This window comes from Kaistia hirudinis (genome assembly GCF_014196455.1).
Lineage (GTDB): Bacteria > Pseudomonadota > Alphaproteobacteria > Rhizobiales > Kaistiaceae > Kaistia > Kaistia hirudinis.
This window is the reverse complement of record NZ_JACIDS010000002.1, coordinates 56,483-168,673: the sequence shown is the minus strand read 5'-3', so window position 1 is coordinate 168,673 and position 112,191 is coordinate 56,483. Positions and strand designations below refer to the sequence as shown.

General features: G+C 66.2%; 109 protein-coding genes, 2 tRNA genes and 1 riboswitch (1 of these 112 running past the window's edge). Of the genes, 58 read left to right on the top strand and 53 right to left on the bottom strand.

Going from position 1 to position 112,191, the window contains the following annotated elements; genetic code table 11:
* Positions 1 to 87: 87 nt before the first annotated feature.
* Together ppa and GGR25_RS05890 are read left to right on the top strand one after the other, a co-directional pair.
* Entirely contained in the window at positions 88 to 618 is a 531-nt protein-coding gene (gene ppa / locus GGR25_RS05895) for an inorganic diphosphatase (RefSeq protein ID WP_183397843.1), read from the top strand.
* 8 nt (positions 619 to 626) lie between these two features.
* On the top strand, positions 627 to 1,094 hold the full coding sequence (locus tag GGR25_RS05890; protein WP_183397842.1) for a DUF3828 domain-containing protein: 468 nt from the start codon (positions 627 to 629) through the stop codon (positions 1,092 to 1,094).
* 4 nt (positions 1,095 to 1,098) lie between these two features.
* On the opposite strand, the gene GGR25_RS05885 is transcribed toward GGR25_RS05890, so the two are convergent.
* Together GGR25_RS05885 and GGR25_RS05880 are read right to left on the bottom strand one after the other, a co-directional pair.
* Positions 1,099 to 1,383: a DUF167 family protein gene (locus GGR25_RS05885; RefSeq protein WP_343067981.1), complete on the bottom strand. Its 285-nt coding sequence runs from the start codon at positions 1,381 to 1,383 to the stop codon at positions 1,099 to 1,101.
* Positions 1,384 to 1,415: 32 nt separating this feature from the next.
* Positions 1,416 to 1,706: a YggT family protein gene (locus tag GGR25_RS05880; protein ID WP_183397840.1), complete on the bottom strand. Its 291-nt coding sequence runs from the start codon at positions 1,704 to 1,706 to the stop codon at positions 1,416 to 1,418.
* Between the two features lie 144 nt (positions 1,707 to 1,850).
* Between GGR25_RS05880 and GGR25_RS05875 the strand changes: the two genes are divergently transcribed.
* Both GGR25_RS05875 and GGR25_RS05870 read left to right on the top strand, forming a co-directional pair.
* A tRNA-Ala gene (locus GGR25_RS05875) sits at positions 1,851 to 1,926 on the top strand.
* Between the two features lie 719 nt (positions 1,927 to 2,645).
* The gene (locus tag GGR25_RS05870; protein WP_183397839.1) at positions 2,646 to 3,962 is read left to right on the top strand and encodes a glycosyltransferase family 39 protein; all 1,317 of its coding nucleotides are present in this window, start codon (positions 2,646 to 2,648) and stop codon (positions 3,960 to 3,962) included.
* An 8-nt stretch (positions 3,963 to 3,970) separates the two neighbouring features.
* Here GGR25_RS05870 and GGR25_RS05865 read toward each other — a convergent pair whose 3' ends face one another.
* Positions 3,971 to 4,309 (bottom strand): hypothetical protein, encoded by a 339-nt coding sequence (locus GGR25_RS05865; RefSeq protein ID WP_183397838.1) that lies wholly within the window; start codon positions 4,307 to 4,309, stop codon positions 3,971 to 3,973.
* A gap of 246 nt (positions 4,310 to 4,555) precedes the next feature.
* Between GGR25_RS05865 and GGR25_RS05860 the strand changes: the two genes are divergently transcribed.
* Positions 4,556 to 5,899 (top strand): hypothetical protein, encoded by a 1,344-nt coding sequence (locus GGR25_RS05860; protein WP_183397837.1) that lies wholly within the window; start codon positions 4,556 to 4,558, stop codon positions 5,897 to 5,899.
* Between the two features lie 197 nt (positions 5,900 to 6,096).
* On the top strand, positions 6,097 to 7,416 hold the full coding sequence (locus GGR25_RS05855) for a glycosyltransferase (RefSeq protein ID WP_183397836.1): 1,320 nt from the start codon (positions 6,097 to 6,099) through the stop codon (positions 7,414 to 7,416).
* 202 nt (positions 7,417 to 7,618) lie between these two features.
* Here the strand turns inward: GGR25_RS05855 and GGR25_RS05850 are convergent, their stop codons facing one another.
* Entirely contained in the window at positions 7,619 to 8,593 is a 975-nt protein-coding gene (locus GGR25_RS05850) for an ABC transporter permease (protein ID WP_183397835.1), read from the bottom strand.
* On the bottom strand, positions 8,593 to 10,098 hold the full coding sequence (locus GGR25_RS05845; RefSeq protein ID WP_183397834.1) for a sugar ABC transporter ATP-binding protein: 1,506 nt from the start codon (positions 10,096 to 10,098) through the stop codon (positions 8,593 to 8,595). Before GGR25_RS05845 ends, GGR25_RS05850 begins: the two co-directional genes overlap by 1 nt.
* Before the next feature lie 206 nt (positions 10,099 to 10,304).
* On the opposite strand from GGR25_RS05845, the gene GGR25_RS05840 reads away from it, so the two are divergent.
* Complete coding sequence (locus tag GGR25_RS05840) at positions 10,305 to 11,129, top strand: IclR family transcriptional regulator (RefSeq protein ID WP_183397833.1); 825 nt, start codon at positions 10,305 to 10,307, stop codon at positions 11,127 to 11,129.
* 93 nt (positions 11,130 to 11,222) lie between these two features.
* Here the strand turns inward: GGR25_RS05840 and GGR25_RS05835 are convergent, their stop codons facing one another.
* From GGR25_RS05835 to GGR25_RS05810, 6 genes are all read right to left on the bottom strand, one after another.
* Positions 11,223 to 12,191, bottom strand: coding sequence for a substrate-binding domain-containing protein (locus tag GGR25_RS05835; protein WP_183397832.1), 969 nt, complete (start codon positions 12,189 to 12,191; stop codon positions 11,223 to 11,225).
* A gap of 77 nt (positions 12,192 to 12,268) precedes the next feature.
* Complete coding sequence (locus GGR25_RS05830) at positions 12,269 to 13,057, bottom strand: SDR family NAD(P)-dependent oxidoreductase (protein ID WP_183397831.1); 789 nt, start codon at positions 13,055 to 13,057, stop codon at positions 12,269 to 12,271.
* Position 13,058: 1 nt separating this feature from the next.
* Positions 13,059 to 14,027, bottom strand: coding sequence for a mannonate dehydratase (locus GGR25_RS05825; RefSeq protein ID WP_210299834.1), 969 nt, complete (start codon positions 14,025 to 14,027; stop codon positions 13,059 to 13,061).
* 245 nt (positions 14,028 to 14,272) lie between these two features.
* A complete protein-coding gene (locus GGR25_RS05820) occupies positions 14,273 to 15,010 on the bottom strand; it encodes an RraA family protein (protein ID WP_183397829.1) in 738 nt (245 codons plus the stop codon).
* A gap of 501 nt (positions 15,011 to 15,511) precedes the next feature.
* Positions 15,512 to 16,663, bottom strand: coding sequence for an alpha-hydroxy acid oxidase (locus GGR25_RS05815; RefSeq protein ID WP_183398598.1), 1,152 nt, complete (start codon positions 16,661 to 16,663; stop codon positions 15,512 to 15,514).
* A 75-nt stretch (positions 16,664 to 16,738) separates the two neighbouring features.
* Positions 16,739 to 17,671 carry an SMP-30/gluconolactonase/LRE family protein gene (locus GGR25_RS05810; RefSeq protein WP_183397828.1) on the bottom strand — a complete coding sequence of 311 codons (933 nt, stop codon included), beginning with the start codon at positions 17,669 to 17,671 and terminating at the stop codon, positions 16,739 to 16,741.
* A 116-nt stretch (positions 17,672 to 17,787) separates the two neighbouring features.
* Here GGR25_RS05810 and GGR25_RS05805 point away from each other — a divergent pair, with 116 nt between their 5' ends.
* From GGR25_RS05805 to GGR25_RS05785, 5 genes are all read left to right on the top strand, one after another.
* Positions 17,788 to 18,921 (top strand): sugar ABC transporter substrate-binding protein, encoded by a 1,134-nt coding sequence (locus tag GGR25_RS05805; RefSeq protein WP_183397827.1) that lies wholly within the window; start codon positions 17,788 to 17,790, stop codon positions 18,919 to 18,921.
* A gap of 72 nt (positions 18,922 to 18,993) precedes the next feature.
* Complete coding sequence (locus GGR25_RS05800; RefSeq protein ID WP_183397826.1) at positions 18,994 to 20,508, top strand: sugar ABC transporter ATP-binding protein; 1,515 nt, start codon at positions 18,994 to 18,996, stop codon at positions 20,506 to 20,508.
* Positions 20,509 to 20,540: 32 nt separating this feature from the next.
* A complete protein-coding gene (locus GGR25_RS05795) occupies positions 20,541 to 21,524 on the top strand; it encodes an ABC transporter permease (protein ID WP_183397825.1) in 984 nt (327 codons plus the stop codon).
* A 37-nt stretch (positions 21,525 to 21,561) separates the two neighbouring features.
* A complete protein-coding gene (locus GGR25_RS05790) occupies positions 21,562 to 22,332 on the top strand; it encodes an SDR family NAD(P)-dependent oxidoreductase (RefSeq protein WP_183397824.1) in 771 nt (256 codons plus the stop codon).
* Positions 22,333 to 22,433: 101 nt separating this feature from the next.
* A complete protein-coding gene (locus GGR25_RS05785) occupies positions 22,434 to 23,108 on the top strand; it encodes a FadR/GntR family transcriptional regulator (protein ID WP_183397823.1) in 675 nt (224 codons plus the stop codon).
* A gap of 27 nt (positions 23,109 to 23,135) precedes the next feature.
* Here the strand turns inward: GGR25_RS05785 and GGR25_RS05780 are convergent, their stop codons facing one another.
* Positions 23,136 to 23,411 (bottom strand): helix-turn-helix domain-containing protein, encoded by a 276-nt coding sequence (locus tag GGR25_RS05780; RefSeq protein WP_183397822.1) that lies wholly within the window; start codon positions 23,409 to 23,411, stop codon positions 23,136 to 23,138.
* Positions 23,412 to 23,494: 83 nt separating this feature from the next.
* A complete protein-coding gene (locus tag GGR25_RS05775) occupies positions 23,495 to 24,595 on the bottom strand; it encodes a DUF4432 family protein (protein ID WP_183397821.1) in 1,101 nt (366 codons plus the stop codon).
* 97 nt (positions 24,596 to 24,692) lie between these two features.
* On the opposite strand from GGR25_RS05775, the gene GGR25_RS05770 reads away from it, so the two are divergent.
* From GGR25_RS05770 to GGR25_RS05740, 7 genes are all read left to right on the top strand, one after another.
* Positions 24,693 to 25,739, top strand: coding sequence for a substrate-binding domain-containing protein (locus GGR25_RS05770; RefSeq protein ID WP_183397820.1), 1,047 nt, complete (start codon positions 24,693 to 24,695; stop codon positions 25,737 to 25,739).
* A 114-nt stretch (positions 25,740 to 25,853) separates the two neighbouring features.
* The gene (locus tag GGR25_RS05765; RefSeq protein WP_183397819.1) at positions 25,854 to 26,849 is read left to right on the top strand and encodes a sugar ABC transporter substrate-binding protein; all 996 of its coding nucleotides are present in this window, start codon (positions 25,854 to 25,856) and stop codon (positions 26,847 to 26,849) included.
* 61 nt (positions 26,850 to 26,910) lie between these two features.
* Positions 26,911 to 28,404 carry a sugar ABC transporter ATP-binding protein gene (locus tag GGR25_RS05760; protein WP_183397818.1) on the top strand — a complete coding sequence of 498 codons (1,494 nt, stop codon included), beginning with the start codon at positions 26,911 to 26,913 and terminating at the stop codon, positions 28,402 to 28,404.
* The gene (locus GGR25_RS05755; RefSeq protein ID WP_183397817.1) at positions 28,401 to 30,365 is read left to right on the top strand and encodes an ABC transporter permease; all 1,965 of its coding nucleotides are present in this window, start codon (positions 28,401 to 28,403) and stop codon (positions 30,363 to 30,365) included. Before GGR25_RS05760 ends, GGR25_RS05755 begins: the two co-directional genes overlap by 4 nt.
* Positions 30,362 to 31,477 carry a Gfo/Idh/MocA family protein gene (locus tag GGR25_RS05750; RefSeq protein ID WP_183397816.1) on the top strand — a complete coding sequence of 372 codons (1,116 nt, stop codon included), beginning with the start codon at positions 30,362 to 30,364 and terminating at the stop codon, positions 31,475 to 31,477. Before GGR25_RS05755 ends, GGR25_RS05750 begins: the two co-directional genes overlap by 4 nt.
* Positions 31,477 to 32,646, top strand: coding sequence for a mandelate racemase/muconate lactonizing enzyme family protein (locus GGR25_RS05745; RefSeq protein WP_183397815.1), 1,170 nt, complete (start codon positions 31,477 to 31,479; stop codon positions 32,644 to 32,646). Before GGR25_RS05750 ends, GGR25_RS05745 begins: the two co-directional genes overlap by 1 nt.
* A gap of 134 nt (positions 32,647 to 32,780) precedes the next feature.
* Complete coding sequence (locus GGR25_RS05740; RefSeq protein WP_183397814.1) at positions 32,781 to 33,224, top strand: hypothetical protein; 444 nt, start codon at positions 32,781 to 32,783, stop codon at positions 33,222 to 33,224.
* A gap of 45 nt (positions 33,225 to 33,269) precedes the next feature.
* Here GGR25_RS05740 and GGR25_RS05735 read toward each other — a convergent pair whose 3' ends face one another.
* The 3 genes from GGR25_RS05735 to GGR25_RS05725 form a co-directional block, all read right to left on the bottom strand.
* Positions 33,270 to 33,596 carry an NIPSNAP family protein gene (locus GGR25_RS05735; protein ID WP_183397813.1) on the bottom strand — a complete coding sequence of 109 codons (327 nt, stop codon included), beginning with the start codon at positions 33,594 to 33,596 and terminating at the stop codon, positions 33,270 to 33,272.
* A 90-nt stretch (positions 33,597 to 33,686) separates the two neighbouring features.
* Positions 33,687 to 34,058: a hypothetical protein gene (locus GGR25_RS05730; protein ID WP_183397812.1), complete on the bottom strand. Its 372-nt coding sequence runs from the start codon at positions 34,056 to 34,058 to the stop codon at positions 33,687 to 33,689.
* A gap of 26 nt (positions 34,059 to 34,084) precedes the next feature.
* Positions 34,085 to 35,887 (bottom strand): adenine deaminase, encoded by a 1,803-nt coding sequence (locus GGR25_RS05725; protein WP_183397811.1) that lies wholly within the window; start codon positions 35,885 to 35,887, stop codon positions 34,085 to 34,087.
* Positions 35,888 to 36,030: 143 nt separating this feature from the next.
* On the opposite strand from GGR25_RS05725, the gene GGR25_RS05720 reads away from it, so the two are divergent.
* Both GGR25_RS05720 and GGR25_RS05715 read left to right on the top strand, forming a co-directional pair.
* The gene (locus GGR25_RS05720; RefSeq protein ID WP_183397810.1) at positions 36,031 to 36,408 is read left to right on the top strand and encodes a type II toxin-antitoxin system RelE/ParE family toxin; all 378 of its coding nucleotides are present in this window, start codon (positions 36,031 to 36,033) and stop codon (positions 36,406 to 36,408) included.
* Entirely contained in the window at positions 36,405 to 36,743 is a 339-nt protein-coding gene (locus GGR25_RS05715) for a helix-turn-helix domain-containing protein (RefSeq protein ID WP_183397809.1), read from the top strand. Before GGR25_RS05720 ends, GGR25_RS05715 begins: the two co-directional genes overlap by 4 nt.
* Positions 36,744 to 36,779: 36 nt before the next feature.
* Here the strand turns inward: GGR25_RS05715 and GGR25_RS05710 are convergent, their stop codons facing one another.
* The 4 genes from GGR25_RS05710 to GGR25_RS05695 form a co-directional block, all read right to left on the bottom strand.
* Positions 36,780 to 37,403, bottom strand: a complete 624-nt coding sequence (locus GGR25_RS05710) for a glutathione S-transferase family protein (protein WP_246409311.1) — start codon at positions 37,401 to 37,403, stop codon at positions 36,780 to 36,782.
* Between the two features lie 4 nt (positions 37,404 to 37,407).
* Positions 37,408 to 38,097 (bottom strand): Rieske (2Fe-2S) protein, encoded by a 690-nt coding sequence (locus GGR25_RS05705; protein ID WP_183397807.1) that lies wholly within the window; start codon positions 38,095 to 38,097, stop codon positions 37,408 to 37,410.
* An 85-nt stretch (positions 38,098 to 38,182) separates the two neighbouring features.
* On the bottom strand, positions 38,183 to 38,437 hold the full coding sequence (locus GGR25_RS05700) for a carbohydrate kinase family protein (protein WP_246409309.1): 255 nt from the start codon (positions 38,435 to 38,437) through the stop codon (positions 38,183 to 38,185).
* On the bottom strand, positions 38,434 to 39,399 hold the full coding sequence (locus GGR25_RS05695) for a helix-turn-helix domain-containing protein (protein WP_183397806.1): 966 nt from the start codon (positions 39,397 to 39,399) through the stop codon (positions 38,434 to 38,436). The genes GGR25_RS05700 and GGR25_RS05695 overlap by 4 nt, the downstream gene beginning before the upstream one ends.
* 254 nt (positions 39,400 to 39,653) lie before the next feature.
* On the opposite strand from GGR25_RS05695, the gene add reads away from it, so the two are divergent.
* From add to GGR25_RS05665, 6 genes are all read left to right on the top strand, one after another.
* Complete coding sequence (gene add, locus GGR25_RS05690; RefSeq protein WP_183397805.1) at positions 39,654 to 40,706, top strand: adenosine deaminase; 1,053 nt, start codon at positions 39,654 to 39,656, stop codon at positions 40,704 to 40,706.
* Positions 40,707 to 40,728: 22 nt separating this feature from the next.
* Positions 40,729 to 41,850, top strand: coding sequence for a BMP family ABC transporter substrate-binding protein (locus tag GGR25_RS05685; RefSeq protein ID WP_183397804.1), 1,122 nt, complete (start codon positions 40,729 to 40,731; stop codon positions 41,848 to 41,850).
* Positions 41,851 to 42,011: 161 nt separating this feature from the next.
* Entirely contained in the window at positions 42,012 to 43,562 is a 1,551-nt protein-coding gene (locus GGR25_RS05680; protein ID WP_183397803.1) for an ABC transporter ATP-binding protein, read from the top strand.
* 1 nt (position 43,563) lies between these two features.
* Positions 43,564 to 44,616, top strand: a complete 1,053-nt coding sequence (locus tag GGR25_RS05675; RefSeq protein WP_183397802.1) for an ABC transporter permease — start codon at positions 43,564 to 43,566, stop codon at positions 44,614 to 44,616.
* A 196-nt stretch (positions 44,617 to 44,812) separates the two neighbouring features.
* Complete coding sequence (locus GGR25_RS05670) at positions 44,813 to 45,748, top strand: ABC transporter permease (RefSeq protein ID WP_183397801.1); 936 nt, start codon at positions 44,813 to 44,815, stop codon at positions 45,746 to 45,748.
* A 297-nt stretch (positions 45,749 to 46,045) separates the two neighbouring features.
* On the top strand, positions 46,046 to 46,930 hold the full coding sequence (locus tag GGR25_RS05665; RefSeq protein WP_183397800.1) for an aromatic ring-hydroxylating oxygenase subunit alpha: 885 nt from the start codon (positions 46,046 to 46,048) through the stop codon (positions 46,928 to 46,930).
* On the opposite strand, the gene GGR25_RS05660 is transcribed toward GGR25_RS05665, so the two are convergent.
* The 6 genes from GGR25_RS05660 to GGR25_RS05635 form a co-directional block, all read right to left on the bottom strand.
* Positions 46,927 to 48,051, bottom strand: coding sequence for an HPP family protein (locus GGR25_RS05660; protein WP_183397799.1), 1,125 nt, complete (start codon positions 48,049 to 48,051; stop codon positions 46,927 to 46,929). The two genes, GGR25_RS05665 and GGR25_RS05660, sit on opposite strands and share 4 nt — an antisense overlap.
* A 128-nt stretch (positions 48,052 to 48,179) precedes the next feature.
* Positions 48,180 to 51,164: an autotransporter outer membrane beta-barrel domain-containing protein gene (locus GGR25_RS05655; protein WP_183397798.1), complete on the bottom strand. Its 2,985-nt coding sequence runs from the start codon at positions 51,162 to 51,164 to the stop codon at positions 48,180 to 48,182.
* Positions 51,165 to 51,377: 213 nt separating this feature from the next.
* Positions 51,378 to 52,343, bottom strand: coding sequence for a helix-turn-helix transcriptional regulator (locus GGR25_RS05650; RefSeq protein ID WP_183397797.1), 966 nt, complete (start codon positions 52,341 to 52,343; stop codon positions 51,378 to 51,380).
* A 454-nt stretch (positions 52,344 to 52,797) separates the two neighbouring features.
* Positions 52,798 to 53,121, bottom strand: coding sequence for a hypothetical protein (locus GGR25_RS05645; RefSeq protein WP_183397796.1), 324 nt, complete (start codon positions 53,119 to 53,121; stop codon positions 52,798 to 52,800).
* Positions 53,122 to 53,157: 36 nt separating this feature from the next.
* The gene (locus GGR25_RS05640; protein WP_183397795.1) at positions 53,158 to 53,406 is read right to left on the bottom strand and encodes a hypothetical protein; all 249 of its coding nucleotides are present in this window, start codon (positions 53,404 to 53,406) and stop codon (positions 53,158 to 53,160) included.
* Positions 53,407 to 53,765: 359 nt separating this feature from the next.
* Complete coding sequence (locus tag GGR25_RS05635) at positions 53,766 to 54,086, bottom strand: hypothetical protein (RefSeq protein WP_183397794.1); 321 nt, start codon at positions 54,084 to 54,086, stop codon at positions 53,766 to 53,768.
* Positions 54,087 to 54,566: 480 nt separating this feature from the next.
* Between GGR25_RS05635 and GGR25_RS05630 the strand changes: the two genes are divergently transcribed.
* A complete protein-coding gene (locus GGR25_RS05630; RefSeq protein ID WP_183397793.1) occupies positions 54,567 to 54,947 on the top strand; it encodes an ester cyclase in 381 nt (126 codons plus the stop codon).
* Between the two features lie 94 nt (positions 54,948 to 55,041).
* Here the strand turns inward: GGR25_RS05630 and GGR25_RS05625 are convergent, their stop codons facing one another.
* Genes GGR25_RS05625 through GGR25_RS05615 form a run of 3 tightly spaced genes read right to left on the bottom strand, consistent with a single transcriptional unit; the run spans position 55,042 to position 56,548 of the window.
* A complete protein-coding gene (locus GGR25_RS05625) occupies positions 55,042 to 55,839 on the bottom strand; it encodes a sulfite exporter TauE/SafE family protein (protein ID WP_183397792.1) in 798 nt (265 codons plus the stop codon).
* The gene (locus GGR25_RS05620) at positions 55,836 to 56,219 is read right to left on the bottom strand and encodes a rhodanese-like domain-containing protein (RefSeq protein ID WP_183397791.1); all 384 of its coding nucleotides are present in this window, start codon (positions 56,217 to 56,219) and stop codon (positions 55,836 to 55,838) included. The genes GGR25_RS05625 and GGR25_RS05620 overlap by 4 nt, the downstream gene beginning before the upstream one ends.
* A gap of 23 nt (positions 56,220 to 56,242) precedes the next feature.
* Entirely contained in the window at positions 56,243 to 56,548 is a 306-nt protein-coding gene (locus GGR25_RS05615; RefSeq protein WP_183397790.1) for an ArsR/SmtB family transcription factor, read from the bottom strand.
* 79 nt (positions 56,549 to 56,627) lie between these two features.
* Between GGR25_RS05615 and GGR25_RS05610 the strand changes: the two genes are divergently transcribed.
* Positions 56,628 to 57,551 (top strand): MBL fold metallo-hydrolase, encoded by a 924-nt coding sequence (locus tag GGR25_RS05610; protein WP_183397789.1) that lies wholly within the window; start codon positions 56,628 to 56,630, stop codon positions 57,549 to 57,551.
* Here the strand turns inward: GGR25_RS05610 and GGR25_RS05605 are convergent.
* Entirely contained in the window at positions 57,548 to 58,522 is a 975-nt protein-coding gene (locus tag GGR25_RS05605; protein WP_183397788.1) for a helix-turn-helix domain-containing protein, read from the bottom strand. The genes GGR25_RS05610 and GGR25_RS05605 overlap by 4 nt on opposite strands.
* Before the next feature lie 214 nt (positions 58,523 to 58,736).
* Between GGR25_RS05605 and GGR25_RS05600 the strand changes: the two genes are divergently transcribed.
* Complete coding sequence (locus GGR25_RS05600; RefSeq protein ID WP_246409308.1) at positions 58,737 to 60,284, top strand: DUF1254 domain-containing protein; 1,548 nt, start codon at positions 58,737 to 58,739, stop codon at positions 60,282 to 60,284.
* Between the two features lie 251 nt (positions 60,285 to 60,535).
* Here GGR25_RS05600 and GGR25_RS05595 read toward each other — a convergent pair whose 3' ends face one another.
* Positions 60,536 to 61,876 carry a dicarboxylate/amino acid:cation symporter gene (locus GGR25_RS05595; protein ID WP_183397787.1) on the bottom strand — a complete coding sequence of 447 codons (1,341 nt, stop codon included), beginning with the start codon at positions 61,874 to 61,876 and terminating at the stop codon, positions 60,536 to 60,538.
* A 265-nt stretch (positions 61,877 to 62,141) separates the two neighbouring features.
* Here GGR25_RS05595 and GGR25_RS05590 point away from each other — a divergent pair, with 265 nt between their 5' ends.
* The 3 genes from GGR25_RS05590 to GGR25_RS05580 all read left to right on the top strand — a co-directional run bounded on the left by GGR25_RS05590 (position 62,142) and on the right by GGR25_RS05580 (position 67,548).
* The gene (locus GGR25_RS05590) at positions 62,142 to 63,986 is read left to right on the top strand and encodes an ATP-binding protein (RefSeq protein ID WP_183397786.1); all 1,845 of its coding nucleotides are present in this window, start codon (positions 62,142 to 62,144) and stop codon (positions 63,984 to 63,986) included.
* The gene (locus tag GGR25_RS05585; RefSeq protein ID WP_183397785.1) at positions 63,983 to 65,362 is read left to right on the top strand and encodes a sigma-54-dependent transcriptional regulator; all 1,380 of its coding nucleotides are present in this window, start codon (positions 63,983 to 63,985) and stop codon (positions 65,360 to 65,362) included. The genes GGR25_RS05590 and GGR25_RS05585 overlap by 4 nt, the downstream gene beginning before the upstream one ends.
* A gap of 164 nt (positions 65,363 to 65,526) precedes the next feature.
* Positions 65,527 to 67,548: an amidase gene (locus tag GGR25_RS05580; RefSeq protein WP_183397784.1), complete on the top strand. Its 2,022-nt coding sequence runs from the start codon at positions 65,527 to 65,529 to the stop codon at positions 67,546 to 67,548.
* Between the two features lie 6 nt (positions 67,549 to 67,554).
* Here GGR25_RS05580 and GGR25_RS05575 read toward each other — a convergent pair whose 3' ends face one another.
* The 8 genes from GGR25_RS05575 to GGR25_RS05540 form a co-directional block, all read right to left on the bottom strand.
* On the bottom strand, positions 67,555 to 69,024 hold the full coding sequence (locus GGR25_RS05575) for an NAD(P)-binding domain-containing protein (RefSeq protein WP_183397783.1): 1,470 nt from the start codon (positions 69,022 to 69,024) through the stop codon (positions 67,555 to 67,557).
* A gap of 134 nt (positions 69,025 to 69,158) precedes the next feature.
* A complete protein-coding gene (locus GGR25_RS05570) occupies positions 69,159 to 70,151 on the bottom strand; it encodes a LysR family transcriptional regulator (protein ID WP_183397782.1) in 993 nt (330 codons plus the stop codon).
* A 106-nt stretch (positions 70,152 to 70,257) separates the two neighbouring features.
* Positions 70,258 to 70,779 carry an ureidoglycolate lyase gene (locus GGR25_RS05565; RefSeq protein WP_183397781.1) on the bottom strand — a complete coding sequence of 174 codons (522 nt, stop codon included), beginning with the start codon at positions 70,777 to 70,779 and terminating at the stop codon, positions 70,258 to 70,260.
* A gap of 24 nt (positions 70,780 to 70,803) precedes the next feature.
* The gene (locus tag GGR25_RS05560) at positions 70,804 to 71,823 is read right to left on the bottom strand and encodes an LLM class flavin-dependent oxidoreductase (RefSeq protein WP_183397780.1); all 1,020 of its coding nucleotides are present in this window, start codon (positions 71,821 to 71,823) and stop codon (positions 70,804 to 70,806) included.
* A gap of 11 nt (positions 71,824 to 71,834) precedes the next feature.
* Positions 71,835 to 72,710 (bottom strand): ABC transporter permease, encoded by an 876-nt coding sequence (locus GGR25_RS05555; RefSeq protein ID WP_183397779.1) that lies wholly within the window; start codon positions 72,708 to 72,710, stop codon positions 71,835 to 71,837.
* Between the two features lie 9 nt (positions 72,711 to 72,719).
* Positions 72,720 to 73,553 carry an ABC transporter permease gene (locus GGR25_RS05550; RefSeq protein WP_183397778.1) on the bottom strand — a complete coding sequence of 278 codons (834 nt, stop codon included), beginning with the start codon at positions 73,551 to 73,553 and terminating at the stop codon, positions 72,720 to 72,722.
* Between the two features lie 94 nt (positions 73,554 to 73,647).
* Entirely contained in the window at positions 73,648 to 74,700 is a 1,053-nt protein-coding gene (locus GGR25_RS05545; RefSeq protein ID WP_183397777.1) for an ABC transporter substrate-binding protein, read from the bottom strand.
* A 9-nt stretch (positions 74,701 to 74,709) separates the two neighbouring features.
* On the bottom strand, positions 74,710 to 75,540 hold the full coding sequence (locus tag GGR25_RS05540; protein ID WP_183397776.1) for an ABC transporter ATP-binding protein: 831 nt from the start codon (positions 75,538 to 75,540) through the stop codon (positions 74,710 to 74,712).
* A gap of 501 nt (positions 75,541 to 76,041) precedes the next feature.
* Positions 76,042 to 76,266, top strand: a riboswitch (cobalamin riboswitch).
* Positions 76,267 to 76,394: 128 nt separating this feature from the next.
* Between GGR25_RS05540 and GGR25_RS05535 the strand changes: the two genes are divergently transcribed.
* Complete coding sequence (locus tag GGR25_RS05535) at positions 76,395 to 79,283, top strand: ribonucleoside-diphosphate reductase subunit alpha (protein WP_246409307.1); 2,889 nt, start codon at positions 76,395 to 76,397, stop codon at positions 79,281 to 79,283.
* 22 nt (positions 79,284 to 79,305) lie between these two features.
* Positions 79,306 to 80,427 carry a ribonucleotide-diphosphate reductase subunit beta gene (locus GGR25_RS05530; RefSeq protein ID WP_183398595.1) on the top strand — a complete coding sequence of 374 codons (1,122 nt, stop codon included), beginning with the start codon at positions 79,306 to 79,308 and terminating at the stop codon, positions 80,425 to 80,427.
* 44 nt (positions 80,428 to 80,471) lie between these two features.
* On the opposite strand, the gene GGR25_RS05525 is transcribed toward GGR25_RS05530, so the two are convergent.
* Positions 80,472 to 81,356 carry an SMP-30/gluconolactonase/LRE family protein gene (locus GGR25_RS05525; protein ID WP_183397774.1) on the bottom strand — a complete coding sequence of 295 codons (885 nt, stop codon included), beginning with the start codon at positions 81,354 to 81,356 and terminating at the stop codon, positions 80,472 to 80,474.
* Positions 81,353 to 82,462 (bottom strand): cellulase-like family protein, encoded by a 1,110-nt coding sequence (locus GGR25_RS05520; protein ID WP_183397773.1) that lies wholly within the window; start codon positions 82,460 to 82,462, stop codon positions 81,353 to 81,355. The genes GGR25_RS05525 and GGR25_RS05520 overlap by 4 nt, the downstream gene beginning before the upstream one ends.
* A gap of 145 nt (positions 82,463 to 82,607) precedes the next feature.
* Between GGR25_RS05520 and GGR25_RS05515 the strand changes: the two genes are divergently transcribed.
* The 15 genes from GGR25_RS05515 (at position 82,608) to GGR25_RS05445 (ending at position 97,208) form a co-directional block, all read left to right on the top strand.
* A complete protein-coding gene (locus GGR25_RS05515) occupies positions 82,608 to 83,348 on the top strand; it encodes a FadR/GntR family transcriptional regulator (protein ID WP_183397772.1) in 741 nt (246 codons plus the stop codon).
* 40 nt (positions 83,349 to 83,388) lie between these two features.
* Complete coding sequence (locus tag GGR25_RS05510) at positions 83,389 to 84,582, top strand: enolase C-terminal domain-like protein (protein WP_183397771.1); 1,194 nt, start codon at positions 83,389 to 83,391, stop codon at positions 84,580 to 84,582.
* A 26-nt stretch (positions 84,583 to 84,608) separates the two neighbouring features.
* Positions 84,609 to 85,595: a substrate-binding domain-containing protein gene (locus GGR25_RS05505; RefSeq protein ID WP_183397770.1), complete on the top strand. Its 987-nt coding sequence runs from the start codon at positions 84,609 to 84,611 to the stop codon at positions 85,593 to 85,595.
* Between the two features lie 73 nt (positions 85,596 to 85,668).
* A complete protein-coding gene (locus tag GGR25_RS05500) occupies positions 85,669 to 86,646 on the top strand; it encodes an ABC transporter permease (RefSeq protein WP_183397769.1) in 978 nt (325 codons plus the stop codon).
* Entirely contained in the window at positions 86,643 to 87,374 is a 732-nt protein-coding gene (locus GGR25_RS05495; protein WP_183397768.1) for an ATP-binding cassette domain-containing protein, read from the top strand. Before GGR25_RS05500 ends, GGR25_RS05495 begins: the two co-directional genes overlap by 4 nt.
* A complete protein-coding gene (locus GGR25_RS05490) occupies positions 87,374 to 88,129 on the top strand; it encodes an SDR family oxidoreductase (RefSeq protein WP_183397767.1) in 756 nt (251 codons plus the stop codon). The genes GGR25_RS05495 and GGR25_RS05490 overlap by 1 nt, the downstream gene beginning before the upstream one ends.
* A gap of 244 nt (positions 88,130 to 88,373) precedes the next feature.
* Positions 88,374 to 89,132, top strand: a complete 759-nt coding sequence (locus GGR25_RS05485) for a hypothetical protein (protein WP_183397766.1) — start codon at positions 88,374 to 88,376, stop codon at positions 89,130 to 89,132.
* Positions 89,133 to 89,598: 466 nt separating this feature from the next.
* On the top strand, positions 89,599 to 89,934 hold the full coding sequence (locus GGR25_RS05480) for a hypothetical protein (protein ID WP_183397765.1): 336 nt from the start codon (positions 89,599 to 89,601) through the stop codon (positions 89,932 to 89,934).
* Positions 89,931 to 91,127, top strand: coding sequence for a helix-turn-helix domain-containing protein (locus tag GGR25_RS05475; RefSeq protein WP_183397764.1), 1,197 nt, complete (start codon positions 89,931 to 89,933; stop codon positions 91,125 to 91,127). The genes GGR25_RS05480 and GGR25_RS05475 overlap by 4 nt, the downstream gene beginning before the upstream one ends.
* A gap of 492 nt (positions 91,128 to 91,619) precedes the next feature.
* The gene (locus tag GGR25_RS05470; protein WP_183397763.1) at positions 91,620 to 91,907 is read left to right on the top strand and encodes a hypothetical protein; all 288 of its coding nucleotides are present in this window, start codon (positions 91,620 to 91,622) and stop codon (positions 91,905 to 91,907) included.
* On the top strand, positions 91,904 to 92,422 hold the full coding sequence (locus GGR25_RS05465) for a hypothetical protein (RefSeq protein ID WP_210299831.1): 519 nt from the start codon (positions 91,904 to 91,906) through the stop codon (positions 92,420 to 92,422). The genes GGR25_RS05470 and GGR25_RS05465 overlap by 4 nt, the downstream gene beginning before the upstream one ends.
* 98 nt (positions 92,423 to 92,520) lie before the next feature.
* Positions 92,521 to 93,345, top strand: a complete 825-nt coding sequence (locus tag GGR25_RS05460; RefSeq protein ID WP_183397761.1) for an ATP-dependent Clp protease proteolytic subunit — start codon at positions 92,521 to 92,523, stop codon at positions 93,343 to 93,345.
* 31 nt (positions 93,346 to 93,376) lie between these two features.
* Positions 93,377 to 94,696 carry a phage portal protein gene (locus GGR25_RS05455; protein ID WP_183397760.1) on the top strand — a complete coding sequence of 440 codons (1,320 nt, stop codon included), beginning with the start codon at positions 93,377 to 93,379 and terminating at the stop codon, positions 94,694 to 94,696.
* Positions 94,683 to 94,907 carry a hypothetical protein gene (locus GGR25_RS05450; RefSeq protein ID WP_183397759.1) on the top strand — a complete coding sequence of 75 codons (225 nt, stop codon included), beginning with the start codon at positions 94,683 to 94,685 and terminating at the stop codon, positions 94,905 to 94,907. Before GGR25_RS05455 ends, GGR25_RS05450 begins: the two co-directional genes overlap by 14 nt.
* Before the next feature lie 78 nt (positions 94,908 to 94,985).
* Positions 94,986 to 97,208, top strand: a complete 2,223-nt coding sequence (locus GGR25_RS05445) for a phage tail length tape measure family protein (protein ID WP_183397758.1) — start codon at positions 94,986 to 94,988, stop codon at positions 97,206 to 97,208.
* Positions 97,209 to 97,509: 301 nt separating this feature from the next.
* Here the strand turns inward: GGR25_RS05445 and GGR25_RS05440 are convergent, their stop codons facing one another.
* From GGR25_RS05440 to GGR25_RS05410, 7 genes are all read right to left on the bottom strand, one after another.
* The gene (locus tag GGR25_RS05440; RefSeq protein WP_246409402.1) at positions 97,510 to 97,932 is read right to left on the bottom strand and encodes a DUF4145 domain-containing protein; all 423 of its coding nucleotides are present in this window, start codon (positions 97,930 to 97,932) and stop codon (positions 97,510 to 97,512) included.
* Between the two features lie 341 nt (positions 97,933 to 98,273).
* A complete protein-coding gene (locus tag GGR25_RS05435; protein WP_210299830.1) occupies positions 98,274 to 98,621 on the bottom strand; it encodes a hypothetical protein in 348 nt (115 codons plus the stop codon).
* A gap of 111 nt (positions 98,622 to 98,732) precedes the next feature.
* A complete protein-coding gene (locus GGR25_RS05430; RefSeq protein WP_183397756.1) occupies positions 98,733 to 99,104 on the bottom strand; it encodes a hypothetical protein in 372 nt (123 codons plus the stop codon).
* A gap of 149 nt (positions 99,105 to 99,253) precedes the next feature.
* Positions 99,254 to 99,934 carry a type VI secretion system-associated protein TagO gene (locus tag GGR25_RS05425; RefSeq protein ID WP_183397755.1) on the bottom strand — a complete coding sequence of 227 codons (681 nt, stop codon included), beginning with the start codon at positions 99,932 to 99,934 and terminating at the stop codon, positions 99,254 to 99,256.
* Between the two features lie 491 nt (positions 99,935 to 100,425).
* Entirely contained in the window at positions 100,426 to 100,881 is a 456-nt protein-coding gene (locus GGR25_RS05420; RefSeq protein ID WP_183397754.1) for a helix-turn-helix domain-containing protein, read from the bottom strand.
* 56 nt (positions 100,882 to 100,937) lie between these two features.
* Positions 100,938 to 101,273 (bottom strand): DUF4258 domain-containing protein, encoded by a 336-nt coding sequence (locus GGR25_RS24670; RefSeq protein WP_183397753.1) that lies wholly within the window; start codon positions 101,271 to 101,273, stop codon positions 100,938 to 100,940.
* A gap of 538 nt (positions 101,274 to 101,811) precedes the next feature.
* Positions 101,812 to 102,057: a helix-turn-helix domain-containing protein gene (locus GGR25_RS05410; protein WP_246409306.1), complete on the bottom strand. Its 246-nt coding sequence runs from the start codon at positions 102,055 to 102,057 to the stop codon at positions 101,812 to 101,814.
* Positions 102,058 to 102,175: 118 nt separating this feature from the next.
* On the opposite strand from GGR25_RS05410, the gene GGR25_RS05405 reads away from it, so the two are divergent.
* The 4 genes from GGR25_RS05405 (at position 102,176) to GGR25_RS05390 (ending at position 105,981) form a co-directional block, all read left to right on the top strand.
* Complete coding sequence (locus tag GGR25_RS05405; RefSeq protein WP_183397752.1) at positions 102,176 to 102,592, top strand: hypothetical protein; 417 nt, start codon at positions 102,176 to 102,178, stop codon at positions 102,590 to 102,592.
* On the top strand, positions 102,589 to 103,410 hold the full coding sequence (locus tag GGR25_RS05400; protein ID WP_183397751.1) for a MutS N-terminal domain-containing protein: 822 nt from the start codon (positions 102,589 to 102,591) through the stop codon (positions 103,408 to 103,410). Before GGR25_RS05405 ends, GGR25_RS05400 begins: the two co-directional genes overlap by 4 nt.
* 363 nt (positions 103,411 to 103,773) lie before the next feature.
* Positions 103,774 to 104,526, top strand: coding sequence for a hypothetical protein (locus GGR25_RS05395; RefSeq protein WP_183397750.1), 753 nt, complete (start codon positions 103,774 to 103,776; stop codon positions 104,524 to 104,526).
* A gap of 210 nt (positions 104,527 to 104,736) precedes the next feature.
* A complete protein-coding gene (locus GGR25_RS05390; RefSeq protein WP_183397749.1) occupies positions 104,737 to 105,981 on the top strand; it encodes a site-specific integrase in 1,245 nt (414 codons plus the stop codon).
* A 23-nt stretch (positions 105,982 to 106,004) separates the two neighbouring features.
* On the opposite strand, the gene GGR25_RS05385 is transcribed toward GGR25_RS05390, so the two are convergent.
* Positions 106,005 to 106,079, bottom strand: a tRNA-Val gene (locus GGR25_RS05385).
* Between the two features lie 126 nt (positions 106,080 to 106,205).
* Positions 106,206 to 106,565, bottom strand: coding sequence for a cell cycle two-component system response regulator CpdR (gene cpdR, locus GGR25_RS05380; protein WP_183397748.1), 360 nt, complete (start codon positions 106,563 to 106,565; stop codon positions 106,206 to 106,208).
* Positions 106,566 to 106,760: 195 nt separating this feature from the next.
* On the opposite strand from cpdR, the gene GGR25_RS05375 reads away from it, so the two are divergent.
* Positions 106,761 to 107,666 (top strand): N-formylglutamate amidohydrolase, encoded by a 906-nt coding sequence (locus GGR25_RS05375; RefSeq protein WP_183397747.1) that lies wholly within the window; start codon positions 106,761 to 106,763, stop codon positions 107,664 to 107,666.
* A gap of 326 nt (positions 107,667 to 107,992) precedes the next feature.
* Positions 107,993 to 108,772, top strand: a complete 780-nt coding sequence (gene hisN / locus GGR25_RS05370) for a histidinol-phosphatase (RefSeq protein ID WP_183397746.1) — start codon at positions 107,993 to 107,995, stop codon at positions 108,770 to 108,772.
* 7 nt (positions 108,773 to 108,779) lie between these two features.
* Here the strand turns inward: hisN and GGR25_RS05365 are convergent, their stop codons facing one another.
* Complete coding sequence (locus GGR25_RS05365) at positions 108,780 to 109,724, bottom strand: alpha/beta fold hydrolase (protein WP_183397745.1); 945 nt, start codon at positions 109,722 to 109,724, stop codon at positions 108,780 to 108,782.
* A gap of 188 nt (positions 109,725 to 109,912) precedes the next feature.
* Positions 109,913 to 110,335 carry a hypothetical protein gene (locus tag GGR25_RS05360; RefSeq protein WP_183397744.1) on the bottom strand — a complete coding sequence of 141 codons (423 nt, stop codon included), beginning with the start codon at positions 110,333 to 110,335 and terminating at the stop codon, positions 109,913 to 109,915.
* Between the two features lie 258 nt (positions 110,336 to 110,593).
* On the opposite strand from GGR25_RS05360, the gene GGR25_RS05355 reads away from it, so the two are divergent.
* Positions 110,594 to 111,058, top strand: a complete 465-nt coding sequence (locus GGR25_RS05355; RefSeq protein WP_183397743.1) for an Hsp20 family protein — start codon at positions 110,594 to 110,596, stop codon at positions 111,056 to 111,058.
* Between the two features lie 142 nt (positions 111,059 to 111,200).
* Here the strand turns inward: GGR25_RS05355 and GGR25_RS05350 are convergent, their stop codons facing one another.
* Positions 111,201 to 111,815, bottom strand: coding sequence for a biotin transporter BioY (locus GGR25_RS05350; RefSeq protein ID WP_183397742.1), 615 nt, complete (start codon positions 111,813 to 111,815; stop codon positions 111,201 to 111,203).
* 236 nt (positions 111,816 to 112,051) lie between these two features.
* On the opposite strand from GGR25_RS05350, the gene GGR25_RS05345 reads away from it, so the two are divergent.
* Positions 112,052 to 112,191, top strand: partial view of a 2-dehydro-3-deoxy-phosphogluconate aldolase gene (locus GGR25_RS05345; protein ID WP_183397741.1) — the 5' portion only. The gene runs 502 nt beyond the window's last position; only the first 140 of its 642 coding nucleotides appear in the window; its start codon is at positions 112,052 to 112,054; its stop codon lies off the right edge, out of view.

Genomic DNA, 112,191 nt, shown 5'->3' with positions numbered 1-112,191 from the left:
CGGCACTGCAAAACTGTCTTGCCGTCGTCGTGCAGCCCGCTTATGAGCGTCTGCGACGCTTATTCAGCGTGAGCCAAAGGAAGTTCCATGCGCATCGACGCCATCCCGATCGGAAAGAATCCGCCCCAGGACATCAACGTCATCATCGAGGTGCCGGTCGGTGGCGAGCCGATCAAGTACGAGATGGACAAGGACGCCGGCGCGCTCTACGTCGACCGCTTCCTGTACACGCCGATGCGCTATCCGGGCAATTACGGCTTCGTGCCGCATACGCTGTGCGGCGACGGCGATCCGATCGACGTCCTCGTGGCCAACCAGCGCGCCATCATCCCCGGCGCCGTCATGAATTGCCGTCCGGTCGGCGTGCTGCGCATGCGCGACGAGGGTGGCGAGGACGAGAAGATCCTCGCCGTGCCGTCGACCAAGCTGACGCGCCGCTACGAGAACGTGCAGTCCTACACCGACCTGCCCGAGATCACGCTGAAGCAGATCGAGCACTTCTTCGAGCACTACAAGGACCTCGAAAAGGGCAAGTGGGTCGAGATCGCCGGCTGGGGCGACCGCGACGAGGCCGAGCGGCTGATCGTCGAGGCGATCGAGCGCGCCAAGAAGGTCTGAGGGCAATCATGGCGCTGTCGCGGCGGCACGTTCTCTTCATCGGCGCGGCTGCCCTGCTCGGCGCCGTGCCGCTCGCCGCGGCCGCGTCGTCGCCCCTCGCCTTCCTCAGATCGATCTATGACCAATATGGATCGGGCAAGGACGGCGTACCTCTCGACGACAATGCCGCGCTGAAGCGCTGGTTCACGCCGTCTCTGGCGGCGCTGATCCAGCACGACCGCGCCATGGCCGACGAAGCCGACGATCTGCCGACGCTGGACGGAGACCCCTTCGTCGACGCGCAGGACTGGGACATCAGCGATCTCTCGGTGAAGGCAGAAGATCTCGGCGACGGCAAGGCCGCCGGCCATGTCTCGTTCCGCAATCTCGGCGAGCCGAAGACGATCGAACTCGATCTCGTCGAGACATCCGCCGGGTGGCGCGTCGACGACATCCATTGGGGCGACGCGTCGCTGCGCGGGCTCTACACCCACTGAGCTTTCAGGACGCGGGCGCGAGTTGCTCCAGCGCCGCCAGCAGCTCTGCCTCGTTGATCTCGATCGCCAGCGTCTTCAGCCGCGCCGTATCGCCGGAGCTGATCGCGACGCGCGACGGCGCAATGGCGAGCCAGGCGGCCACGAGCCGCTCCAGCGCCTTGTTGGCCGCCCCCTTCTCCGGCGCCGTGCTGACGCGCGCCAGCACGACGGAGCGCCCGTCCGAGAGCACACCCAGCCCGTCGATCCGGTCGCGCCCGCCCTTCGGCGTCAGGCGCACGTCGAGGCGCACGCCGCCAGCGACAACCCGATAGGGCTGCGCGGTCAAAACGCGTAGGGGACGATGTAGAGAATGATGACCTGCTGGATCAGGATGATGCCGAGCAGCAGGATGACCGGCGATATGTCGAGCGCGCCGAGCGTCGGGACCACGCGCCGAATCGGACGCAGCACCGGCTCCGTCGCCTGGTAGAGGAAGTTGCCGATCATCGACACGACCTGATTGCGCGGATTGACCACGCCGAACGCGTAGAGCCAGCTGAAGATGGCGCTCGCGATCACCACGTACCAATAGAGGTTCAGGGCAATCATCACGACGTTGACAATGGCGAGCATGGGACTTCCGGGAGCGTGAAATCAGCTAAAGGGCGTCCCCTCATGTAGCTGTCGGGCGTCGCCCCCGCAACCCGTCCACAGCCGATGCCGCGCCGCTTGACAGCCCCCTGCCCCGCACCCTAAATGGCGCCCGTCGCAGGTGACGGGGCTGTAGCTCAGATGGGAGAGCGCTGCAATCGCACTGCAGAGGTCAGGGGTTCGATTCCCCTCAGCTCCACCAGCGACTTAGGCCGATAGGCATAGCGCCCGGGCTTCCGAAGAGATCAGCTCCTCCGGTCCTTATCCGTGTCACGACTGTGAGGCGCAGATAAATGGAACGCGCCGGACATTCGTCTCTGCCGGTTCGGGGCGACGTCACGGCCGATGTCGACGTGTCGTTCGGCATGCCGTTAGTGCGATTGGCGATCCTCCGGCTAGCTGATGGGATGCTGAACTCTAGCCCCGCCGCAAAACTTCGGTTGTCGAAGAAGGCTTCGTAGAGGCGGCGGAGCCTGAGACCAGTGCCCACGGGTGCAATATGGCTACAGGTTGGAAGCTCTGCACGCCCATCGATACATGAGCGTTGATGAGGCGCGGTCGACCACGGCGGCCCGGCATCGAGACATCGACGAGGTTCGCCCGCGCTGCGCGGTCGGCCATAGGCCGCCGAACGCGCTAGCGAACGGCCCTCCCGGCGCCTCCGCCGACATGAGCCGCAGCCCGGACATCTCAGGGCTCAGGCAACTCCAGGCCGGAGAGCCGCCACCAACTTCGCCGCAAGCGAGGATTCGTTACGTAATCCCGGCCGGCTCTGCCAATCCCCTGTTGCGAACCATTTGGCGCCGGGTACAAACGTGCCGAAGCTTTGGCTCGGCGCTGGGCGGAGAAACTCCGTGGCAAACCAGCGACACACCGGGGCGGCCACAAAGTCCGGCCCGTTGTGCCGCGTGGATTGATGCGATGGTGGACGAAACCGTTATGCAGAATCACCTTGTCCGGAAGGCTAGTCTCGCAAGCCCGAGAGCCATCTGGCACGTCGCCGCGATCGCATTTGCCTTGTTTATCGGGCTTTTTTTAGTATATTGGATATCAATCCCCGATCATTTCAACGAAATCTATAATAATCGTCGATTTTTTGACAGCGATGGTGAATTCATTACGCGTCAATTTAATCTCGGACTGACATTCACACACAACAATCATCTGCTCTACCACATTGCGGCGCGACTCTTGCACCAAGCAGGATTCGGTGTTGTATCCGCGCACAAATTTCTCAGCGTCTTCTTCGGCGCGCTTGGCGTGAGCATACTTTATCTCGGTGGTCGCTATTGGACCGGCCGCTCGATACCGGCTCTCGTTGCCGCGCTTTTCGTCGGCGGTTCGGCCGGCTATTGGTTCTTCTCATCCTCCATCGATACCTATGTGCCCCATATCGCAAGCGGCGCAGCGGCGATCGTGGCCGCGTTGGTGTGCCTTCGCACGCAGAGGATGACTGCCTATTTCGCCTTCGGCCCCCTGCTCGGCCTCGCCTTCCTGTTCCGGACGGACGGATTTCTGGTCGCTGTGACGGCGATCGTCTTGCTCGATCGTCCGCGGAGCCTCTGGCCGCGGCTCGCCGCCTTGCTGGCGGGCGGCGTACTGGTGGGGCTGATCGGCTACGCCCTGCTGGCGTGGCTGTTCTACGGCATTCCGCCGACCGGGGCGATTGCCTTTGCCTTCCCCGACCGACCGGAAATGGCGACCGGGATGTGGGGGCGCTGGGCGAATGTCGACGCGGGAACGCTGTGGCTTACCGTCGTCAACCACGTGCTCTACGCGGTCGTAATGCCCGGCGTCGACACCACCCGCTCAGCCGATCTGGTCGCCGCCTACGGCCAGTCTTGGGCGGGCGCGATCATGCCGGTTCTATGGACGGCGTTCCTTGTCGCCTTGATCGTCCGCGCGGCCGTCGGTGTCCTTCCGGGCGCAGGAAACCGCACCAGCCGCCATGATCGGGGTTGGCTCGCGCTGCTTGCCCTAGTCTGGTTCCTGCCGAGGGTCGTCTTCTACACCTGGTGGGATCCGAACGACCCGTTTCTGTTCGCCTGCACCAGCCTGCCGGCGTTCTGGCTGCTCTGGCTCCTGGCGCTCGATCCCCAGCGACGCGAGACAGCCGCCGAACAGCGCTCGAATAACTTGCCATGGTTCACGCTTTCGGCAGCCGCGTTCGTCGCAGCGCTGTGGCTGCACAACGTCCTGCACCTGATCCTGCCGATGCGAGCCGCTTCCGTCGGCTGATGCGTCGCTCAACGAACGGTAAGGAAGATCCCCGTCAGGATAAAGAAGATCCCAGCCAGCGCCTTGAAATCCGGGGTCGATTCCATGATCGCGCTCCAGATGAAGAGCTGTATCACCGTCATCGACACCATGACCGGATAGGCGATCCGCACTTCCGTCTTGGCAAGCGCCAGCATGTAAAACAGAAACCCGACGCCATAGGCACCGAGCGCCACGATCTTGAAAGCCACATTGGCGAAGAGAAAATGGTTTGGCAGCGCGCCCGTCCCATCGAGTCGCAGCAGGACGCTCGCGGACGCGGCACAGACCGAACTGATGAAGACGAACAAAATCGAGACGAACGTCATGACGTTTCGAGTGACACTTTGTGGACTCCAACCGCCCGACGGACGACGCGACCTAGTTCCGCCGAATGCCATCGGCTGTCAAGCGCCCGGTTAGATCCGTAAGGTGCCGACCAGGTTCCGCCCGATCGGCGAGACGCCCGCCCTTGCCATCCACATGAACGGCTTTCGCGGGTTCCAAGATTCGGCTATCTCGCAGAGCGTCGCGCGACGAGCGCAGTCGCTCCAGCAAGGGCCAGGCTTAGACGAATGACGCTCACCCAACGCTTCCGCAGCGCCGCCCCCTATGTCGCTGTCTTTCTGATCGCCTTCCTCGCCTGGCACGCCATCATCATTCGCAATTGGGACATCATCCGGCCCCTGTGTTTGCCGACCAATCTCGACCCGGCCACAACCGAAGTCAGCTTTGACAATTGGGACTATCAGAAGTGCGGCAATGTCATCCACGGCGCTGACACGCAGGAATATTACAGTTATCTCCATAACTACCCTGACACACTGCCAGCCCTGACGAAAGCCCTTACAAACGGCAAGCTTTTCCAGGATCAGATCGCGACAGAGTACTATAAACGCCCGCTCTATGGCTTCTTTTCATCGCTTACCACGATCGTGATCCACTCTGTCACCGGGCGAACCACACCAGATCGAATTTATGACATTCTGGCGCTTTACGCTGCCTTGGCGACAACACTGTGCTTCGCCATGTTGCGCCAATGCTCATGGCGGCTTCTTCCATCGCTATTCGGCACGTTTTGTCTGGCAACCAGCTACGCTTGGTTCTCCATACTTTTTGTGCCCGAAAGCTATTCACTGAGCCTCGCGGCAACATTGCTCGTCCTGAATTCAGGTATCGCACTTCAGAATCGAATGACGCGGGATGGCACCGTCTCACTTCGTTGCGCAGTCGGTCATTCCATCCTCGTTGCGGCCGCTTCTTGGATCTATCTGCCGGCATTCGGCGCCATCGCCTTTCTGCTTGGAATAAAGACGCGTATCTTTACAAACAACATCCGCCTCCTGTGGCTCGTTCTGACTGCTTGTATTCTTACGTTGATGCCCCAACTCGTCTATAATTACATTTTTAGCGGATCGATCTCTATTCAGAATGAGTTCTCGTACGGATCTCAATGGGGAGGACTTGTCAATTTTGTTAACGTTGAATATCTTATAAACGTCCCAAGTGCCTTTATTATATTCTCAATACTTCCTTCGTCTCTCAACTTGCTGCATGTCGGCGGGGGCATTGACTGGGTGTCGATCTTCTCCGGCTGGCGCCTGACCTCCATGCTTATTGCCAGCTTTTCCATTACATGCATCGGCATCGCGTTTGTCTGGAAACGGCGCGACCGACGGCTGCTTCCATTCCTGCTCTGGCTTGTCGGGCTGATTGCATTTCATATCTATTTCAATCCTGCGGAAGTTCTCCTGTACAATTCAGTTCCTTTTGCCGTTGTTGCGGGCCTGGTTGCACGCAGCGCGACCTTGCGGACGGCTCCTCGATTGACCCCCGGCGTAGTGGCCGCGGGGGTAGTCGTTGCTTTGGCCGTCGCCGCGGTGAACGTGGCGGTCGTGATGACGGGCATATCGTACTGACGTGGGGGCGGTGACGTCGGCCGACCGTCGGCTCAACGCCGACGGAAGCGATAGCAGCGCTTACGGAACGTACGACTGGTGGCGCTGGAGCGAAAACAGGGCCGCGCTGATCGCCTCGCGACAACCTTGGATGAGGCCGCCCATCAGCTAGCCGTTCACCGTTCTACCCTTCAAGACATGGATGTCGCGGAGGCATCGTGGCCAAGCCTTCGAGCGCTCCGCCGCACGTCGGCCGGACGAGACTCGTTCGTTACGACTCGTGTATCATCCGGCGCAAGCGCGATAATTACCGGGACTTCGGCCGCATGAGCAATGCCCATGAAACTGATACTGCCAATGTCATCAAGACATTGTGGCATGGAACACCGCTGTCGATATTCGAGGAACTCAGCCTGCTTTCCTTTGTCCGTCAGGGGCACGAGGTCGAACTCTATAGCTATGAAGACGTAGCCGTGCCTGACGGGGTCCGCCTGGTGGACGCCAACAGCATCATGCGCGAAGCCGATGTGTTTGCTTATACGAGCGGGCCCGCGAAGGGCAGCTTCGCGGCGTTCTCGAATCTGTTCCGGTTCAAGATGCTCGCGGAGCATGGCGGCATCTGGTCGGATGCGGACGTCCTGTGCATTCGGCCGTTTTTTGATCTGCCTGCGGCCTCTATCGGGCAGGTCTGCAAGTTCACACCCGAATATCTCAACACCGCGATCCTCAAGTTTCCGATTGGCAATGCGGTGTGCGTCGACGTCTACGAGCATCTCGCGGATGAGGGCTCGAACATTTCGCTCGGCGCCAGCAGCGAGCTCCTGACCCAGGCCGCGAATCGACATCGCGACGATCGAGAATTGCTGCCCGTCGACGCCTTCTACCCTTTGACCTGGAAGGAGACGTCGCTCCTGGTCGATCCGGATCAGTACGAGAAGTGCAGTTCCATGCTGGCTTCCTCCTATGCCGTGCACTGGTGGAATACAGCGATTACCTTCGGCCTTGGAATGCCGAAGGAAGCGCTGCCCTCGCGCGGCTCCTATCTCCATACCAAGGCGATCGAGGTTTTCGGGAACGACACGTTCCCGGCTTGGCCGATCTCCGTGTCGCGCGTGTGGATCGACCATTTCAACCACGTGTCCAACACGATAGGCGACATATTCGTCGGCACGAACGTCATCGGCAGGGTCGAGACGACGAAATGGGACGGCAGCGGCGAGGTCGAGGTCTCGGGCTGGGCGTTCGACCAGACGCGCCCGCTCGATCCGCTGACCGTCTTGTTCCTGCTGGATGGTGAAGTGGTCCACACGCAGAGAACGACGGCGGGCCGCCCCGACGTCACCGATGCGCATGGCGCCTACCGGCCGCGCTATGTTTCATTTGCGGGCAAGGTGAAGACGGGGATCGAGCCGAAGGCGCAGCGCGGCTTCATGGACCGTATCTTCAAACGTCCGGATCAAGGCGGGGAACTGGTGGTCATGGCCATCGGAGCCTCCGGCTCGGCATCGGTGATCGCCAAGGTCAAGCGCGCCTCCTGAGGCGGCCGGAGCGGTCGCGTCCTGCTCGTTGGGACTTCGGGTCGGGTCGTGTCGAGCGGAGCGCCTTGCCGTGTGAAGGCTGAGCTGACAACGCCCGATGACCCATTCGGGGCGCGATCCCGCATGCGTGTCGCGCCGCCTGGCTTTGCAGGCTTACGGGCGCACAGCGAAGCACCGCACCGGCCGACACGGCTTCGGGCCGTCAGCGGATGCGTTCGAGGATCTGGTTCAGCAGGACGGCGCCGAGGATGATGCCGCCGCGGACCACGTACTGCCAGTATTCGGATACGTTCATCAGCGTCATGCCATTGGCGATGCAGCCGAGGAACAGGACGCCGAGAAGGGTGCCCCAGATGCGGCCCTTGCCGCCGAACAGGCTGGTGCCGCCGATGATCGTCGCCGAAATTACGTCGAGCTCCATGCCGGTCGCCATGGTGCCGATGCCGGAGCCGACCTGCGAGGCCAGGAGGATGCCGGAGAGCGCTGCGAGCGCTCCTGTGATCGCCAGCGCCAGCGTCTTGGTCAAAGAGACGTCGATGCCGGAGAGACGCGCCGCCTCGGCATTGCCGCCCACCGCGTAGATGGCGCGTCCGAAGCTCGTATATTTCATCAGGAAGTGCATCGCCACGAACACGACCGCGAGCACATAGACGGGGAACGGCACGCCGAAGAGATTGCCGGCGCCGAAGAAATAGAACCAGGACGGGAAGCTCGGCATGGGGAAGCCGCCCGTGACGAGATTGGCGATGCCGCGAATCGCGGTGAACAGCGCCAGCGTCGTGATAAAAGTCGGCACGTTGAACCATTGGCGGATCTTGCCGGTGAAGACGCCGGTGCAGAAGCCGATGGCCAGCGCCGCGATCGTGCCGATCAGCACGGCCGGGACCTCGCCGATCATATCCATATAGCCGTCGCAGACGAAGGCGACGATGCAGCCCGCGAGGCCCGCCGTCGCGCCGATCGAGAGGTCGATCTCGCCCGAAATGATCACCGCCGTCATGCCGAAGGCGATGATGCCCAGCATCGAGACCGTGCGCAGCACGTTGAGGAAATTGCCGAGCGTGGCGAAGCCCGGCGCGAAGGCGATCAGGAAGACGACCAGGATGAGGAGGATGACCTCCATCGCGTAGATCTTCAGGCTGGTCGCGCCGATCCTGGACATTGCAGCGGTCGACATCAGGGCGATCCCTCCATGCAGATCTTGTAGAGCTCGGCGAGCGTGGTTTCTTCCGGCAGGACCTCGGCGACCACGCGGCCGTGGTAGAGGACGATGATGCGATCGGCGACTTCGAGCACTTCCTCGAGCTCGCTCGAGACGAAGATCGACGACAGGCCGCGCTCCGCCTTCTGCCACATGATCTCGAAGATCTGCTGCTTGGCCTGGACGTCGATGCCGCGGCTCGGCTCGTCGAAGAACATCACCTTGGGCTCTGTGTTGAGCCAGTTGCCGATCACGATCTTCTGCTGGTTGCCGCCGGAGAGCGAGGAGACCGGATCCATCGGATCGGGCACGCGAATGCTCAAATCGCGGATCTGGCGGTCAACAAAGGGCTGCTCCAGCCGGCGGTCGATCAGCCCGTGCCGCGCGATCCGCCCGATGCTGGCGAGGCAGAGATTGTCGTGGCTGGAGAGAACCTGGACGAGACCGACTTCCTTGCGGTTCTCGGGCGTGTAGCCGAGGCCGCGCTTCTTCATCGATTTGGGCGTTGGTCTCTCGATCGTCTCCCCGTCGAAGACGATCGCACCGCCATCATGCGGATCGGCGCCGAAGACGGCGCGGAGGACCTCGGTGCGGCCGGATCCGAGCAGGCCCGCGAAGCCGAGCACCTCGCCGCGATAGAGGTCGAACGAGACGTCATGGACCACGTCGTCGCGCTGCAGATTGCGGACCGACAGGATCGGCCGGCTGCGATCGACGCTGCGCCGCGCTGGGCGCTTCGCCATCGAGACGCCGCCGAACATCATCTCGACGATCGAGGCGGATGTCGCGTCCTTCATTTCGGTGGCGCCGACGAAATGGCCGTCGCGCAGCACCACACAGGTGTCGGCGATCTCGAACAATTCGTTCATGCGGTGGGTGATGTAGATCATCGTCACGCCACGGGCGCGGAGCCGACGGATCAGGTTGAAGAGCTGCGCGACCTCGGGCGCCGCCAGCGCCGACGTCGGCTCGTCGAGGAGCAGGATCGACGGCGCGAAGGACATCGCCTTGACGATCTCGACGGCCTGCTGCTGGCCGACGCTCAGTGTCTCGACCAGCGCGCGCGGGTCGAGATCGAGCCCCATATCGGCCATCAGCGCGCGCGCATCGTCATTGAGGCGCTGCCAGTCGACCACGGTGCCGCCCATCACGTGCTTCTTCGGCAGCCGGCCGAGATAGATGTTCTCGCCGATCGAAAGCGAGCGGACGAGCGACAGCTCCTGGTGAACGGTGACGATGCCCGCGGCATAGGCGTCGCGCGGCCCCTCAAAGCGGACGCGGGCGCCATTGACCCACAATTCGCCGAGCGTCGGCTCGATCGCGCCGGCCAGCATCTTGACGAGGGTCGACTTGCCCGAGCCGTTCTTGCCCATCAGCGCATGGATGCGGCCGGGCTCGAAGGCGTGCGAGAAACGTCCGATCGCGACCGTCGGCCCGTAGACCTTCGTCACGTCCCTGAATTCGATGGCTCCGCGAACCATGGGCCGGCCGCTCCGCTGCAAGGTGCATTCAGGCCGAGCGGCAGCCTTGGGCGAGCACACCGAATTCGGCAGCGCTTACCCCTTCCGTCCCGGCGTTTCGTCCCTCAGGATCGTTGAACGATCTCTTGAATGTTCATATTTGGATATGTACAGTTCAATTGCGAATAATACCTTCACCGAACGAAGCGTGTCAATCTGGATCGGCAATGGACGAGACGTCGAACGAACCCGAGGCTGGCGCCGCCGAGAAGCATCGCATACCGGTCATCGACCGCATGATGGAGCTGCTCGAGATTCTCGAATGGCGTCCGAACGGATCGACGATCCGCGAACTCGTCACCGCCAGCAAGCTCCCCCGCACGACGGTCTACCGCATCCTCAACACGCTCCAGCGCCACGAGGTCGTGCGGCGGTCCGCCGCCGGAGCCTATACGCTCGGCCCGCGTCTTCTCTCGCTCGCCGCGCGCGTCGCGGTCGACAGCCCCGGCTATGACCTCGCCACCATCGCGCTGCCCTTCCTCGAAAGCCTCTCGGAGGAGATCGGCGAGAGCAGCAAGGTCTCGATCCTCGACAAGGGCACCACGCTCGTCCTCGTCAGCGCGCAGGGCAAGCGCGAATATGCGCTGATGGTGACGCCAGGGCAGAGCCTGCCGCTGCATGCCGGCGCGGCCAGCAAGATCCTGCTCGCCCATATGCCGGACCAGGAGCGGAACGCGCTGGTGAACGGGCCGCTGCAGGCCTTCACCAGCCGGACCTATGCCGAGCCGCGCAAGCTCACGGCGGAACTGGCGAAGATCGTTCGACAGGGCTGGTCGGAAGACAGGGGCGAATTCTCGCCGAGCGTTCATGCCTTTGGCGCTCCGATCCTCGATTCGGCCGGCAATTGCGTCGGCGCGCTGAGCGTGCCGTTCCTCGCCGGCGCGGAAGCCGACCGGCGCGAGCACATCAGGCGTCGCGCAATCGCGACCGCGACGGCGATCGGCGCCATCCTGCCGGTGAAGGCGCGCGCCGCCGGACCGGGCGGATCCTAGCGGCCCCGCCACTGACGCCGCCGTCTCCGTCATGGCCGGGCCGAGCCCAGCCATGACGGAACGTGACCGCGAAGGGTCTGCGCGTGGCCTCAATTACTTGAGGCTCTTCCATTCCTTCTTAAACGCCTCGACCGCCGCTGGATCGGTCCGCGACAGGCCGAGCACGGCCACGTCGGCCGACTTGCTGACCTCCTTGCCGTCGAGGATCGCCACCGCGGCGTCGAGCGCCTCGGAGCCCATCTTGAAGGGCTGCTGCGCGGTCGTCGCCTGGAGCACGTCGTCCTTGTCGAGCAGGAAGTTCGCCAGCTGCTCGGAGCCGTCGATGCCGAAGACGAAGATCTTGCCCTGCTTGCCGGCATTGCGCACCGCCTGCACCGAACCGACCGTGCCGCCCTCATTGGCGCCATAGAGGATGTCGATCTCGGGATTGGCGGTGATCAGGTCACCGGCCACGGCGACGGCCTTCTCGGCCAGCCAGCCATCCTGCTGCGCCACGACCGTGATCTCGTTGCCGCCGGCCTTCGCGGCCTCGAGGAACGAATTGGTGCGCAGGTCAGAGACCTCGGCGCCGAGCGCGCGGAAGCCGAGCGTCGCGATCTTGGCCTTGCCGCCGAGCTTCTCCTTGATGAACTTGGCCGCCGCTTCGCCGGTGGTGCGGCCGAGATCGGCCTGGTTCGACGACAGGTTGGCGGCGACGAAGTCCCAGTCGAGGTTGAACGTGTTGTAGGTGATGACCTTGACGCCGGCTTCCGAGGCGCGGCGCAGCGCCTGCTCGGAGCCCTTCGGGCTGATCGGCGAGATCACGATCGCCTTGACGCCGCGGGTCACATAGGTGTCGACGAGTTGCTGTTCCTTCTCCGGCTTCGAATCCGAATTGGCGAGCAGCAGTTCGACGCCGGCCTTCTTGGCGGCCGCCTTCATGCCGGATTCGATGCCGTTGAAGAACTGGTCCTGCTGGAACACGATGCCGGCGATCTGGCGATCGGCGGCGAATGTCGGCGTAGCGAAGCTCGCGGCGAGGGCCAACGCGGCCGAGGCGAGCATGAGTTCACGACGATTCATGGCTTCTCTCTCCCTTCATTCCGCGGATCGAAGGCCCACGGATCGTTGTTTCTTCTCGACCGGACGACGCCGTCTCCTCACGGACGTTCCCCGGCCCCTCCGAATGGAAGCTGCAGGCCGAGGCCGCCATCGACGACGAGGGTGTGCCCCGTGACATAGGCGGCATCGGCGGAAGCGAGGAATGCGAACGCGCCGGCGATCTCCTCCGGGCTCGCGACATGGCCGATCGGGATCAGGGCGTTGGCGCGCGCACGGACCTGCGGATCGGCCAGACCGGGGTTGAGCGGCGTGTCCGTGCCGCCCGGCGCGACGGCGTTCACGCGGATGCCGCGCCCGGCATATTCGAGCGCCAGCGTGCGGGTCATATTGCCGATCGCGCCTTTGGAGGCGGAATAGCTGAGATAGCCGGGCTTCGGCATCGTCTCGTGCACCGAGCTCGTATTGATGATCGAGCCCTTCTCGCCGCGCGCGACCCAATAGGCGAGCGCAGCGCGCGAGCACAGAAACGTGCCGCGCATATTGACGCCGATCACCCGCTCGAAGGTCTCGAGCGAAACCTCATGGCTCGGCGTCTCGATCTGGATACCGGCATTGTTGACGAGGACATCGAGGCCGCCCAGCCCGGCAATCGCTTCGGCGACGATCCGGACGGCGTCCTCTTCCCTCGCGACATCGCCGGGAACCACGATGTGCGCGCCGGCCGCGGCCGGCGCCATCGCGGCCACACGTGCGCGGAAGGCATCGTCGGCGCGAAGGTCGTTCAGCGCTACCCGCGCGCCCTCGGCGGCAAAGCGCTCGGCGACCGCGCGGCCGATGCCCTGCCCCGCCCCAGTCACCAGAACGCGGAGATCGCGAAGCCCGCGCATGTCACTGCCGAGCTCGGGCCGCGAGGAGCGCGTCGGCGCCCTCGATCAGGCCCTTCATGTAGCCGACTGCGAACAGCCGCCCGAGCGCCTCGTAGCCGGGATTGGTGTTCGGATCGCCCTCCATGGCCGGCGCGTGATCGGGCCGGATCGGACCATCGAAGCCGATCTCGCGATAGGCCAGCATGGACGCGAACATGTCCGTGTGACCGTCATCATGAAAGGTCTCGTAGAAATTCTCGGCCGTGCCGCGCACGTCGCGGAAATGGACGAAATGGATCCGGTCGCGATAGTGGTGGATCAGCTCGGGTATCTTCTGCGGGCCGGCCATGAGACCGAAATTCGCCTGGCAGAAGGTGATGCCGTTGTTCGGGCTCGGCGCCATCGCCATGGCCCGGTCGAAAGCCTCCACCGTCCCGAAGATGCGCGAGACGCCCATGACGGGGGAAAGGGGCGGATCATCTGGATGCAGCGCCAGCTTGACGCCGGCTTCCTCCGCGACGGGAAGCACCTTTTCGAGGAAATAGGAGAAGGTCTCCCAGAGCTTTTCCTCGGTCACGGCCAGCTTGTCGGTGCCCGGCGCCTTGGACATCTGCGCGTGGTCATAGCTGGTCGTCAGCGCGCCGCCCCGCAGCCGCGTCGTCGTCGACGAGCGATACCAGTTCACGATCGCCATCCAGGAATAGCAGAACACGGGAATGCCGAGGGCGCCCATGTTGCGGATGACCTTGATCAGATTGGCGAGTTCGGCGTCGCGTGCCTCGGTGGCGAGACGGATATTGTCCATCGGCACGAGGCCTTCGAGGGCCGTCGGCGTGTAGCCCGCATCCTTGTAGCGGTTGGCGAGTTGCGCGAGCGTCTGGAAGTCCCAGATCGGCAGCTTTTCGTTCACCGGCCCCATGATGACGGCATGGTCCATGCCCATCTGCTTCGCATGACGCCATTTCACATTGTCATACGTCTCGAGGCACATTGAGAGCTTCATCGGACACCTTCTCGCGTTTCCATCCGGCCCGCTTTCTGGCGGGGCCGACCCCGGGCAGCCTTTGCGGCCGCTTCTCGTCTCGTTCGGATCCGCCCCAGCCATGACCCGAAGGCGCGGCCCATCGTAGCGAAATCCACATTTGAACTATGCCAATTCTTATATGAAGACTACGGCCAAGTTCGCGGGCCGGTCAAGCGATCCGGGGGCCGCGGCACGGCCCCGGATCGCAGCGCTCAACGATGCTGGCGCGCCCGCCAGGCCTCATATTCGGGCTGCGCCTCGGGCGTCAGCGGATAGTATTTCCTGAGGTCGCCGCCCTCGGCGAGCCGCATGCGGGCAAAGTCCTCCCATTCGGCATGCTCGCTCGCCACCTGGAGCAGCGCCGGGGCCAGCGCGATTGGGACGACCACCGCGCCGTCATCGTCGGCGATGATGATGTCGCCCGGCATCACCAGCGCATTGCCGCAGGCGATCGGCACATTGACCGCGAAGGGCGCGATGTTGGTCTGCGTGTGAAAGTTCGGCGTCACGCCGCGCATCCAGAAGCCGAGCCCGAGTTCGCGGGCCTTTGGATAGTCGCGGATGCAGCCGTCGATGACGGCACCGGCGCCACCTTTGCCGGCAAAATAAGTCAGCATCATCTCGCCGAAGACACCGCTGCTCATATCGGCCCGCGCGTCGACGACGATGATGTCGCCGGGCTGCGTGTGATAGAGCGCGTGGCGATGGAGCTGCTTCTCCGGGTCGTCATATTCGTCCTGGCCGTACAGATCCTCGCGCTTCGGCATGAACTGCAAGGTCAACGCATAGCCGGCGATCGCCTTGCCGGGCGTCCACGGAACCGGGCCGTGCAGATGGGGATCGCGGATCCCCATGCGGTAGAGCTCGCCGCTCGCTGTCGCACTCCCGACCTTGGCGAGCCCCTCGACGAGGTCCCGGGGGCCCCGCTGGATGTCGGCTGTCTGAATCACGCGTTCCTCCGCATCATTTTGATCGAGGCCCCGTGCCGGCAAGACCGGCCGCGGCTCTTCGGATTTGGAGGCGGCCGGCCGAAGGGTCGCCCGCCTCGATTGCATTCGTGATTTCCGAAGCGGCGCCGCCCATCCCCAAACATCGGCCTCAGCCTTCGGATTCCGGGACATCCGCCCCGCGCGATCGAGCCCCACCTCGTCTCGCCGACAGGCAGTCTATCGCGTGCAATATGAACTGCAATAGTTCAAATAAGAAATCGCGCAGAAGCCGAACTGCGGGCGCAGCCGGACGCGACGCGACCGGTGTCGACCTCGGTGGCCATGAAGTGGCTGCCGTCGCCGCGGCCGGGCCGAGGCATGGGGAGGTGTTGGATCGGATGGAGATGGCGGCGAAGGCGTACGGATCGCGCGCCGTGATCAGGAGCGCCGACGCCCAAAGGACCGCGCGAGACGTCGGTCGCCGGTCGCGGCTATCGATCCGCCAGAGGCGGCGCCGTGCACTCAATCCAGGGGATGACGCAGGATCAGATTGTCACGCCCGAGTTCGGCGATGCTGCGAACGCCGCACAGCCCCATGGTCGTGAAGAGCTCCTTGCGGATGATCTCCAGCGAGCGCGTGACGCCCGCCTCGCCGAGGGCGCCGAGGCCATAGAGCATCGAGCGGCCGATATAGACGCCCTTGGCGCCGAGCGCGACGGCCTTGAGGACATCCTGGCCGGAGCGGATGCCGCCATCCAGATGGACCTCGGTGCGCCCGCCGACCGCCGCAACGATGTCCGGCAGCGCGGCGATCGATGAGAGGGCGCCGTCAAGCTGCCGGCCGCCATGGTTCGAGACGATGATGGCGTCGGCGCCGCAGTCGACCGCATGGACGGCATCTTCGGGATCGAGAATGCCTTTGAGGATCAGCTTGCCGGCCCACATGTCGCGGATGCGGCGGACATCATCCCAATCAAGGCTCGGGTCGAACTGGGAATCGGTCCATTTGGCGAGTCCCACCGTCTCGTTCAGACCTTCGACATGGCCGATCAGATTGCCGAAGCTGCGGCGCCGCGTGCCCAGCATGCCGAGACACCAGCGCGGCTTGGTGGCGAGGTTGGCGAGATTGCGCAGCGTAGGCTTTGGCGGCGAGGAGAGGCCGTTATGGATGTCCTTGTGACGCTGGCCGACCATCTGCAGGTCGAGCGTCAGCACCAGCGCGGCGCAGCCGGCAACGCGCGCCCGCTCGACGAGCTTGGCGACGAAGCTGCGATCGCGCATCACATAAAGCTGGAACCAGATCGGCGTCGAAACCGCCGCGGCGACATCCTCGAGCGAGCAGATGCTCATGGTCGACAGCGTGAACGGAACGCCGAAACGCTCGGCCGCCCGCGCGGCGCAGATCTCGCCGTCCGCATGGACCATCCCAGTCAGGCCCGTCGGCGCGATCGCTACCGGCATGCTGACCGGCTGGCCGATCATGGTGGTCGTAAGATCGCGGTCGGATACATCGACGGCAACGCGCTGGCGCAGGTGGATCCGGTCGAAGTCCGTGCTGTTCGCGCGATAGGTCTGTTCGGTCCACGACCCGCCATCGACATAGTCATAGAACATCCGCGGCACGCGTCGGCGCGCGATCGCCTTGAGATCATCGATGCTGGCAATCGGCTTCATCATCGGCTCCGGATGATCAGGACATAGTTATCGGATGACTGGATGAGCGGACCAAAACGCGCTCTACCGGGATGGTCAGCCGGATGACGGAACGTTCAGACGGGTGCGGCCCGGCACGCCAAAGCGGTTCGCCGTCAGCCCCCGCGCGCCGGGGCGAAAACGGAACAGACCTCCGGCCTGCGGGCTCGCGCCATAATCCGATGATGTGAAATCGACCGTCGCGGACGTCACCAGGACCTCGTCGAGATGGTCACCCGCAAAGGCGAGACTGGACGGACGGCGCACCGGCATGGCGATGCGATCGAGAAAGCGTCCATCCGACCCATGCACCTCGACGCACCAGCCGTCCCACATCGCGGACCAGATATTGCCCGCGGCGTCGACCGCGAGTCCGTCCGGGAAACCGTTGCGTCCGTCATGGCGGACAAGTGGCCGGCGCGACGAGGCCGCACCGCTCGCAACGTCATAGTCGAAGGCATAGGTCGTCAGCGCGACGGTGTCGTTCAGATACATCGTGGCCCCATCCGGTGACCAGCCTATCCCATAGGGAAGACAATAGTCTTCATCCAGCTTCGTGACGCCGACGTCCTTCTCGACCCGGTAGATCCGCCCGCCCTCGAAGCGCTCCGGCGCGTGAAAATCGTCGATCATGCTGCCGAGCCAGAGGCGGCCGGCCGGATCGACGGCGCCGTCGTTGAAGCGGTAGCGCGGCCGCTCTGATTCCGGCGCGGCGATCGGCGCGAGCGCGCCGGTCTCGAGATCAAGCCAGTGGATCGCGCCGCCCGCGGTCACCACGAGGCGGTTCGCATCATCGGTGAGCGCCAGGCATCCCGCCCGCGCCGGCAGAACCCAGCGCCCGGTCTGCCTGCCACTCGCCAGATGATGCCGGTAGATTTCGCCGCGCCGGATATCGAGCCAGAACAGGTTGCCGCCGCGCTCGTCCCAGACCGGCCCCTCGCCGAGAACGGCATTGGCCTGCTGCACGCATTCGACGACCCGTTCACCCATCCCTGCTCCCTCCGCCGACGGTTCGATCCGTCGATCATCCGATGCGCTCAACCTAACTTGTCCGATGACCAAATATCTGGTACTCGGCTGAATGTGTCAATCCAAGGGAGGATCCATTGACATCGCTTCGCATCAACGGACGTATGCTGCTCGCCGGTGCCGCACTGGCCCTCGCGACGCAGGCCGCCGCAGCGGCGGAAGGCCCCGTCGCCCTGGCCGCCAAGTCTTTCTCCACGGAGCTCTGCGCGCCCAAGGACCCCGCCGCCGTCGCGGATATCCCGAAGGCCGTCTCGGGCTTTACGGGCTATGAGCAGGCGCCGGGTGACTGGCTCGCCCTGCCGGACGCGAGCCCGCTCAAGGGCAAGCGCGTCGCGCTCAGCGTGATGGGTCTCGGCCAGCCCTTCTTCCTCGCGATCAAGAAGCAGTGGGAGATGCTGGCGGAGAAGTACGGCTTCGAGCTCAAGGTCTATGACGGCCGCTTCGACGCCGGCACGGTGCAGAAGCTCGTCGACGACATCATCGCCGATGCGCCCGACGCGGTCGCCTTCGCTCCGCTCGACAGCGGCGCGGCAGTCCCCCAGGTCCAGCGCATGCTCGATGCGGGCCTCAAGGTCGTGACCTACAACGTCCAGCCGGCCCAGGTGGTCGCGCCGCGCGTCTTCGCCAACGACTTTGCCGGCTCGCAGCTCGTCGGCTGCAACACGGCGCGCTACTTCATCGAGAAGTTCGGGGACAAGAAGGCGATCATCGGCGTCGTCGACCTGCCGAGCCTGCCGCAGGTCCAGGACCGCAAGAACGGCTTCCTCTACGGCTTCAAGTCGCTCGTTCCGACGGCGACAGTCGCGCAGTCCGTGGATGGCGGCGGCGTCATCGACAAGGCCAATCCGGCCGCGGCCGACCTGCTGCAGGGCCACCCGGAGATCAACGTGATCTTCGGCATCAACAACGACTCCTCCCTCGGCACCATCGCCGCGATGAAGGCGGCGAACCTCTATTCGCCGGAATGGGGCGTCGTCTCCTCCGTCGACGGCTCCGAGCCGGTGATGGCGGAACTTGGCAGCGACGAGTCGCCGTTGAAGGCCGAGAGCGGCTATCCGCCCTATGACTTCAGCGTCGCGACCTTCAACCTGCTCGGCGCTACGCTGGACGGCAAGTCGACCAAGGACACCCAGGTCGTCGTCGGCTATCCGCCGATCAAGCCGACGGCCGAAGGCATCGAAGCCTGGCTGAGCCGCCAGTATCCGCGCTGAACGGCAGACCCGCGCGGCGTCCGGCTCCGGCCGGGCGCCGCCCTTTCTCCCGATTGAACAGGAACGGCGCTCATGCCTTCAGGCGCTCCCTCGCCGGACGCGGCGGCCCCGCTGCTCAGCGTTTCCGGCCTCTCGAAGCACTTTCCCGGCGTCCGCGCGCTGACCGACGTCTCGTTCGACTTGAAGCGGGGCGAAGTTCACTGCCTGATCGGCGAGAACGGTGCCGGCAAGTCGACCTTCGTCAAGCTCATCGCGGGCGCGCAGAAGCCTGATGCCGGCACGATCGCGGTGCGTGGCAAATCCGTCGTGCTGAACGGCCCGCGCGACGCCAAGGCGCTCGGCCTCGCCTTCATCTTCCAGGAGCTCTCCGTGGTCGACGGCCTCACCGTCGCGGAGAACATCGTTCTCGGCGACGAGCCCGGCCGCGGCGGTCACTTCGACCGGGATGTGGCCGAGACGACGGCCCGCCGGCTGCTCGCCGGGATCGGCTTCGACGGCCTCGATCCGGCGACGCGGGTCGGCCGCCTCTCGACCGCCGAGAAGCAGGCCGTGATGATCGCCAAGGCGCTCTGCGCCAATGCCGATGTCATTGTCATGGACGAGCCGACCTCGCCGCTCGAGGAGCAGGAGGTGCGCCGGCTGTTCGCCGTGATCGCGACGCTCAAGGCCGCCGGCAAGGGGATCATCTATGTCTCGCACAAGATGCGCGAGATCGAGGAGATCGCCGACCGCGTCACTGTATTCAAGGATGGCCGCAAGGTCGCGACGCTGGAGCGGGCCGAGGCCGAGCCGCGCGAGCTGATCCGCCTGATGGTCGGCCGTGATCTCGGCGACGTGTTCCCGTCGAAGAGCCGGCAGCCCGGCCCGATCGTGCTCTCCGTCGAGAAGCTGAGCGGTGCGCGCATTCACGATATCAGCCTCTCCGTGCGCTCCGGCGAGATAGTCGGCATTGCCGGGCTCGTCGGCGCCGGCCGCACGGAACTGATGCGGTCGATCTTCGGTGCCGACACGGTGTCGTCCGGCCGCGTCCTGATCGACGGCAAACCGGTCACGCCGAACTCCGTCCGCCGGGCCATTGGTTCCGGTCTCGGCCTGGTGCCGGAGGAGCGCCGCGCGCAGGGCATCGTCGGCGTGCTCAGCGTCTTCGACAATCTGCTGCTGCCCTGGACGGAGTTTCCTGCGAGCCGCCGCGAGACCGGCGCGCCCCGCGCCGTGGCGCAGCGCACGGCGCAGACGATGGATGTGCGCACGCCTTCGCTCGACCAGCGGATCAGCCTGCTCTCGGGCGGCAATCAGCAGAAGGTCGTCGTCGGCAAGTGGCTCGCCATGAAGACCCGGGTCCTGCTGCTCGACGAGCCGACGCGGGGCGTCGATATCGGCGCCAAGCGGGAGATCTACCGCATCATCGACGAGCTGGCGCGCCAGGGCCTCGCGATCCTGCTCGTCTCGTCGGAATTGCCGGAAGTCATCGGGCTCGCCGACCGCATCATCGTGCTCAACCAGGGCCATCTCGTCGGCGAGCTGCCGGGCACCGCGACGGAGCCCGAAGTGATGGAGCTTTCCATGCTCCATGAGCCGGCCGCCTGAATCGCAATCTCAACCGAAAGCCGCCGAAACCCATGAACCGGAACCCGGCCATCCACTGGATCATCTCGGATCGCCAGCGCCTGCAGACCGTCGTGACGCTGCTGGTGCTGCTCCTGATGATCGCCGCCTTCAGCTTCCTGAACCCGCGTTTCCTGACGCTGACGAATTTCCAAAACGTCGCGCGCAACACGGCGCCGCTGATCATCTCGGCGAGCGCCATGACCGTCGTCATGATTGCGCGCGGCCTCGATCTTTCCGTCGGCTCCGTTCTGGCCGCTTCGTCGGTCGTCGCCGCCACCCTGGCGGTTCAGGGGGTTCCGCTGCCGCTCGCCTTCCTGGCCGCCATCCTGCTCGGCTGCCTGATCGGCTTCGCCAACGGCGCCATCATCGTCAAGATGCGGGTCAGCCCGATCATCGTGACGCTCGGCGCGCTGAATATCGCCCGTGGCCTCGCCTATCTGATCACGCCAAGCGCGATCCTGGTCGGCCTGCCGCGCAACTGGGGCTCGATCGGCACGTCGAGCATCGGGCCGTTCCCGATGCCGATCCTGCTCGCCGTGCTCGTCGTCGCCATCTATGCGTTCGTGACGCGGCGCACCAAGTTCGGCAAGCATATCTATGCGGTCGGCGGCAATGAGGAGGCGGCGCGTCTCTCCGGCGTCAATGTCGAGCGGACGCTGATCACGCTCTATGTGCTCAGCGGCGCCATGGCGGCGCTGGCAGGCCTGGTGCTCTCAACCCGCGTCGGCTCCGGCGACCCCAATATCGGCGTCGGCTTCGAGCTCGAGGTGATCGCTGCGGTCATCATCGGCGGCACCAGCCTCTCCGGCGGCGAGGGTCGCATTCTCGGCACGGTGATCGGCGCGGTGATCGTCGGTGTGTTGTCGAACGGCCTCAACCTCTCCGGCGTCGAGCCGTTCTGGCAATATGTTGCACAGGGCGTTGTGCTCATCGCCGCGGTCGTGGTTGACAAGCGCGTCAACGAGGGCGTCCTGAGAATGGGCGCCAGGGCATGAGCGCCCCGAACGGGTCGCAAGGGAGGATAGAACGATAATGACCGAACTCGCTGGAAAGATCGCGGTCGTGACCGGGAGCAGCGGCATCGGCCTCGGTGCGGCGCTGAAGCTCGCCGAACTTGGCGCGAAGGTCCATCTGTGCGGCAATGACGAGACGCATAACCGCAATGCCGCCGCGATCACCGCCGGACGTCACATCACGGTCGAGACGCTCGACGTCACCAAGGACGATCAGGTCTTCGCGCTCGCCGACCGGCTGAAGCAGCCCGGCGTCGACATCCTGGTGAACACCGCCGCCATCCAGCCCTATGGCACGGTCGAGACCACGACGCCCGATATGTGGGACCTCGTCATGCGGGTCAATCTGCGCTCATGCTATCTGATGTCGCATGCGCTCTACCCGCTCATGAAGGCACGCGGCGGCGGCTCGATCGTCCATATCGCCTCTGTCCAGGGGCATATGAACCAGCGCAACGTGCTCGCCTATGCGACGTCGAAGGGCGCGGTCCATGCGCTGACGCGCGCCATGGCGGTCGATTGCGCCAAGGACAATATCCGCGTCAATTCAATCTCGCCGGGCTCGATTCGCACGCCGATGCTCGAATTCGCGGCGCGTGAAATGACGCCGGCGGGCGGCGATCCGGAGGAGACGCTGAAGGGTTTCGGCGCCGGCCATCCTATCGGCCGCGTCGGCACGATCGAGGAGGTCGCGGAACTGGTCGCCTATCTCGCCGGTCCGCGCTCGAGCTTCTCGACCGGGTCGGACTATGCGGTTGACGGCGGGTTGCGGGCGCAACTCGGGGTCTAGACCGCTCGGCGCTTCCGGACCTTGAATCCGAGAGCGCACGGGGATGGATGCCCGCATCAAGAGGAGAATGTGGTCCGTTGGAGAATCAACCGAAAAAGGTGATGCGACTCGGCCTGCCCTCTCAGGTCGCCGGGTTCATTCGTCAGGAACTCCTGCGCGGCGCGCTCAAGCCGGGAGACCGGTTGCCGACCGAGCAGGAACTCGCCACGGAACACGGCGTCAGTCGCGCCGTGGTCCGCGAGGCGATCGCCAAGCTGCGGCACGAGGGACTCGTCGTCTCCCGCCAGGGCATCGGCGTGTTCGTCGCCTCACCCGATTCGGCCAATTCTCTGACGCTGGAGCCGGATAGCCTCGCCCAGCCGGAGGATTATCGCCATCTCTATGATCTTCGCCTGATCCTGGAGAGCGGGGCCGCGGCGATGGCGGCCGAGCACTGCACAGCGGAAGATCTCGCCGAAATCGAGCGCTGCATTGAGGCGATGGCCAAGGTGGACGAGTTGCACCGCGACTATGTCGAGACGGACATCGCGTTTCACCGCGCGGTCGCGGCGGCGACGCGCAACCCCTTCGTGGCGCTGTTCATCGCCTTCGTCGATGTAAAGCTGAAGGAGAGTATCTACCTCGCTTTACGCTCGCTCGATTTCATCCAGACGCGGGCGATTTCCGAGCGGGAGCACCGCGCGATCTACGAGGCGATCCGGGCGCGTGACCCGGTCGCGGCCGACGCGGCGATGCGGGCGCATCTGCGCAATTCCTCGCGCCGCCTCGGTCTCTGACCCAAGAGGGTCAGTGATCCAGGGGGATCAATTCGAGCGGCAGATGAACTCGTCGCAGACCCTGAGGCCGCGCGCGATCAGCCGCAACGCCTCCTGCGACACATCACCGGTGCCTTCGGCGCGCATGATCTGCGTGATCGCGACACCTGTCCGGTCCGCGAGATCGGCCTGGGAAAGGCCGCGCCACTCGCGGATGACCTTGGCGGCCGGCTCACCGGCGTCGATCCGCGCCTGAACGCGGTCGGGAAGCGCTCCGAGATCGCGCGGGCCGATATTGCGGATTGCGGAATTGACCTGATTCATCTTGGCGTCCCTCCCTGTTACGGAAATGGAACGTCGCTTGCCCCCCAGCGGTTCCGAGGCCGGCCGTCAAAAATCAGCGGCGATCAAGCCGAGCGGCGCCGGAGCGCTTCTGCCTCATCTGTTCCGATGATCGCGACCCGGAGGCGATAGCGCCGGCTTTCGCCCGGCTCCAGCACCGCAAGCTGGCCGGCCTGCCTGACTGCTTCGCGGCCGAAGCCATTCGTGCAGGGTTCGATGCCGACGGCATATTGCCCTTCGCCCATCATCCGCCACTCGATATAGTTCGGCAGCGACCCGGCGTCATAGCTGACCGACAGGCCGGTCCCGCCCATGAGGCGAGGATTGAAGATCGCGACCTCGACGGTTCCGTCCTCGTCGGGCCGCATGGCGTGCTCGAAGGTCTGCTGGATCCAGTTCTTCTGCGGCGCGATGAAGCGCGACCAGCTTGCCCGATCAGCGAGATCGGCCGTGCCGAAAAGCAGGCGCGGCGTCCCCATCGTCGGCGCGATCAGTTCGGAACCCTCGTCGACGAACGGATAGCCGGCATTGATGTGATAGAGCAGCATGTGCTCGGTCGGGAGATAGCCGCGGTTCTCGACGACATCCTCCATGGTGAAGGCGGACTCGCCGAGCACCGCCCGATAGGTGCGCGTCAGGACGAGGTTCTCGCCATAAGTCTGCGCCTGCGTCACGCGGCCGACGGCCTCGATGACATAGCGCTCCCCCTCCCAGCGCTCGCCGAAGCTGACCAGTTCGGCCGGAATGAGCGCGACGCGGTCATGGACGCCGTAGCGGTCGACCGGACGGGCCGGGAAATTATAGTGCGCGACGTCGGCGTCCTCGGGATTGCCGATATGGAGCAGGCCGCAGGTATTGTTGAATCCGCCGAGGCCGGCCCGCAGCCAGCCGAAATTGGCCTGATCCTCGAAATACCAGGGCGCCGGCAGAAGAGTCGGCGGAATCCAGGCGAGCGAGGCGCCGCGATAATCGCAGCGGCCGACATCGAAGCCCCGCTCGACACCGATCTCGAACGAGAAGCCGGTTCCCGTGTTGAACTCCAGCAGCCGCACGCCACGCGAAGGACCATTGTCGGATGTGAGCAGCCGCACGCCGCCGAGCTGCGACATGTGGCCGACCCGGCGACGCAGCGCATCGGCCGAAAGGCCGGCTCCAAAGAACTCCATCAGCAATCCTCCCCTGTGTTATCGGTATCATAAATCACGTCCCGCTGGACGCAACGGCTGCGATCCGCTTCGATCGCGCATCGCCGGAGGAGAGATCGTGGCATCGGGCAAGAAGAGCGTGCGCAGCGGCTTCGGCGCGACCATGTCGGAAGTCGCCGAACGCGCCGGCGTCACCAAGATGACGGTGTCCCGGGTCGTGCGTCATCCCGAGAAGGTCAATCCGGAGACGCGCGACCGCGTGACGGCCGCCATGGCCGCGCTCGGCTATGTGCCGAACCGCCTGGCCGGCGGCTTGTCAGCCGGATCGAGCGGACTGGTGGCCGCGATTGTGCCGACCTTGCGACATTCGATCTTCGCCGACACGCTCGAAGGGATCGGCGACGTGCTGAACGAGGCCGGCCTCGGGCTGTTCGTGTCGTCGAGCACCTATCGCAGCGACGTGGAGGAGAGCCAGATCCGCTCCATCCTCGAGCGGCGGCCGGATGCGCTCGTGCTCACCGGCCTGACCCATACCGGCGCGACGCGCGAATTGCTGCGCGGCTTCGGCATTCCCGTTGTCGAGACCTGGGAGACGGGCGACGAGCCGGTCGACATGGCCGTCGGCTTCTCGAATCGCGAGGCGGCGCATGCCATGACGGCGGAGCTGATCCGCTCCGGCTATCGGCGGATCGCCTTCGTCAACGGCCCGAGCGAGAGCAATGAGCGCGCGCGGCACCGCGCTGAGGGCTATCTGGCGGCCATGCGCGAGGCGGGCCTGCCCGCGCCGCCGATCCAGATCGTCAATGACGAGGCGGCGATCCGGCCGGAGACAGGCGCGCGGGCGATCCGCCTCCTGATGAAGAGCGCGCCGGATGTCGACGCCGTGTTCTTCACCTCCGACGTTTTTGCGGTCGGCGCGATCCTCGCCTGCCGCGAGCTCGGCGTGCGCGTGCCGGAGGACATGGGCATCGCGGGGTTCCACGATCTCGAGATCGGCCGAGTGGTTTCGCCGACCCTCACCACGGTGCATGTCCCCGCCATGGAGATGGGCCGCAAGGCCGGCCATATGATCCTCGCGCGGCTCGCCGGCAATCGCGGCGCGTCGGAGCGCTACGATCTCGGCTTCTCCATCATCTCGCGCGAATCGACCCGCCGGAAGCACTGAGCCCAATCCGCGACACCACCCGTTGACGCGCACCCAGGTTACCGGTAACATTTCCTTGCATTCGACGATCGGATGCAGCCGCGGCGCAAGACCGACGGCAAGGGAGGAGAAACCATGCTGAAGACAGTGCTGGCGGCCGCCGCTGCGGTCGCCTTGGCGACGACGTTTGCGCAGGCCGCCGACAAGCCGACCATCGGGCTCATCCAGATCGACCTTTCGAACCCCTTCCACCTCGGCGAGGTCGAAGGCGCCAAGGAAGCGGCGCGGCGCGCCGGCTTCGATCTGGTCGTCACCAGTGGCGAGGGCGACGTCACCAAGCAGATCCAGGCCATGGAGAACCTGATCAATCAGGGCGTCGACGCGATCTCGATCAACTTCATCGACGCGGCCGCCTTCGGCCCGACCATGGCAAAGGCGGCAGCCGCCAAGATCCCGGTGATCTGCCTGCATTCCAAGATCGATGGCTGCGCCGCGACCCTCGGCTTCGACGAGCGCTACACCGGCAAGATCGTCGGCGAATATGCCGCCGAACTGCTCAAGGCGCGATATGGCGAGGTCAAGGGCGAGGTCGCCAATCTGCAGGGCCTGCTCGGTCAGGGCCTGAACACGGACCGCTCCGGCGGCTTCACCGACGTGATGGCGCAGTATCCCGGCGTCAAGGTCGTTGCGCAGGAGCCGACGAGCTGGGATCCGACCAAGGCCGTGTCGATCACCGAGAACTGGATGACGGCCTATCCGAATCTCGACCTGATCTACGGCAATTCCGACAGCCTGACGGTTCCCGCCGCCGGCGTCATCGGCCGCTCCGGCAAGCAGGAGCAGGTGATGCTCGTCTCGGTCGACGGCACAGAGCCGGGCCTCAACGCGGTCAAGGACGGCACGATGAAGAGCACCGTGCTGCTGGCGCCGCAATATTCCGGCTTCTGGAAGGCCTATTTCCCCTTCCTCGTCGCCACGAAGAAGGATGATCGCACGGAGGTCCTGATCAAGGGCGTCCTGGTGACCAAGGATAATGTCGACAAGGCCCTGAAGCTCGCTTCCGACCAGGTCTCGGCAATGCAGACCTTCCCGTTCGAGAAGCCGCTCGCCGACATCGTCGCGAGCTACTGACCCGAGTGCCCGCGGTGCATTGCGCCGCGGGCCAATCCTTCCGGCCGATCACGGGTTCATCATGTCGCCACCGGTGCTCGAAATCTCGGGCCTTTCCAAGCGCTTCCCGGGCGTCGTCGCGCTCGACGACGTCTCGATCAGCCTGGAGGCAGGTGCCGTGCACGGCCTCGTCGGCCAGAACGGCGCCGGCAAGTCGACGCTGATCAACATCCTTTCGGGCATGTATGGCGCCGACGAAGGCTCGATCCGGATCGACGGCCGGCCGGTCGAACTGCGCGACACGCGCCAGGCGCTCGCCCACGGCATCGCCACCGTCTACCAGGAGCTCAGCCTGCTGCCGAACCTCGGCATCGCGGAGAACCTCGCGCTCGGCCGCGAGCCGCGGCGGCTCGGGCTGGTGGACCGCGGCGCCATGCGGGATCGCGCGCGGGCGGCGCTCGATCGGCTCGGGCTCGCGCTCGACCCCGACACGCCCGTCAGCCGGCTTTCACTGGCCGAAAAGCAGCTGGTCGAGATTGCCAAGGCGCTGGCGAACGCGCCGCGCATCCTCATCCTGGATGAGCCGACCGCGCCGCTCGGCAGCGCCGAGAGCGAGCTTCTGTTTGCCGCGATCGCCCGGATGAAGGCGGAGGGCGTCGCCATCCTCTATGTCTCGCACCGCTTCGCCGAGGTTCTGGCGCTCTGCGATGTCGCCACCGTGCTTCGAAACGGCCGGCGGATCGTGACGACACCGCTCGCCGGCTGGACGGAGAGCCGGCTGACAGATGCGATGATCGGTGCACGGAGCGAGCGCTTCGAGCGCCGGCCCCGCCCCGCCGGCGAAGAAGCGCTGACGCTTTCCGGCGTCACGTGGCGCCATCGGCTTTCCGGTATCGACCTCGTCGCCCGCCGCGGCGAGATCCTCGGCATCACCGGCCTGCTCGGTGCCGGCCAGAATGAACTCGGCCGGCTGATCGGCGGCGACATCGTGGCGGACAGCGGCACCTTGAACGTGCGGGGACGGGTCCAGCGCTTCGGCAGCCCGGCCGACGCGGTGCAGGCTGGCGTCTGCCTGCTCACCGAGGAGCGGAAGGCCGAAGGCATTCTGCCCAATCTCTCGCTGCGCGAGAACATCGCTATCGCGTCGCTCAAGGACCGGCGCGGCCCATTCGGCACCGTGCGCAGCGGCCCCGAGCGGACCGAGGCGAAGCGCGAAGCGGAAGCCTTTGGCGTCGTCGCGGCTTCGGTCGAGACGCCAATCCGCTCGCTCTCGGGCGGTAACCAGCAGAAGGCGCTGGTCGCACGCTGGCATCTCGCCGACATGGAAGTGTTCGTGCTGATCGAGCCGACGCGCGGTGTCGACGTCGGCGCCCGCGCCGACATCTATCGCCGCCTCGATGAAATGGCGCGGGACGGCAAGGCGATCATCGTGATCTCCTCGGACCTGGTGGAGGTCCTCGCCGTCTGCGACCGCATCCTCGTCATGCGCGCCGGGCGGATAGCGGCCGAAACCACGCCGGAAGCCGCCGGCGAAGATGCGCTGAACCTGCTCGTGCAGGGCGTGGAGGCCGCATGAACGCGCTCGCCCTCCCCCAGCGCTCGCGGGCGCTCGCGCCGCTTCTCACGCGCAACGCGATGATCGTCGCGGCCGTCGCGCTCATCGTCGCCTTCGTCATCACATCGCCGGTGTTCGGCACGCCGGCCAACGCCGCCAATATCCTGCGCCAGTCGGCCTCCGTGCTCGTGCTCGGGCTCGCCATGACGCTGGTCGTGCTCATCGGCGGCATCGACCTCTCGGTCGGATCCGTCGTGCTCGCCTCGGCGACCTTCTCCGGCATCGTGCTCGCCATCGGCGGACACCCGGCGATCGCCGTCGTCGCCGGGATCGGCGTCGGCGCGCTGGTCGGCCTCGTCAATGCGATCCTCGTCGAGGGGCTGCGGATCAGTCCGGTCATCGTCACGCTCGGCAGCATGATCGCCGTGCGCGGCCTCGCCCTCATCGCGCTCGGCCGCTTCAACTCCTGGGTCGAGATCAAGGGACCGATCTTCGACGATCTCGCGCGCCGCACGGTCGCGGGCATTCCGCTCGATGCGCTGGTCGCGATCCTGATGGCGCTCCTCGTCGCCTTCGTGCTGAAGCGCACGACGCTTGGGCGGGCCTGGCATGCGGTCGGCGATGCGCCAGTCGCGGCGCGGCTCGCGGGCCTCCGCGTGCGGCGGCTGCGCGGCCTCGCCTATGTCGGCTGCGGTGCGCTGGCGGGTCTTGCCGGTGTCCTCGTCGCCGCCCGCACGGGCCTCATCAGCCCATCCGTCGGCATGGGCCTCGAATTCTTCGCCATCGCCGTGGTCGCACTCGGTGCCGGCGGACTGCCGGCGGGCCGCGTTTCCGCGCTGCATGCCGTCGTGGGCACGCTGATCCTCATGATGATCTTCAACTACATGACGATCCGCGGCGTGCCGGGCACATGGCAGACGACCGTCACCGGACTTCTGCTGCTCGCCGCCATGGTGGCCGGTGGTATCCTCAATCGTCGCAGCAGCGAAGTCTCGACCGGCGAGGCCTTCCGCGATGAATATGCCGAGATGAGCCCCGCGGGCGCCCGTCTCGCCCGCAGCGCCGTCCTCGGCGCGACGGTTCTGCTTGCGCTCGTCTTCGCCTTCGTCAATCCGCGCTTCGCAACGCTGGCGAACCTCTTCGCGCTGGTCGAACAGAACGGGACGCTCGCGATCATCGCGGTCGGCGCGATGCTCGGCATCGTCTCGCGCACCGTCGACATCGCCCCCGGCTCCGTCGTCGCGCTCGGCGCCGTCGTCGCGGCGCTGGCGGCCAAGGCGGGGGTCCCGGTGCCGCTCGCGCTCCTCGTCGGCATCCTGGCCTGTATCGCCGTCTACGGGCTCAACGGCCTCATCGTCGGCGGCCTGCGGCTCGATCCGCTGATCGTCACGCTGGCGGCGTGGATCTGGGCCCGCGGCCTCGCGGTCTCCCTGACCGGAGCAACGACATTGTCCTTCGACATGGGCTTCGTCGGCTTCATGAACAGGCCGCTGTTCGCCGGCTTCACGCTGGTGCCGATCGTCATCGCCGGCGCCTTCTTTGCGGGCTGGATCATCCTCGCGCGCCTGCCGCTCGGCCTCCGCATCTACGCCGTCGGCGGCGATCCGCGCATGCTGCGCCAGGCCGGCGTCGGCGAGGGACGGCTGAAGCTCGTCATCCTCCTCGTCATGTCGCTCTACACCGCCGCCGGCATGCTGGTGATGCTCGGACGGCTCGGCGCGGCTGCGCCGACGGCCGGCTTCGGCCTTGAGCTCGATGCGATCGTCGCCGTGATCATCGGCGGCGCGTCCTTCCGCGGCGGCACCGGACGCCTTCGCGATACCGCGATCGGCGTCGCCTTCCTCGCGATCCTCAACAATGGTCTTTCCGGCCTGCAGATGGGCGACGCGCAGTTCTTCCTGATCAAGGGAACGCTGATCCTCGCGGCGCTGACGCTGCGCGCCCTCCCCGCCATCCTCATGCCGCGCGGGGCGACCCGATGAGTGTCCACTCCGATGACACCTGGCCGCAGATCGATTTCGGCCACACCGCGTTCGATGCGGCCTTCACCCGCGGCGATGTCTATGGCGTCCGAGTGAACCCCGCCCGCGCCGGCAAGCGCCCGCTGCGCATTGCCATCGCCGGAGCGGGCGGCGTCGCGCAGGCCAAATGGCTGCCGGCGATCCGCCGCCTGCAGACGATCGGGGAGCCTCTCGATATCGTCGGCGTCGCCGATCCGGACCGCGGCACCTGCGAGAAGGTCGCGCGGCTTTCCGGTAGTCGCGCCTATCCCGATCTCGACAGCCTCTTGGATGCCGAGCGGCCTGACCTCGCTTTGATCCTGGCGGCAGACGCCGCCCATGTTGCGCTCGCCACGCAGGCGATCGAACGGGGCGTCGCGGCGCTGGTCGAGAAGCCGCTCGCCCGAGAAGGCGCGGCGGCTCATTCGCTCGTCGATCTCGCGCGGCGGCGGGACGTCCTGCTCGGCGCGGTGGCCAACAAACGCTTCTCGCCGCCCTATGCCATGGCCAAGGCGCTCATCGAGCAGGGCCGGCTCCGCGGCGCCCCGACGATGTTCACCGGCAAGTTCACGCTCGGCTATCCCTATGTCGACCTGCTCGAAGGCGGCACGATCCATCTCATCGACCTGATGCTTTGGTTCATGGGGCCGGTCGCCCAGCTCTCCGCGCGGTCGATCCTCGGCGCAGAGGGCGTCCTCGACAGCGCCGTCGTCTCGCTGCGCTTTCGCTCCGGCGCCATCGGGACGCTGACCACGAGCCGAACCGCCCTCTCGTTCAAGCCCTGGGAACGGGTCGAGATCTTCGGCCGCGGCGCCGTCCTCCTGGTCGAGGACCAGTTCCAGACGACGCTGTTCGACGACGAGACCGGGCCGGCGAAGAGCTGGGCGCCGGCGATCCCGAACACGCTGATGCTCGACGAGGTATTCGGCGGCTATGCGGGCCTTCTCGAAAACATGCTCGATGCTGTGCGGGGCCTGCAGCCCCTCGCCGCGACGGGCGCGGACGGCGCCGCCGCCGTCGACATCATCGACGCCATTCATGCGGCCGCCCGAACGGGCGCCGAAATCGACCTTATGAGCCGGGATCCAGCCTGATGAAGATCAAGTCGCTCGAGACATTTCTCGCCAATGCCGGCCAGCGCAACTACCTCTTCGTCCGCGTGAAGACCGATACGGGTCTCGTCGGCATCGGCGAGGCGACACTCGAATGGCAGGAGAAGGCGGTCGAGGTCCTCGTCAATGAATGGGTCGCCTCGCGCATCATCGGCAAGGACCCGTTCGATATCGAGGCCGTGGTCGGCGGCATGATCCGCGACCAGTATCAGGGCGGCTCAACCGTCATGACCGCGATCTCCAGCGTCGAGATTGCGCTTTGGGACATCATCGGCAAGGCGACGGGACAGCCCGTCTATCGCCTGCTCGGCGGCCGGGCGAAATCTTCGCTCAAGGCCTATGCCAATGGCTGGTATGGCGGCTGCGAGACGCCGGAGGATTTTGCGCGCCGGGCCGCCCAGGTGGTGGCACGAGGCTATGAAGCGCTGAAGTTCGATCCCTTCGCGACGGCCTGGAAGCGTCTGGACGCCGCCGAGGAAGACCGCGCGGTGGCGATTGTCGAGGCGGTGGCGGGCGCGATCGGTCCCGGCGTCAAGATGATGATCGAAATCCATGGCCGCCTCGGCGCGGCGGATGCGATCCGCTTCATCGATCGTATCGACCATCTGCCGATCGCCTGGTGCGAGGAGCCGGTGGCGCCGGAGAATGTCGAATTGCTGCGCGAGGTGAAGGAGCGCACGCGCCTTCCCCTCTCCTCGGGCGAGCGGCTCTATGCGGTGGCGGATTTCGCGCGGCTGATCGGGCTGCGCGCCTGCGACGTGGTGCAGATGGATGTCGCCCATTGCGGCGGCATCAGCGTCGCCAAGAAGATCGCCGCCATGGCCGCCGCGCAGGACATGGCGATCTCGCCGCATTGCTCGGTCGGCCCGGTGGCGCTCGCCGCCGCGCTGCATGTCGCCTGGTCGACGCCGAACATGCTGATGCTGGAGAGCTTCGCCGAATTCGACGTCGATTGGCGGAACGACCTCGTCAGCGGCTGGAATCCCCTGAGCCGCGGCGCGTTTGCGCTGCCCGAGCGGCCCGGCCTCGGCATCGAGCTCGACGAGGTAGCGATCGCGGCGCACCCCTACCGGGCCCTCGCGTTCCCCTCCCTCTGGGATACGAGCTGGAAAGACGAGTTCACCGGCACGGCGCGGCTCGCCGAAGCCTGAGGATCACGCCGATCGGCAACGCGCCGGCCGGAGCGCGTCGCCAAGAGCCGCCGGAGGCGCTATGAGCAGGGGATGGGCCCGACTCAGCTGACGAAGGACCCGCGCCTTTCGACGAGCCACTTCGTGACCCGCCCATGGACTTCCTGCTTCCCGTTCCCGCCGTTTTCGCCGTGCTCGCCTGCCACTGGATGGGCCTTTTCATCATCCGCGTCTCGTTCACCGCGAGTCTCGGGCGATTGGGACCACGCAGCGCCTGGGGCCAGGATCTGAGCCTCGGCATCGTCATCCTGCTGCTGGTGGCCTGGCTCTTCGTCGACGTCGCGCTCTGCGCCGCAATCCTCGCGCTGACGCAGGACGGGCTGCGCTTCGGCGAGGCGTTCCTGTTCGCGATCGCCTGTTTCACCACGCTCGGCGCCAGCGCGCCGGCCCGCACCGATTTCTGGGCGCTGGCCGGACCGCTGATCGCGATGTGCGGGATCTTCATCTTCGGCTGGACGACGAGCTTCCTCATCGACTGCACGCATGCAGTCCGCGAAATGCGGCATGTTTCACGGCATCAGGACGGCGGGAAGCACTGACGCGGCGGCGCCCCCTGGCAGGCCGCGTCAGATCGGAAGAGTGGCCTATTTCGCGGCGGAGAAGGCGGTCGGCTGCAGCAGCGAGTTCACGATGCCCGAGATGATCGGGCCGTTTTTCTCGCTGTCATGCTTCACGGCGAGCCATTCCGGGTCGACGATGAACGCATTCCACTTGGCGTCGCGCTCGGCGAGCGATTCCCAGGCGAGCATATAGGTCAGCGTGGCGCTCGAATCGCCGACGAGCGTCGTCCAGAAGCCGGCCTGGCGGATGCCGTGCTTCTCCCAGATCGCGAGGGTCTTGTTCTGGAAGCGGGCCAGAAGATCGGGAAGGCGACCGGGAAGGGTCGTGTAGACGCGAAGTTCGTAGATCACGGCAGTTCCGCCTGTTCGGGTTGGAGGTCAGGTGCGGACGGAGAATGGAGGTAGTACCTCCTATTTGCAATGTCTCCGCCCGTCTCCGTTTCAATTCAGCTTCGTGCCGCTCTCCCCGCCATTTCCCGCCGCGGCCGAGCGGCGGCGGTGGACAGCAGCGCCGAGCGCGGCGACCCAGGTGCGAGCCGGCTTGAAGTCCGGCTCGGCCTTGCCGGCCACGATCTCGGAGACGAGTTCCGCGATCTTGCGCTCCATGACGTCGACCGTCTCGCGGTCATAGCGGTCGCTCGCCGGATCAGCCTCGACCTCGCGGCGGATGGCGACGAGCGCCTGCATCCAGGCCTGCGTGTCTTCGACGGTTGCGCCCAGCTGCAATGCGTGGTGGAGCGCGCCGAGGCGTTCGAGGAGGTCCATCTTCTGCTCCTCCGGAACCTTGCGCTCAGTACCGGGCCGCACCGACATGCCTTCAAGTCCGCGAAAGGGCCGTTTCATGCTGCCTCGAACAATGTCTGGATGGCCATTTCCGGCACGAGGACCAGGCCCTTGTCGGTGATCCGGATTTCCGGGATCACCGAGAGCGGGATCAGGTTGAAGCCCATATAGGGGATGGTGCAGCCGGCCTCTTCCCAAGCCTTCTTCAAGACCTTCGATTCCTCCGCCACCTCCGTAACGCGCTTGTCGGAGAGGAGGCCCGCGATCGGCAGCGCGACTTTCGCCCGGACCTCGCCATTGGCGACGACGCAGACGCCGCCCTGCGTCGCGGCGATCGTGTCGAGCGCGAGCTGCATGTCGGCCTCGTTGGTGCCGGCGATGATGATGTTGTGCGAATCGTGTCCGACCGAGGAAGCGACCGCACCCTGCTTCAGGGCGAAGTTCGACAGCACGCCATGGGCGACATTGCCAGCCGACTTGCCATGCCGCTCGACGACGGTCACGAAGCAGAGGCCGTGGCGATCGAACAGCGTCTGCCAGTCATTGGCCGGCTGGATTTCGATCCGTTCATGGCCGAGCACGATACCCGGCAGTTCGGTGCGGATCGCATGCAGGATGCCGGGCGCCGCCGGCAGGTCCGGCGTCAGCTTGAGCGCCTTGGGCAGCTTGACCGTGTGATAGGCGGCTTCCGGATAGCGATAGCGATCGGAGAGCGCGGCATCGAGCAGCGGCGTGATCTTCTTGTTGTCGACGACGAGCTCGCCGCCATACCAGGTCGAGACCGGCTCGAGATCGTCGGTCATCAAGACGAGGTCGGCGCGGCGACCGCCGCCCATGCCGCCGATCTCGCCGTCGCGGCCGAAACGCGTCGCGCCATGCAGCGAGCCCATCGACCAGGCCGTCTCCGGCTTCATGCCGGCCTTGACGGCTTCGCGCACCACCCAGTCGAGCCCGAACGCCATCAGATCGTCGGCATCGCGATCGTCCGTGCATACCGCGACGCGCTTCGGCGAGGCGCCAAGCTCGGTGATGGTCTTGATGGCCTGCGGCAGCGAATGCCACGGCGTCGTGGGCGGACCGCCGCGCAGGAACAGCCAGATGCCGGCCTCCAGCATGTCGTCGGCGATCTCGCGGTCGATCGCCTCATGGGTGTCGGTGACGCCGCTCGCGGCATAGGCGGCGACGAATTCGCGGCCATAGACATGGCCCGAGACCGGGCGCCCCCGCTCCAGCGCCGCCGCGAGGATCGCATGGCTGCGCTCGTCGCCCATGGTCACCGGCACGAAATCCATCTTCTCGCCGAGGGCCACCGCCTCCGGCCATTTGTCGAACAGCGCCGCGATCTTGTCCGCCGTGAGGTCGCCGCCGGCCGTCTCCAGCTCCGCCGAAGTAGCCGGAACGGTCGATGGTACCGTCAGGAAGATCGAGAGCGGCGCCTCTCGCGCATCCTCCAGCATCGCCTCGACGCCCGCGACGTCCATGACATTGCCGATCTCGTGGCTGTCGCAGAAGATCGTCGTGGTGCCGTTCAAGAGCGCGGCTTCCGCATAGGCGCAGGCCGTGACCATCGAGGATTCGATGTGGATATGCGGATCGACCAGGCCCGGACCGACCAGGCCGCCCTTCGCGTCATAGAACGCCTTCGCCCAGCCCTTGTGCGTGCCCGCGGGCTTCACCGCCGCGATGCGCCCGCCCGCGACCCAGATCTCGCGATCCGTCAGGATGCGCTCGGAATAGGTCGAGAGCACCCGTGCATCGCGGATCACGAGATCGGGCGCGGCCCGGCCGGATGCGACATCGGCGAGACGGCGCGTCATCGTGGCGAGCGGTGCGACGGAAAAGCGGGTGAGCTTGGACATGGGGACTCCAACCAGATGAAAGAGCACAGAGGCGACGGCAGTACGAACCTCTGTCAGCAGGCCGACAGAAGCAAGAGTCCTGCCGCATGGCTTGACGGATTATGAGTTAAAACTCATATTGATATAGGGTGGGGACTGAACGGATGGCGCCGCTTCCAAGGCCTGCGCGGGCGTTGCGCTGGATCGGTTCCAGCCGCAAGGACTACATGGAGTTTCCATCGCAGGTTCAGGACAGTTTCGGCTTCGAGCTATTTCTTGCACAGACAGGCCAGCATCCACCATCGGCCAAACCCCTGAAGGGTTTCGGGAGCGGCGTCGTCGAGTTGATCGACAATCATGACGGAGATACGTACCGGGCTGTCTACACGGTGCGCTTCGACGAGGCCATCTATGTTCTGCACAGCTTCAAGAAGAAGTCGAAGCGCGGGATTCGAACGCCACAAACGGAAGTCGAACTGATCCGGGCACGCTTGCGCGATGCCGAGGCGCTGTATACCCGGAACAAGGAACACGGATCATGACGACGGACCCGATCGAAGTTCACGAGAGCGCCGCCAACATTTTTGCAGATCTCGGCCTGCCGGACGCGGAGACCCACTTCCTCAAGGCACAGATCGTCGCCGAACTCTATCGCCTGACACGCGAACGCGGCCTGACTCAGGCCAAGGCCGGGTCGTTGATGGGGATCAGTCAGCCGGAGGTGTCGCGCCTGTTCAAAGGAAGCTTCCGCGAATACTCAGTCGATCGGCTCATGACGCTCCTGACGGCCTTCGACCGGGACGTCGAGATCATCTCGCGTCCGCGGTCCGGGCCGGAGGGGCGCGGCCAGATCAGCTTCACGCCCGAGGCAGCCTGAGGAAATTCGGGGCGGCTCGGGAAGAGCTCGCCCCCCTCAATGATAGTCCGGAATTCCCGGCATGGTGATGAAGCCCGGGAGGGCGCGGACGCGGCGCATCCAGCGGCGGAGCGCGGGGTATTCGTCGTGGTCGATCGCGAAGTCGCGCGAGAGCGCGATCGGCGGGAACAGCGCGAGATCCGCGATGGTCGCCGACGCGCCGACGAACCACTTGGCGCCGGCCAGTTCGCGCTTCGTCATGTGGTCTTCCATGACGCGGAAGGCGGCGCGCGCGGCCTTGTCGAGCGCCACGGGGTCACCCGGCGCCTCCAGCATGTGATGCAGGCGGGCCTGGTCGGCCGAAGCGAGATCGCGGGCGGCGAAGACGAGCCACATCATGACGGCGCCGAACGCGGCCGGATCATCCGGCAGCCAGACCCCACCCGTGTCATAGCGCTTTGCGATGTAAGGCAGGATCGCCTCGGCATCATGCAATACCATGTCGCCGTCGACGAGGATCGGCAGCGTCCCGAGCGGGTTGAGCCGGAGATAGGGCTCCGTGCGCTGCTCGCGGCCCGGATGCACGTCGACAGGGACCTTGTCATAGGCGACACCGAGGATCGAGAGCAGCAGCCGAACCTTGTAGGCGTCGGAATCGAGTTCGTAGTCGTGCAGGATCATCGGATCAGGCTCCCGCATGGGCCGCGGGCGCGGCGCAACGGACGGGCAGCGGCGCTTCGAGGCCGCGTCGCAGGCCCTCCGACCAGGCGGCAATCGCGGTCGGGTCGGCTTCGCCGCCGAGGCGCACGATATGGAGCGCGGAGCGCTCGGCCGTGAAGGGCTGCAAGGCGAGACGAAGCCGCGCGCCATCGATCACCGTCTCGAACACGGATGGCCCCGACGCCTCGAAATCGCCCAGCGCGCCGGAGACGAACGCCGCCGCGATGCTCTCGGCCGAACGCTCGACATAGAGGCTGCGCACCGGCCGCGCCGCAAAGTCGGCCGGCGGCGGCACCGGCGCTTCGGTGGTCATTTCCGACCAGATCCAGACCAGACCGCCCGCCTCCGCGGAGGGATAGGTCACGACCTTGATCGTATCGGGAACCTCGAGATTGGGATGGGCCGGAATGTAGCGGCACTGGCCGGCCGTATCATATTGCCAGCCGTGATAGAGGCAGGCGATGTGATTGCCGCGCACGAAGCCGAACGACAGGCGCATGCCGCGATGCGGGCAGCGGTCCTCCCAGGCATGGGAGGCGCCGTCCTGGTCGCGCCAGACGACGATCTCCTTGTCGAACAGCCGCGTGCCGGCCGATGTTCCGGGCTCGAGCCCTTCGGCGATGGCGACCGCGTACCAACCGGCCTCGAAACTCATCTGCCCACTGCCTTTCCTTCTGTGACGGCGTCAGCTTTTTGTCGCGTGGCGTCTTCTTTTCGCGACTTGGTTGCTGCGCCCGATCTCATCGCCTTGAACCCGGCTCGGAACCGACCCGCTCGACATCCAGCACGAGGCAATCGAGCGGACCGAGCGAGCAGGCCATCTCGAACATGTCCACGAGGTCGGCATCGCCTTCGACCTCCACCTCGATCCGCGCATCCTCCAGCCGGCGCGGACGCGCGGCGATCGAGAGGCGGGCGGCGCGATGGCGCATGAATTCCGCGAAACTCTCCGGCGCGAAGACACCGCGAAACACCATGGTCGCGCGGGCCCTCATGATGCCTGCATTTCGGCAAAGCCGGCGAGACGCTGGCGGCGATATTCGCGCGGCGCCACGCCGAAGCGCGTCTTGAAGGCGCGGCGGAAATGCGCGTCGCTCGAAAAGCCCGAGCGGAGGCCGATCTCGTTCACGGTGAGCGCCATCAGCTCCGCGCTCTCCAGCCCCTTGCGGCCCTGATCGAGACGCCGCTCGCGGATCCAGTCGGTCACCGACTGGCCGTCGGCCTGGAAGAGATGGTGCAGATAGCGCACGGAGATGCCGTTGGCGCCGGCGATCCGGTCGGGATTGAGCCCGCTGTCGGCGAGATGCGTGTCGATGAAGGATTTGACCGCGTTCAGCCTGCGGCGCTTCACGACCGAGGCGCGCGTATCGACGCTCTCCGACAGCAGCGCACCCAGCGCGCCGAGGCTCGCCACCAGCCCTTCCGCGAAGGCCTCCTTGGCCCGCTCCGACGAGATCGCATGGATTTCCGGCACGGCGCGGGCGCCGCCGAGCAGCGTCGCCAGGATGCGGTCGCCGGCATCGATCCGCACCGCGCAGATATCCTCGAGGCACGAGACATAGAGGCCGACCCGGCTCGCCGGCACCTGGACAAGCATCATCGCCCCCTCCTCGTCCTGGATGTACTCCATCGGCGCGGTGGTCATGTGGAAGGCCGCCTGTCCCGGCTCCAGCGCCACGGTGCGGCCGAACTGGGCAAAGCTGCAGCGCCCCTCGAGCGGCACGGCGAGAATGAGGCGGCGGCGCTGCGCGCGGTGGATGTCCTGCGGCGTCTGCTCGGCCACATAGCGCGGCGCGCGGAAGAGGCGGAGGCCCAGGCTGCCGAGATCCCACAGCGCGAGGCTTGCCCGAAACCCGGCCTGATCGCCGGGGCGAACCTTCATCGGGCTGCAGCTGTCCCACATGAGCCGTTCCCATTGCGGATGATCCAGCAGACGCTTGGTGCCGGGTGGAAGCATCTGTTTGCGACTCCTGTGGGGGCGGATGCGCCTAACATTCAGGCATGTCTATCGCCTGAGCAGAACGACCGCAATCGACAGCGCAGCGGCGCGACGCCGCGGACCGGCCCTGCAGCGCAAGACGAGCAGCGGCTGAGCGCAACCGGCCGCGGCCGGCTTTGCAGCGCCGCCCGGGGAGCCGCTTCATCGCGCGAGGCAGCCCCGAACAGCGGGGCTCATGGCCTGAACATTGCTTGGATGTCGGCAGGAGAGACATGGTGGATATCGAGACCTTCGCGCGCCGCATTCCCAAGATCGAGCTGCATCTTCATCTCGAAGGTGCCGTTCGTCCGGGGACTTTCGTCGAACTCGCCCGCAAGAACGGGATCGAGCTGCCACCGCATGGCGACATTTCCGAGCTTTATCGCTACGACAATTTGCCGGACTTCCTGAAGATCTATGATCTCGTCAGCCGATCGATCCGGGATTCGAGCGATTTTCACCGTATCACCTATGAGATGCTGGAAAGCTGCGCCGATAGCGGTGCGCGCCATGTCGAGTTCTTCTTCTCGCCGCACGCGCATCAGGCGCATGGTGTCGCCTATACCATCATGCTGGCCGGCATCTTCAACGCGATGGACGACATCGAGACCGATCGCGGGCTCACGTCGCGACTGATCCCGGCGCATAGCCGCGAACTCGGGCTCGAACGCGGCTTCGCCTTTCTCGATCTCGTGCAGGAGCATCGTACCGACAAGGTGATCGGCATCGGCCTCGACTATAACGAGGCGCCTTTTCCGCCCGCGCCCTACCAGCCGCTCTTTGAACGCGCCGCAACGCTCGGCCTGCATCGCACGGCCCATGCCGGCGAGAGCGGACCGGCCGAGAATGTACGCGACTCGCTCGCGATCCTCGGCGTCGAGCGCATCGACCATGGCTATCACGTCGTCGACGATGAGGATCTCGTGGCCGCCTGCCGCGAACAGGGCGTCTTCTTCACCTGCTGCCCCAGCACGACGGAGGCGACGACGATCTGGCGCGACCTCGCCGCGCCCGACCACGCCATGCGCCAGATGATCGAGGCCGGCCTCAACGTGACCATCAACTCCGACGATCCGCCGATGTTCGGCACGGACCTCGGCAAGGAATATGCGCTGGTGGCAACGAAAATGGGCTTCGGCGCTGATGTGCTCAAGAACTGTGCACTGAACTCGATCCGCGCCTCGTGGCTCGACGAAGGCACCAAGGCGACCCTGCTCAGCGAATGGGATGCCGAGATCGACGCGCTGGCTGCGGAACTCGACGCGCCCGCCGCCGCAATCCACTGAAACAACGACCAGAGGGACGAGAATGATCGACCTGAAGAACATCAACCGCCGCCGCTTCATGGGGCTTGCTGGCATGACGGCCGCCGCCTCTATGGTGCCGTGGAAGGTCCGCCAGGCGCTGGCGGCGACGCCGCTGCCGGCGGTGAAGGAGGAGGACGCGATCATCGGCTTCGGCCATGTCGGCCCGATCTCCGACGAGGGCTGGACCTACAGCCACCACCAGGGGCTGGAAGCAGTGAAGGCCGCCTTCCCGAAGGCGAAGTATCTCGAGGTCGAGAACATCCCCTTTTCGGCGGATTGCACGCGCATCTACCGCCAGATGGTGTCCGACGGCGCCAATATGATCTTCTCGACCTCGAACTATGGCGACCTGATCTACGAGGTCTCCGACCGCGCGACCGACGTCGCCTGGTTCGAGTGCGACGGCCGCCGCCCGGCCGATAATCTCTCCGGCTATTACATCCAGCACTGGTATCCGACCTATGTCGTCGGCATCGCCGCCGGCCTCTTGTCGAAGACCGGCAAGCTCGGCTACGTCGCCTCCTTCCCGGTTCCCTCGGTCTTCTCCGGCACCAATGCCTTCCTGATGGGCGCGCGCACGGTGAACCCGAACGCGACGCTGCAGGCCGTCGTGATCAATTCCTGGTTCGATCCGCAGGGCGCCAAGCAGGCCGGCACCGCGCTCGCCGACAATGGCTGCGACTTCCTGTTCGGCATCATGGACGAGGCCGCCTATCTGCAGGTCGCCGAGGAACGCGGCATCTGGGCCGCGATGTGGAACACCGACATCCGCCGCTATGGCCCCAAGGCCTATGTCTCGTCGATCGTGCTCGACTGGAAGGACTACTATGTCGAGCAGGTCAAGAAGCGGCTCGCCGGCGAATGGACGGGCGGCGAGGAGACGCTGCTGCCGATGGGCAAGGGCATCGACCGCGACGCCTGGGGCGAGCGCGTCCCGGCCGACGTCGCCGCCAAGGCGGATGCCGTGCGCGACAAGATGCTGAAGGAAGGCTGGAGCCCCTTCGTCGGCGAGATCAAGGACGCCGAAGGCACGGTCCGCGTTCCCGCCGGCCACCGGATGACCGAGGACGAACTCTACAATTGGGACTGGTCGATCGAGGGCGTGTCCGGACTGAAGGTCTAGGCCGCCGTTCTCTTCCTGCGACGCCTGCTCCGCCGTCATCCCGGGCTTGACCCGGATCCATTCAGCCGAGGCCGTTCACGGCTGTATGGATCCCGGCTTGCGCCGGGATGACGGCGGGACAAGCGGAAGTGCTCTCCGATCCGTTTGCAATCGGGATTGTCATGCCCGCCTCCCCCTCCCCCCGCCCGATCGTCGCCCTCCGCGGCATCGGCAAGGTGTTTCCCGGCGTGATCGCCAATGCGGATGTCGATTTCGACCTGCTGCCGGGCGAGATCCATGCGCTGCTCGGCGAGAACGGCGCCGGCAAATCGACGCTGATGAATGTGCTGACGGGCATCTACCGGCCGGATTCGGGCGCGATCCTGATGGATGGCAAGGAGGTCGCCTTCGCCTCGCCCGTCGAGGCGATCGCGGCCGGCATCGGCATGGTGCACCAGCATTTCAAGCTGGTGCGCGCCTTCACCGTCGCAGAAAATGTGCATCTCGGCTGGAAGGAGACGCCGCGCCTCGCCTCCAAGAGCGTGCTCGAAGCCCGCACGCGTGCGCTTTCCGAGCGCTACGGCCTCGCGGTCCGGCCCGAGGCGCGGATCGACGAGCTTTCGGCCGGCGAGCAGCAGCGCGTCGAGATCCTGCGCGTGCTGGCGCGGCAGGCGCGCGTGCTGATCCTCGACGAACCCACCGCCGTGCTGACGCCTGCCGAGGCGCGCGTCCTGTTCAAGGCGCTGCGCGCGTTCAAGGACGCCGGCAATTCCGTGATCTTCATCTCGCACAAGCTGGACGAGGTGATGGAGATCGCCGACCGCGTCACCGTGCTGCGCGGGGGCCGCAAGGTGCTCACCGAGACGACCGAGAACTGCACCACGACCAAGCTCGCGCAATGGATGGTCGGCCGCGAGATGGTGCTGGGGGGCCTCCGCGAAGCCATCGTGCCGCGCAGCGAAGCCGGGCGGATCGTGCTGGCGCTCGATCATGTCTCGGCGAGCGACGATCGCGGCCGCAAGGGGCTGATCGAGGTCGACCTGCCGGTGCGCGCCGGCGAGATCCTCGGCATTGCCGGGGTCGCCGGCAATGGCCAGCGCGAACTCTCCGAGGTGCTGACCGGCATCCGCCGGCCCGATTCCGGCCGCATCCTGGTCGAGGGCGTGCCGCTGGACGATCCCTCGCCCGATGTCTTCCTGGAACTGGGCGTCGGGCACATCCCCGAGGACCGGATCAAGAGCGGCATCGCGCCGTCGCTGCCGATCAGCGACAATGCAGTGATGCGCGCCTATGGCGAGGCGCCGATCGCGCACGGCATCTTCTTCTCGCCGAAAGCCGCCGACGCGCTCGCCAAGCAGATCGCCGACGACGCCGCGGTAACGATCCCCTCGCTCCGCACGCCGATCCGCAACCTTTCCGGCGGCAACCAGCAGCGCCTCGTCGCCCGGCGCGAGATGCGGATCGCAAGGCTTGCCATCGTCGCCGCCTATCCCTCGCGCGGGCTCGATGTCGGCGCGATCTCGACCCTGCTCCACTATCTGATCGACCTGCGAAACCAGGGCGTCGCGGTGGTGCTGATCTCCGAGGAACTCTCCGAATTGTTCGACGTCACCGACCGCATCGCCGTCATGTTCAAGGGCCGCGTCATGGGCCTCTATGAGACGAAGGATGCCGATCTCGAACGCGTCGGCCTCCTGATGGGCGGCCAGACCCAGCAGACCGAGGCGGCCTGAGATGGCGCTCCATTTCGTCCGCAGCCCGGTCGTTTCCTCCGCGCGCGCCCTGACGGCCCGCGTCATCGGCTTCGTGCTGGCGCTCGGCCTCGGCGCGCTCGTGCTCGGCATTGCCGGCTTCGATTCGCTTCATCTCGGCCGGCAGATCATCGTGAAGAGCCTCGGCTCGCAATTCGGGCTCGAGGATCTCGGCCTGCTCTATACGCCGCTGCTGCTGACCGGCCTTGCCGTGACGGTGATGGCGCGCATGGGCCTGTGGAACATCGGCGCCGACGGCCAGTTCTATCTCGGCGCCTTCGTGACCACCGCGATCGGCCTGTTCATCAAGGGCCCCGAGCCCTTCATGCTGGTGCTGATGTTCTTCGCCGGCGCGGCCGGCGGCGCACTCTGGATCCTCGTGCCGACGCTCGCCAAGGCCTATGCCAAGGTCGACGAGATCATCACGACGCTGCTGCTCAATTTCGTCGCGCTGCTGCTGGTTTATTATGTCGCGACCGGCCCCTGGCGCGACCGCGTCTCCGGCACCACCGCCTCGACCGGCCGCGTGCCCTACAAGATGCCGGATTTCTTCGGCTCGCTGCATTGGGGCTTCGTGATCGCGCTCGCCGCGCCGATCCTGTTCGCGCTGGCGCTGCGCTACACCAAATGGGGCTATGAGGTGCGCCTTTCCGGCGCCAATCCCGACGCTGCGCATTATGCCGGCATTCCCGTCCGCCGCCGCCTCATCACCATCATGCTGCTCTCCGGCGCGATCGCCGGCATTGCCGGCATGCTCGAAGTCGCCGGCACGGTGCACCGCCTGCAGGGCGGCATCTCCAACAATTACGGCTATCTCGGCGTCATGGTCGCGGTGCTCGCCCGCGGCTCGGCGCTCGGCGTCATCGCCGGCGCCTTCCTGATGGCGCTGATCCTGAACGCCGGCATCATCCTGCAGACGCAGGGCCTGACGACGAGCGCCGTGCTCGCGCTCACCGGCCTCATCATGCTGTTCACGGCCATCGCCGATCAGTTCGCGCATTACCGGCTCGTCCGCCCGCGAGCGGCGACGGCCTGAGGAGACAGACCATGGACGCCTTCAACTCTCCATACCTGGCTCCGCCATCCCTCGCATTCTCCGTCATCCCGGCGAAAGCCGGGATCCATGCAGCCGAAGCGCCGACGGTCACAGCTGAATGGATTCCGGCTTTCGCCGGGATGACCGCCGCTTGTGGTGCGGCGCCGCACGCGACATCCGGCCGGAGTCTCTGACGATGGACATCATCACCGGAATCCTCGCAACGGCCGTGCTCGCGGGTGGCGTGCTGGCGCTGGCGGCGCTTGGCGAGGTGCTGGCGGAGCGCGTCGGCGTGTTCAATCTCGGCGTCGAGGGGCTGATGGCGCTCGGCGGCGTCACGGGCATCATCGCCGTCACGATCATCCCGAACCCGTTCTTCGGCTTCGCCATGGCGCTGGTCGTCGGGCTCGTCTTCGGCGCGATCTTCGCGCTCGCCACCGTCACCTTCCGCGCCAACCAGGTGCTGTGCGGCCTCGCGCTGACCATGCTCGGCTCCGGGCTCGCGGTGACCGTGGGCAAGCCCTATTCCGGCATGCCGGCCAAGGCACAGTTCGACAAGGTGATCATCCCCTATCTCTCCGACCTGCCGATCCTCGGCCGCGCCCTCTTCTCGCAGAACATCCTCGTCTATCTGATCTATCTGATCATCCCGGCCGTCATTTCCTTCGTGCTGTTCCGCACGCGCCACGGCATGAATGTACGCGCCGTCGGCGAGAACCCGGCCGCCGCAGATTCCGCGGGCATTCCGGTGACGCTGATCCGCTTCACCTATGTGACGATCGGCGCGGCGCTGGGCGCGGGCGCGGGCGCCTATCTGACGCTCGCCTTCGTGCCGTCCTGGTCGGACGGCGTCGTCGCCGGGCGCGGCTGGATCGCGGTCGCGCTCGTCATCTTCGCCGGCTATCGCCCGTTCTGGGCCGTGTTCGGCGCGCTGCTCTTCGGCGTCATCACCGCGCTCGGCTTCGTCGGCCAGGCGCGCAACTGGCCGATCGCACCGCCCTTCCTCTCCATGCTGCCCTATCTCGGCACCATCGCCGCGATGATCCTGCCGGTCTTCGTCTGGAAACGGCTGCGCCTCTCCTTCACCGCCCCGGCGGGCCTCGGCATCCCCTATTTCCGCGACGAGAGGTGAGCGCGATGGCAGCGCTGGTGGCAGATGATAGCAGCATGATGGACCGCCTCGACGCGCGACGGTACAAGACGATGCGATCGAACAGGGACTTCCTTCACCTCTCCCTAAGGGAGAGGTCGGCCCAAAGGGCCGGGAGAGGGTTTACGGCCTCTCGGAAGCTGCGCCCTTTGATCGGAGCCCTCTTCGGAGAGTTCCCTAAACCCTCTCCCGCCGGCCTTCGGCCGTCGACCTCCCCCTCAGGGGGAGGTGAAGGAAACGATATGCGCTTCTATTTCAAGCGATCGGAGAACTAGTCCCATGGCATCGATCCACGCGCAGCGGCCTGCGGAAAAGGCCTCGCTCGACCAGTGGTACGTCATCGACGCGCTCGCCGATATCCCCGCCGCGCCGCGCGCGAACCGCCTGCTCGGGCGCGATCTACAGGTTGAGCGCGACGCCGCCGGCACGGTGATCGTGCGCGAGAAGCTGGCGGATGGATCGTTCAGTGAGACGCTGCCGACGAGGGAGCGCTATGGCTATGTCTGGACCACGCTCGGCACGCCGGAGCGCGAACTGTTCGACATTCCCGAGGCGGACGAGGCCGATCGCAACCAGGTCGTCTGCGGCGCAGTCGCCGTGAAGGCGTCGGGGCTGCGCATCGTCGAGAACTTCCTCGATATGGCGCATTTCCCCTTCGTCCATACCGATATCCTCGGCGCGGAGCCGAACACCGAGGTGCGGCACTACACGACCGAGATCCGCCGCGACGTCGACGAGGTCTGGGCGACGAATTGCGAGTTCTTCCAGCCGCAGGCCGCGCTTTCCGCCTCGGGCGGGATCATGACGCAATACATGTACCGCGTCGCCGCGCCGTTCCAGGTTCTGCTCTACAAGACCTGTCCCGTTGCGGCGAACCGCTGGGACGTGATCTGCCTGTTCGTGCAGCCGCTCGACCATGACCGCTGCCGCGCGCATCCCGTGATGTTCATCATCGACGAGGGCAATTCGCTGACCTCGATGATCCATTTCCAGCAGCTCATCTTCCTGCAGGACCGGATCATCCTCGAAAACCAGCGCCCGCGCCTCCTGCCGCTCGAGCCCCGCGCCGAAATCCCGACCCGCGCCGACATCTCCTCCGTCGCCTATCGCCGCTGGCTGAAGGAAAAGGGCGTCACGTTCGGCACGGCGGAGAAGGCGGCCTAGGCGGTCGCCCCGCCGGCGCCCGGCGATTGCAGCACCGCCGTCCGCGCCAGCAGCGACAGGATATCGGTCTGCGTCACCAGCCCGGCCACGCTGCCATCGTTCTCGACGATGACGACCGCGCGGGTCGTGCCGTCGGTGAGCGCCGGAACCAGCCCGATCACCGGATCGCCGGGCTCTGCCGTGACGGCAGCCGTCATCGCGTCGCGGACGAAGTCCGCGCCGCCCGCGATCTCGCGAAGGCCGATCGCGCCGGCGAGCCGGCCCGCGCCGTCCAGCACCGGTAGCGTGCGGAGATTATGCGCGAGCAAGAGCGCGCTGGCTTCCCCGCAGCGGGCTTCGACGCCCACCGCGACAACGTCGCGCGACATGACGGCGCTGCAGGGAACGTCGCCCGTCGTGCGGCGCAGCGCTTCGAGCTCCACCTGCCGCAGCAACCGGTCGACATCGTCGCGATCGATATCGAAGGTCTCGTCGAGCGCGGTGAGCGCCGCATCGACATCCTCGGGCCGGAAGCCGACCCGGGCGAGCGGCGGCGGATCAGCCGTGCCGTGCGTGTTCACAGCGGCGGGTTGCGGCCGATGCGGATAGGCGCGGCCGCGCAGGCGATGAAAGGCGAGGCCGAGCGCGACCAGCAGCACCGAATTCAAAAGGACCGGAACGAGCGCGAAGGAGAAGCCGGCCGCCGCGACCGCCGGGCCGCCGACGACCGCGGTCAGCGCCGCGGCGCCGCCGGGCGGATGCAGGCTGCGGGTCAGCGACATGGCGCCGATCGCCAGCGCCACGGCGAGCCCGATCGCCAGCGCCGGCTCATGCACGAAGTGCGCAACCGTTATTCCGACCAGCGCCGAAATCGTATTGCCGCCGATGATCGGCCAGGGCTGGGCGAGCGGGCTCGACGGAACGGCGAAGAGCAGGACGGCGGAGGCGCCGAGCGGCGCGACGATGAGCGGTAGGCCCAGGTCGAAACCTGCGAGGGCGCCGCTGATCAGCCCGGCAAGACAGATGCCGACGAGCGCGCCGAGGCAGGCAAGCGCCCGCTCGCGCGCCGTCGCACCGGCAAGGATCGGGTTGAACAGATGATGGCGGGCCTTGTCGGCGAGAGAACGGCGCAGACTGGACATGAAATCGCGAATGCCGATTGCAGATCGCTCCCGCTTGATGGAGCGATCGAAGGCGGGGCCGGGAAATTAGGCCCGGTCCGCGCCCCTGTCCAGCCGCTCAGCCCCCCGAGCGGTACCGGCCCGCCGACTCAGAACGAAACCGTCAGTGCCCCGGCCAGCGTCTGGTCGGTCGCGCCGGAGGAGAGCTGGCCGCCATAATTGATGCCGATCTTCGCGGTCGGCGTCAGGTTGAGGTCCAGGCCTGCTTCGAGCAAAGCCGCGTCGCTGGCGATGGGGACGCCCGCAATGTCGAACGCGGAGCCGCCGGCGAAGGCGAAGGTCGTGATCGGCGTGGTGTCGCCGAAGGCATGGACCCAGCCGATCGTGCCGCGGGCCGTGGCGGTCATCCCGTTGCCGACCGCGAACACCGTCGAACCGCGGAGGCCCAGCGTCGTATAGGTGACGCCGGCATCGCTGCTCTGGCCGGTCAGGGCCGCGGCGCCGCCCTGCTCCGTGAAGCCGTCGGTCGAAAGATTGACATAGGCGAGATTGGCGAAGGGCTCGAACGCGGTCTGGCCGGCCTTGAAGGTGTAGGCGAGCTCGCCGAAGGCCTGCGCCGTGCCGGCGGCATAATCGGCCGAGAGCGACTCGGCGAAGCCGGGGAAGACGACGCCGCGGCTGGTCGAGATGTCGTGCCACGTATAGGCGAGGCCGGAGCGGAACGCGACCGCGCCCATCTGCGTGCCGGCATAGACGCCGAGATCATAATTGTCGCTGGTCGCGGATGCGTTGCGGCCATCGACGCTGAAATCGGACCGGCTGTAGCCGCCGATGACGCCGAGACGCCAGGCGTCGCCCACCTGGCCGTCCGCGCCGACGAACACGCCGCCGATGTCGCGGTCGATCGAGGCCGCATTGCCATTGCCGTCCCATGAGCCCCAGGAGCCGAAGCCGCCGCCCCAGAGCGCGAAGCGATCCGTATTGGCCGGCGCCTTGACCGCACCCGTCGCGTCATAGGCCGTGACCGCCTGTCCCGGCGCGCTGCCGTCGCCGAAGGCGTTGCGCAGCCGCTCCAGCGACGCCTCGCGCACGAAGCGGCTGTCGTCGATCATCACGCCCTTGATCGAGGCATGCTCCTCGCCGGAGAGCTGGTCGAGCGCGGCGGCCGCGCCGGCCATGTCGAGCTGCGCCAGCGCGCCCACGATGGGGCTGCTCAGCGGCAGGCTGTCGGCGCCGCTACCCGTCGCCGTCTCGTTCGGGGTGTGGCCGGCCGAGGCGAAGGTGACAGCGCTGCGGTCGACATTCAGATAGACGCTGGCCGGATCATAGCCGAGCGAGAAGGCGAGGAACGGCGTCATCGTCGGCGCCTGCAGCGACGCAAAGGTGCCGGTGACGCCGAGATCGGCCGTCAGGATGGTGTAATGCGTGCCGAGCGCGAAGCCGCCGCCGGTGTTCTGGACGGCGACGGTGCCGCCGTCGAGCGTCGCGGCGCCCGTGGCGACGATCTTGTCCGAAGCACCGGTGCCATTGGTTTCGACCTGGTAAGTCGAGCCGGCGGCGAAGGTGACATCGCCATTGACGACGAGTGTCCCGATCGAATTGCCGGGCGCGATGATCGCGCCGAGATTGGCCGTAACGCCCGCGACCTGGCCGTTGCCGCCCAGGGTTCCGCCGTCATTGACCGTGACGACCGAGAGCAGCGATCCGTTCACGACGAGCTTGCCGCCATCGACCGCCGTCGGGCCGGTATAGAGGTTGGCGCCCGAGAGCGTCAGCGTTCCCGCACCGACCTTGGTCAGCGCGCCGCCAACGCCGTCGATGACGCCACTGACCTCCGTCGAGAGGCCGTTGCTGCCAACCGTCAGGAGATGATTGCCGAGGTGAAATTCGCCGGTGCCCGCCAGCGAGCCGGCGCTGCTGCCTGCGAACCCCGCCGTGGTATTGGCGATATCGAAATAGCCGTCATTGACGATCTGTGCGTTGCCGCCCGTCGCCTCGTTGAAGAAGATCATCTGGCCGGTCTGGCTGTTGATGATCGTGGCGTCGCCGCCGCTGGCCGTGCCTTGGAAACCGAGCGTCTTGGTATTGGTGATGGAGGCCGCGCCGGCCGTGCTGCCGTCGATCAGGAACAGAACGCCATCGTTCTGGATCGTGGCCTCGCCGGCCGAGCTGTTCCCTTCGAACCGCACAATACCGATATCGTTATTCTGGATCGCGGCGGAGGCGGCTGTCGAATTGTCGCGGAAATAGACCGTGCCGCGATTGGTGATCGTCGCGCTGCCGGCGCTGGAATAGTCCTTGAAATAGGCCAGGTTGTGATTGTCGATGGTGCCACTGTCGGCGTTGGCTACCGTCTCGAAGGTCAGCGAATTGTAGTTGGTGATCGCCGCCGTGCCGACATGGGTGTCGTCGATGAACCGCAGAACGCCATGATTGGTGATCGTTGCGCTGCCGGCGTCGGAAAAATTCTGGAAGAGCGTCTTGCCGCCGGCAGCGTTGGTGATCACGGCGTTGCCGGCCGTGCTTTGGCCGTCAAACTCCAGACCGGCGCTGTTGTAGATGGAGGCATTTCCCCCGGTCGAGGAGTCGTCGAAAATGATGCGCCCGGACGATGTGATCGCCGCGTTCGCGGCCGTGCTGGATGCCTCGAACTTCAGCAAGCCGCCATTGTTGCTGATATGAGCGTCTGCTGCGGTGCTTTCATCGGAGAAATAGATCCCGGAAGTCGAGGTCGCGTTGACGAGATTTGCTCCGCCCGCGCTGCTCGCATTGTCGAAAAACAAATAGCCGTTCGAGCCCAGCGTGACGGTGACCGAGGCGGAGTTGTTGACGATGCCGGCACCGTCCAATGTGATGTTTGCGTCGATGCTGAAATTATAGTCGAACGCGCCCGGGGCGAATACCCAGGCGCCCGTCGTCGTGTCCTGCGACAAGGACAGGCTGGTGATGCTCGACGCGCCGAAAGTCGCCGTACCGTCCGGCACGGTGCCGCCGCCCCAGTTCGCACCCGTATTGTAATCGCCGCTGCCGGGCGCCGTGGACCAGGTGGCATCCGCTGCCCAGGCGCTGCCGGCCGTCGCCATGCCGAGCCCCGCCAAGGGCAGCCCAAGCGCAGCCGTCCTGATGACGGCCAAGCCGGCCGCCCGTCCCTTGCCAAATTTCCGCACGCTCGATTCCCCGACTCAATGACCGTGACGCGTATCGTCTCGGGGGGACCTTGCGATGGCCGCGCCGGCCCGTCTTGGGCTGGAGCGCAATGGACTTATCCTGAAGCGCGCCCTCGCGCTTTTCGCGCGCAGCGTGCAGTTTCGACACATCCGGGCCGTGGTCCGGACGACCGGGGCGCGCTACCGCGCCTGCCCGGGGGAGCAGCCGAAGCGGCGGCGGAAGCAGCGGTTGAAATAGGAGATGTCGCTGAAGCCGCAGGCGAGCGCGATTTCGCCGATCCGCATTCCGGCATAGCGGCGGTCTGCGAGCATCGCCGAGACACGGCGCAGGCGCGCCTCCAGCACGCGCTCCGAGAAGCTCGTGCCGGATTCCTGCAGCAGATCATGGACATAGCGGACGGAAACGCCGAGCTGCTGGGCGACGCCCTGCGCGCTGATCGTCGGGTTCGCAAAGCCTTCCCGGATCTTCGCCAGGATGGCCTCCAGCCGCGCCGCCCGCAGACCGCGCAGCCCCGCGAGCTCGGCCGCGTCGCCCTTGGCGCCCGTTGCAAGCGCGATCAGATCGACGATCGACGCCGCCGCATGGGCGGCAACATCCGGCGCAACCAGCGCGGGGCCGGTCTCGATCAGGCGGCTGTAGCGCTTCAGCAGGCCCAGCGCCTCGTTGGCGCCGGCTATCGGGATCGCCATCCGATCCTCGCCGTCGCGGATGGTCTCGTTCAGCAAGGCGAACGGAATGAGGATGTTCGACCAGTTGTGATCCGCATTGCCGCCGATCACCGTCGCCGGCTCGGCGCCGCTGACCAGCACGGCGCCGCCGGGCTCGATCTCATAGCTGCGACCGCCCATCCTGCCGGCGAGGCGCACGTCGGCGTGATTGACCAGCAGCAGATAGCCATCAAGATTGTCGCGGCGCAGATGCCGCGCCGTCCGCGTCGACTGCGTGATCGTCCCCCACATATGGGCGAGCACGATCGAGTCCACCGACGCCGCCTCGATCCGCGCGGTAAACGGCCGGTCGTCGGCGCGGTGAAAGTCGATCGCGCCGATCTCGGCGGCATAGATCTCCTGCCAGAGGGAGAACCGCGCGCGGTCGTCGAGATGGTCGGGAAAATGCTCCGTCGAAAAGACAGCCTGCGCCGACAATGGCCTGCTCCGAACGAGAAAATAAGGGATTCGATCGACCGGTTCGACGCGGTGCGTCGCTGCACGGCGAGATGCCGCGCGGGAACTCTACCATTGCGTGCCGCCGCGGGAATGTGAAGGCCGACACACGCCGCGGCCCAGCGGGCCGCGTCGGGCGTCGCGGACGTCCGGGGTGGTTCGGCGTTTCAGGAGAGATCGCCGAATGGGGCTAGCGCGTTGTTTTCATATGCCTTCGCGAGCCGGCGTGCCTGGCCCCCGAGCCGCCCGCGGCAATTGAGCTTCAGGCCTGCCGATCCGTCATCCACCCGGCCGCTGTCATGGCCGGGCATGGCACGACGGTCCGACGCTCGAGGCCGTGTCGGCGCGAACGCGTCAGCCAGGCGGCGGCCGGGGGATGCCCGGCCACGTCACGATCCGGGCGGCAATGCGCGCCCGAAGCGGCGAATGCCGGCTCTCAGAGCCCCATCGCCTGGACGGCCTTCACCGCGTTGCCGATCGTCGGCGCGAGAATGGTCATCGCCTCGTTGGCCGTCATGATGGGGGTCACGTCGGGACTGGTTCCGGCCGCGAGCTGGATCAGATGCGTCGCCTCGCTGAGCACCGCGAGATCATCCGTATTGACGATCATGAACAGCTCACGCCGAAAAACCGAGACATAGAAGGTCTCGGGCTTCAGCAGGTCGAGGATCGCGCCGATCGCCGCCTCGGCGCCGCCGGCCGAACGGTCGATGCGGCTTCCCGCCTCGTTGGACGCCTCGAATCGCACCAGATAGCGCATGGCTTCCTCCTCTGTCCCGGCGCCTGCGGCCGGCGGTCAGTTCGTGTCGGCGAGTTGCAGCGGCGCGGCATGAAGGCCCGCCCGGAGGCTCCGCGCGTCGAGTGCCACGACCGGGGTGGCCGCCGTCGTCTTCGGTGGAACCCGCGTCCATGCCGCCGCAGAAGCGGCGACGCCATTGGGCGCCAACCCGGCCCGCTGCAGCGCCGACGCCGAACCGCCGCCCGGCGCGACGGCATGCAGCGCGTCCTCACAGGCCAACGCGATCCCCGACGATGCCAGCAGCATGCCTGCCGCCGTCGCGGCCATACACATCCTGGATGCTCTCATTTCCGCCTCCCGCTGATAGGAGGAGCGCTTCTCCGCGGAGAAAGCCGTGCGGCCCGACCCGCTCACCGCCGAGCACGTCTGGCCTCGTCACGCTACAGGCTCCGCACGCGGAACGCCCCGTCTTGGTTCCCCTGATCCGGGCAGACCCGACCCGATCGAGTTCCTCGGCTCGATTGTATGCAATCTACGCCGATTGCATACAATCACAAGCGCGATGACGGCATGGCGCCCCCCGTCCGCGCGCGCTGCCGCGAGACGGAGGCGATGGGAGAAGCGGCGAGGCGTGGCGCCGGCGCGCACGCCGACGCCCGCCTCGATCAGGCGCGCCGCGCCGGCCGCGCCTTGTCGCGCGCGCCGCGAGCGGCCCGCTGCATCTCCTCCTCCAGCACGATCCGCCCGGCGAGGCGGGGATCGCCGACATCGATCTCGACGATCAGCTCGCCCTTCGCGCTGATGCGCGCGGAAAAGGCGAAATGCCGGCCGCGCCAGACGATCTGCTGATGCGCGATCTCGAGCGAGCGGCGCGACAGCAGCGTCGCGCGAAGCGCCAGAGCCGCCACCCGCTCGAGATCGGGACCTTGCATGGCGCGCAAGGCGGGGGCGGGAAAAACGAAAATGGGAAAGGGACTGCGCTGCATGATGCCTCCTTCAGGCCACGACAAACCGCGCCCAAAAGGGGCGTGGCGGTCGGGCGAAGAGGCGGAGCGATCAGCGCATGCGAGGAGATATAGCCGCGGAGGGCGGCGAAATCGTGGCGGGTGGGGGGCTGGACTGTTTGCGGGGCGCGGATGCGCCGAGCTATAACGAGGATGCACCCGGACTATGACGCCGCGGCGAGCCGTGGTGTTCCGCCAGCCGGCATGGGTACAACGAGAGCATTCGCTCTCGGGAAGTCTGGTAACGGCCCATTGCAGACATTGTGAGCGGCCCCTTCCGGGGAGACCAACTGTGCGGCTCAAGTGTCCGAAATAGAGCCGGAAGCAGACGTTCGGCTTCCAGCGTCAAGCCATCTTACTGTTGTGAGGCCTGCGACGCATGGCGAAAGCGTATAATGACATTAATTCTGCTCGTCTTGGTCAAAATGACTGTAAGTGGATTGGTACAAGGGTATCTGAAACATGACACCGCAAGAATTCTATGGCGCGTACATAGATTGTCTAAATCGCCAAGATTGGGATGAACTGGGGCGGTATGTTGGCGACGATGTCAAACATAATGGTCGACCGCTCGGGCTGTCAGGCTACCGCTCGATGCTGATCAAAGACTTCGAAGACATCCCGGACCTTCGTTTCGTCATAGATCGTCTGGTATGCGACCCGCCTCTCATTGCGGCGAGGTTGATGTTCAATTGCTCACCAAAAGGCCAATTCCTTGGCCTAGATATCGACGGTCGACGCATCTCCTTCGCAGAAAACGTGTTTTACGAGGTGAAGGACGGCAAAATAGTGGACGTGCTTTCCGTGATCGACAAAACCTCGATCGAAAATCAGATTGCTTGAGCCGCTTTTTTTGCGACGGCGAGTGTCAGCTTTGGGCGCAAGGCAGACCAGCCTTCGGCTCAGCCGAGAATGCCGAATACGATAATCTCCCCCCTCACCACGCCAAAAACCCGCGCACGCTCACATAGACGCCCGCGATGATGACGATGGTGGCGAAGATCAGTTTGAGGGTGTCGCCTTTTCCGGCCAGGTGGCGGGCGAGGCGGGTTCCGGCGAGGCTGCCGGCGAGGCCTCCCAGAATAAAGAGCGCGGCGATCCACCAGTCGACATAGCCCGAGAGCGCATAGCTCGCGGCCGTGGTCGTGCCGAAGGCGGCGACCGAGACGAGCGAGGAGCCGATCGCGTTCAGGACCGGCATGGCGGTGGCGCCAACGAGGCCGGGGACGATCAGGAAGCCGCCGCCTATGCCGAAGAAGCCCGACGCGAAGCCGACGACGAGGCCGGTCGCGACAAGGGCGGGCAGCAGCGTGCGCGCCGTGCCGAGATGGAGGCGGACATCGGGATTGGTGCCGCTGCGGCGCGGCAGGAGCTGCAGCGCGCCGATGACGACCATCAGCACGCCGAACAGCGCCAGCAGCCTCTGCCCGTCAAAGGCCTTGCCGATCGCCGCGCCGCCCGCCGCGCCGAGGATGCCAGCAATGGCGAAGGAGACGGCGCAGGGCCATTTGACGGTGCGCGCGCGGGCATGGCCGCCCAGGCTCATCAGCGCGCTCGCCGCGACCGCGACCGCGCTGGTGCCGATCGCGACATGCGGCGAGGGCACGCCGACGACATAGAAGAGCAGCGGCACGGCCAGGATCGAGCCGCCGCCGCCGACAAGGCCGAGCGAGAAGCCAACCACGCCGCCCGAGAGCCCGGCGAGGATATCCTGGGCGAGCGTCAGATCGGTCATAATCCGAACCACCTTGCCAGAAGGCCGCGGCCAGGCGCCCTGCCCTCGCCTTCGCCGCGACCGCTTTCGAGCGGCAGGCCGGCGCGGCCCCAGGCGGAGATGCCGCCCTCCAGGACATAGGAATCGAGCGCGCCGGCCTTGGCGGCGAGGCGCGCGCGGGCGACCGTCGTGCGGTTGCCGCTGGCGCAATAGAAGACGACCGGCTGCTTCGGCCCGGCGGGCAGCGCCATCGCCTCGAAGCGGCTGAGCGGCATGTTCTGCGACTGGGGGATGCGGCTGCGGGCATATTCGCCGGGCTCGCGCACGTCGACCATCAGCGCGCCCTTGTCGCGAAGGCGCGCCGCGGCGGCCGCATCGATCGGCTTGAGATTCTGGGACATGGGAGGGTTCTCCGGATGGGGCCTCAGGGGCAGAAGATGCGCTTCAGCGTTTCCATGAGCGCGAGCGCGCGCGGATCGGCGATGCGGTAATGGATCGTCTGGCCGTCGCGCCGCGTCGCGACGAGGCCGTCCTCGCGCAGCTTGGCGAGATGCTGCGACAGCGCCGACTGGCTGAGGCCGACGGCGTCCACCAGCGCGTTGACGCTCATCTCGCCGGCGCCGACGAGATGGCAGAGGATCAGCAGGCGGTTCTCGTTGGCGACGAGCTTCAAGAGCGCCGCCGCCGCGCCCGCCTGGTCCGCAAGCCGCTCCATATCCATGACCGTCATCGCCGGTGCTCCGCGCCGCCTTGATAAATTAGATATTGCTAATATATGAAGCGCGACACGAACCGCAAGGAGGCGGGCCATGACCACCGCACTCACCGCCGCGAACGCGCCGCAGATCCGCGCCTTCTTCGATCCGGCAACCTTCACGGTGAGCTATCTGGTTTCCGATCCGGCAACGCGGCGCGGCGCCGTGATCGATCCGGTGCTCGACTATGATCCGGGTTCCGGCGAGGTCGACATCCGCTCGGTGAGCGCGATCCTCGACGCGGCGGCCGCGGAAGGCATCGCGATCGACTGGGCGCTGGAGACGCATGCCCATGCCGATCACCTCTCGGGCGCGCCCTATATCAAGGCGAAGACCGGCGCCAAGATCGGCATCGGCGAGCACATCAAGGATGTGCAGAAGATCTTCCGCCCCGTCTTCGACGCGCGTGACCTCCACACGGACGGCCGCGATTTCGACCATCTGTTCAAGGATGGCGAGGTCTTCTCGATCGGCACGCTGCAGGCGGAGGTGATCTATACGCCCGGCCATACGCCGGCCGATGTCTCATACCGGATCGGTGACGCGGTGTTCGTCGGCGACACGCTGTTCATGCCCGACTACGGCACCGCGAGGGCGGATTTCCCCGGCGGCGATGCGCACCGGCTCTATGGCTCGATCCAGCGCCTGCTCGCCCTCCCCGCCGAGACGCGGCTCTTCATGTGCCACGACTACAAGGCGCCGGGCCGCGACGACTATGCGTGGGAAACGACCGTCGCCGCGCAGCGCGCGGGGAATGTGCATGTGCATGAAGGCGTCGGCGAAGCGGCCTTCGTCGCCATGCGCGAGGCGCGCGATGCGACGCTGGACGCGCCGCGGCTGCTGCTGCCCTCGATCCAGGTCAATATCCGCGCCGGCCGCTTCCCCGCGGCGGAGGATAATGGCGTGCACTATCTGAAGATCCCGGTGAAGCCGAAGAGCGAAACGGCGGCGTCCGCGCTTGGTGCGGCGGCGCGCTAGAAGGCCTCCGAGAGCACCGGTGCGCGATAGTCGGACGGCGCCATGCCAGTCCAGCGCCGGAAGGTGCGCGTGAAATGCGACGGGTCGCTGTAGCCGAGGTCGGCGGAGAGCGCCTTCAGATTGTCGCAGCCTTCGAGCAGGCGGCGCATCGCGATATCGCGGCGCGTGATGTCGATCAGGTCGGAAAAGAGCACGCCGCAATCGGCGAGGCGGCGCTGCAGCGTGCGCCGCGTCAGGCCGAGATCCGCCGCCGTGCCGTCGATGCCGACCTCGCCCGATGGCAGGCGCCGCGCCACCCGCAGCGCGGTGTGAATGGTCGTTTCCAGCGCCTGGTCGGTCCGGCTCGGCCGGGTGAGCAGCTCCATCGGCTTGTCGAGCAGGTCCTGCCGGATCTCGATCTCGTCATGGTCGCAGCCGAATTCGAGATTGCCGCCGAATGTCGCCTCCAGCGCGGCGGTGTGCCGACTGCGCGGCAGCGACAGGCGGACCTTGACGCGGTCCGGCTCGCCGGCGAGCAGGACGATGTTGTGCAGCACCGCCATGGTCGCGAGCAGGAACTGCCATGGTGCATCGGCGAGAGCGCCCTCCAGTTCATAGCGCATGATATAGCGCCCGCGCTCGATGCGCGCCGTCATCCGCGAGCCGCGATGCACGAGGCCGAGATTGCGGATCGTCGTCGTGCAGCAGGTGAGCACGGTCTCGGTGCGGGCGAGGCGCTCGCCGAACTCGCCGAACCGCAGCACCGGGATCTGGTCGCCGAGCAGCGCGCCGGCGAAAGGGTCGCCGGTCTCCTCGACCAGCGCATTGGCGAGGCCGAAGCAGAAATCCCGCGGCAGCCAGTCATCATGGCGCTGGAAGACGTTCGGCGAAAAACCGCGCCGGCTGAAGAAGGCAAGCACGTCGATATCGCGCTTCGCCAGGAAAGGCGCGAACTGCAGCAAGCTCACGGCGTGGATGGCAGGCCCGTTCACTGCGGCAGATCCCCCGATCAAGTCTCGCCAAGCACCATGTCTGCGGGATCATGTTTGTCGCAATTTGTCATCAAATGGCAAGAGATCACAGCGGCGCCAGCTTTCGCCTTGCAAAACGCCGAGTATGATCCGCGCGAAGGCGGAGACAGGCGGCCCTATGAACGGCGCCGGCAGCGTTCCGCCGCGTGGGGAAACAGGATCAAGGAGCCTGTCGATGGTTAGGATGACCAAGCTTGGGCGCCGCGCCGCGCCGTCGGCGCTTGCGGCTTTGGCACTTCTGGGGCTTTGCGCATTACCCGCGCAGGCCGAGGGCACACAGCCGACCTATTCGGCCGATGTGCCGGCGAAGATCACGACGCCGGACAGCGTCGACACGCGCATCGGCACGCTGCGCTTCCAGAACGGCGTGCCGGACGCGGCGACGTCCAAGCTCGTCTATGACCATCTCGATTTCTCGCGCGGCGTCGAGGCGTTCCTGCAGGGCATGCCGGCGACTTCCGTGCGCGCGGTCTGCAACGGCATCGAGGGCGCCGGCGCCAAGGCGAACCAGGGCATCGCCATCACCGAAGATCTGATGGATGCGCGCACGCTGTTCCTGACGCCGAACACGACGACGGTCTATGCGCTCACCTGCCTCGATCTGAACGCCGGGCCGATGGTGCTGGAAGTCCCGACTGGCGTGCTCGGGCCGGTCGACGATGCCTATTTCCGCTGGGTCACCGATATCGGCCTTACGGGACCCGATGCCGGTCGCGGCGGCAAATACCTGTTCGTGCCGCCGGGCTTTAAGGGCGAGGTGCCGACGGAAGGCTATTTCGTCAAGCAGCCGCGCACCAACACGCTGCTCGTCTTCTTCCGCGTCTTCGTCAAGGACGGCGACATCGCCGCCTCGGTCGCCCATGCCAAGGCGGGCACCAATGTCTATGCGCTGAACGCGACGACGGAGAGCGGCGAGACGCCGAAGGCGGCGTTCGTCAACATTTCGGGCAAGAAGTTCAACACGATCAGCGCCAACGACTTCAGCTTCTATGACGAGCTGAACCAGGTGGTTCAGGCCGAACCGGTCGATTTCCTCGATCCCGACAAGGTCGGCCTGTTCGCCTCGATCGGCATCGCCAAGGGCAAGCCCTTCGCGCCGGATGCGCGCATGAAGGCGATCCTCACCGATGCGGTCGCGGTCGGCAATGCGACGGCCCGCACCATCGTCACCGACAGCCGCGATCCGCGCACCAAATTCTATCCCGACCGGCAGTGGTTCACGCCCTTCGTCGGCGGCAGCTACCAGTTCCTCGACGGCGCCGAGCGTCTGCTCGACGCACAGACGATGTTCTTCTACTACGCGACCGGCATCACGCCGGCCATGTCCTACGCCAAGGTCGGCTCCGGCTCGGCCTATGCCGGCGCGTTCAAGGACGCGAAGGGCAATGCGCTCGACGGCGGCAAGACCTACAAGGTGACGCTGCCCGGACCGGTGCCGGCCAACGAGTTCTGGTCCTTCGTCGTCTATGACAACCAGACGCGCTCGCTGCTCGAGACCGACCAGAAGACGGCCGGCGTCGACAGCCATCACCCCGGCCTCAAGACCAATACCGACGGTTCGGTGACGATCTGGTTCAGCCCGAAGGCGCCGGTGGGCCAGGAGGATAATTGGGTGCAGACCATGCCCGGCAAGGGCTGGAACACGCTGCTCCGCCTCTATGGCCCGCTGGAGCCCTGGTTCGACAAGAGCTGGAAGCCGGGCGACATCGAACTGGTGGAATAAAGCGCCTCGGGCGACGACGCCGGGCTCAAGAGACGGCGCCAGTCGGCGCCGTCGAGCGACGCAGGGCGAGACAGATGAGAGAAGGCCGGACGCCGTCGAGGCGCCCGGCCTTTTCGTTGGGACGAGGCGCCCGAAGCGGCGCGCCGTTTCCGGCCCGAAGCCGGCGATCCTGATGCGGGCCGAGACACGGACCGGGCAAGAAAAAGGGCGTGCCGAGGCACGCCCTTTCCGACTCTATGGGGGACGAGCGCCTATTCGGCCGGCTCGAAGACGGGGATCCGCTCGTCCTCCACCTCGACCGCCGCCGGGCTGCCGAGTGTTGCGCGCATCTGGGCGACGTCGAGTTCGCCCTCCCAGCGCGCCACCACGATGGTCGCCACGGCATTGCCGATGAAGTTGGTCAGCGCGCGGCATTCCGACATGAAGCGGTCGACGCCGAGGATCAGCGCCATGCCGGCGACGGGCACGCTCGGCACGACGGAGAGCGTCGCGGCCAGCGTGATGAAGCCGGCGCCGGTGATGCCCGCGGCGCCCTTCGAGGAGAGCATGGCGACGAGGAGCAGCAGGATCTGGTCGCCGAGAGACAGATGGGTGCCGGTCGCCTGAGCGATGAAGAGCGCGGCGAGCGTCATGTAGATGTTGGTGCCGTCGAGATTGAACGAATAGCCCGTGGGCACCACGAGGCCGACCACCGAGCGCTTGGCGCCGGCGCGCTCCATCTTTTCCATCAGCGAGGGCAGCGCGGCTTCCGACGACGACGTGCCGAGCACGAGCAGCAGCTCTTCCTTCAGATAGCGGATGAGGCGGAAGATCGAGAAGCCGTTGTAGCGCGCGACCGCACCGAGGACGACCACCACGAACAGGGCCGACGTAAGGTAGAAGGTCGCGACGAGGAAGGCGAGGTTGACAACCGAGCCGATGCCATACTTTCCGATGGTGAAGGCCATCGCGCCGAAGGCACCGATGGGGGCGGCCTTCATGAGGATCGACACCAGCTTGAACATCGGTGCCGTCATCGCCGTCAGGAACCGCGTGACGGGCTCGCCCTGCTCGCCGACCAGAGCGAGCGCGATGCCGAAGAGCACGGCGACGAACAGCACCTGGAGGATGTCGCCCGAGGCGAGCGAATCCGCCATCGTGACGGGGATGATGTTCATCAGGAAGCCGACGATCGACTGGTCGTGCGACTTCTCGACATAGGACAGCGTGGCGGCCGGATCGAGCGTCGCGGGGTCGACATTGAACCCGGCGCCCGGCTGGACGACATTCGCGACGATGAGGCCGATCGCCAGCGCCAGCGTCGAGAAGGTGAGGAAATAGAGCATCGCCTTGCCGGCGACGCGTCCCACCTTCTTCAGATCGCTCATGCCGGCGATGCCGGTGGTCACGGTCAGGAAGATGACCGGCGCGATCACCATCTTGACCAGCTTGATGAAGGCGTCGCCGAGCGGCTTCAGGCTGGCGCCGAGCTCGGGATAGAAGTGTCCGAGCGCGATGCCGAGCGCGATCGCGGTGAGCACCTGGACATAGAGCTGCGCGTAGAACGGCTTGCGGCCGGGGCGCGCGACGTCGGAATGCGTGATGATGGCCATTTCGATCTCCCCTCGGCCGGGTGAGAAGTCCGGTCCGAGCCTCCGATCCTCCCGGCGGCGTCACGTTTTCCGCACAACCGCCTCGTCTCGCCAGAGTGAGGCGCAATCGTCGTGCCAGACGCCGGAATGGCGCAATTCTGTGGTCGCAACGGATGAACGCCGGACCAGGCGTGCGAAAGGCGGGACAAACGGAGTTGGCTTGTGCGGAATTTCGCACTAGACTGAGCGAATGGAGCCGACGCGCCTCGTACCTGTGGCACTGGAGATGCGGCAAGGTCCCGCGCGGGGTGGCGCGCGATGGCCGGCCGCGATCGGTCTCCTCGTCGCGGCGCTCGTCATTGCCGGCGCCATGCTCGCCGCCGATCGATACAGCACGGCGCGTGCGGTTGCCGATCTCGACCAGAGAGCCGCATCCGCTCTGCCGCTGGCCGCGGCGGCGCTCGCGGGCGAGATCGGCAAGCAGCGGGTCCTGCCCGCCGCGCTCGCGCGCGACGCCGATGTCGCCGCGCTCCTCGCCCGTCCCGATGCGGAGTCCGCCCGTCGCATGGGCGCCAAGCTGCGCGCGCTCGCCGGGGAGGCCGGAGCCAGCGTGCTCTATCTCATCGGCACGGGCGGCGTCACGGTCGCGGCGTCGAACGATGATGCGCCGGACAGCTTCGTCGGCAGCAATTACGGCTTCCGCACCTATTTCTCCGCCGCGATGCGGGACGGCACGGCGCTGCAATATGCGCTGGGCACGGTGAGCCGGCGGCCCGGTCTCTATCTGTCGCATCGCGTCGACGGTCCGGCGGGCCCGCTCGGCGTCGCCGTCGTCAAGGTGGAGCTGGACGCGGTCGAAGCCGGATGGCGGCAGAGCGGCTACACCGTCTATACGAGCGATCCGCATGGTCTCGTGCTGGCGACGAGCCGGCCGGACTGGCGCTTCGCCCTTCTGCCGTCGCACACCGACGAGGCGGCGGCGCGCGACGCGCTGCAGCTGGACGACACGCCGCTGACGCCGATCCCACTTGCTGCGGCGCGCCACGGGCTCGTCTCCGGCGGCGGCGATCCGCCCGCTCTGTTCGCCCCCGCATCGGGCACACTCGGCCCGGAGGCGCCCGGCTGGGGCATCACGGTGCTCGTCCCGGCCAATACCGCCATCGCCTCTGCTTCGCGGACGGCCGTGGTCGCCGCCTTTGCGATCGCGCTCGGTCTGGTCGTGGTCGTGGCGGCGATCCTGCGGCGCGGCTCCGCCGTCCGGCGCCGCCAGATCGCGCTGACGGAGATGAACACCGAGCTGGAACGCCGGGTCGAAGACCGGACGGCGGCGCTGAGCGAGGCCAATGTCGCGCTCGCCGGCGAGATCGAGCACCGCGAAGCCGCCGAACAGCGCGCGCGGCGTCTGCGCGACGAGCTGGCGCAGGCCAACCGGCTTTCGATCCTCGGGCAGATCGCCGCGGGCGTCGCCCATGAGATCAACCAGCCCGTGGCGGCGATCCGCGCCTATGCCGACAATGCCGGCCAGTTCCTCGACGCGGGCCGACCGGAGAGCGCGGCGCAGAACATGGGCGCGATCGGCCGCATGGCGGACCGCATCGGCGAGATCACGGCGACGCTGCGCAATTTCGCGCGCCGCGCCACGAGCCCGCCCGCGGCCGTCGCGATCGAGGATGCGGTCGACGGGGCGATTGCCCTGCTGGCGGGACGCATCCGCGACAGCGGCGTGGTCATCGAGCGCGTCCGCGAGGCCGAAAGCCCGATCGTGACCGCCAGCCGCATCCGGCTGGAACAGATCCTCGTCAATCTGCTGCAGAACGCGCTCGACGCCGTGAAGGGCCGGTCCGACGCGTGGATCCGCATTGCGGTGGCGAGCGACGCGGAAGGCGTCCGGTTGCGCGTCGCCGACAATGGCCCGGGCATAGCATCCGATGTCGCGGAGACCCTGTTCATGCCATTCGTGACCACCAAGGAGACGGGGCTGGGGCTCGGCCTCGTGATCTCGAGCGAGATCGCGCGCGAGCTCGGCGGCGCGCTGACGCTAGAACGCCAGGACGGCGGCGGCGCGACCTTTGTGCTGGAGCTGAAGCGCGCGATCGATCCGGCGAGCGACGCGGGAGGGGACAGGACATGAGCCAGCCAGGCCGACCGGTCATCTTCGTCGACGACGATGCGGACCTCCGCGCCGCCACCGCGCAGACGCTGGAACTGGCGGGCTACAAGCCGACCGTGTTTCCGTCGGCCGTTGCGGCGCTCGCCGCGATCGACGCAGGCTTTCCCGGCTGCGTCGTCACCGATATCCGCATGCCCGGCCTCAGCGGCCTCGATCTCTTCGCCCGCATCAAGCAGATCGACCCCGATCTGCCCGTCATTCTCGTCACGGGCCATGGCGATATCGACCTCGCCGTCGGCGCGCTGAAGGATGGCGCCTATGACTTCATCGCCAAGCCCTATGCGGCGGCGCGCCTCATCGAGGCGGTGAACCGGGCCCAGGAGAAGCGGACCCTCGTGCTCGAAAACCGGCGCCTGCGCGACGATGCCGTCGAGCGGGACGGCGACCTCGCCTTTCTCGGCGAGGCGCCGGCGATGCGCCGGCTCCGTGCCACGATCCGCCAGATCGCGGACGCGGACGTCGACGTGCTGGTCGAAGGCGAGACGGGCTCCGGCAAGGAGGTGGTCGCCGACCATCTGCATCGCTGGAGCCGGCGCAGCAGCCGCAATTTCGTCGCCCTGAATTGCGGCGGGCTGCCGGAGAGCGTCATCGAGAGCGAGCTGTTCGGACATGAGGCCGGCGCCTTCACCGGCGCGCAGAAGCGCCGGATCGGCCGGATCGAGCATTCGGACGGCGGCACGCTGTTTCTCGACGAGATCGAGACCATGCCGCTCTCGCTCCAGACCAAGCTGCTGCGGGTGCTGGAGAGCCGGCAGATCGAGCCGCTCGGCACCAATGAGGTGCGGCCCATCGATCTGCGCGTCGTCGCCGCCACCAAGGCGGATCTCGGCAATCCGCAGGCGCGCGGCAGCTTTCGCAGCGACCTCTATTACCGGCTCAATGTCGTGACGCTGAAGCTGCCGCCGCTGCGGGAGCGGCGCGAGGATATCCCCCTGCTCTTCGGCGCCTTTCTGCGCCGTGCCGCTGCCCGCTTCGGGCGCCCCGTGCCGGAGCTCACCCGCGACGCGCTCGCCCATCTCGAACGGCACGACTGGCCCGGCAATGTGCGCGAATTGCTGCATTTCGCCGAACGCTTCACGCTCGGTCTCGCGCCGGAGGCTGTGCCGGCGACGGGTGATGATCCCGGCCTGGCCGACGCGTCGCAGGCCGGGCTTGTCGCCCGCGTGGAGCGCTTCGAGGCCGATCTGATCCGCACGGTCCTGCAGGAAGAGGGCGGCGATGTGCGCCGGTCGATCGAGCGCCTCCAGGTCCCCCGCAAGACCTTTTACGACAAGCTCAAGCGCCACGGCATTACCCGCGCCGAATATGGGAACGGACCGGCTTCAAGCCCTGATTGAAGGGGCGAAGCGCCGCCCGCCACGCTCGCGCGCGAACGCGGTGCGGAACGGCGGATAATCGCATGATTGCGCCGCAGCGTTCTTGTCCCTCCTCCGCCGCCATGGTCAAATTCCGCAGCGCCGCGACAGGCGGAGCTATTCCAGAATATGCAGCGGGGTTGATCGTGTCGGGTGGTGCAGAGACGGCGTTTGACGTTCACGAGGCGAGCCTTGCCGCCCTCCGATCGGCGCTCGATGAGGGGCGGGTGACGTCGGTCTCCCTCGTCGCGCAGTATCTCAACCGCATCGCGCGCTATGACCGGCGCGGGCCGCGGCTCAATTCGACGCCCGTGCTCAATCCGGCCGTCTTCGAAGAGGCCGCGGCGGCCGACCAGGCGCGGCGCGCGGGCACGGCCGGTGCGCTCGCCGGCGTGCCGTTCACGGTCAAGGACAGCTACAAGGTCAAGGGCCTGACCGTCGCGGCCGGCTCGCCCGCCTTTGCCGCGCTCGTGGCGAACGATGACGCCGCCGCGGTCGCCGCACTCCGGCGCGCCGGGGCGGTCGTGCTCGGCAAGACCAACATGCCGCCCATGGCGATCGGCGGGCTGCAGCGCGGTGTCTATGGCCGGGCGGAGAGCCCCTATAATCCCGACTGGCTCGCCGCCGCCTGGCATTCGGGCTCCTCGTCCGGGTCCGGCGTCGCCGTCGCGGCGAGCTTCTGCGCCTTCGGGCTCGGCGAGGAGACCGTCTCCTCCGGCCGCTCGCCGGCGTCGAACAACGGCCTCGTCGCCTATACGCCCTCGCGCGGCCTGCTCTCGATCCGGGGCAACTGGCCGCTCTTCGCGCTCCGCGACACCGTGGTGCCGCATGCGCGCAGCGTCGCGGACATGCTGGCGCTGCTGGATGCGATCATGGTTCACGACAGCGAGACGGCCGGCGATCTCTGGCGCGCGCAGGACGTGATCCCCCTCCCCGGCCCCGAGGCCATCCGTCCGGCGGATTTTTCCGCGCTCGCCCGGTCCGGCGCCTTGAAGGGCCTCACCATCGGCGTGCCGCGCCTGTATGTCGGCACCGATACGGAAGCCGACGAGCCGATCGAGACGCGGCCCTCGATCCTGGCGCTCTGGCGCGAGGCCGCCGCCGTGCTGGAAGGGCTCGGCGCGACGCTGGTCGAGGTCGATTATCCCGCCGTCTCCAACTACGAGAAAGACCGGCCGGGCACGACCAGCCTCGTCGATCGCGGCTGGATGCCGGACACGTGGAACGCGATCGAGATCGGCGACATGGTTGCGGCGAGCTGGGAGGAGTTCCTCAGGCTCAATGGCGACCCGAACTATCCCTCGCTCGGCAACATTCGGCCCGAGGTGATCCACGCCGATCCGCCCGAGGCCTATGACACGCGGCGGCTCAAGAGCGCGCATCCGGGCCGCGACGAATTCAATTATCCCGCCATTGTCGAGCGCGCCCGCGCCGGTGTCGCCTCGCCGCTCGAAACCTTCCCGCAACTCCCCGGCGTGATGCGCGGGCTCGAAGCGGCGCGCAAGGAATGGTTCGAGGACTGGATGGTGGCGCGCGGCATCGATCTCGTCGCCTTCCCAGCCAATGCCGATATCGGCACCGCCAATGCCGATGTCGACCCGACCGCGTCAGACCTCACCTGGAAGAACGGCACGGTCTTCTCCAACATGAACCATGTGATGCGCCATCTCGGCATTCCGAGCGTGTCGGTGACCATGGGCGTGATGGAAGACACCGGCATTCCAGTGAACCTGACCTTTGCCGGTCCGGCCTATCGCGACATGGACCTCCTTGCCGCCGCCTATGACTATGAGCAGGCGAGTGGCAAGCGCGTGCCGCCCCCGGCGACGCCGCCGCTCGGCGTGGAGGCTGACTTTGCCGGCCCGGTCGCCAGCGCGTCAAAGGATGGCGCGCTCCGCGTCGCGCTGAACGGTGAAGCACGGCTTATGCGCTCCGGCGACGTGGCCATTTCGATCGATGCCAGCGTCATGGGCGGCGACGGCGCGGTGACGCTGACGCTGCATCTCGACGGCGAGCCGATGCCGCATGCGGACGGCAAGGCGACGGCGACCATTCCCGCCGCCGCGCGCCGCCAGCCGGGGCTGTGGTCCTCGCTCGTCGTCGCGGTCGCCCACGATGCAGGCGGTGCCGAGGCCGGCGCCTTCGCCGTGCTCGACTACCAGCCCTGAGGCGGCTCAGGCTTCCGCCGGCATGCCGAGCCGGGCGCGGATATGCGGCGCGATCGCGATCGAAGGCGGTCGCGGACGCATCATGTCCTCCAGCACGCGCGCGTGCTGCTCGGCGAACAGGAAGCCGGTAATGCCACGCACGAGGCGCGGAATGCCGAATTTGTGGCTGGAGATCGAGACCTGCGAGATGCCGCCCATGCTCATGCCGCCGAGCGCATTGAAGGCGAAGATGCGCTCGATGCCGGGCGCGGTGCCCGCTTCGCGCGGCTGGAACTGATAGGTGCGGTTCAGATAGGGGAAGTTCAGCCGGCCGGGGCTCGGATCATCGGCCGGCGGCACAAAGCGGTCACGCCAGAGCGCGGCACCCGCGGCGACCTTCGCAAGCTCCGGCCGGTCGGCCATGTCGACGCACACGCCGGTCGCCGCGAACACGTGATCGAAAGCGTGCGCGCCCTTCGGCGTCGTCACCGCGATCGCGTCGCCGTCGAGGCGGATCTCGCGCCAGGGCGCGCCGAGATGCATGGCGAAGTTGGGGAAGCTCCAGGCCTTGTTGAAATGATGCTCGGCCGGCGACTGGCTGAGGCCGCCGAGAAGGCTCGCCAGCGCCCATTTGATGGCATCGGACAGTTCCGGGGCGTGCTGAAGGTGGCCGGCGGTCTCGAAATCGCGGATGAGGTCGACCATCGGCAGGCTCTCGCGCCGCATGAACATGTCGACCCGCGCCGCCCCCGCCTCCAGCGCCGCGACCGCCATGTCGAAGCCGGCCGCGCCGGCGCCGAGAATGCCGATGCGCTTGCCCTTGAGCGCGCGGATATCGACGATATCCGAGGTGTGGTCATAGCGCTCGCGCGGCAGGCTGGCGCTGATGATCTCCGGCACCTGCCATGTGCCGCCGCCATCCATGCCGGTCGCCAGCACGGCGAGACGGGCGCGAACATGCCCGGCGCGGCCGGCCTGCAACGTCGCGAGCGTCACGCCGTCGGCGTCGAAATCGATATCGGTGACCGTGACGCCGTTCTCGATCGGCACCGCGACGACGCTGCGATACCAGCGGAGCCAGGCCATCCAGTCGAGCCGCGGCACGCGCTCGATCGCGTCCCAGGCCGCGCGGCCATGGCGCGCGATGAACCAGGAGCGGACCGACAGGCTGGCGATGCCGCCCTCGCCGCCGCAGACCTCCTTCGGAGAGCGGATCTCGTGCATGCGGGCATAGGTTTCCCAGACGCCCTCATAGCCTTGCGGGCTGCGGTCGAGCACGGCGATGTTGGTGACGCCGGCGCGCTGCAGCGCATGGCCGACGAACAGGCCGGACTGCCCGCCGCCGATGATAGCGACATCGAGCATGGCGGCGCCGTTCTCGTGGCGCGGATGCACCCAGGGCCGGGTGGCGAAGGCGGTGGCGGCGAGTTCCTCGCGCGCGGCCTCGGCGAGCGCGGCAAGGCGGGCTTCGGCCGATGGGTCGAAATGGGCTGTCATGATGGGCGCGTCCCTTGGGTGAGGCCCCCGTCAGGGGCCAGGGTCGCGCGGGACGCCGAAGCGTCGGTGCCATCGTATTCCCGCGCCTGAGCCAGAGTGCCCTGCGGCGAGCGCGCGGGAGAAGCGGCGAATGTTCAGCGAGGTGTTGCCGATGCGGCAACGTCGGCGGGGCCGTCCGCCGCCTTCGCCGACCCGGCGAGCGCGGCGGCGATCTCGGCGGAGAACTCGGCCATATAATGCTTGATCCGCTCCAGCATGACGGCGCCGGCGGTCGGGAGCGTGCGGCCCTGCTTGGCATAGACGGCGAGGCGCGGCAGCTCGATCAGCGGATCGCGGATCGGCACGAAGGCGAGTTCGCGGGCGCGGATCTCGCGCAGCACGCCGATCGGCGTGCGGACGCCGAGGCCGAGGCCCGCCTTGACCAGATTGGTGACCGCATCGGAAGCATTGGTCTCGATGAAGGAGGGCCGCGCCGTCCAGCCGGTGATCAGCGAATAGAGCAGCGTCCCACCGCCCGACCCCTCGCGCATCTGCACCATCTGCTCCTGCACGAGATCCGTCATCTTGACGCTGGCGCGCGCGGTGATCGGATGATCGGGCGCGGCGATGACGCCGATCGGCATCGCGGCTTCCAATTCTACGGCGACGTCGGGTCGGCGTGGCGGCGCCATGGCAATGCCGATATCCGCCGTTCCCTCGACGACACTCGCCATGACGCCGAGCGCCGCCGCCACGTCGACCGCATAGGTCACCTTCGGGAATTCGCGATGAAAGGCGGCGAGCACCGCCGGCAGGAAATCGCGGGCGATGCCGTCCTCGCAGACGATCGCCACATGGCCGCGGCGCAGGCCCCGCAGATCGTCGATCTCGGACATGGCTCGGTCGAGATCGCGCTCCAGCCGCAGCACATAGCGATAGAGCACCTCGCCCGCCGCCGTCAGGCGCACGCCTTCGGCGAGGCGCTCGAACAGCTTGCACTCCATCTGATCCTCGAGCTTGAGGATCTGACGGTTGATCGCGGAGGCCGCGACATTCAGCTGCTCGGCGGCCTGGCGCATGGAGCCGCACCGCACCGTCTCGCGGAAATAGCGCAGCGCCACCAGGTGAACATGCATGAATGCGGACATGAGGGCCCATGTGGGCCGGCGTACCGGCCCGTTCAGGATCGAAGGTCCCGATTGGTAGGGTTCCCCCGCCCGTCCCGCAAGAGCGCGATCGGCGCGGCGCCGGCTGTCAGCTCCGGCCGGGCTCCTCGATGCGGAAATTATAGCCGAAGGTGCGACCGAGGCTGACCGTGTAGTGATCGACCACATTGGTGTCGATCAGCTCGAGATTGAAGAAGCCCATCTCCTTGTCATGGAAATAGGGCCCGGCATGCCAGCTGCCCTTGTAGAGCAGCACGGCGACATCGCCCGGGATCGAGAAGGCGCGGATCGCGTCCGGGTCGGGCTTGTCGCCCTCGACGGGCGGCGCGACGCAGAGCAGCCAGGGCTTGCCCCCGACCGAGGCGAGAACCTGCGTCACCGCCGCATGGCGCGTGATGCCGTTGACGTCATAGCCGCGATGATCGAGGCGCATGATGTAGAACCGCGGCTGGCCGCCGGAAAGATCCAGCGCGGCGTCGATCGCCCCGGCCGGCACCATGTCCTCGGTCGCGACGATGACGTGACCGAAGGGCGCGAAGGCCTCTTCCGAAATCGGCTGGGCGGTCAACACACGACGCTCGACGGTCGCGATGGCTTCGGCAGTGCTCATGGCATTTCTCCCTTTTGGTTTCGCTCAGGCCACGGAACGCGCGGCGGAGGCTTGCTTGTTGATGGCGAGGCGCGGTCGGATTTCCTGCTGCACCAGCGCCATGGAACGGCGGACATCGTCCGTCGCGAGACCCGGAATCTGCACCATGACGTCGAGCTGGTCGACGCCGGTGGTTGCGACATAGGCGTCGAGTTCGGCCAGCACCTCGTCGGGCGAGCCGACGATGAAGCTCGCCAGGCGGCGACGTTCGGCGTCCGTCTGGACCTCGGCCGGCGCCGCGCCGCTCTCGACCGCCTGCTTGTGATAGCCCTTGCCGAGCAGCAGGCGGAAATAGCTCTGCGCCGCGACCGCGCTGCGCGCCAGCGCTTCCTCGCGGGTCGGCGCGACGAAGACGAGGCGGACGCCGCGCGTCAGCCCCTTGCCGCCGGCCGCGCGATAGCGCGCGACATAGGGCGCCTGGATATGCGGCATCTCGGCCTGGCCGACGACGAGGTTCACGCCGCGCGCGGCGAGATGATCGATCGTGCCCTCGTCGCGGGCGGCCGCCCAGATGCGCCGACGGATCTCCGGATCGGGACGCGGCGAAATGGCCGGCGTCACCTCGCCCGCGAGATGGTCGAGCAGTTCGTCGAGCAGGGCGCGGAAGCGCGCGGCCTTGGTGGCGCGGTCCTCCTCGACAATCTGGTTGGCGCCGAGGCCGACGCCGAATTCGACGCGTCCGTCGGTGAGGAGATGCAGGAGGCTCATCTCCTCGGCGGTGCGCTGGGCTGCGGTCGTCGACAGGATGCGCACGCCAGTGCCGACCCGGATGCGCTTGGTATGCGCCGCGATGTGGGCGAGGAAGATCTCGGAGGCCGGGATGCGGCCATAGAACGGGTTTTCCGGCCGCACATGATGGTGCTCGCCGATCCAGACGGAATCGAAGCCGAGCGCGTCGGCATGGACGATCTCTTCGAGCGCGGTGCGGATCGCCTCGCGGTCGGAGACGTCATTGGCCGCCCACATCTGGTTCATGATGCCCATCGGCACCGGCGAGCCCGGCATGGTTCCTCCTGTCAGTCCGAAATGGGACGCTTGCGGCGGTTGAGCCATGGCGCGACGCGCGCCTCGGCAAAGACCACGAGGCCATAGACGGCCATGCTGATGGCCGTGCCGATCAGCACCGCGGCCCAGACCTGCGGCATGCGATACTGGCTGCCATAGAGCACGATCAGGTAGCCGATGCCGCGATCGGCGGCGACCCATTCGGCGACGATCGCCGCCACGAAACAGGCGCAGGCCGAAATCTTCAGCGCATTGAAGACGAAGGGCACGGAAGCCGGCATGCGGACCATGCGCAATTGCTGCAGCGGCGTCGCCGACAGCGTGTAGAGCAGCTCCATCACCTCGGTATCGGCATTGCGCAGCCCGCGCAGCGCGTTGACCAGCATGGGGAAGAAGACGAGGAACATCGTCACGAAGATCTTCGGTGCCATGCCATTGCCGAACCACAGGATCAGCGCCGGCGTCACGGCGACGATCGGCACGGCCTGCGCCGCCATGGCGAGCGGATAGACGGTGCGCCGGCTCAGTTCCGAATAGAGGAAGGCGACCGCGAGGACGAAGCCGAGGATGTTGCCGAGCACGAAGCCGGTCAGCGCCTCGATCGTCGTCACGGTGGCGGCGGCGAGCAGGTTGGGACCGTCCTTGATGAAGGCCTCGGCAATGGCGAGCGGCGACGGTAGGATCAGCGGCGAGACGGCGCCGCTCTCGCAGAGCGACTGCCAGCCGACGAGGACGACGACCAGCACGGCGAGCGGCGCGAGTACGGCGCGCACCCGATGAGCGCCGATCGCCTCCAGCAGCCAGCCGGGCGGCGGCTCGTTCCGGTGCAGGGCCGCCTCGTCCGCCGCACCGAGACCCTGCTCCAGAATTCCGGATTCGAAAGCCATGATCGCCTCCTAGATCTCGCCCGGCGCCGCGGTCCAGCGGCGGAGCGCGCGTTCGGCGAGGACGACAAGGGCGAGCAGCAGCAGCGTCAGCACGGCGGCGACGATGATCGCGGCCCACAGCGTCGGCAGCTTGAAATACTGGCCGGAGATCACGACGAGATAGCCGAGGCCGACATTGGCGCCGATCCATTCGGCGACGATCGCGCAGATGAAGGCGACGGAGGCGCTGACCTTCAGCGCCGCGAAGAGATAGGGCATGGACGCCGGCAGATCGACCATCTTCAGCCGCTGCCAGCGGCTGGCGGAGAGCGTGTGCAGCATCTCGTGATAGTCGACATCCGCCGAGGCGAGGCCGCGCATCATGTTGAGAAAGGCCGGGAAATAGACGGCGATGGCGACCACCGCGATCACGGGCGGCAGGCCGCGGCCGAGCACGATGACGAGCAGCGGCGTGAAGGCGACGATGGGGATCGCGCGCGAAATCAGCGCGAAGGGATAGAAGGCCGCCTTGAGCAGCCCCGAATAGGAAAAGACGATCGCCATCAGCACGGCCGCCGCATTTCCGATGATGAAGCCCGCGACGGCCTCGCCGCTCGTATAGGCCGCGTGGCGGGCGAGGACGGCATAGTTGCGGGTGAATTCGTTGAGCACGGCGCCGGGCGCCGGCAGGATGTAGCGCGGGATCAGCCCGGCCGCGGAGAGCACCGCCCAGAGCGCCACGAGCGCGACGACGAACAGGACCGGCGGCAGGACGAGCCCCCACGGTATGCCCGCCGGACCCGTGCCGGGCTCGCTGCCGCCCGCCGCATCCGCAGCGAGATCGGGAACCGTGATGCTGCTCATCCGGGAACTCCGCACGATATCGTCTCGAAGGAGCGGACCGGCACGAACCGGTCCGCTCTGGCGTGGAAGGCGGCAGCGCTCGACCGCCGCGGTCTCACATCTTCGGCGGGGCGACCTTTTCGAGGATCTCGGTCGACAGCAGATCCGTCGGATCGATCAGCTTGTCGGTCACCTTGGAGGCGAGCGCGTTCTGCGCGGTCTCCTTCCAGGTGTCGAGATTGACCCACATGAAGCCCTTCTCGGCCGTGAAGGCGTCCTTCATGTAGAGCGCCTGCTTCTCGGCCTGGTAGGTCTGCTGGTCGAGATCGAGGCCGTCGGTGAAACCGCCTTCGACCATGAACTTCGCGGCCCCCGCCGGATCCTTGAAGAACTCCATCCAGGCCTTCTGCTCGGCGCGCAGATATTTGACGAGCAGCTCCTTCTTGGCTGGATCGGCGAAGAACGCGTCGCTGACGAAATAGGAATCGACCTGCGAATTGAGGCCGTAGTCGCCGAAGGAGAAGACGTTGACCGGCACGCCGGCCGCCTCGATCAGGCGGGGCTCGTTGAAGGCGAAAGTGGTCACCTCGCAGTCGATCTGGCCGGAAATCAGCACCGAGATGTCGTTAGGCCCGATCGAGGTCGTGGTGACGCTCGCCGGATCGATGCTGTTCTTCGACATGAAAAGATCGAAAAACGGCTTGGCCGGCGTCTTCACGCCGACCCGCTTGCCGGCGATGTCGCTCGCCTTCTCGATGCCGGAATCCTTGCGGCAGGTCATCGCCATCGGCGTCTTCTGGAACTCCGACGCGAAGACCTTGAACTTCGCGCCCTGCGCGACGCCGGCGAGGATCTGCTCCGGGTTTGAAATGCCGATATCGACCGTGCCGGCCGAGACCATCTGCACCTGGTCGACGCCCTGGCCGGCGGGAATGACCGTGACGTCGAGGCCCTCATCCTTGAAGTAGCCCTGCTTCAGCGCGTATTCGGCGCCGAAGGATTCGACGTTCGGCACATAGCCGAGCACGACCGAGAGCTTGGTCAGTTCCTCCGCGCCCGCCGAACCGGCAAGGCCCGCAAGGGCGGTCGCGGCGAACGCGACGGCGGCGAGACGAACGCGCAGCTTCCTGCGCTGGGTGGCGTCCGTGGGGAAGAGGCCAGTCGACATCGAATTCTCCTAGGCGAGGGCATGAGAGGGCGAAGGGGTGGCCATCGGGCGCGGCGCGCCGGCAGGACCGTGGAGGGCGTGGCGGAGCTCGGATTCGTAGGCGCCGAATTGCGGATCGTCGCGCATCGCACCGGTCCGCTCATGGCCGAAGCCGATATCGACGACATGCGAGATGCGGCCCGGGCGCGGCGACATCACCGCGACGGTATCGGACAGGATGATCGCCTCGCTGATCGAATGGGTGACGAGCAGCAGCGTCGCCGACGTCTCCTTGAGGATCCGCAGCAGCTCGAAATTCAGCTTCTCGCGCGTGATCTCGTCGAGCGCGCCGAAAGGCTCGTCCATCAGCAGGAAGCGCGGCTTCAGCGTCAGCGCGCGGGCGATCGCGGCGCGCTGGCGCATGCCGCCGGAGAGCTCGGATGGGAAGGCCTGCTCGAAGCCCTTGAGGCCGACCAGCTCGATCGCCTCCTCCGCGCGGCGCTTCCGCTCGACCTTGTCGACGCCCGCGACCTCGAGGCCGAGCTCGACATTGGCGAGAATCTTGCGCCAGGGCAGCATGGTCGATTGCTGCGAGACGAGCGCAAAGGTCCGCGCGGCCCGGGCTTCGGCCGGCGTCACGCCACCGACGAGCGCGGTGCCGCTGGTCGGGCGGACGATATCGGCGAGGATGCGCAGCAGCGTGGACTTGCCGCAGCCCGAAGCGCCGATCAGCGACGCCCAGTTGCCCTCGGGAATCTCGAGACTGCAGCCGACGAGCGCGGTCGTGACCTGTTCGCCGCGGCGATAGACCATGCCGACATCACGGATCGACAAGCCGGATTCGCCTGGTTGAGACGCCATCCATTCAGCTCCGCGCCACCGCCTTGGCGAAGCGATGCGGGTTCGAAATTCACGGAGCCTTCCTTGGCCGCGCCATGATGACGACGGCTATACGTTCCCTGCTTCGACATCGGGACGGATATACCGTCCTCTTCTTACCCGCGGAACAATCATACTCCCGTCATCTGACGCGATATATTTTCGTTCCATGCTCGGCGGTCTCGGCGCGAACGAATGTGCAGGCTGCCACGGGGCGCCAAAAGTGCTGATTTCGATACGGGGCGTTGCGAAATCGGCAACGCCCCCGTTGCCGTTTGCGGGGAGAGGCGTCGCGCGCCGTCGCATCGGCCCCGTCGGGCACCGCCGCGTGCCCGGAACCGGCGGCGTCTTCCCACGCGCGGCATTCCATCCGCGACAGGAGGCGAGCCCAAACCGCGCCGCATGGCGCTGGTGACGCCGCGACGCCTGGGGACCATCCACCGACAGCCACTCATATATCTTGACCCCGATAGGCTCGCAGCCACATCATCTGGTGGTCACGGTCTCTCGATTCGAAACGGTCGAGAGCTAAGAGGGAATCCGGTGCGCCTCTGGCCTTCCACGGGAAGAGGCCATGCCGGAGCTGCCCCCGCAACTGTAAGCGGCGAGCTTCTGTCGACAGCGTCACTGATGCCCACGGGCATCGGGAAGGCCAGACAGCGGCTGCGACCCGCGAGCCAGGAGACCTGCCGTGACATGAACGAAACGTCCTCGGGCGGGGTGTCCCGGTGGATCGCGTGGGTGCGTGGCCTGCGGCTTTCCGCCGTTGCGCGCCCGTCCGCGTCTCCACTCGGCCTTTGCCCCCAAGCACATGGGGTTTGAAGCCGATGTCCACGATGAGCGCAGCGCTCGCAACCGAAACCGAACGTCCGGTACCTCGGACCCAGAGCGCCGCGGCGGTCACCGCGCCGGAACCGGCCTATCGCGTCATCCGCCGCAATGGCGCGGTCACGCCCTTCGATCCCTCCAAGATCGCCGTCGCGCTGACCAAGGCCTTCCTGGCCGTCGAAGGCAGCGGTGCGGCCGCCTCGCGGCGCGTGCATGAGAGCGTCGAGGAACTGACCGCGCAGATCGTCGCCAGCCTGACGCGCCGCGCCGATGCGGGCCGCACCTTCCATATCGAGGATGTGCAGGATCAGGTGGAACTCGCCCTGATGCGCGGTGAACACCACAAGATAGCGCGCGCCTATGTGCTCTATCGCGAGGCACGGGCTCGCGAGCGCGCCGCCGCCAAGGCCGTGGCGCGCGAGGCGATCCCCGTCCTGCGCATGGCGACTGGGGACGGCACCCTTGTCCCGCTCGATCTCGCCCGGCTCGAGGCGCTGGTGCGCGAGGCGGGAGCCGGCCTCGCCGACATCGACGCGGAAGCGATCCTCGCGGAGACGCGCCGCAACCTCTATGACGGCATCAGCGCCGAGGAGCTCGCGCTCGCGCCCATTCTCGTGGCGCGGACGCTGATCGAGCGCGAGCCGAACTATGCCAAGGTCGCGGCCCGCCTCCTCAATGACAGGCTGCGTCGCGAGGCCCTCAGCTTCCTTTCGGGCCGGGCGGACCAGGCGACGCAGGCGGAGATGGAGGCGCGCTACGGCGATTATTTCGCCGCCTATCTGAAGCGCGGCATCGCGGAAGAGCTGATCGATCCCGAACTCGGCCGCTTCGATATTCCGCGCCTCGCGGCGGCGCTCCTTCCCGAGCGCGATCTCCAGTTCGACTATCTCGGCCTGCAGACGCTCTACGACCGCTACTTCCTGCAGGCCGGCGGCATTCGCTTCGAGCTGCCGCAGGCCTTCTTCATGCGCGTCGCGATGGGCCTCGCTTTGCGCGAGGTCGATCGCGAGGCACGGGCGATCGAGTTCTACCGCCTGCTCTCATCCTTCGACTTCATGGCCTCGACACCGACGCTGTTCAATGCAGGCACGCTGCGGCCGCAGCTCTCCTCCTGCTTCCTGACCAGCGTCGCCGATGATCTCGACGGCATCTTCAAGGCGATCAAGGACAATGCCCTGCTCGCAAAATATTCCGGCGGCCTCGGCAATGACTGGACGCGCGTGCGTGGCCTCGGCGCGCATATCAAGGGGACGAATGGCGAGAGCCAGGGCGTGGTGCCGTTCCTGAAGGTCGCCAACGACACCGCCATCGCCGTCAACCAGGGCGGCAAGCGCAAGGGCGCCGTGTGCGCCTATCTCGAGACCTGGCATATCGACATCGAGGAGTTCCTCGACCTGCGCAAGAACACCGGCGACGACCGCCGCCGCACGCATGACATGAACACCGCCAACTGGGTGCCGGACCTGTTCATGGAGCGCGTCGAGGCCGATGGACCGTGGACGCTGTTCTCGCCCGACGAGGTGGCGGACCTCCACGATCTCACCGGCCTCGCCTTCAAGGCGGCCTACGAGGCCTATGAGGCGAAGGCTGCGCGCGGGGAGATCAAGGTGACCCGTGAGCTCCGCGCCGTCGATCTGTGGCGGCGCATGCTGACCATGCTGTTCGAGACCGGACATCCCTGGATCACCTTCAAGGATCCCTGCAACATCCGCTCGCCGCAGGGCCATGCCGGCGTGGTGCATTCGTCCAATCTCTGCACCGAGATCACGCTGAACACGTCGGATGACGAGGTCGCGGTCTGCAATCTCGGCTCGGTCAATCTCGCCGCCCATGTCACGGCGGAGGGGCTCGATCGCGATCGGCTGGCCCGCACCGTCCAAACGGCGATGCGCATGCTCGACAATGTCGTCGACATCAATTTCTACACGATCCCCGAGGCGCGACGCTCCAACCTTCGGCATCGCCCGGTCGGGCTCGGCATCATGGGATTCCAGGACGCGCTGCAGGCGCTACGCATTCCCTATGCCTCCGACGAGGCCGTGCGCTTCGCGGATGAAAGCATGGAGGCCGTGAGCTTCCACGCGATCGCAGCCTCGGTCGACCTCGCCGCCGAGCGCGGACGCTATCCAAGCTTCGAGGGCTCGCTGTGGTCGAAGGGCATCCTGCCGTTCGACAGCCAGGATCGCCTCGCCGAGGCCCGGCCGTCCTTCGTGCCGGACCGCACGGCACGGCTCGACTGGACCACGCTGCGTGAGCGGGTGCGAACCGTCGGCATGCGCAATTCGAACTGCATGGCGATCGCGCCGACGGCGACGATCTCGAACATTTGCGGCGTCTCGCAATCGATCGAGCCGGCCTATCAGAATCTCTTCGTCAAATCGAACATGTCGGGCGACTTCACCATCGTGAACGCGGCGCTGGTGCATGATCTGAAGGCGCGCGGGCTCTGGGACGAGGTGATGGTCTCCGACCTCAAATATTACGACGGCAGTCTCGGCCCGATCGACCGCGTGCCGGACGATCTGAAGGCACTTTATGCGACGGCCTTCGAGATCGACGCCGCATGGCTGATCGAGGCCGCGTCGCGGCGGCAGAAATGGATCGACCAGGCCCAGTCGCTCAATCTCTATGTCGCCAACCCGTCCGGCCGGAAACTCGACGAGACCTATCGCCTCGCCTGGAACAAGGGACTGAAGACGACCTATTACCTTCGCGCCCGCTCGGCGACCCATGTCGAGAAGTCGACACTGAAGGGCACGGACGGCCGGCTCAATGCGGTCGCCGTGACGTCCCTCGCGCCGGTCGCGGAACCGATCGTGGTGCCGCAAGCGTCGAGCGGGAGCAGCGCCGGCATGGCCTGCTCGATCGACGATCCCACCTGCGAAGCCTGCCAGTGAGCCGGAGAGACACACTATGACGATGCTCGACTGGTCCGACCCGAAGCCCGCGATGGCTCCGGCTCTCCCCCTGACGACCGCCGCCGCGGGCGATATGACCGGCCTCGGCGCGATCGAGCGCGGCGCCGCCCGCGTCAGCGTCGACGAGAAGCGGATGATCAACGCCCGCGCCGACGTCAATCAGCTCCTCCCGCTCAAATATCGCTGGGCGTGGGAGAAGTACCTTTCCGGCTGCAACAATCACTGGATGCCGACCGAAGTGTCGATGCAGGCCGACATCGCGCTGTGGAAGTCGAAGGACGGGCTCACCGAGGATGAGCGGCGCATGGTGAAGCGCAATCTCGGCTTCTTCGCCGCCTCGGAAAGCCTGGTGGCGAACAACATCGTGCTCGCCATCTACCGCCACCTCACCAATCCCGAATGCCGCCAATATCTGCTGCGGCAGGCCTTCGAAGAGGCGGTTCACACCCATACCTTCCAGTACATCGTGGAAAGCCTCGGCCTCGACGAGGGCGAACTCTTCAACATGTATCGCGAGGTGCCTTCGATCACCGACAAGGCCGCCTGGGCGCTCAAGCACACGCAGAACCTCGACGATCCCGCCTTTCGCACCGGCACGCCGGAGGCCGACCGGGACTTCCTGCGCGATCTCGTCGCCTTCTATGTCGTGTTCGAGGGGATGTGGTTCTACACCGGCTTTGCGCAGATCCTCTCGCTCGGCCGGCGCAACAAGATGGTCGGCATCGCCGAGCAGTATCAGTATATCCTTCGCGACGAGAGCATCCACCTCAACTTCGGCATCGACGTCATCAACCAGATCAAAGCGGAGAATCCGCATCTGTGGACGCCGGCCTTCCAGGACGAGCTGCGCGGCATGCTGAAGGACGCGGCCGCGCTGGAGGCGGCCTATGGCCGCGATACGATGCCGCGCGGCTTTCTCGGGCTCAATCCGGCGCTCTGCGAGCAATATATGCACTTCATTGCCAATCGCCGCTGCGCGCAGCTCGGCCTGTCGGCGGTGTTTGCGGAAAGCGAGAACCCGTTCCCCTGGATGAGCGAGGCGATGGATCTGAAGAAGGAGAAGAACTTCTTCGAGACGCGCGTCATCGAATACCAGAACGGCGGTGCGCTCGCCTGGGATTGAGCCGTCGGCATCCGTCTGCCCACCGCGGAAGGGAGTCTGCCGCCTCAGCCGAAGCGGTGGGGCGGCAGGCCGATGCCGGCGCCTTCGACGGCGAAGAGGCCACCCTCGGCGGGATTGGCCGCGATCGCGTCGGGCGACATGCCGAACCGCGCCGAGGTGACGAACAGCGTGGCGAGGCCAGCGCCTCCGAAGGCGCAGCTGGTCGGCGAACCGCAGGGCAGTTCGATATAGGAGAGGCTCCGCATCGACGGCTCGATCCGCGCGATCGCCGCGCCGCCGGCGACGCGGGCATTGTAGATCGCGCCGTCGCGGTCGGTGGTCGATCCATCCGGCAGCCCCCGCTCCAGCGCGAGGTCCAGCGGCCGGCGCCCGGCCAGTTTCGTCGGTGCGGCGACATCGTAGAGATAGAGCGTGTTCGCCAGCGTATCGGCGGTCACGAAGCCGTCCTTCGTCCAGCACATGGTGTTGGTGATGCCGAAGCGATCCTCGCTCAGCCGCGTGACCGTGCCGTCCGGCGCGATACGGTAGAGCCGGCCCGACGTGCCGGCCATCGGCTTCGGGCTGCCGTCTGACGCGATATTGTCCGCCATGGTGCCGACCCAGAACGAACCATCCGGCGCGACGACGCCCTCGTTGAGGCGATTATCCGGCAGGTCCGGTTCCGGCACGGCCAGTTCCTCGAACGCGCCGCCCGGTTGCCAGAGCGTGACCGCGCGGCGCAGACCGACGATGAAGCCGCCAGCCTTGCGCAGCCCAATCGACGTCACGAAGTCCGGCGTCGGCCAGACATCGTGCCGCCCGCCCTCCGGCTCGAACCGATGGATCCGCCGTCCGACGATATCGACCCAATAGAGCGCGGCCTCGGACGGCGACCAGACGAGGCTCTCGCCGACGATGTCGCCAGCGTCGAGCACGAGCCGGGCCGTCATGCCTGAAGCTCGGCATCGATCGGTGACGACTTGATCAGGTCGGTCAGCCGGCGGTGCCAGGCGATGTCGCGCCACATGCCGCGATATTGGGGCCCGCAGAAATTGGACGTGCAGATCGCCGTCCAGCGGCCGGTCGCGGCGGCCTGTTCGACGCCCGCGGCGCAGACATCCATCATCCAGTCCCAATCGGCCATGGGCCAATCCTTGTACATGACCGAGGCCCAGGCCTCCGTGGTCACGAGCGGCTTGCCGGTCCGGCGGGACCAATCCGCCGCCTTGCCGATCCATTCGGTGAGGATGGCGTCGAAATGCGCCTTGTGGGCGAGGTAATGCGGCTTCGCCTTGCGCACGAGCGTCTGGAACTCGCGCATTTTGAACGAGTAGCCGATATCGGCGTAGAAGCTGCTCATCGCAGGATTGGTGATCCACAGGTGCGGCTCGAGAAAGTCGAGCATCGACACGTCCTGCTGATCCCAGAGATGGAACTGGTCCGACTGCGAAAAGGTGTAGTCGAGGCCCGGATAGCGCTGCTTCAGGATCGCGATGCTGTTGCGCATCCAGGCGATCACGCGCGCATCGGTCAGCGGATCGGAGGCCGTGGTTCCCGGCGCGTAGAGATAGGGCGCCCATTTGACGTTCGGGAACTCGTTGCACAGATCGACATAGAAGATCGCGTCGATCAGCCCGGCCTGCTCGATGATGTCGAGCGTCGCGAGCCAGACCCGCGCCTGATCCTCGGCCGTCTTGATCAGCATGCGGACATTGTCATTGTCGCGCTTGTACCAGGTGGAAAGGCCGACCACGACGCCGCGCGCCTTGCACTTGGCGATGAACTCGACCAGCGCCGCGCCGACATGGCTGATATCGACCTCGCCCGGCGCGCCCCAGTCGCCGTCCTGCTCGTCGGAATGGATCGTCCAGACCCGGTCCGGATCGACGGCGATCAGATGCGGAAACGCGTCGATGCGGACGGCGTCATAGCCGCGCTCGACGAGCTCATCCAGCGCCTGGTCCCAATCCTCGTAGCCGGCGCCGGGCCAGCGGCGCTCGATCCACGAGAACTCCCACATGGTGATGGCGCGAGGCCGCTTGATCGCGGGCTTCATTATCCGGGCTCTCCTTCCCTCGGGCGCTCGAAGAGCGACCTGTCATTATCGTTGGCGGCGATTTTTATACCGTACAATCCGATATTGACAACACCTTTGGCTCATGCTTTTTGCATTTCAAATTGAACCTGTCATATAGGTCGAAATGAACAGCAGCGGCCATCTCCGCCCCGTCGACGCCTCGGATGAAGAGGAGACGCCGACCAGCCTCGTCTCGAAGGTCATTCACGGCATCCGCTCCATGATCCGTTCGGAGGGCATGAAGGTCGGTGATCCCTTGCCGAGCGAGACCGCGATCGGCGAACAGCTCGGCGTTTCACGGGCCGTGGTGCGCGAGGCCTATCGCTCGATGGCGGCGCTCGGCCTGATCAGCGTCTCCAATGGCCGGCGCGCCCGCGTCTCGGCGGTGGATGACGAGGTGCTGGCGCTGGTCATCGACCACGGCGTCCAGACGGACCAGGTCTCCGTGCAGCAGATCCTCGATGTGCGCCGCACGATCGAAATGCGCACGGTGGGCCTCGCCGCGCTGCGGCGGACGGACAAGGAAGCGCGCGAGATCAAGGCGCTCGCCGCCGCGATGCGCGCCGATTTCCACCAGATGGACAAGGTGATGGAACACGACATCGCCTTCCACGAGACCATCGCCCGCGCCTCGCGCAACCCGATGTTCGCGCTGATCGTCGGCTCGTTCCATGTGGTGACGCGCCAGACCTGGCGCGTCGGCTGGCTGGCGCGCGGCAATGATGGCGAGCGCTACGAGAACGTCTCCTGCCACGAGGCCATCGCAGCCCATATCGAGGCCGGCGACCGCACTGCCGCCGAGGCGCAGATGGCCGCGCATTTCGACAACACGGTCAAGATCCTGCTGGCGAGCGGCATCAACTGACGCCCTGCATTTCGGACCGATGCCTTGGGAGGGGCTGGCGGTGAAAATCGAGAAGATCGAAACGATCCGGATCGCCGAGCATGCGAATATCTGCTGGGTGCTCGTCCACACCGACGAGGGCCTGACGGGGCTCGGCGAGACCTTCTTCGGCGCCCAGGCGGTCGAGGCTTATCTGCACGAGACGGCCGCCCCGCTCCTGATCGGGCGCGATCCGCTGCAGATCGACGGCATCGGCCGCGCGCTGACGGGCTATCTCGGCTTCGCCTCGACCGGCGTCGAGACGCGCGGCAATTCCGCGATCGACATCGCGCTCTGGGATCTCTTCGGCAAGGTCAGCGGGCAGCCGATCGCGCAATTGCTCGGCGGCTTCACGCGCCCGACCATCCGCACCTACAACACCTGCGCCGGCAGCGCCTATATGCAGAAAGGCGGGCAGACGGTCGCCAATTACGGCCTCGGGAAGCGCGCGGCCTATGCCGATCTCGACGCCTTCCTGCACCACGCCGACGACCTCGCCGAGGAACTGCTGGCAAGCGGCATCACGGCGATGAAGATCTGGCCGTTCGACACGGCCGCCGAGAAATCCGGCGGGCTCTATATCAGCGCCGCCGACATGAAAGCCGCGCTCGCCCCGTTCGAGATGATCCGCAAGCGCGTCGGCGACAAGATGGACGTGATGGTCGAGTTCCACTCCATGTGGCAGCTCATGCCGGCCATCCAGATCGCGCGGGAACTCGCCCAGTTCCGGACATTCTGGCACGAAGACCCGATCCGCATGGACGCGCTCGGCGACCTGAAGCGCTATGCCGAGGCCTCGACAGCGCCGCTCTGCGCCTCGGAGACGCTGGCGACGCGCTGGCGCTTCCGCGACCTCCTGGAGACGCAGGCAGCGGGCGTGGTGATGCTCGACCTCTCCTGGTGCGGCGGCATCTCGGAGGCGCGCAAGATCGCCGCCATGGCCGAGGCCTGGCATCTGCCGGTCGCGCCGCATGACTGCACCGGCCCCGTGGTGCTCGCGGCCTCCACGCATCTGTCGCTGAACGCGACCAACGCCCTCGTCCAGGAGAGCGTCCGCGCCTTCTATCACACCTGGTACCCGGAGGTGGTCACCGCCATCCCGACGGTCGAGCACGGCTTCATCACCGTGCCGCCCGGCCCCGGGCTCGGAATGGACCTGCATCCCGATCTCGACAAGCGCTTCACGACGACGAGGAGAACGTCGCAAGCGAACTGATTGCAACGAACAGTGGGGAGGACATCATGAAGAAACTGACCATGGCGCTGGCAGCGGGCGCCGCCTTGGCGCTGCTTTCCGGCAGCGCCGCTCTCGCGCAGGACGGGGCGCCGAAGATCATCTTCGCGCCGCATGCCGATGCCGGCAACGCCTTCTGGCTCACCGTCAAGAAGGGCTTCGACGATGCGTGCGGCCTCGTCCAGGCCGATTGCCAGATGCTGTTCACCTCCAAGGTGGGCGACATCCAGGGCCAGGTGGCGAATATCCAGTCGGCGATCGCGCAGCAGCCCGACATGATCATCGTCACCATTCCCGACAACAAGGCCTTCGACGAGGTGATCAAGGAGGCGCGCGACGCCGGCATCACGGTCGTCGCCAACAATGTCGACGATACCGAGGGCGCAGCCGGCAATGCCCGGCAGGCCTTCATCGGGCAGGACTTCTTCCTCGCCGGCCAGGCGCTCGGCGCCGCAACGGCGTCGAAGTTCCCGGCCAGCGGTCCGATCAAGGTGCTCGTCGGCGTCAATGCGCCGGCCGACAACTGGTCGCGCCGCCGCGCCGACGGCGTCGAGGCGGCGCTCGAAGCCTGGAAGAAGGCCCATCCGGATCGCGAGATCTCCTGGGACGAGATCGATGCCGGCCTCGACTACGGCACGACGGGCGACCGCTTCGGCAATTACCTGACGGGGACGCCGGACCTGACTGCCTATGTGGACACGGGCTTCTGGGATGTCGGCGTCGTCAATGTGCTGAAGGACCGCGGCATCGAGCCGGGCAAGGTCATCGTCGGCGGCTTCGACCTCGTGCCGGACGTGCTCGCCCGGATGAAGGACGGCTACATCCAGTTCCATGTCGACCAGCAGCCCTATTTGCAGGGCTATGCGCCGGTGATCCAGGCCAACCTCATCAAGAAGTACAAGCTCGCCCCGTTCGACGTGAACACGGGCAGCGCCATCGTGACCGCCGATCAGGTCGATGCGATCGAGCAGCTGAGCAAAGATGGCTACCGATAGGCTCGGAACTGCAGCGAAGGCGGCCGGCAACGGCCGCCTTCCGACCGCCACCGGCACCCGGAGGACGTCGCCGATGAAGCGCCTGCTCAAGATCTACATGGAAAGGCCCGAGCTGGTCGCTTTGGTGGTGCTCGTCGCGCTCGTCGGCTATTTCACCATTCGCTCCAACGGCTTGTTCCTGTCCTACCAGAATCTGCGCGGCATTTTGAGCCTCTTCCCCGAGCTCGCCATCATGGCGCTCGGCTTCGGGCTCCTCATGATCGCCGGCGAATTCGACCTCTCCATCGGCTCGATGTTCGGCCTCGCGCCGATCGTGCTGTGCTCGCTGACCACCGCCGGCATGCCGTTCTGGATCGCCTTCGCGCTTGCCCTCGCCGTCTGCCTGCTGGTCGGCTTCCTGAACGGCTCGATCTCGCTGACCTTCGGGATCCCGAGCTTCATCACGACGCTCGGCATGCTGTTCATCCTGCGCAGCCTCTGCGTCGTCATCTACCAGAGCGGTGCGGCGCCGGCTCTGCCCAGCGACGCACCGACCTGGGCGTTCACCGATCCGATCGGCTTCATCCGCGTCTCGACGCTCTGGATGATCGGCCTCGCCGTGCTGATCTACCTGCTGCTCGAGCGGACCAATTTCGGCAATTGGGCACGGGCGACGGGCGGCGCGCTCGAATCCGCCAAGTCCATGGGCATTCCCACGCATCGCGTGAAGATCGTGTGCTTCATGATCTGCTCGCTCTGCGCCGGCCTCGCCGGGATCATCCAGGTGGTGCGCATCGCCTCGCCGCTCCCCTCGCTCGGCGACGGCGTCGAACTCCAGGCGATCGCCGCGGCGGTGATCGGCGGCATCGCGCTGTCCGGCGGCGTCGGCAATGTGCTCGGCGCGATCGTCGGCATGGCGATCATCCGCGTCATCGACTCCGGCATGGTCATGAGCCGCGTCGACGCCAACTGGTTCAAGTTCGCCATCGGCCTGCTGATCATGATCGCCGTCATCGCCAATATGTGGCTCGCGCGGCGCGCCCGCGCCATCAAGGTGGAGACGGGCGCATGAAGACCCCGATCATCGAATGCCATCGCCTCGAGAAATGGTACTCGGGCGTGCATGCGCTCAAGAATGTCAGCCTGACCGTCAATCGCGGCGAGGCCGTCGGCCTCGTCGGCGACAACGGTGCCGGCAAGTCGACGTTGATCAAGATCCTCTCCGGCGTGCACGAGCCGGATGCGGGCTCGATCCGCATCGAGGGCCGCGACGTGCGGATCCGCAATCCGCGCCAGGCCATGGAGCTGGGGCTGGAGACGATCTACCAGTACAATTCCATGGTCCCGACCATGACGATCGCGCGCAACGTGTTCATCGGCCGCGAGCCGCTGACCTGGTCGCTCTTCGGCTTCGGCTGGATGGACAAGAAGAAGATGGACCGCGAGAGCGTCCAGGCGATCGCCGATGTCGATTTGCATCTGCGCTCGCCCGAGGCGCTGGTCGGCGAACTCTCCGGCGGCCAGCGGCAGGGCGTCGCCATCGCGCGGGCCATGCACTTCAAGTCGAAGGTGCTCATCCTCGACGAGCCGACCAACCATCTCTCGGTCAAGGAGACCGACAAGGTCATCGGCTTCGTGCGCGATCTGAAGAAGCAGAACGTCACCGGCATCTTCATCTCGCACAACATGCAGCACGTGTTCCAATGCTGCGACCGCATCGTGGCCATGGCGCGCGGCGAGATCGTCTTCGACCGGCCGGTCGGCGAGACCTCGATCGACGAAGTGCACGGATATCTCTGATGAGCGACTTCGCGGGACGCACGGTTCTCATCACCGGCGCGCTCGGCACGCTGGGCACGGCGCAGGCCGAGGCCTTCGCCCGGCTCGGCGCGGCCCTCTTGCTGCTCGACCGGCCGGACGATCCGCGCGGCGCGCCACGAGCCGCCGAAATCGCAGAGCGCCACGGCGTCGCGGCGCGCTATGTCGGGCAGGATCTCGGCCTGCTCAAGGAGAGCGAGGCGCTCGTGCGCGGCCTCGCGGACGCGGTGGGCGGCATCGACGTGCTGGTCTCGAACGCGGCGCTGATCATCAACAAGCCGTTCGAGGATTTCTCGATCGAGGAATATGAGGACCAGCTCCGCGTCAATTCGGCCGCGACCTTCGCCCTCGCCCGGGCGGTCGCGCCCGGCATGAAGCGCAAGCGGAACGGCCAGATCGTCAATTTCTGCTCGGTGACGCTGAATGGCCGCTGGGACGGCTATGTCCCCTATGTCGCCAGCAAGGGCGCCATGCTCGGGCTCACCAAGTCGCTCGCGCGCGAGCTCGGCCCGTTCAACATCCGCGTCAACGCGGTCTCGCCGGGCGCCGTCGTCTCGGAGGCCGAGAACCGCGTCTTCGCCGACCGGCTGCAGCAATACAATGACTGGATTCTCGAGAACCAGTGCCTCAAGGGGCGGATAAAAGCCGACGACGTCGCCGATCTCGTCGTCTTCCTCGCCTCCGAGCGTTCACGCATGATCACGGGCCAGAACATCGCGGTCGACGGCGGCTGGTAGGCGGCTCCGTCTGCCGCTGCCCACACGCCCAAAAGCCCCCCCGCTCTGCCGTTGCGCGCGGGCGTCCTGTGCGCCGCCTCTGGCTCGCCGGCCCAAGACCCGGTAAGACCCGATGGTGCGCGGAACGGGAGAGCAGACGCCGAACGAGTCGTGGCGATTGCTTCACGCCGTTGGGGTGGATGTGGGCGGCCTGTCGCCTGCCTCGCGCAGATGGCCTCGTAGGGCAATGAAGGAGGTTCTCGACATGAAATTCAGAGATCTGGCGCGGGCGACGCTGTTGCTCGGCGTCCTCGGCATGACGGCCAGCGCCGCTTGGGCGGCGGACACGCCCAAGAAGCCGCATGTGCCGCTGGCGAAGACCATCGGGCAGGTGACGCCGACCGGACCCGAGCCGTCCCTCGCGGTCATCAATTCCGCCGGCGCGACGCTCGAGGGCACCAAGCTCACCCTCACGGGCGTCTCGGCCAATTCGATCGTGTTCGCCGACCGGCCGATTCGCGCCGCCGGCCATGTCACGACCGCGCAGTTCATCCAGCAGTGGGATGTCGGCAAGAACAGCTTCGACATCGATCCGCCGAACGCCACGATTTCGGTCCTCGGCGGCGACGGCTCCGACGTGAGCGACGCCGTCGTCACGCTGAAGTCGCCGAAGCTCGACGGCTCGACGCTGACCTTCGACGTCGTCGTGCTCGAAGGCAACCTCGACGGCGCCAAGGGCCCGGCCGCGCTGTTCATCGACTGGTTCGCCGCCCATTACGGCACGCCCGGCGGCTATCACGGCACGGTCGCCGGCGGTGGCGGCGCCTATTGGCATGCGCCGGTTTATCACGGCGCCTGGTATGGCGCCGGAACCGGCGCTGCCGTCGCGGCGGGTGTCGCAACCGGCGTCGCGGTCGGCGCGGTCGCCGGAGCCGCCGCGGCTGCCCCGCGTTACGCCTATCCCTATCCCTACCCGCCGCCCCCGCCGGCCTGCGGCTATTACCCCTACCCGCCCTGCTACTAAGGCAGAGCGTCGGCCGGCCGCCCCCGGGCGGCCGGCCGATTCGCGTCTGACGCGACGATACGAACAGCGCCGGAGCCGCGCTCGACCGTCATGCCTGCCGAGGCGGGCGACGCCAGGTTTCTCAATCGGATTGCAAAGCGACTGTCGAAAGCTGCGGCTTGCGGCGGTGCGGTCTTGCGCGCCAGAAACGACAAAGGGCCCAGCGATTTCTCGCTAAGCCCTTGAAAAGGATGGTGGGCGTGACAGGGATTGAACCTGTGACCCCTACGATGTCAATGAAGGCGGGGAGCGCGGAATGCGTGGCAAGCCGCCGCTTGATATCCTCCAGTCCGATACGAACGTCAGCAGAAGATAACGGGAACGAAGGCGGATTGACGCGCAAGTTGCGCGCAAGTTCGCTGTGTCGGGCAGCGGCACGGAAGTGCGGCGCGGCACGTGTGGCGTGGAGCCGGTAAGGCTCTCTGTCATGCTGAAATTCTGTCCTCATTGCGGGCACGCGATCCCCGCGCGGCTTCGCCGTCCTCATCGCTATGCGGCGCTGGTGCACGATTTCCTGCGCGAGAGCGCTGACGTCCGTCGTTGGACGGCCGTGTCGCTGGTCGACATCGGGGTGGCCTTGAAGCTGACACGGCAACAGGTCCGCCGTGCGGTGGCGTCGCTCGTCGACCACGGCCAAATTCGCGTTCATGCTCGTTTCGATGGTGATGGCACGCAGCTCGCGAACGCGATCGAGGTGCTGGCGGACGCCCAAATTGCGCCCTCCCGCCGACGCGCGAAGCGGGCCAGCGGGGTCGCCCGATGAGCCTGCAAATGCTGACCTGGGCGCTGCGGGCGCACACCGGGCACGCGCCGTCCAAGATGATCCTGATGCTGCTCGCCAACTATTGCGACGAACGGGGCACGTGCTTTCCAAGTATCGGTAAGCTGGCCGAGCAGTCGGAGCTCGCGGTCAGAACAGTTGGCAAGGCGATCGAGCATCTCGAGGGGCTCGGCCTGTTGGAGCGAACACGCGATCGGCGCTCCGACGGCACGATGACGGGCAACCGGTTTCGCCTGCTATTGGGCGACGAAAACGCTGCCTCGGATCCATCGGAAAAGCTGAACAAACAGGGCGCTTTGCTAGAGGAACGCCACCGGCATCATGTGCCGGTGGATACTCCCAGCCACCGGCATGACGTGCCGGTGGACCATCGGCACGTGGTGCCGAAACCATCGGCACGTGGTGCCGGTGGCCATATAAAGCATAAACATCAATCTGATCCGTATGAGAGAGATGCGCGCGAGAGCGCTGGGCAGGCCAGCGAAGCCAAGCCTCCCCCCGTGAGCGATGACGATCCGCGATCCGACCGCGCGTTCACGGCGTTCATGGATCGCTGGCCGACCAGGACGGACGACCTCGAGCGCGCCTTCGCGGCGTGGCGAAAGCTAGACGCTGACGACAAGCGACGCGCCGTCGACGGCATCGACGGCTTTCGCTTGGCGACGCGAGCGGACGGACGATCGGTGATCTGCGCCGCCGCGACCTACCTCAGGCAACACGGCTGGGAACGGGTGAGCGCCAGCCCATCTGCCGGCACGACGGGTCAACCGCTCACCGCCTTCGGGATCGCATGGTGGTGCATTTTCCATCGAAGGCGGCGGGCCGGCGAGAGCGTCAAGTTCATGCTGCAGCAGGCCGCGAGCGGCAAGTCCTATGCGGTTCCGCCGGGCGGTCTGCCGACTGCCGATGACGAGGCAGCACTGAGCAAGATCGCCGTAGGCTCGCCAGCCTTCGATGCGTGGCGCGAGGCGCTCGCCGACGAGGGGCTCCGACTGCCAGAGCTCTCGACGCCTTTCGCCTGGATGCCCGGCGCCTGGCCAGAGGCCGAGGCGGCGCCTGCGGCCGACCCCGAGGGGGCATGGGGGGTCAGCTCTCTAGGCCGTTGGGGGGCTCCACCGCTATGGGGCACAGTGGCAGATTTTTTTCCCGGCGCGCGACGTTTCAGGATGGATTGACCACCATCGTGCCTTACGAAATCGCACAATTCCGCCATTTCAAGCGCCTCCGCTTCCGTAAGACGCTTCGGATTGCATATTATTTTTCGGAGGCGGGGCCGTGACTGAGCATCGCCTCGCCTGCCTCGTCTGCCAGCGGGTGTTCGTCGTCTCGCGCTCCGCGGGTACGCCGGGCCGGCGGCCGGGCTTCTGTTCGCCCGGGTGCGCCGCGACGCGACACCGGGAGAAGGGCCGAAGCCTGGCCCGCGCGGCGGTGAAGCCGTCGACGCGCGCTGGTCGCCTTCGGATCTGCCGAAACTGCAACGCCGAGTTCCTGGCCCCGTCGCCAGGGTCCGCATCGCCCTATTGCTCGGCGGAATGCGTCCACGCGGCGCAGCGTCGCTACGGTTCCCCGGCCGAAGCGCGGCGCGCCGAGTATCTGCGGCGCCGGGCGCGCTCCAGGGCGGACGCGGCCGTCGCCGAGCTGCCCTTCGACGCGCCGGAGCCCCAGCCATGAACCCGATGTCCCCCCGCGAACGACAGGCCCGCCGCCGGGCGCGGCTTCGCGCCGGCGAGGAGCTGCTCACGATCCGGATCGAACGATTCGCGGATCTCGTCGACTGGCTGAGCGAGACGGGCCGGCTCAAGCCTTGGAACGAAGAGAGCAAGCCCGAGATCGAGGCCGCGATCGCGCGGCTGATCGCAGATGCCCGGCGCGAGCTGGGCGTTCACGTCACGCGTGACAGGTCGCCAGAAGACGATCTGCTACCCAATCACGAAACCGGAGACGAATCGCCATGAACGAGAGTTTCAATCCGCGCCTCCCGACGGGGAAAACCTCCCTCGCCGCACGCATCGATGCGTTGAAGACTGCGATGACGCTGCGCGTGCCTGCATCGATGCAGGCCGCCCGCCGCGAACACACGACAGCGCGGATCGAGGCTCGCCGGCTGAACGAAGTTTACACGGCGCTCTGCCAGGCCGACGTTGCCGCCGAACTGCTTCGGCCGTCGAAGGAGGCTTCAGCGGCCAAGATCGAGCTTGCCGCCGCGGAGGCGGACACCGCAGCAGCGCGCCAGAAGCTGCTTTCTCTGGCCGAGAAGCACACGCCCGCCTTCATCGAATCGACAAACCCGACGACCGACGCAGCGCGCGAACTCATCGCCGAGGCGCTCGCCCTCGCCGAGGATGCGGCGACGATCTTGCTCGAAATCGACGGCTTCGCCCGGGCCAATGGTCTCGACGCGCCCCGCATCGCAAGCGCGGGGCCGTCGGTCATCAGCAGCATCCGGTCCGCGCGGATCTGCCTCAAATAGCCTCCCGGCGCGAGGCTCCGACGCCGCCGGCACGGCGGAAAGGCCCTCGCGGATCGCGCCGGATGGGACCCCGCGAGGGCCATGCCAGGAGGTCGAACATGCGCCCCCAAGATGTAGTCACGATCGGCAATCCCCGGTCCGTCAAGCGGCAGAACCGGCGGACGTCCTTCGCTGAGTCGGCCTTGCCCCATGCGCCGCGTGCCCGGCGCACCGCAGCCCTTCGCCTGCTCGCCGAGGCCAAGCGCGCGAGCGGCGGCCAAGGCCCGCGCACTGCCACGATACGCATCAATGGCGTCCTAGACGAAGCCCTGCGCCGGCGGGTCGAGCGCGCTCTCGCTGCCGGCGTCGGCGCCGACGAGCTGCGCATCGATATCAACTCGCCCGGCGGCGACGCATATGTCGGCCTTGTCCTCTACCGCCTTGTTCGCGAGCACCCCGCCGCCCGCAAGGTGGCGACGGTCAATGCCCGCTGCTGCTCGGCCGCCATGCTGCCGTTGCTGGCCGCGGATGAGCGCAGAGCGCTGCCGAACGCCGAGCTGCTGCTGCACCAGGCCGAGGCCGTCCGCGACGGAGCGAGCCGGCAGCGGTGGACGACCGTGCCGCTGGCGCGCGCGGCCCGGGACTGCAACGCGATCGATGCGACGACGGTCGCCATCCTCGTCGACCGCACAGGGCTCACCGAGCGCGAGGCCTTCGCCGAACTGGCGCACGAACGTCCGCTGCCGATCATCAAGGCTCTCTCGGCCGGCATCCTGACCGAGGTGATCGGCGTCGCCGGCGGGGCGGCCCCCGCGGCACTGGCGTCGGTCAGGGCGATGACGAACGCGGCCGCGGCGGCAGGCCGGCCGATCGCCTTCGGGCTGCCGCGCTACTACCTGCGGGCGCTCGCCGCGGGCGGTCCCGAGGAACGAGAGGGAGGCTGAGATGCCGGCTGTTCAACACTGGATGCAACGCATGGCCGCCGGACTTCTGGCCCGCCTTACGGGAGAACCGCGATCGCCGGGTGCCTCGCGGGCATCGCGCTTCGGCCGCACCGTTGCCGGCGTCCGCGTGACGCCGGACGACGCCGTCAAGCTCGCGGCCGTCTGGGCGTGCCTGCGCTATCTGTCCCAGACCGTCGCCGTGCTGCCCTGGCATGTCATGCGCGACGGTGAGCGCGGTCCGGAAGTACAGCGACTGCACCCGGTCGACTGGCTGCTCTCCAAGCGGCCGGCGCGGGAATGGTCGTCGTTCCAGTTTCGCGAGACGCTCACGCACTGGGCGGCGCGCTGGGGCAATGGCTATGCGGAGATCGAGCCCGACGCGCTCGGCCGCCCCTTCGCCCTCTGGCCGATCCATCCGGAGCGGGTGACGCCCTGCCGCGCGGAGGAGCCGATGCAGGATTCCTACGGCGCGGATATCGATGCCGGAGCGCTGTATTACGAGGTCTCCAACGGCACCGGCCCGAAGACGATCCTCGAACTGATGCGCATGTTCCATGTGCGCGGCTTCGGCGAGGGGCCGGTCGGCGTCAATGTCATCGACTATGCGGCGGAATCGATCGGCTGGGCCCGCGCTGCGCAGCTCTTCGGAGCCGCCTTCTTCGGCAATGGCGCCCGTCCAGGCCTGATCATCAAGAACAAGAAGGCGCTCTCCCCCGAAGCCCTCGAGGTGCAGCGCGAGCAGTTCGATGAGATGCATGGTGGGCCGCGAAATGCGTTCCGCACCGCCCATCTCGATCTCGACGCCGACATTGAAGAGATCGGCTTCGACGCGGAGAAGGCCCAGCTCATCGAGGCGCATCAGTTCCTGGTCGAGGAAATCTGCCGCTGGTTCGGTGTGCCGCCGCACAAGGTCATGCACCTGCTGCGCGCGACCTTCTCGAACATCGAGCACCAGGCGATCGAGGTCGTCGTCGACTCTGTCACGCCCTGGGCCAAGCGGTTCGAGGATGAGGCAGACTTCAAGCTGTTCGGCCAGAACCGCATGGGGCTCTACACGAAGATGAACCTTCGCGGCCTGCTGCGCGGCGACTTCAAGAGCCAGAACGAGGGTCTCCAGATCGCGCGGCAGAACGGCGTGATCAGCGCCGATGAATGGCGCGCCTATCTCGACATGAATCGCACGCCCGCCGGCGGCGGCGGCGAGAAGCGCGTCATGCAGCAGCAATACACGACGCTCGAGCGGATCGGCGAGGTGTCCTCTCCGAGTGCTCAATCGAATGACGCGGTCGCAGCTGCCCACCTCGCCAGAATCGGCGCCATGATGAAGGAAACTAGCCATGACGAAGCCTGATGAAGAGACCCCGCCGGGCGGATCGATTGCCGCGCTTTGCGGACACGTGGAGGCGCTGGTGCGCCGCGTCCTCGCGCTGGAAAAGCGCCCGGCGCCGAGCCTCCGCGTCGGGCCCGCCTACAGGCTCGCCGAAAGCGACAAGTCGTTCATCGCGGCGCGGGAGATCGAGATCGACGGCCAGCGCTTCCGCGTGCCGGTGATCGAGGAGTAATGGCGCTGGCGGTCGTGCCCCCCGCGGGAAGCTGACTGACGACAGAGTGAGACCAATCGACCCGAAGGGAAGAGAACCATGGCAACGCTTGAGACCATTCGACGGCTGAAGATCCATGCGGAGTCCCAGGGACTCGAAGCGGTCACGGCGGGGCTCGATCGCATCGCCGACGCGCAGGGGAAGGTCGCCGCCGGCGCGGTGACGGTCGGCAAGCAGACGGACACGTCCGCGAAGAAGGTCATATCGTCGGCCGGCGCCTATGATCGGCTCAAGCGGTCGATCGACGAGACCTATCGCAACCAGGTGCTGTTCGAGCGGGGGCAAGGCACGATCATCCGCGCGATGGAGCAGGGCCATATCACGGCAGCGCAGGCGGCCGACGACGTCCTGCTGCTGCATCAGCGCTACAACGTGCTTGCGGTCGGCAACGACAACCTCGCGAAATCGACCGGCCTTGCTTCGCATCAGATGGCGAACCTGTCCTTCCAGCTCAACGATATCGCGACCGGCCTCGTGTCCGGCCAGTCGCCATTCATGATCTTGGCGCAACAGGGCGGCCAGGTCCTGCAGGTGCTGCAGATGGGCGAAGGCGGCATAAAAGGGGCGGTCACTGGGATCGGCGGCTCGCTGATGGCGCTGGCAACACCCACCAGTCTGGCAATCGCCGGCGTGGCCGCCCTCGGCGCCGGCGTCCTCGCCTATTCCGTCATGTCTCGCGAGGCGATCAAGAGCGTGGATGAAACGCTCGAGGCGCATGACGCGCTGATCACGAAGATCCGGGACGGATATGGCGAAGCGAGCGTTGCTGCCCAGCGCTATGCCACCGAAAGCCGTTCGGTCGTTTCAGCCCGGATCGCTGGCGATATTGCCGATCTCGGGCGGCAGCTTCAGATCCAGACTCGCGATCTGATCGGCAAGATCGCGCCCGTAACAGACGATCTCCTCTTCGGCACGGGATCTGGCCAGCGCAATGTCATCACCACCTATCGCGATTTCACGGCGGCGATCGACGGTCTGACGTCGTCGGCCGAGCGCGGTACGCCGGATATTCAGGCCTTTCGAGAGGCCGTGGCCGACCGTATGTCGCTCGATCCCAATAATCGCGAACTGCAAAAGCTTGGCTTTGCCCTTCTCGATGCATCGGACGACGCATCCACGATGAGCGCGAAGCTGGCCGAGGCACAGGGCACGTTGCGGGCATTCGGCGGGGCTCTGGACGTGGTTTCGGGCCGGGCGGATCGGTATGCAGAGGCAATGCGGACGATCGCAGGAATCGCGATGCCGAACCTCTCGAATGAGGACCAGGTCTCGGCGTCGCTCCGCGCGGCTGTCGCCGACTCGTCCGGCGCCTCCGATCGGGCGCGTGCTGCGGGGGCGGCGGGCGTGGCGATGCAGAGGATCGTCGATTCCAATGTGCCGCTCCCGCGCCGTAACCCGAAATATGACCTGACGTCGGACTGGGGTGTGCCGACGCGGGCGGATATTTCCGCAGCGCGGCGGGAAGAGAGCGAGGCAGAGCGGCGCAAGAAGGCGATCGACGACGTCGTTTCGTCGCTCGGCTTCGAGAAGGACCAGCTGAGCCGTAATGCGCGCGAACAGGAGCAATACAACGCGCTGCAGCAGGCGGGCATCACGATCACCCATCAAAGGGCCAAGGAAGTGATGGACGCTGCGGGCGCGCTCTACGACTTCCGGACCGCGCAGGGCGCCCTCAACGAGACGATGGGCGAATGGCGGGATTTCGGCCTCGACATCACCAAGGGTTTCGTCTCCGACATCCGCGGCGGCGCGACGGCCCTCGAGGCGATGGATAACATGCTGACAAAGGTTCAGGACCGCCTCGTCGACATGGCCCTCAACAGCGTCTTCGAAAGCGCGTTTGGCGGCGGGGCGTCCATCGGGGGCGGCGGCTGGCTGTCGTCCATCCTCGGCAGCATCTTCGGAGGCGGTGGCGGGGCGGCGCTCGGACAGGGCGGCATCGGGCACAACGCGGCGGGTACGTCGAACTGGCGTGGCGGCTGGACAGTCGTCGGCGAGCGCGGGCCGGAGGTCGCCTATCTCCCCCGCGGCGCCACTGTGCAGCCCTATGGCGCGCCGCAGGTCGCCAACCAGAATTCCGGATCGTCGAGCATCACCGTCAACAATTATGCCGGCTCCGAAACCGAGGTCCAGGCGCGGCGCGAGCGCGGCCCGGATGGCGAACAGGTCATCCTCTCGGTCGTCCGCAAGGGCACGGCACGCGGCGACCTCGACAGTGCCATGCGCGGGCAGTATGCCGCGCGGCGGCAGAAGGTGCGTTGAACGGACAGTCCGGTCGACCGCGGCCGGGATGGCGAACCGCCATCCGCGACTAGCGGCAGCGTGGGCATAGCAGCAGGAATGCTGTCACTGACGTCGGTAGCCGAAGCCGAAATCGAGCTGCGACCGTCGAGCCATTCCTCTGCGGGACTGGAGCGGCGCCCGGCGGACCTTCATCGTTTCCAGCGGTTCGGCTGCATCGATGACGGTGATGAGTGCCTCAACCAGCCTACGCATCAGCTTGCCCATTGTCCGTGGGGCTCAATGCGTGAATGAGCGCGGCGAACCGCGCTGCGTCGTGACGCTATCTCTTGTCCGCGAGACCGAGGCCCTCGTTTGGCGACTTCCCGGCGGCCTTGAGGGCAGCCTTTTCATCGGCGATCCCCTTGAGCCGTGCGAACCTCTGCTCTCGAGCGGCTCTTGCTACATACCATTCCTCAAAGAGCAGCTCGATCAAGCCGATGAGTTCTTCGGCTTCCTTGGGGTCTACCTCGACGATAATGTTGATGTCGGCCTCCATATGAGCGCCGATATTCCCGATCTGTCGAACAGCATCGATAGCTTCAATTGCGTCGATCGAGACACCTTTGGGCGCACGATCCTCGTTGGCCATACGCTTGAGTTCTTTGATCTCGTCGATCAAGCGGCTTTTGCTGATCCCCGCAAAATCTCTAATCATTCCCTGAAGGCACCGGCGCGCTAAAGTGGCGCTGGCTTTTGGGCTCAGCGAGCGAATACTGTATGCCTCGTAATAATCGTTTCGAATAGCGATTGGAATGTATTCCAGCTGGTTCTTGTATGTATTGCCCGGGAGAAGCGACCATCGATATACGACCCCCCAGCACGGAAGCTAGAGCCGTCAAATACAGCTTTGCACAGATTCAATGTAAGGGTGAGCTTGCCGCATTCAGGATTTTGACAGCGGACCGCGTCGGTGCGCAAACCCACACGCCCGTCGACCGGCATCCCGTCCCGGATGGTTTCAAAAGAACGATGGGTGTTCTGGTCGGTCGCCGTCTGCGAATGCCAGCAGTAGTGGCACATCCAGTTATAAGGGTCAGCCAATTACTATCCCCAATGGCTTGAAGTCGTTTCCTCAGCGCTCTCCGACGGCTCACCGCTCTCCAGCCTTTGGCGCGCGAGCGCCAAACCCTCGAAGATCTGTGCGATGAAACGCATGCGTTCCTCGTCGGTCGCCGAACGCCAAGCCTGTTCGAGCTTGTCGTAGCCTGATTGCTTCGGCTTCGTGAGGCCCCGCGCCTGCTGGTAGGCGGGTGCCAGCTTGAGCCGTCCGGCCTCGATCTCTGGAATGAGGTCCGGACGGTTTTCGCCCAGCCACCGCGCCATATAGATCATGCGCTCGGACACGTTGAACGCCGCAGCGACGTCCTTCACGCGCACGGGCGCAGGCTGCATCGATGCAGTCTCTGCATTCGGCTCGCGTCGGGCGCGCATCTTGATTCACCTCCGTTTCGCGCGTCGATCGTGCCGAGGGTCGGCGCCATTCTCGATCGAGCGATATTGTCTTTAGGATCGCGGCTGACGCTTTCGCTTCATCGCGCGCCCGAAACCCTCAGACGCCTTTACGACGGCGGCCACTGCAGCCCGTTTGGCCTCGTCGTCCTCTTCCAATACGGCACCGATGGACGATGCTAAACCCGCCGGCCCCCTCTGCAATGCAATTTCCGCCGGGCTCATCCCGGCGACCTTGGCCTCGACATCGATCCAGCGCCAGCGGCGGATGCTGCCCAGCCCCGGCACTGGCGGCGGCAGGTAACCATCCGCTACGAGGCGGTCCCATGTGCCGATTGAAATACAGAGCTCGGCGGCGCCGATTTCCGGCGAGACGAAAGCTGGAGTGCGCCCGAGAAACGAGGCGTCGGCCTTCCGGGATGTCATGAGGTCGTCCAGTTTCCAGATCGCTCAACCCGAACTTGGGACAATCGCGCGGGATCGTGGCGCCCTCGCCCACGAGGCTGCGGCTGCATTGATGCAGTTGCAGCCTTCCGTTGTCGGTACGTAGCCATAGCCGCCGACCTCCTATCGCCTCAGTTCGCTGCAGCCTTGGGCTTCGCGACGGCCGACCAGCCACAGGCGGCCTGCAGCGGCTTGACCGCGGCTGCAAGGCCTCTGATGTCGAACTCCATCTCCATCGCGCTCTCGCTGTAAGGCGTCATGCGGACCAGCATCGTTTCGTTGTCGAGCATACTCCGGATGAGGGGGATGGTCTGGCCGCCGGTCCATAATCCGAGCGATCGATGATCCGTCGACTCATCTGTCCGGAGGGATCTCGCCTTCTCCCGATCGAGCCGGATCGTCACCTCGCCGAAGCCGCCGGAATCGGCAACGAAGAGGTCGCCGAACGTCCAATAGAGGACCGTGACTTTCTCCATGCAGCGGATCGTCAGCGTCGGGTCATGCCTCCGCCCGAAACGATCGATGATCGATCCCTTCGAAGCAAGGTTCAGGATGACCGTCGTGGAATCGTCGACCTTCGATGCCTCGATCAGCTGCCGCCATTGTCCCTTGTCCTCGGGAGAGGCGGCCGCGGCGGCAGAGGCCTTCTGATCGGCCGCGGCGTTGAGGCTTGCTGCGAGTTCGTCGAAACAGGCCAGGCGCTCCAGGCCATTCTCGACTGCACTGCACTTCCTGATCTTCGCGTCATTGTCGGCCGCCCAGGAATGGGAAGCGATTGCCGCAAGCACGAGCGCGATCCCCAAAGCACGCATCGCATCAGCCCCTCACCTGACGATCACGAGAGAGTGCCGAAAAGACAATCAGGAGTCGAGCGATCAGCGATGACGGTCATGAACCGCGGCGCCATCGTCGGTAAGCACGGCTCGAGCAGCGCGGAGGATTTCGGGGCTGCATGTTCGTGCGAGCACCGCCTGGGCCGTCAAGGCCGCATTCGAGGCCTGCAGCGGGTCCGTCCGGAAGGGGCGGTGACTATGCGATCAAGCGGAACCAGGACGTCGGGGAGAGCCCAATGTCAAATCAAGGCGCAAATTTGCGCCTTGATTCGTCTGCTCTCGATATCCGAGGGCCGGGCAAAACCGGCAAATTTGCCGGGTTCGCCTGCTCGGCGTCTCTCCGCCTCGCCGCCAACGCGCCGCCAGCCGCCGAAAATTCCGCAAGTTTGCGGGCTTTCCGCGCTCAACCTCACGCACCGGCCCCGCGCCCACCGCGGCCGGATTTTCCGGCTCCGGCTTGAATTGCGGTACTATGCGGCCTCCTGCAATAGCCGGTAATTTTCAGGATCGGACCCGTCGATCACCAGGGGGGGTGTATCCGCACTCGGAACGCACCACCCAGCGATCTCCTTGACATCCTTCGAACCAGGCAGCTCGAGCGTCTGGACAGCATACAGCCTGACCAGCGCCTCGGCATTCGCATCCACAGGCACCTCACCACGCTCCCAGCGGCTCACAGCCAGCGCTTCCCGGTGCAGCATTGCGGCGAGCTCGGCTTGGGTCATGCCCATTTCCGTGCGCAGGAAGCGCAGTTCGCGTCCGGTCATGCTCGACCGGCGGTTGACGATCCCATAGGCGATGGCCTGGTGGAGGCCGTTCACATTGGGGATCGTGATGCACTCCTCTCCAGCATCGTCAGCGTGGACATCCACGCCCTCGATGATGACATTGTCGAGGCCGCTATCGGTATAACGGTACGTGCTCATTCTACACCCCTCACTGCGGGCTTAATCCCGCGGAGCCGCGGGCCAAATTCCCGCAGCTATTCATCAACCCACATCACGGTGATGAGTTTCATCCACAAACGCGCAGCGTCCACGACGACGACAACTCTCACCGTCCGATTGCCGGAGTTCGGCGTTCGACTTTGCGGCAAATACTTGAAGACACTTGCCTGCGTTGAAGCCTGTGCCTCTTCGAGCACAAACCCATGCTTCAGCACATAGAGCACGTCACCCATGATGAGATCACGTTCCGACATCTGATCGCGGGCGTGCTCGGTGGAGGTGAGCTTGAGCTTGGTGTTGGCCGCCAGCTCTCGAATGATCTCGGTCGCATCGGGAGGCGCCCATGGTTGCGGCTTGTTGATGTTAGGCACGATCGCTCCGCGCAGACGACCGATCGCTCTCGCGATGGCTCAATGACTTATCATCATGATAAGTTCGACGCCACAGATAATGTCATCAGATGGTGAACGCAACACCTTCTGTTGCCGATTTGCATGACCGTTTCGTAATCAAATCGGAAGACTTTTCCTCAGCCGCACGCCGGGCCCTTCGCCGCTCTCGTCGTCGAAGATCACGCCGGCCGCTTCGATGGGGCACTCGATCTATGCCCCTTACTTTCCGGCTCTCTTGCTCTGGCGTCGGCGATGCGTTGGCGGACGAGGCCTTGAATGTCTCGGGCCGAGCTCTCGCCTGATCTGGCGTCAAATGGAAAGAGATTGGGGTGTCGTCGACGGCGCCAGGCGTCGATTGCGTCAAGGTCGTACATGCTCGTGTCGCGATCGGCCGCTGGGAAGCCGCGGGAAAGGAGCCGGGGGAGCACAGCTTCGAACTCCGCCCGTGTCAGGCCCATGCGCCGCGCTGCCGCGTCAGGATGAATATCGCCTGGAGCGAGTCGCACGCGCGCCGGCATCAATCGTCGTTCCCTGCGTTGAGATCGTCCGGCCGGGTGCCTTCGTCGTGTCGCGCCTTCCGCAGGCGCACGCCAGGGCCTTCGCCGTTCTCGTCAACAAAAATCACGCCGGCCGTTTCGAGCGCCTTTCGAATCGCGCCCAACGTGGCGCGAATCGGCGTGCGACGGCCGCCTTCGAAGTCGGCAATCGTTCGCTCAGCCACCCCTGCGAGCCTGGCGAGATCCCCTCTCGAGAGCTGCACCATAGCGCGCGCACCTCGAAGCTGGTCAGATGTTATGCTCATATCTTGCAATGTTGCCGAAATTAGGTATACATGATTTTGGCAAGGTTGCCGAAAGCACAAATACCACGGAGCAACGCAAATGACCAACGTCATTCCCTTCCGTCGGGAACACTCGACACCCGTCCAGGCGCGGCTCGTTGCCGCCGTGGCACGCGGCGTCGGCGCGATCGAGGCGATCGAGCATCCCATCATCACCATGGCGCGGACGGGATTCGACACGGCGCACGACGTGCTCCTCGAGCGCGATGCGCTGGAGGCGCAGTTCCGGCGCGGCGGCATGCAGCTGATCAGCTACCGCCGCCGGATGGAGGCGATCGAGGCGCGCATCCAGAATGCGATCGGTCCGTTCGTGGAGGCGCAGCAGGCGCTGGAAAGCTGGCGGCCGGTCCTCGCCCGCGATATCGGCGACCGCTCGGCCTGGCTCGACAACATGTCCGCCATCGAATCGGACGGCGACGAGCTCGGTTGGACGGGCGCGCACGGGGAGGACGCATGATGCTGAACCGGAGAAGCGTCCTCGCCGGCGCCGCTGCCGCTGCGCTGCCCATCCCCTATGCTGCCGCATCGCCGGCCGCCCTCGCCCCGGTTTCGACGGCGCTGGCCGTTGTCGCTGCGCCGGCGGCGAGCGCCGCACCGGATCCAATTTTCGCCCTGATAGACGCCCTCTGGCGCAGCGAGGCACTTTGCGGGCGCATGCCGGACGGCGACGCCCGCGACCGGCAGATCGACCGGCAGTCGCGGATCGAGGTCGAGATATCCAGGTGCCGCCCCACGACACTGGCCGGGCTGGCGGCCCAGCTTCAATACGTCGCCGACTACGAACTGAAATTTTGGGCCGAGCGTGGGATCGAGAACGGGCTCCCTGGTCGCCTGCTGCCGATCATCCGCGACGCGGCCGCGCGCATCCACGACCTGGCGGCGGGCAGCGATGGCCGTGCCGCGGCGGATGACGTCTGGCGCATCGACCACGGCCAGATCGTTGCGCAATGTCTGGCGCTGAAGGCGCTCAATCCGATGTACTTGGTTTTGTTTAGCGTTGACAGGTCCGGCTATGCTTTCATCGGCGACGATGCCCCCATCGCCGCTCGCGTGCTCGGCCACCCCGTTTCCTGCGACGACGCGGAAATCGGCCTCGGCGTGCCGGTCGTGCGCATTCCGATGGCCGCGTCGAACGACGCCTGCGAAAGCCTCCTGATGGCCCGCTACGGCATAGCAATCGCCCAAATCGTTGAAGACGAAAAAGCCGCCCGCAAAAGGGGTCGTGAACCCAAGCGTGGACTCGTCCAGCTCGTCACACCCGGGCAGGAGTGGTGACGGGCGGGCGGACGAGAGGGAACGATCGTTGGCGCTCGGCGTCGCGCCGGGCGAATCGGACAACATCGGGGAGGCGCTCGCCAAGCGCCGCAAACGGCTCCCGGTGCGTGACGACAAACGGACGGCCGGCGGAGAATGGGTTGACGTCGACGAACGCAGTGGGGCGCGAGCCGCGAAGACGCGGAGGGGTGACGCTCGCGCGGCGGTGCGGGGCTCAAGCCGGACATCGGCAACAACTCACTGCCGGCAGCGTGGGCGACGGTACGAGAGCCCTGGCGTGTCGCCGTGTCGACGCCACTTTATTTCCGTAGACATACGGAGGCCCTCTGTTTAATTATGTAGCCATACAGAGGAGCGCTGCCAGTGAAGCCTGTTCAAGCCCTTCCCTACGCTACAGATGCTCAGCGACTCGCGTTGATTGACGGAAAGAAGTGGAGCGCTGCTGAGGTGCAGCGCGCAGCGCTCGTCAAGGCAGATACGCTGACAAATTACCTAAGCAAGAACAGGCTCCGACTTGCATCTGTCAGCGACGGACCTGGAAGGCCGAGACAGTTTTGCACGGTCGATGTCTATCAACTGGCGCTCATGAACCGCCTCGTAGAGCTTACCAGGCGACCGGAATGGGCAGCTCGAACCGTGGAGATCATGCTGTTCGAGGATGTCATTCACCGGGCCCATCACGAGATAATCGGCTCGGACGCAGACGACGCGCTCTTTAGGACAATGTCTGCCGCATCCAAGATTAACGGCGATCTTGTGAATCTCGATGAACATTCTAAGGCGAAGGGGACGTTAGAAGCCGCGTGCGTGGCGTTCTGTACGTCTCTTTCAAAATGCCCTCCGATGTATACTCATCGAGATATCGAAAATCCGTTTGTCGTATATTTCGCTCCGGAATACATAAGCGCCAAGCCGCCCATCTATGAATTTACGTTAAGGCTCGGAACTCCTCCGTATAACCCGGATCGCTATGACCAAGACATGCGGATTGCCCCGGTAGCAGGCCTCTATGTGAACCTGACGTGGCTGTTCACCATGGTCGATCGCGATCTTGAACAACTTCTCATTGAAAGATCACGCCGACCAGACACAGACACAACGAGGACGAGCGCATGAGCAGCGGAGGCGCATGATGGCAGCTAGTGCGGAGGTCGCCGCCACCTCCCTCGCGGTCATGGATTCGCTGGTGACCGAGGCGGAAATCTGCGGTCGATTTCGTCATCTTCTGAGCGCGCGCGAACTGCGCCTGGCGCGCCAGCGCGGCGAGATCGCGTTCTTTTCCGGCAAGAAGGGGGCGGTTCTCTATCATCCGGAGGAGGTTGCAGAATGGCTGCAAAAGAAGAGGCGGCCAGCGACGGTGCGCGAATCTTCGAATATTGCGGGTACTGGATCGGAACCATTGCTGCCTCGCCCCGCCTCTACGCTCACTGGTATGACGCAGGAAGCGGAAGAACTTGCCGCCGATCACTTGGCACGGAAATACTCGACGAGGCCAAGCGCCGGCTCGTCGAACTCGCGGGAGCGCCGCGCGCCGGCGAGCGTTCACCCGACAAGGTGATGCTCCTTGCGGCGCTCGATCACTATTACGAACAATCCGCGCGCCTGAAGCCGTCGCATGTGCAGGCGAAGCGAGCTATCGCGCTGGTCGCCGCCTTCATCGAACACGAGCGCGCGCGGCGGCCGACGGTCGCGTGGTTCGGCCCGATCCGGCAGCGAGTGTTTATCGCCTGGTCTCGCGACAGCCTGGGCCATGCAGCCGGCACGATCGCGCGCAATCTTTCCGTTGTCGCCGCCGCATTCCAGTTCTGTCGGCGTCAGGTCGTCGCCCATGACGGGTTCGGCAACGCGCGCGAGGTGAAGCTCCTCGACGATGCTCCGGACGTCGTCATGCAGCCGGGAGCAGTCGCATTGCTCGCCGATCTGCCGGACCCGTCGCCACGCGACTGGCAGCCGACCTATGAACAGTTCGCCGCGTTCATAGACGCGATCGACAAGAGGCAGGAGAACCTATTTCGCTATGTCGTCATCGCGCTCAACACATGGGCGCGGCCGGAGGCTATCCTCGACCTTCGCATCGCCGGCCAAGTCGACTTCGCCAAGCGCATCGTGAACCTCAATCCGCCGGGCCGGCGGCAGACGAAGAAGCACCGTCCGAAGATCACGTTGACGGATGGGCTGGCGGCTTGGTTTCGCGAATGGGACAGGGATGCGCCGCTTCAATGGAACGGAAGCGCGATCACGACCATCGACCGGACGTTCGCGCGTCACGCTGAGGCCTGTGGGCTGGCGCCATTCACGCCCTACACCATTCGCCATTTCATGGCGACCGAGATTCGCAACAAAGCGCGGGAGGTGGGTCCGGAGCAGAGAGACGAATGGCTCGGCCACGGGGAAAAGCGCACCGCCGACTGGTATGAACATTACGCGAGCGAATGGCTGCAACCCGTCGCGCAAGGGACCGAGGCCATCATCGCGCATTTGCAGGAGCACGCAAAGCGACCCCTGTTTGCGCGCAACTTGCGCGCAAATCCGCTGCCCGATCCAGTATCACCCCAAATGGAGGTTAGCTAAGTTGTTGGAAGACTTGAAAAGGATGGTGGGCGTGACAGGGATTGAACCTGTGACCCCTACGATGTCAACGTAGTGCTCTCCCGCTGAGCTACACGCCCATCCTGTTCCAACGCCGGCGGGACCGGCGGTGTGGGGAGCGATATACAAGGTCGGCCCGCATCGTTCAAGCGCCGTTTCGGCCATCCACAGGCCAATGCGCTTTCGTGCAGTCGCCCTTGACTCGCTCAGGCGGCCAGGAGCCGCTCGACCTCGGTCACGAGATCGCGCAGGTGGAAGGGCTTGGACAGCACCTTCGCATCCTTGGGCGCATTCGAATCGGGGTTGAGCGCCACGGCCGCGAAGCCGGTGATGAACATGACCTTGAGGTCCGGATCGAGCTCGGTCGCGCGGCGCGCCAGCTCGATGCCGTCCATCTCCGGCATTACGATGTCGGTGAGCAGCAGCGTGAAGGGCTCCTCGCGGATCCGGTCATAGGCGCTGCGGCCATTGTCGAACGACACCACGTCATAGCCGGCGCCCTGCAGCGCCTTGGCCAGGAAGCGACGCATGTCGTTGTCGTCTTCAGCGAGAAGAATGCGGTTCATGAGCGGACCCGTCAGAGCTTCGAAGGATCGCGGGCCGGACGTGTCTGTCTCCGGTGCACGCGGATCATCTTGGTTATCGGATTACGTCCAATCCCGGTAAAGATCGAGTGAACGGGCCGCATGATGGCGCCGCGGCGCCGCGTTTTGTGGACACGGGCGCGGCGTCCGGGCAACATGGCGGCTTGCCACGCAGGGATGACCCGCCCGGGGAGAAAGACGATCGACGCCTTCGCCCATATGCCGCTGTTTGAAGTGCTGGCTCCGGCCGAGCAGCGGATTCCCTTCGTGTTCAATTCGCCGCATAGCGGCCGGATCTATCCGAACGACTTCCTCGCCGCCTCGCGGCTCGACGAGATGACGATCCGCCGCTCGGAGGACAGCCATGTCGACGAACTGTTCGCCTTCGTCACCCCGTTCGGCGCCCCGCTCCTGCGCGCCAATTTTCCGCGTGCCTGGCTCGATGTGAACCGCGAGCCCTATGAGCTCGACCCGCTGATGTTCGACGGCGCCCTGCCGCCTTACGCGAATTCGCGCTCGCTGCGCGTCGCGGGCGGGCTCGGCACCATTGCCCGCGTCGTGTCGGAGAATATGGAAATCTATGCCGAACCGCTCTCGGTCGCCGATGCACTCCAGCGCATCGAGACCGTCTACAAGCCCTATCATGAGAGGCTGCGCGCGCTTCTCGGCACCACCTTCGAGACGTTCGGGTTCGCGGTGCTGATCGACTGCCATTCCATGCCGTCCTCCGTGCGCGCGCTGCCGGGACGGATCAGAGCCGACTTCGTGCTCGGCGATCGTTACGGCTCAAGCTGCGCGTCTGAGCTGTCGGAGGCCGTGCATGGCTTCCTGACGGCGGAGGGCTATTCGGTCGCCCGCAACAAGCCCTATGCCGGCGGCTTCATCACCGAGCATTATGGCCGGCCGACCCGCGGCATTCATGCGCTGCAGATCGAGATCAATCGCGGTCTCTACATGAATGAGCGGACATTGCAGAAGAGCGCCGGCTTCCATAAGGTCGCGGCCGATCTCGCGCGCCTCGTCCACCATATCTCCACCCTACCCGATGCCGGACTTCATCCCTTGCCGCTCGCCGCGGAGTGACGCGCAAGCGATCGGCCAAGAAAAAGGGCCGCTCGTGAAACGAGGCGGCCCAAGTCTAGGGAGGAAACGCCCAAGGAGGGCAGCGGAAGCTCGACGCCAATCGAACTACCGCACCGCAATAAATTGAGCTTGCACTGCAAAAATAGCAAGAGGCAATTTTCAAATTGCCGCGAGACTGTGCAAATCGGCAACAATGCCGATGCGCGCATCGTTCTGCATTCGACAATCTGTCACGATTTCAGCATATCGATCAAAGCCTTGCCGGCTGCGACCGACACCGGATCATCCGATGCCAAAGCGCGTCGCGCCGAGGAGAGACCCTGCCCATGACCGACCTCAGCCTTCTGCCGTTTCTCGATCGGCTCGCCGACGCTGCCTCCGAAGCGATCATGCCGCATTTTCGATCGCTCGATTCGATCGAGAACAAGGCGACGACCGGTTTCGACCCCGTGACCGTCGCCGACAGGGCAGCGGAAGCCGCCATTCGCGCGCTGATTACGGCCGAATTTCCCGAGCACGGCATCATGGGCGAGGAGTATGGCTCAGAGCGGCTCGACGCGGAGAAGGTCTGGGTGCTCGATCCGATCGACGGCACGCGCGCCTTCATTTCCGGCCTGCCGGTCTGGGGCACGCTGATCGGCCTGCTCTCGGGCGGCACGCCAACTCTCGGCATGATGGCGCAGCCCTTCACGGGCGAGCGCTATGCGGGCGACGGCGTGAGCGCCCGCTATACCGGCCCCGGCGGCGCGCGGGCGCTCGCGACGCGATCCTGCGATCATCTGAGCAAGGCGACGCTGTTCACGACCACGCCCGCCCTCTTCCAGGGCGCGGAACGCGAGGCCTATGAGAGGGTCGAGCGCCAGGTCCGCCTCGTGCGCTATGGCTGCGATTGCTACGCCTATTGCATGGTGGCCGCGGGCTATGTCGACGCGGTGATCGAGACCGGCCTGCACGCCTATGACATTGTCGCGCTCATCCCGGTCATCGAGGGCGCGGGCGGGCGCGTCACCAATTGGGAAGGCGGCCCGGCGGCCGCAGGCGGGCGCGTCGTCGCCAGCGGCGACCGACATCTGCACGACATCATCCTCGAGACGCTGAACCGCTAATTCGGCGTCAGACGTCGCTTCCGGGGACGAAGGCGTCGAAGGCGGCCCAGAACAGGCCGCGCATCGGGTCACGCTCCATCAGGATCTCGTGCCGTCCGCCCGGAATGACGATCTGGGAGCCGAGCCGCATTTCGCGCACGAACCGCTCGACGGCGAGCGGCGAGACGATGCCGTCCTCGCCGCCGACCACGATCAGGCTCGGGATCCGCACGGAGGCCGCGAATTCAGGCTTCGACGCTTCGTCCATCGCCCGGCAGGCAGCATGCAGCCAGCCGATGGTCGGCGGCCCGATCGCGACCTGCGGCAAAGCCCGCGCGATCGCCCGGTTGCGCTCGAAACGCTTTTGATCGCCGGTGAGCGGGTTGTTCTCGAAGGCGCGGCCCTCGACACGCGCCAGCGCCGCGCCGGGCGGCCAGGCATCGCCGAGCCCGAGCAAGGCCAGAGAACCCGCCGCGAGGCCGACGACGCGGCGCGAGGGCGCGCGCGATCCGAAATCGACCAGTGGCGAGGTCAGCACCATACGCGCGAAGGTGAGGCGCGACCGGCGCGCGACGCGCAGGCACACCAGCGCGCCCGTCGAATGGGCGAGCGCGAAATAGGGCGGCGGGCAATCCGGCAGCACCACCTGCTTCAGGAACGCCTCGAGGTCGCGCTCATACTCGTCGAAATCATCGACGTGGCCCTTGAGCGGATTGGTGAGGCGCCGCTGCGACCCGCCCTGCCCGCGCCAGTCCAGCGCCGCGACCGCGAAGCGGCGCGCGAGCAGCTCGCGCACCGTCTCGAAATAGCGCTCGATCGATTCGGCGCGGCCCGGAAGCAGGCAGACCGTACCCTTGGTCGCGCCGGCCGGGCGCCAATAGGCGGCGCGGAGCCGCACGCCGTCCGCGCTCGTCACCTGCTGCGCGACGAGGCCGTCGGGGACGGGGTTCTCAGGGATATTCGCAAATTCCATGGCGTCGGCGTCCGGGAGCGTCGCCCCCTTAGAGCATTTTCCGGCGCGACTGGCACGGGTGGACCGCGCAAAAAGACGAGGCCGGCGGCGCCGGGGGGCGCCACCGGCCGGACGGCCGATCCTCGTGCGGGCGGCGGATTGGATCGGCCGACTTCGGGAAATCGCGTGCTGGGTTTCGAGAGAGGCGGCTACCAGCGCTGCCAGTCGGGGCCGCGGCCGCCATTTCCGCCGTTCCAGGACGGACCGGCCGGCCGGGCGCGCAGCACATCACCAGAGCGGGAGTCGACGACGAGGATGAAGTCGCGGCCACGCGAGGCGGCGCGGACGATGGTGACCCTCTCGCGCTGGTTCAGGATCTCGGCGCCGAAGAAGCCCTGGTAGCGCAGCGTGCGGGCCAGCTGCCACGGCGGCATGACGTCGTAGCGATCGCGACCGCGATAGTCGCCGCGCGGCTGGCCATAGCCGTCACCGCCGTTTCCATCCCATCCGGGACCGCCGCGACCACCGCCCCAGTCGCCGGCGGCCTGCGGTCCGCGCTCGAAGCTCTGCGCCGCGGCGGGGGCAACGGCGATGCCGACGAGGGCGGCAGCAAGCGCGATGACCTTGAACATGATCGGAACTCCATTCTGGTTCGCCGGTGAGGCGGAACAGCGCCGCCTCGATGGCTAATGGAGTAGCGCCCTGCGGCTGAACCGTTCCGGAAGGCGCCATTCATACGCCGTTCATGCTGGTCTTGACGCCCGAGGAGCCCCTCACCACATCAACGCTGCGGGCGCCGATAGCGGGTCCGCGTGAAACCGTCCGGGTTCGGCCAATGGCGAAACTCCGGGCGATGAACAGGCAAACCGTCGCTCTCAAAGGAGGACAACATGCGTAGTTTCGACCTTACCCCCCTCTATCGTTCCACCGTCGGTTTCGACCGTCTCTTCTCGCTGCTCGACCAGGCGACCGGCGTCGAGGCCGGTGTTCCTGGCTACCCGCCCTATAATATCGAGCGCACCGGTGAGAACGCCTACCGCATCACCATGGCGGTGGCCGGCTTCGGCGAGAACGACCTTTCGATCGAGGCGCGTGAGAACACGCTGACCGTGAAGGGCGAGAAGACCGCCGAAGAGGGCAAGAATGGCGAGGTGCTGTATCGCGGCATCGCCGGCCGTTCGTTCGAGCGCCGATTCCAGCTCGCCGACCATGTCGAGGTGAAGGGCGCGAGCCTCGAGAACGGGCTGCTCCATGTGGATCTCGTGCGCGAGATTCCGGAGGCCGCCAAGCCGCGCAAGATCGCGATCGCCAATGGCAATACGCCGGCGGCGCAGATCGAGGCGCAGGCCGCCTGAGGCAGCGGCTCACCCCGCATCCCTCATGACATCGGGCCCCGGCATCGCGCCGGGGCCTTTTTTTTGTCGGGACCGCCCAAACGAAAAGAGCCCCGCCGATCCGGCGAGGCCCCTTATTCTCAAGCTGTGCGCGTGCTGTGGATCAGCCGCGGAGGCGGCGGAGCACGGTCCAGCCGGCGGGCACCATCAACGCCGCGATCGCGATCTTGAGGACGTCGCCGAGCACGAAGGGCAGCACGCCCTTGGCGAAGGCGGCCGACGCGCCGATGCCGACGGCGCCGTTCGGCAGGCTGGCGAAGAAGGCGAGCCAGGCGAAGCCCATGGCGAACAGGACGGCGTCACCGGCGAAGAAGGCCAGCGCCATCTTCGGCGTCGAGCGCGACCAGCCGCGATCCGCAGCAAGGCCGATGATGAAGGCGGCGGCGACATAGCCGAACAGGAAGCCGGCGGTCGGCCCGAGCAGATAGGCAGGGCCGGCCAGCGGGCCGGCGAAGACCGGGATGCCGGCGAAGCCTTCGGCCAGATAAAGAAGGAGCGTGGCGGTCGCGAGCCGGGCGCCATAGGTCGCGCCGATCAGGAAGACCGCGAAGGTCGTCATGGTCATCGGGACGGGCCAGAACGGCACCTGGATCTTGGCGGCGAGCGCGAGGAGCGCCGAACCGAGAATCGCAAGCGCGGCGAAGCGGAGCGCGCGGGCCTGCCCGGCCGGCCAGGCGGCGAGCGCGAGCGTTGCCGGCGACGAAGAACGGAGGCTCATGCCGACCCTTCCTTCTCAATGGGTGTGAGCGTGACATAAAACGGATAGACCCAATCTCGCAGTGCGGCAAGACCGAGGCAGGGACAGGGCGGCGCAGGGACAAAGCCGTTTCCGCTTTTCTCCTGGCCAGCGCCGCGAAGCCGTTTCCCCTTCGCGCCAAAAGGCTCTAGATCGGGATCAGCCGGCGCTGGCGCCTCACCCGCCGCCCGCAGATCAGAGCCAGGACAACCAACGCCATGACGCAGAATCTCGACCGCCTCCTGCCCATCCTCAAAGCGGCGCCCGTGGTGCCCGTGCTGATCATCGAGGATTTCCACACCGCCGTCCCGCTGGCGCGCGCCCTGATCGCCGGTGGCCTCACCGCGCTTGAGGTCAC

Bases quoted from the DNA above. Each gene is read 5' to 3' on its own strand.
- GGR25_RS05450 (WP_183397759.1), top strand. From the start codon at position 94,683: ATGACGAAGCCTGATGAAGAGACCCCGCCGGGCGGATCGATTGCCGCG.
- GGR25_RS05475 (WP_183397764.1), top strand. From the start codon at position 89,931: ATGAGCCTGCAAATGCTGACCTGGGCGCTGCGGGCGCACACCGGGCAC.
- GGR25_RS05515 (WP_183397772.1), top strand. From the start codon at position 82,608: ATGAACAGCAGCGGCCATCTCCGCCCCGTCGACGCCTCGGATGAAGAG.
- GGR25_RS05780 (WP_183397822.1), bottom strand. From the start codon at position 23,411: ATGAATCAGGTCAATTCCGCAATCCGCAATATCGGCCCGCGCGATCTC.
- GGR25_RS05835 (WP_183397832.1), bottom strand. From the start codon at position 12,191: ATGAATCGTCGTGAACTCATGCTCGCCTCGGCCGCGTTGGCCCTCGCC.
- GGR25_RS05595 (WP_183397787.1), bottom strand. From the start codon at position 61,876: ATGGCCATCATCACGCATTCCGACGTCGCGCGCCCCGGCCGCAAGCCG.
- GGR25_RS05570 (WP_183397782.1), bottom strand. From the start codon at position 70,151: ATGTCCGCATTCATGCATGTTCACCTGGTGGCGCTGCGCTATTTCCGC.
- GGR25_RS05360 (WP_183397744.1), bottom strand. From the start codon at position 110,335: ATGTTCAAGGTCATCGCGCTTGCTGCCGCCCTCGTCGGCATCGCCGTT.
- GGR25_RS05865 (WP_183397838.1), bottom strand. From the start codon at position 4,309: ATGACGTTCGTCTCGATTTTGTTCGTCTTCATCAGTTCGGTCTGTGCC.
- GGR25_RS05755 (WP_183397817.1), top strand. From the start codon at position 28,401: ATGAACGCGCTCGCCCTCCCCCAGCGCTCGCGGGCGCTCGCGCCGCTT.
- GGR25_RS05620 (WP_183397791.1), bottom strand. From the start codon at position 56,219: ATGTCCCAGAATCTCAAGCCGATCGATGCGGCCGCCGCGGCGCGCCTT.
- GGR25_RS05445 (WP_183397758.1), top strand. From the start codon at position 94,986: ATGGCAACGCTTGAGACCATTCGACGGCTGAAGATCCATGCGGAGTCC.
- GGR25_RS05500 (WP_183397769.1), top strand. From the start codon at position 85,669: ATGAAGCGCCTGCTCAAGATCTACATGGAAAGGCCCGAGCTGGTCGCT.
- GGR25_RS05465 (WP_210299831.1), top strand. From the start codon at position 91,904: ATGAACGAGAGTTTCAATCCGCGCCTCCCGACGGGGAAAACCTCCCTC.
- GGR25_RS05870 (WP_183397839.1), top strand. From the start codon at position 2,646: ATGGTGGACGAAACCGTTATGCAGAATCACCTTGTCCGGAAGGCTAGT.
- ppa (WP_183397843.1), top strand. From the start codon at position 88: ATGCGCATCGACGCCATCCCGATCGGAAAGAATCCGCCCCAGGACATC.
- GGR25_RS05435 (WP_210299830.1), bottom strand. From the start codon at position 98,621: ATGCAGCCTGCGCCCGTGCGCGTGAAGGACGTCGCTGCGGCGTTCAAC.
- GGR25_RS05615 (WP_183397790.1), bottom strand. From the start codon at position 56,548: ATGACGGTCATGGATATGGAGCGGCTTGCGGACCAGGCGGGCGCGGCG.
- GGR25_RS05410 (WP_246409306.1), bottom strand. From the start codon at position 102,057: ATGGTGCAGCTCTCGAGAGGGGATCTCGCCAGGCTCGCAGGGGTGGCT.
- GGR25_RS05630 (WP_183397793.1), top strand. From the start codon at position 54,567: ATGACACCGCAAGAATTCTATGGCGCGTACATAGATTGTCTAAATCGC.
- GGR25_RS05365 (WP_183397745.1), bottom strand. From the start codon at position 109,724: ATGGAATTTGCGAATATCCCTGAGAACCCCGTCCCCGACGGCCTCGTC.
- cpdR (WP_183397748.1), bottom strand. From the start codon at position 106,565: ATGAACCGCATTCTTCTCGCTGAAGACGACAACGACATGCGTCGCTTC.
- GGR25_RS05760 (WP_183397818.1), top strand. From the start codon at position 26,911: ATGTCGCCACCGGTGCTCGAAATCTCGGGCCTTTCCAAGCGCTTCCCG.
- GGR25_RS05535 (WP_246409307.1), top strand. From the start codon at position 76,395: ATGAGCGCAGCGCTCGCAACCGAAACCGAACGTCCGGTACCTCGGACC.
- GGR25_RS05350 (WP_183397742.1), bottom strand. From the start codon at position 111,815: ATGAGCCTCCGTTCTTCGTCGCCGGCAACGCTCGCGCTCGCCGCCTGG.
- GGR25_RS05470 (WP_183397763.1), top strand. From the start codon at position 91,620: ATGAACCCGATGTCCCCCCGCGAACGACAGGCCCGCCGCCGGGCGCGG.
- GGR25_RS05530 (WP_183398595.1), top strand. From the start codon at position 79,306: ATGCTCGACTGGTCCGACCCGAAGCCCGCGATGGCTCCGGCTCTCCCC.
- GGR25_RS05830 (WP_183397831.1), bottom strand. From the start codon at position 13,057: ATGCGCGGGCTTCGCGATCTCCGCGTTCTGGTGACTGGGGCGGGGCAG.
- GGR25_RS05790 (WP_183397824.1), top strand. From the start codon at position 21,562: ATGACCGAACTCGCTGGAAAGATCGCGGTCGTGACCGGGAGCAGCGGC.
- GGR25_RS05730 (WP_183397812.1), bottom strand. From the start codon at position 34,058: ATGTCGGTGCGGCCCGGTACTGAGCGCAAGGTTCCGGAGGAGCAGAAG.
- GGR25_RS05825 (WP_210299834.1), bottom strand. From the start codon at position 14,027: ATGTGCCTCGAGACGTATGACAATGTGAAATGGCGTCATGCGAAGCAG.
- GGR25_RS05485 (WP_183397766.1), top strand. From the start codon at position 88,374: ATGAAATTCAGAGATCTGGCGCGGGCGACGCTGTTGCTCGGCGTCCTC.
- GGR25_RS05840 (WP_183397833.1), top strand. From the start codon at position 10,305: ATGGACGAGACGTCGAACGAACCCGAGGCTGGCGCCGCCGAGAAGCAT.
- GGR25_RS05700 (WP_246409309.1), bottom strand. From the start codon at position 38,437: ATGAGGGCCCGCGCGACCATGGTGTTTCGCGGTGTCTTCGCGCCGGAG.
- GGR25_RS05430 (WP_183397756.1), bottom strand. From the start codon at position 99,104: ATGACATCCCGGAAGGCCGACGCCTCGTTTCTCGGGCGCACTCCAGCT.
- GGR25_RS05740 (WP_183397814.1), top strand. From the start codon at position 32,781: ATGGACTTCCTGCTTCCCGTTCCCGCCGTTTTCGCCGTGCTCGCCTGC.
- GGR25_RS05375 (WP_183397747.1), top strand. From the start codon at position 106,761: ATGACCCGCCCGGGGAGAAAGACGATCGACGCCTTCGCCCATATGCCG.
- GGR25_RS05490 (WP_183397767.1), top strand. From the start codon at position 87,374: ATGAGCGACTTCGCGGGACGCACGGTTCTCATCACCGGCGCGCTCGGC.
- GGR25_RS05390 (WP_183397749.1), top strand. From the start codon at position 104,737: ATGGCTGCAAAAGAAGAGGCGGCCAGCGACGGTGCGCGAATCTTCGAA.
- GGR25_RS05725 (WP_183397811.1), bottom strand. From the start codon at position 35,887: ATGTCCAAGCTCACCCGCTTTTCCGTCGCACCGCTCGCCACGATGACG.
- GGR25_RS05575 (WP_183397783.1), bottom strand. From the start codon at position 69,024: ATGACAGCCCATTTCGACCCATCGGCCGAAGCCCGCCTTGCCGCGCTC.
- GGR25_RS05625 (WP_183397792.1), bottom strand. From the start codon at position 55,839: ATGACCGATCTGACGCTCGCCCAGGATATCCTCGCCGGGCTCTCGGGC.
- GGR25_RS05795 (WP_183397825.1), top strand. From the start codon at position 20,541: ATGAACCGGAACCCGGCCATCCACTGGATCATCTCGGATCGCCAGCGC.
- GGR25_RS05480 (WP_183397765.1), top strand. From the start codon at position 89,599: ATGCTGAAATTCTGTCCTCATTGCGGGCACGCGATCCCCGCGCGGCTT.
- GGR25_RS05810 (WP_183397828.1), bottom strand. From the start codon at position 17,671: ATGGGTGAACGGGTCGTCGAATGCGTGCAGCAGGCCAATGCCGTTCTC.
- GGR25_RS05550 (WP_183397778.1), bottom strand. From the start codon at position 73,553: ATGAGCAGCATCACGGTTCCCGATCTCGCTGCGGATGCGGCGGGCGGC.
- GGR25_RS05750 (WP_183397816.1), top strand. From the start codon at position 30,362: ATGAGTGTCCACTCCGATGACACCTGGCCGCAGATCGATTTCGGCCAC.
- GGR25_RS05460 (WP_183397761.1), top strand. From the start codon at position 92,521: ATGCGCCCCCAAGATGTAGTCACGATCGGCAATCCCCGGTCCGTCAAG.
- GGR25_RS05685 (WP_183397804.1), top strand. From the start codon at position 40,729: ATGATCGACCTGAAGAACATCAACCGCCGCCGCTTCATGGGGCTTGCT.
- GGR25_RS05420 (WP_183397754.1), bottom strand. From the start codon at position 100,881: ATGAGCACGTACCGTTATACCGATAGCGGCCTCGACAATGTCATCATC.
- GGR25_RS05720 (WP_183397810.1), top strand. From the start codon at position 36,031: ATGGCGCCGCTTCCAAGGCCTGCGCGGGCGTTGCGCTGGATCGGTTCC.
- GGR25_RS05640 (WP_183397795.1), bottom strand. From the start codon at position 53,406: ATGCTGCTGGCATCGTCGGGGATCGCGTTGGCCTGTGAGGACGCGCTG.
- GGR25_RS05850 (WP_183397835.1), bottom strand. From the start codon at position 8,593: ATGTCGACCGCTGCAATGTCCAGGATCGGCGCGACCAGCCTGAAGATC.
- GGR25_RS05645 (WP_183397796.1), bottom strand. From the start codon at position 53,121: ATGCGCTATCTGGTGCGATTCGAGGCGTCCAACGAGGCGGGAAGCCGC.
- GGR25_RS05815 (WP_183398598.1), bottom strand. From the start codon at position 16,663: ATGAAGCCGATTGCCAGCATCGATGATCTCAAGGCGATCGCGCGCCGA.
- GGR25_RS05860 (WP_183397837.1), top strand. From the start codon at position 4,556: ATGACGCTCACCCAACGCTTCCGCAGCGCCGCCCCCTATGTCGCTGTC.
- GGR25_RS05520 (WP_183397773.1), bottom strand. From the start codon at position 82,462: ATGAAGCCCGCGATCAAGCGGCCTCGCGCCATCACCATGTGGGAGTTC.
- GGR25_RS05400 (WP_183397751.1), top strand. From the start codon at position 102,589: ATGATGCTGAACCGGAGAAGCGTCCTCGCCGGCGCCGCTGCCGCTGCG.
- GGR25_RS05565 (WP_183397781.1), bottom strand. From the start codon at position 70,779: ATGAGCACTGCCGAAGCCATCGCGACCGTCGAGCGTCGTGTGTTGACC.
- GGR25_RS05715 (WP_183397809.1), top strand. From the start codon at position 36,405: ATGACGACGGACCCGATCGAAGTTCACGAGAGCGCCGCCAACATTTTT.
- GGR25_RS05775 (WP_183397821.1), bottom strand. From the start codon at position 24,595: ATGGAGTTCTTTGGAGCCGGCCTTTCGGCCGATGCGCTGCGTCGCCGG.
- GGR25_RS05540 (WP_183397776.1), bottom strand. From the start codon at position 75,540: ATGGCGTCTCAACCAGGCGAATCCGGCTTGTCGATCCGTGATGTCGGC.
- GGR25_RS05665 (WP_183397800.1), top strand. From the start codon at position 46,046: ATGGCATCGATCCACGCGCAGCGGCCTGCGGAAAAGGCCTCGCTCGAC.
- GGR25_RS05660 (WP_183397799.1), bottom strand. From the start codon at position 48,051: ATGTCCAGTCTGCGCCGTTCTCTCGCCGACAAGGCCCGCCATCATCTG.
- GGR25_RS05745 (WP_183397815.1), top strand. From the start codon at position 31,477: ATGAAGATCAAGTCGCTCGAGACATTTCTCGCCAATGCCGGCCAGCGC.
- GGR25_RS05705 (WP_183397807.1), bottom strand. From the start codon at position 38,097: ATGAGTTTCGAGGCCGGTTGGTACGCGGTCGCCATCGCCGAAGGGCTC.
- GGR25_RS05600 (WP_246409308.1), top strand. From the start codon at position 58,737: ATGGTTAGGATGACCAAGCTTGGGCGCCGCGCCGCGCCGTCGGCGCTT.
- GGR25_RS05785 (WP_183397823.1), top strand. From the start codon at position 22,434: ATGCGACTCGGCCTGCCCTCTCAGGTCGCCGGGTTCATTCGTCAGGAA.
- GGR25_RS05610 (WP_183397789.1), top strand. From the start codon at position 56,628: ATGACCACCGCACTCACCGCCGCGAACGCGCCGCAGATCCGCGCCTTC.
- GGR25_RS05880 (WP_183397840.1), bottom strand. From the start codon at position 1,706: ATGCTCGCCATTGTCAACGTCGTGATGATTGCCCTGAACCTCTATTGG.
- GGR25_RS05670 (WP_183397801.1), top strand. From the start codon at position 44,813: ATGGACATCATCACCGGAATCCTCGCAACGGCCGTGCTCGCGGGTGGC.
- GGR25_RS05355 (WP_183397743.1), top strand. From the start codon at position 110,594: ATGCGTAGTTTCGACCTTACCCCCCTCTATCGTTCCACCGTCGGTTTC.
- add (WP_183397805.1), top strand. From the start codon at position 39,654: ATGGTGGATATCGAGACCTTCGCGCGCCGCATTCCCAAGATCGAGCTG.
- hisN (WP_183397746.1), top strand. From the start codon at position 107,993: ATGACCGACCTCAGCCTTCTGCCGTTTCTCGATCGGCTCGCCGACGCT.
- GGR25_RS05425 (WP_183397755.1), bottom strand. From the start codon at position 99,934: ATGCGTGCTTTGGGGATCGCGCTCGTGCTTGCGGCAATCGCTTCCCAT.
- GGR25_RS05405 (WP_183397752.1), top strand. From the start codon at position 102,176: ATGACCAACGTCATTCCCTTCCGTCGGGAACACTCGACACCCGTCCAG.
- GGR25_RS05555 (WP_183397779.1), bottom strand. From the start codon at position 72,710: ATGGCTTTCGAATCCGGAATTCTGGAGCAGGGTCTCGGTGCGGCGGAC.
- GGR25_RS05495 (WP_183397768.1), top strand. From the start codon at position 86,643: ATGAAGACCCCGATCATCGAATGCCATCGCCTCGAGAAATGGTACTCG.
- GGR25_RS05675 (WP_183397802.1), top strand. From the start codon at position 43,564: ATGGCGCTCCATTTCGTCCGCAGCCCGGTCGTTTCCTCCGCGCGCGCC.
- GGR25_RS05765 (WP_183397819.1), top strand. From the start codon at position 25,854: ATGCTGAAGACAGTGCTGGCGGCCGCCGCTGCGGTCGCCTTGGCGACG.
- GGR25_RS05710 (WP_246409311.1), bottom strand. From the start codon at position 37,403: ATGATCCTGCACGACTACGAACTCGATTCCGACGCCTACAAGGTTCGG.
- GGR25_RS05545 (WP_183397777.1), bottom strand. From the start codon at position 74,700: ATGTCGACTGGCCTCTTCCCCACGGACGCCACCCAGCGCAGGAAGCTG.
- GGR25_RS05635 (WP_183397794.1), bottom strand. From the start codon at position 54,086: ATGCAGCGCAGTCCCTTTCCCATTTTCGTTTTTCCCGCCCCCGCCTTG.
- GGR25_RS05680 (WP_183397803.1), top strand. From the start codon at position 42,012: ATGCCCGCCTCCCCCTCCCCCCGCCCGATCGTCGCCCTCCGCGGCATC.
- GGR25_RS05845 (WP_183397834.1), bottom strand. From the start codon at position 10,098: ATGGTTCGCGGAGCCATCGAATTCAGGGACGTGACGAAGGTCTACGGG.
- GGR25_RS05585 (WP_183397785.1), top strand. From the start codon at position 63,983: ATGAGCCAGCCAGGCCGACCGGTCATCTTCGTCGACGACGATGCGGAC.
- GGR25_RS05505 (WP_183397770.1), top strand. From the start codon at position 84,609: ATGAAGAAACTGACCATGGCGCTGGCAGCGGGCGCCGCCTTGGCGCTG.
- GGR25_RS05800 (WP_183397826.1), top strand. From the start codon at position 18,994: ATGCCTTCAGGCGCTCCCTCGCCGGACGCGGCGGCCCCGCTGCTCAGC.
- GGR25_RS05590 (WP_183397786.1), top strand. From the start codon at position 62,142: ATGCGGCAAGGTCCCGCGCGGGGTGGCGCGCGATGGCCGGCCGCGATC.
- GGR25_RS05525 (WP_183397774.1), bottom strand. From the start codon at position 81,356: ATGACGGCCCGGCTCGTGCTCGACGCTGGCGACATCGTCGGCGAGAGC.
- GGR25_RS05890 (WP_183397842.1), top strand. From the start codon at position 627: ATGGCGCTGTCGCGGCGGCACGTTCTCTTCATCGGCGCGGCTGCCCTG.
- GGR25_RS05455 (WP_183397760.1), top strand. From the start codon at position 93,377: ATGGCCGCCGGACTTCTGGCCCGCCTTACGGGAGAACCGCGATCGCCG.
- GGR25_RS05560 (WP_183397780.1), bottom strand. From the start codon at position 71,823: ATGCCGGGCTCGCCGGTGCCGATGGGCATCATGAACCAGATGTGGGCG.
- GGR25_RS05695 (WP_183397806.1), bottom strand. From the start codon at position 39,399: ATGCTTCCACCCGGCACCAAGCGTCTGCTGGATCATCCGCAATGGGAA.